General features: G+C 38.2%; 101 protein-coding genes and 1 tRNA gene (1 of these 102 only partly in view). 51 read left to right on the forward strand and 51 right to left on the reverse strand.

Annotated features, from left to right (window positions below; all coding sequences use genetic code 11):
- The 3 genes from A3Q33_RS00225 to A3Q33_RS00235 all read left to right on the forward strand — a co-directional run.
- Nucleotides 1–631: the 3' portion of a hypothetical protein gene (locus A3Q33_RS00225; RefSeq protein WP_231295745.1), read on the forward strand. Its footprint begins 539 nt before the window's first position; 631 of the gene's 1,170 nt are visible here — the last part of the coding sequence; the start codon falls outside the window, past its left edge; the stop codon is at nucleotides 629–631.
- A 247-nt stretch (nucleotides 632–878) separates the two neighbouring features.
- A complete protein-coding gene (locus A3Q33_RS00230) occupies nucleotides 879–2,714 on the forward strand; it encodes a GNAT family N-acetyltransferase (protein WP_081177875.1) in 1,836 nt (611 codons plus the stop codon).
- Nucleotides 2,715–2,796: 82 nt separating this feature from the next.
- Complete coding sequence (locus tag A3Q33_RS00235) at nucleotides 2,797–3,720, forward strand: histone deacetylase family protein (RefSeq protein ID WP_081177876.1); 924 nt, start codon at nucleotides 2,797–2,799, stop codon at nucleotides 3,718–3,720.
- 98 nt (nucleotides 3,721–3,818) lie between these two features.
- Here A3Q33_RS00235 and A3Q33_RS00240 read toward each other — a convergent pair whose 3' ends face one another.
- The 5 genes from A3Q33_RS00240 to A3Q33_RS00260 all read right to left on the reverse strand — a co-directional run bounded on the left by A3Q33_RS00240 (nucleotide 3,819) and on the right by A3Q33_RS00260 (nucleotide 7,015).
- On the reverse strand, nucleotides 3,819–4,268 hold the full coding sequence (locus tag A3Q33_RS00240; protein ID WP_081177877.1) for a serpin family protein: 450 nt from the start codon (nucleotides 4,266–4,268) through the stop codon (nucleotides 3,819–3,821).
- 183 nt (nucleotides 4,269–4,451) lie between these two features.
- Nucleotides 4,452–4,748, reverse strand: a complete 297-nt coding sequence (locus tag A3Q33_RS00245) for a DUF6172 family protein (protein WP_081177878.1) — start codon at nucleotides 4,746–4,748, stop codon at nucleotides 4,452–4,454.
- A 457-nt stretch (nucleotides 4,749–5,205) separates the two neighbouring features.
- Nucleotides 5,206–5,541: a ribosome hibernation-promoting factor, HPF/YfiA family gene (gene hpf, locus A3Q33_RS00250; RefSeq protein ID WP_081177879.1), complete on the reverse strand. Its 336-nt coding sequence runs from the start codon at nucleotides 5,539–5,541 to the stop codon at nucleotides 5,206–5,208.
- 135 nt (nucleotides 5,542–5,676) lie between these two features.
- A complete protein-coding gene (locus tag A3Q33_RS00255; protein ID WP_081177880.1) occupies nucleotides 5,677–6,627 on the reverse strand; it encodes a DUF808 domain-containing protein in 951 nt (316 codons plus the stop codon).
- A 43-nt stretch (nucleotides 6,628–6,670) separates the two neighbouring features.
- Nucleotides 6,671–7,015: a YajD family HNH nuclease gene (locus A3Q33_RS00260; RefSeq protein ID WP_081177881.1), complete on the reverse strand. Its 345-nt coding sequence runs from the start codon at nucleotides 7,013–7,015 to the stop codon at nucleotides 6,671–6,673.
- Between the two features lie 222 nt (nucleotides 7,016–7,237).
- Between A3Q33_RS00260 and A3Q33_RS00265 the strand changes: the two genes are divergently transcribed.
- The gene (locus tag A3Q33_RS00265) at nucleotides 7,238–7,768 is read left to right on the forward strand and encodes an Mpo1 family 2-hydroxy fatty acid dioxygenase (RefSeq protein ID WP_081177882.1); all 531 of its coding nucleotides are present in this window, start codon (nucleotides 7,238–7,240) and stop codon (nucleotides 7,766–7,768) included.
- Nucleotides 7,769–7,923: 155 nt separating this feature from the next.
- On the opposite strand, the gene A3Q33_RS00270 is transcribed toward A3Q33_RS00265, so the two are convergent.
- Together A3Q33_RS00270 and A3Q33_RS00275 are read right to left on the reverse strand one after the other, a co-directional pair.
- Nucleotides 7,924–8,142, reverse strand: coding sequence for a histidine kinase (locus A3Q33_RS00270; RefSeq protein WP_081177883.1), 219 nt, complete (start codon nucleotides 8,140–8,142; stop codon nucleotides 7,924–7,926).
- A gap of 18 nt (nucleotides 8,143–8,160) precedes the next feature.
- On the reverse strand, nucleotides 8,161–9,162 hold the full coding sequence (locus A3Q33_RS00275; protein ID WP_081177884.1) for a GGDEF domain-containing response regulator: 1,002 nt from the start codon (nucleotides 9,160–9,162) through the stop codon (nucleotides 8,161–8,163).
- Between the two features lie 439 nt (nucleotides 9,163–9,601).
- On the opposite strand from A3Q33_RS00275, the gene A3Q33_RS00280 reads away from it, so the two are divergent.
- Nucleotides 9,602–14,146 (forward strand): CheR family methyltransferase, encoded by a 4,545-nt coding sequence (locus A3Q33_RS00280; protein WP_196798021.1) that lies wholly within the window; start codon nucleotides 9,602–9,604, stop codon nucleotides 14,144–14,146.
- A 635-nt stretch (nucleotides 14,147–14,781) separates the two neighbouring features.
- Here the strand turns inward: A3Q33_RS00280 and A3Q33_RS00285 are convergent.
- The 8 genes from A3Q33_RS00285 to A3Q33_RS20690 all read right to left on the reverse strand — a co-directional run bounded on the left by A3Q33_RS00285 (nucleotide 14,782) and on the right by A3Q33_RS20690 (nucleotide 27,922).
- Nucleotides 14,782–16,221, reverse strand: coding sequence for an alanine/glycine:cation symporter family protein (locus A3Q33_RS00285; RefSeq protein ID WP_081177886.1), 1,440 nt, complete (start codon nucleotides 16,219–16,221; stop codon nucleotides 14,782–14,784).
- 138 nt (nucleotides 16,222–16,359) lie between these two features.
- Nucleotides 16,360–17,262 (reverse strand): cation diffusion facilitator family transporter, encoded by a 903-nt coding sequence (locus tag A3Q33_RS00290; protein WP_081177887.1) that lies wholly within the window; start codon nucleotides 17,260–17,262, stop codon nucleotides 16,360–16,362.
- A 96-nt stretch (nucleotides 17,263–17,358) separates the two neighbouring features.
- On the reverse strand, nucleotides 17,359–20,568 hold the full coding sequence (locus tag A3Q33_RS00295) for an efflux RND transporter permease subunit (protein ID WP_081177888.1): 3,210 nt from the start codon (nucleotides 20,566–20,568) through the stop codon (nucleotides 17,359–17,361).
- Between the two features lie 34 nt (nucleotides 20,569–20,602).
- Nucleotides 20,603–22,111 (reverse strand): efflux RND transporter periplasmic adaptor subunit, encoded by a 1,509-nt coding sequence (locus tag A3Q33_RS00300; protein ID WP_231295746.1) that lies wholly within the window; start codon nucleotides 22,109–22,111, stop codon nucleotides 20,603–20,605.
- A 210-nt stretch (nucleotides 22,112–22,321) separates the two neighbouring features.
- Nucleotides 22,322–22,669 (reverse strand): hypothetical protein, encoded by a 348-nt coding sequence (locus A3Q33_RS00305; RefSeq protein ID WP_081177889.1) that lies wholly within the window; start codon nucleotides 22,667–22,669, stop codon nucleotides 22,322–22,324.
- A gap of 274 nt (nucleotides 22,670–22,943) precedes the next feature.
- Complete coding sequence (locus tag A3Q33_RS00310) at nucleotides 22,944–25,541, reverse strand: glycoside hydrolase family 31 protein (RefSeq protein ID WP_081177890.1); 2,598 nt, start codon at nucleotides 25,539–25,541, stop codon at nucleotides 22,944–22,946.
- On the reverse strand, nucleotides 25,541–27,493 hold the full coding sequence (locus tag A3Q33_RS00315) for an alpha-amylase family glycosyl hydrolase (protein ID WP_081177891.1): 1,953 nt from the start codon (nucleotides 27,491–27,493) through the stop codon (nucleotides 25,541–25,543). The genes A3Q33_RS00310 and A3Q33_RS00315 overlap by 1 nt, the downstream gene beginning before the upstream one ends.
- Before the next feature lie 279 nt (nucleotides 27,494–27,772).
- On the reverse strand, nucleotides 27,773–27,922 hold the full coding sequence (locus tag A3Q33_RS20690) for a hypothetical protein (RefSeq protein ID WP_196798022.1): 150 nt from the start codon (nucleotides 27,920–27,922) through the stop codon (nucleotides 27,773–27,775).
- 294 nt (nucleotides 27,923–28,216) lie between these two features.
- Between A3Q33_RS20690 and A3Q33_RS00320 the strand changes: the two genes are divergently transcribed.
- Nucleotides 28,217–28,732: an NUDIX hydrolase gene (locus A3Q33_RS00320; RefSeq protein ID WP_081177892.1), complete on the forward strand. Its 516-nt coding sequence runs from the start codon at nucleotides 28,217–28,219 to the stop codon at nucleotides 28,730–28,732.
- 179 nt (nucleotides 28,733–28,911) lie between these two features.
- Here the strand turns inward: A3Q33_RS00320 and A3Q33_RS00325 are convergent, their stop codons facing one another.
- The 4 genes from A3Q33_RS00325 to A3Q33_RS00340 form a co-directional block, all read right to left on the reverse strand.
- The gene (locus tag A3Q33_RS00325) at nucleotides 28,912–30,870 is read right to left on the reverse strand and encodes a methyl-accepting chemotaxis protein (protein ID WP_081177893.1); all 1,959 of its coding nucleotides are present in this window, start codon (nucleotides 30,868–30,870) and stop codon (nucleotides 28,912–28,914) included.
- Nucleotides 30,871–31,245: 375 nt separating this feature from the next.
- Nucleotides 31,246–31,797: a GNAT family N-acetyltransferase gene (locus A3Q33_RS00330; protein WP_081177894.1), complete on the reverse strand. Its 552-nt coding sequence runs from the start codon at nucleotides 31,795–31,797 to the stop codon at nucleotides 31,246–31,248.
- A 151-nt stretch (nucleotides 31,798–31,948) separates the two neighbouring features.
- Nucleotides 31,949–32,521, reverse strand: coding sequence for an elongation factor P-like protein EfpL (gene efpL, locus A3Q33_RS00335; protein ID WP_081177895.1), 573 nt, complete (start codon nucleotides 32,519–32,521; stop codon nucleotides 31,949–31,951).
- An 83-nt stretch (nucleotides 32,522–32,604) separates the two neighbouring features.
- A complete protein-coding gene (locus A3Q33_RS00340; RefSeq protein WP_081177896.1) occupies nucleotides 32,605–33,522 on the reverse strand; it encodes a M14 family metallopeptidase in 918 nt (305 codons plus the stop codon).
- Nucleotides 33,523–33,875: 353 nt separating this feature from the next.
- On the opposite strand from A3Q33_RS00340, the gene A3Q33_RS00345 reads away from it, so the two are divergent.
- The 6 genes from A3Q33_RS00345 to A3Q33_RS00370 all read left to right on the forward strand — a co-directional run bounded on the left by A3Q33_RS00345 (nucleotide 33,876) and on the right by A3Q33_RS00370 (nucleotide 39,327).
- Nucleotides 33,876–34,475: a uracil-DNA glycosylase family protein gene (locus A3Q33_RS00345; RefSeq protein WP_081182120.1), complete on the forward strand. Its 600-nt coding sequence runs from the start codon at nucleotides 33,876–33,878 to the stop codon at nucleotides 34,473–34,475.
- A 147-nt stretch (nucleotides 34,476–34,622) separates the two neighbouring features.
- A complete protein-coding gene (locus A3Q33_RS00350; RefSeq protein ID WP_081177897.1) occupies nucleotides 34,623–35,813 on the forward strand; it encodes a paraquat-inducible protein A in 1,191 nt (396 codons plus the stop codon).
- Entirely contained in the window at nucleotides 35,806–37,461 is a 1,656-nt protein-coding gene (pqiB, locus tag A3Q33_RS00355) for an intermembrane transport protein PqiB (RefSeq protein WP_081182123.1), read from the forward strand. Before A3Q33_RS00350 ends, pqiB begins: the two co-directional genes overlap by 8 nt.
- Nucleotides 37,461–38,069, forward strand: a complete 609-nt coding sequence (locus A3Q33_RS00360; protein WP_081177898.1) for a PqiC family protein — start codon at nucleotides 37,461–37,463, stop codon at nucleotides 38,067–38,069. The genes pqiB and A3Q33_RS00360 overlap by 1 nt, the downstream gene beginning before the upstream one ends.
- A 2-nt stretch (nucleotides 38,070–38,071) precedes the next feature.
- Nucleotides 38,072–38,542 (forward strand): Cys-tRNA(Pro) deacylase, encoded by a 471-nt coding sequence (gene ybaK / locus A3Q33_RS00365; RefSeq protein ID WP_081177899.1) that lies wholly within the window; start codon nucleotides 38,072–38,074, stop codon nucleotides 38,540–38,542.
- Nucleotides 38,543–38,667: 125 nt separating this feature from the next.
- Nucleotides 38,668–39,327: a substrate-binding periplasmic protein gene (locus A3Q33_RS00370; RefSeq protein WP_196798023.1), complete on the forward strand. Its 660-nt coding sequence runs from the start codon at nucleotides 38,668–38,670 to the stop codon at nucleotides 39,325–39,327.
- Here the strand turns inward: A3Q33_RS00370 and A3Q33_RS00375 are convergent.
- The 3 genes from A3Q33_RS00375 to A3Q33_RS00385 form a co-directional block, all read right to left on the reverse strand.
- Nucleotides 39,324–40,367, reverse strand: coding sequence for a zinc-binding dehydrogenase (locus tag A3Q33_RS00375; RefSeq protein ID WP_155866666.1), 1,044 nt, complete (start codon nucleotides 40,365–40,367; stop codon nucleotides 39,324–39,326). The genes A3Q33_RS00370 and A3Q33_RS00375 overlap by 4 nt on opposite strands.
- A gap of 261 nt (nucleotides 40,368–40,628) precedes the next feature.
- On the reverse strand, nucleotides 40,629–41,546 hold the full coding sequence (locus tag A3Q33_RS00380; protein WP_081177902.1) for a formate dehydrogenase accessory sulfurtransferase FdhD: 918 nt from the start codon (nucleotides 41,544–41,546) through the stop codon (nucleotides 40,629–40,631).
- Between the two features lie 105 nt (nucleotides 41,547–41,651).
- Nucleotides 41,652–42,275: a 3'-5' exonuclease gene (locus tag A3Q33_RS00385; RefSeq protein WP_081177903.1), complete on the reverse strand. Its 624-nt coding sequence runs from the start codon at nucleotides 42,273–42,275 to the stop codon at nucleotides 41,652–41,654.
- Between the two features lie 350 nt (nucleotides 42,276–42,625).
- Between A3Q33_RS00385 and A3Q33_RS00390 the strand changes: the two genes are divergently transcribed.
- Nucleotides 42,626–42,805, forward strand: a complete 180-nt coding sequence (locus A3Q33_RS00390; protein WP_081177904.1) for a DUF6435 family protein — start codon at nucleotides 42,626–42,628, stop codon at nucleotides 42,803–42,805.
- 443 nt (nucleotides 42,806–43,248) lie between these two features.
- Nucleotides 43,249–44,130, forward strand: coding sequence for a mechanosensitive ion channel family protein (locus tag A3Q33_RS00395; RefSeq protein ID WP_081177905.1), 882 nt, complete (start codon nucleotides 43,249–43,251; stop codon nucleotides 44,128–44,130).
- Nucleotides 44,131–44,274: 144 nt separating this feature from the next.
- Here the strand turns inward: A3Q33_RS00395 and A3Q33_RS00400 are convergent, their stop codons facing one another.
- Nucleotides 44,275–44,454: a DUF6435 family protein gene (locus A3Q33_RS00400; RefSeq protein WP_081177906.1), complete on the reverse strand. Its 180-nt coding sequence runs from the start codon at nucleotides 44,452–44,454 to the stop codon at nucleotides 44,275–44,277.
- Nucleotides 44,455–44,725: 271 nt separating this feature from the next.
- Between A3Q33_RS00400 and A3Q33_RS00405 the strand changes: the two genes are divergently transcribed.
- The 3 genes from A3Q33_RS00405 to A3Q33_RS00415 all read left to right on the forward strand — a co-directional run bounded on the left by A3Q33_RS00405 (nucleotide 44,726) and on the right by A3Q33_RS00415 (nucleotide 46,999).
- Entirely contained in the window at nucleotides 44,726–45,808 is a 1,083-nt protein-coding gene (locus A3Q33_RS00405; protein ID WP_081177907.1) for an endonuclease/exonuclease/phosphatase family protein, read from the forward strand.
- A 193-nt stretch (nucleotides 45,809–46,001) separates the two neighbouring features.
- Entirely contained in the window at nucleotides 46,002–46,601 is a 600-nt protein-coding gene (locus A3Q33_RS00410; protein WP_081177908.1) for an RDD family protein, read from the forward strand.
- A gap of 95 nt (nucleotides 46,602–46,696) precedes the next feature.
- A complete protein-coding gene (locus A3Q33_RS00415; protein ID WP_081177909.1) occupies nucleotides 46,697–46,999 on the forward strand; it encodes a hypothetical protein in 303 nt (100 codons plus the stop codon).
- Nucleotides 47,000–47,050: 51 nt separating this feature from the next.
- Here the strand turns inward: A3Q33_RS00415 and A3Q33_RS00420 are convergent, their stop codons facing one another.
- The 7 genes from A3Q33_RS00420 to A3Q33_RS00450 all read right to left on the reverse strand — a co-directional run bounded on the left by A3Q33_RS00420 (nucleotide 47,051) and on the right by A3Q33_RS00450 (nucleotide 52,288).
- Entirely contained in the window at nucleotides 47,051–47,518 is a 468-nt protein-coding gene (locus A3Q33_RS00420) for an outer membrane lipoprotein (RefSeq protein WP_081177910.1), read from the reverse strand.
- 105 nt (nucleotides 47,519–47,623) lie between these two features.
- Nucleotides 47,624–48,226: a penicillin-binding protein activator LpoB gene (gene lpoB / locus A3Q33_RS00425; protein ID WP_081177911.1), complete on the reverse strand. Its 603-nt coding sequence runs from the start codon at nucleotides 48,224–48,226 to the stop codon at nucleotides 47,624–47,626.
- A gap of 18 nt (nucleotides 48,227–48,244) precedes the next feature.
- The gene (locus tag A3Q33_RS00430) at nucleotides 48,245–48,721 is read right to left on the reverse strand and encodes a YcfL family putative periplasmic lipoprotein (RefSeq protein WP_081177912.1); all 477 of its coding nucleotides are present in this window, start codon (nucleotides 48,719–48,721) and stop codon (nucleotides 48,245–48,247) included.
- Between the two features lie 34 nt (nucleotides 48,722–48,755).
- Nucleotides 48,756–50,177, reverse strand: a complete 1,422-nt coding sequence (locus A3Q33_RS00435) for a COG3014 family protein (protein WP_196798024.1) — start codon at nucleotides 50,175–50,177, stop codon at nucleotides 48,756–48,758.
- A gap of 352 nt (nucleotides 50,178–50,529) precedes the next feature.
- Nucleotides 50,530–51,132: an HvfX family Cu-binding RiPP maturation protein gene (locus A3Q33_RS00440; protein WP_081177913.1), complete on the reverse strand. Its 603-nt coding sequence runs from the start codon at nucleotides 51,130–51,132 to the stop codon at nucleotides 50,530–50,532.
- A 160-nt stretch (nucleotides 51,133–51,292) separates the two neighbouring features.
- The gene (locus tag A3Q33_RS00445) at nucleotides 51,293–51,649 is read right to left on the reverse strand and encodes a DUF2750 domain-containing protein (protein WP_081177914.1); all 357 of its coding nucleotides are present in this window, start codon (nucleotides 51,647–51,649) and stop codon (nucleotides 51,293–51,295) included.
- Between the two features lie 60 nt (nucleotides 51,650–51,709).
- Complete coding sequence (locus A3Q33_RS00450) at nucleotides 51,710–52,288, reverse strand: SOS response-associated peptidase (RefSeq protein ID WP_081177915.1); 579 nt, start codon at nucleotides 52,286–52,288, stop codon at nucleotides 51,710–51,712.
- Nucleotides 52,289–53,146: 858 nt separating this feature from the next.
- Between A3Q33_RS00450 and A3Q33_RS00455 the strand changes: the two genes are divergently transcribed.
- Together A3Q33_RS00455 and A3Q33_RS00460 are read left to right on the forward strand one after the other, a co-directional pair.
- A complete protein-coding gene (locus tag A3Q33_RS00455) occupies nucleotides 53,147–54,274 on the forward strand; it encodes a GNAT family N-acetyltransferase (protein ID WP_081177916.1) in 1,128 nt (375 codons plus the stop codon).
- A 66-nt stretch (nucleotides 54,275–54,340) separates the two neighbouring features.
- Nucleotides 54,341–54,934 (forward strand): DUF938 domain-containing protein, encoded by a 594-nt coding sequence (locus A3Q33_RS00460; protein ID WP_081177917.1) that lies wholly within the window; start codon nucleotides 54,341–54,343, stop codon nucleotides 54,932–54,934.
- 198 nt (nucleotides 54,935–55,132) lie between these two features.
- Here A3Q33_RS00460 and A3Q33_RS20695 read toward each other — a convergent pair whose 3' ends face one another.
- Nucleotides 55,133–55,303: a hypothetical protein gene (locus tag A3Q33_RS20695; protein WP_172820623.1), complete on the reverse strand. Its 171-nt coding sequence runs from the start codon at nucleotides 55,301–55,303 to the stop codon at nucleotides 55,133–55,135.
- A gap of 99 nt (nucleotides 55,304–55,402) precedes the next feature.
- Nucleotides 55,403–56,080: an alpha/beta hydrolase gene (locus tag A3Q33_RS00465; protein WP_081177918.1), complete on the reverse strand. Its 678-nt coding sequence runs from the start codon at nucleotides 56,078–56,080 to the stop codon at nucleotides 55,403–55,405.
- A 242-nt stretch (nucleotides 56,081–56,322) separates the two neighbouring features.
- On the opposite strand from A3Q33_RS00465, the gene A3Q33_RS00470 reads away from it, so the two are divergent.
- From A3Q33_RS00470 to A3Q33_RS00480, 3 genes are read left to right on the forward strand one after another with little or no spacing between them, the layout of a single operon-like run.
- Complete coding sequence (locus A3Q33_RS00470) at nucleotides 56,323–59,112, forward strand: intermembrane phospholipid transport YdbH family protein (protein WP_081177919.1); 2,790 nt, start codon at nucleotides 56,323–56,325, stop codon at nucleotides 59,110–59,112.
- Nucleotides 59,113–59,121: 9 nt separating this feature from the next.
- Nucleotides 59,122–59,304 (forward strand): YnbE family lipoprotein, encoded by a 183-nt coding sequence (locus tag A3Q33_RS00475; RefSeq protein ID WP_081177920.1) that lies wholly within the window; start codon nucleotides 59,122–59,124, stop codon nucleotides 59,302–59,304.
- Between the two features lie 9 nt (nucleotides 59,305–59,313).
- On the forward strand, nucleotides 59,314–59,682 hold the full coding sequence (locus A3Q33_RS00480) for a YdbL family probable chaperone protein (protein ID WP_081177921.1): 369 nt from the start codon (nucleotides 59,314–59,316) through the stop codon (nucleotides 59,680–59,682).
- A gap of 74 nt (nucleotides 59,683–59,756) precedes the next feature.
- Here A3Q33_RS00480 and sigX read toward each other — a convergent pair whose 3' ends face one another.
- The 3 genes from sigX to A3Q33_RS00495 are packed head-to-tail and all read right to left on the reverse strand — an operon-like array spanning nucleotide 59,757 to nucleotide 61,370.
- The gene (gene sigX / locus A3Q33_RS00485) at nucleotides 59,757–60,299 is read right to left on the reverse strand and encodes an RNA polymerase sigma factor SigX (RefSeq protein WP_081177922.1); all 543 of its coding nucleotides are present in this window, start codon (nucleotides 60,297–60,299) and stop codon (nucleotides 59,757–59,759) included.
- An 11-nt stretch (nucleotides 60,300–60,310) separates the two neighbouring features.
- The gene (locus tag A3Q33_RS00490; protein ID WP_081177923.1) at nucleotides 60,311–61,135 is read right to left on the reverse strand and encodes a mechanosensitive ion channel family protein; all 825 of its coding nucleotides are present in this window, start codon (nucleotides 61,133–61,135) and stop codon (nucleotides 60,311–60,313) included.
- Nucleotides 61,125–61,370: a hypothetical protein gene (locus A3Q33_RS00495; protein WP_081177924.1), complete on the reverse strand. Its 246-nt coding sequence runs from the start codon at nucleotides 61,368–61,370 to the stop codon at nucleotides 61,125–61,127. Before A3Q33_RS00495 ends, A3Q33_RS00490 begins: the two co-directional genes overlap by 11 nt.
- A gap of 342 nt (nucleotides 61,371–61,712) precedes the next feature.
- On the opposite strand from A3Q33_RS00495, the gene A3Q33_RS00500 reads away from it, so the two are divergent.
- From A3Q33_RS00500 to A3Q33_RS00550, 11 genes are all read left to right on the forward strand, one after another.
- A complete protein-coding gene (locus tag A3Q33_RS00500) occupies nucleotides 61,713–62,753 on the forward strand; it encodes an OmpA family protein (RefSeq protein WP_081177925.1) in 1,041 nt (346 codons plus the stop codon).
- Nucleotides 62,754–62,905: 152 nt separating this feature from the next.
- A complete protein-coding gene (locus A3Q33_RS00505) occupies nucleotides 62,906–63,097 on the forward strand; it encodes a hypothetical protein (RefSeq protein ID WP_081177926.1) in 192 nt (63 codons plus the stop codon).
- Between the two features lie 396 nt (nucleotides 63,098–63,493).
- The gene (locus A3Q33_RS00510) at nucleotides 63,494–65,839 is read left to right on the forward strand and encodes a TonB-dependent receptor (protein WP_081177927.1); all 2,346 of its coding nucleotides are present in this window, start codon (nucleotides 63,494–63,496) and stop codon (nucleotides 65,837–65,839) included.
- An 11-nt stretch (nucleotides 65,840–65,850) separates the two neighbouring features.
- On the forward strand, nucleotides 65,851–68,025 hold the full coding sequence (locus tag A3Q33_RS00515; RefSeq protein WP_081177928.1) for a dihydrolipoyl dehydrogenase family protein: 2,175 nt from the start codon (nucleotides 65,851–65,853) through the stop codon (nucleotides 68,023–68,025).
- A gap of 5 nt (nucleotides 68,026–68,030) precedes the next feature.
- On the forward strand, nucleotides 68,031–68,882 hold the full coding sequence (locus A3Q33_RS00520) for a DUF547 domain-containing protein (protein WP_081177929.1): 852 nt from the start codon (nucleotides 68,031–68,033) through the stop codon (nucleotides 68,880–68,882).
- Entirely contained in the window at nucleotides 68,869–70,428 is a 1,560-nt protein-coding gene (locus tag A3Q33_RS00525) for an ABC transporter substrate-binding protein (protein WP_231295747.1), read from the forward strand. Before A3Q33_RS00520 ends, A3Q33_RS00525 begins: the two co-directional genes overlap by 14 nt.
- 3 nt (nucleotides 70,429–70,431) lie before the next feature.
- Nucleotides 70,432–72,183: an ABC transporter permease gene (locus tag A3Q33_RS00530; protein ID WP_081177930.1), complete on the forward strand. Its 1,752-nt coding sequence runs from the start codon at nucleotides 70,432–70,434 to the stop codon at nucleotides 72,181–72,183.
- Nucleotides 72,180–72,836, forward strand: a complete 657-nt coding sequence (locus tag A3Q33_RS00535) for an ATP-binding cassette domain-containing protein (protein WP_081177931.1) — start codon at nucleotides 72,180–72,182, stop codon at nucleotides 72,834–72,836. Before A3Q33_RS00530 ends, A3Q33_RS00535 begins: the two co-directional genes overlap by 4 nt.
- Nucleotides 72,837–72,917: 81 nt before the next feature.
- The gene (locus tag A3Q33_RS00540; protein WP_081177932.1) at nucleotides 72,918–73,598 is read left to right on the forward strand and encodes a CDP-alcohol phosphatidyltransferase family protein; all 681 of its coding nucleotides are present in this window, start codon (nucleotides 72,918–72,920) and stop codon (nucleotides 73,596–73,598) included.
- Nucleotides 73,595–74,383: a sterol desaturase family protein gene (locus A3Q33_RS00545; RefSeq protein WP_081177933.1), complete on the forward strand. Its 789-nt coding sequence runs from the start codon at nucleotides 73,595–73,597 to the stop codon at nucleotides 74,381–74,383. The genes A3Q33_RS00540 and A3Q33_RS00545 overlap by 4 nt, the downstream gene beginning before the upstream one ends.
- Nucleotides 74,384–74,597: 214 nt before the next feature.
- A complete protein-coding gene (locus tag A3Q33_RS00550; protein WP_081177934.1) occupies nucleotides 74,598–76,163 on the forward strand; it encodes a tetratricopeptide repeat-containing sulfotransferase family protein in 1,566 nt (521 codons plus the stop codon).
- 170 nt (nucleotides 76,164–76,333) lie between these two features.
- Here the strand turns inward: A3Q33_RS00550 and A3Q33_RS00555 are convergent, their stop codons facing one another.
- Nucleotides 76,334–77,041 carry an alpha/beta fold hydrolase gene (locus tag A3Q33_RS00555; protein WP_081177935.1) on the reverse strand — a complete coding sequence of 236 codons (708 nt, stop codon included), beginning with the start codon at nucleotides 77,039–77,041 and terminating at the stop codon, nucleotides 76,334–76,336.
- A 443-nt stretch (nucleotides 77,042–77,484) separates the two neighbouring features.
- Here A3Q33_RS00555 and xdp1 point away from each other — a divergent pair, with 443 nt between their 5' ends.
- Together xdp1 and prsT are read left to right on the forward strand one after the other, a co-directional pair.
- Nucleotides 77,485–78,348 carry an exosortase-dependent surface protein XDP1 gene (gene xdp1 / locus A3Q33_RS00560; protein WP_081177936.1) on the forward strand — a complete coding sequence of 288 codons (864 nt, stop codon included), beginning with the start codon at nucleotides 77,485–77,487 and terminating at the stop codon, nucleotides 78,346–78,348.
- Between the two features lie 177 nt (nucleotides 78,349–78,525).
- Complete coding sequence (gene prsT / locus A3Q33_RS00565; protein ID WP_081177937.1) at nucleotides 78,526–81,291, forward strand: XrtA/PEP-CTERM system TPR-repeat protein PrsT; 2,766 nt, start codon at nucleotides 78,526–78,528, stop codon at nucleotides 81,289–81,291.
- 507 nt (nucleotides 81,292–81,798) lie between these two features.
- Here prsT and A3Q33_RS00570 read toward each other — a convergent pair.
- The 8 genes from A3Q33_RS00570 to rlmE form a co-directional block, all read right to left on the reverse strand.
- Entirely contained in the window at nucleotides 81,799–82,671 is an 873-nt protein-coding gene (locus A3Q33_RS00570; protein WP_081177938.1) for a carboxylate/amino acid/amine transporter, read from the reverse strand.
- Between the two features lie 602 nt (nucleotides 82,672–83,273).
- Nucleotides 83,274–83,358: transfer RNA gene (locus A3Q33_RS00575), tRNA-Leu, on the reverse strand.
- 10 nt (nucleotides 83,359–83,368) lie between these two features.
- A complete protein-coding gene (gene secG / locus A3Q33_RS00580; RefSeq protein WP_196798088.1) occupies nucleotides 83,369–83,761 on the reverse strand; it encodes a preprotein translocase subunit SecG in 393 nt (130 codons plus the stop codon).
- Between the two features lie 4 nt (nucleotides 83,762–83,765).
- A complete protein-coding gene (gene tpiA / locus A3Q33_RS00585; RefSeq protein ID WP_081177940.1) occupies nucleotides 83,766–84,536 on the reverse strand; it encodes a triose-phosphate isomerase in 771 nt (256 codons plus the stop codon).
- 125 nt (nucleotides 84,537–84,661) lie between these two features.
- Entirely contained in the window at nucleotides 84,662–85,999 is a 1,338-nt protein-coding gene (glmM, locus tag A3Q33_RS00590; protein WP_081177941.1) for a phosphoglucosamine mutase, read from the reverse strand.
- A 75-nt stretch (nucleotides 86,000–86,074) separates the two neighbouring features.
- Entirely contained in the window at nucleotides 86,075–86,854 is a 780-nt protein-coding gene (gene folP, locus A3Q33_RS00595; RefSeq protein WP_081182130.1) for a dihydropteroate synthase, read from the reverse strand.
- Nucleotides 86,855–87,056: 202 nt separating this feature from the next.
- On the reverse strand, nucleotides 87,057–89,027 hold the full coding sequence (ftsH, locus tag A3Q33_RS00600; protein WP_081177942.1) for an ATP-dependent zinc metalloprotease FtsH: 1,971 nt from the start codon (nucleotides 89,025–89,027) through the stop codon (nucleotides 87,057–87,059).
- A gap of 58 nt (nucleotides 89,028–89,085) precedes the next feature.
- On the reverse strand, nucleotides 89,086–89,715 hold the full coding sequence (gene rlmE / locus A3Q33_RS00605; protein WP_081177943.1) for a 23S rRNA (uridine(2552)-2'-O)-methyltransferase RlmE: 630 nt from the start codon (nucleotides 89,713–89,715) through the stop codon (nucleotides 89,086–89,088).
- A gap of 268 nt (nucleotides 89,716–89,983) precedes the next feature.
- Between rlmE and yhbY the strand changes: the two genes are divergently transcribed.
- Nucleotides 89,984–90,280 carry a ribosome assembly RNA-binding protein YhbY gene (yhbY, locus tag A3Q33_RS00610; protein WP_081177944.1) on the forward strand — a complete coding sequence of 99 codons (297 nt, stop codon included), beginning with the start codon at nucleotides 89,984–89,986 and terminating at the stop codon, nucleotides 90,278–90,280.
- Nucleotides 90,281–90,523: 243 nt separating this feature from the next.
- The gene (locus tag A3Q33_RS00615; RefSeq protein ID WP_081177945.1) at nucleotides 90,524–90,868 is read left to right on the forward strand and encodes a rhodanese-like domain-containing protein; all 345 of its coding nucleotides are present in this window, start codon (nucleotides 90,524–90,526) and stop codon (nucleotides 90,866–90,868) included.
- Between the two features lie 86 nt (nucleotides 90,869–90,954).
- Here A3Q33_RS00615 and greA read toward each other — a convergent pair whose 3' ends face one another.
- From greA to A3Q33_RS00650, 7 genes are all read right to left on the reverse strand, one after another.
- Nucleotides 90,955–91,431 carry a transcription elongation factor GreA gene (gene greA, locus A3Q33_RS00620; RefSeq protein ID WP_081149866.1) on the reverse strand — a complete coding sequence of 159 codons (477 nt, stop codon included), beginning with the start codon at nucleotides 91,429–91,431 and terminating at the stop codon, nucleotides 90,955–90,957.
- A gap of 163 nt (nucleotides 91,432–91,594) precedes the next feature.
- Nucleotides 91,595–94,813, reverse strand: a complete 3,219-nt coding sequence (gene carB / locus A3Q33_RS00625; protein WP_081177946.1) for a carbamoyl-phosphate synthase large subunit — start codon at nucleotides 94,811–94,813, stop codon at nucleotides 91,595–91,597.
- A 29-nt stretch (nucleotides 94,814–94,842) separates the two neighbouring features.
- Entirely contained in the window at nucleotides 94,843–95,988 is a 1,146-nt protein-coding gene (carA, locus tag A3Q33_RS00630) for a glutamine-hydrolyzing carbamoyl-phosphate synthase small subunit (RefSeq protein ID WP_081177947.1), read from the reverse strand.
- A 300-nt stretch (nucleotides 95,989–96,288) separates the two neighbouring features.
- Nucleotides 96,289–97,095 carry a 4-hydroxy-tetrahydrodipicolinate reductase gene (dapB, locus tag A3Q33_RS00635; RefSeq protein WP_081177948.1) on the reverse strand — a complete coding sequence of 269 codons (807 nt, stop codon included), beginning with the start codon at nucleotides 97,093–97,095 and terminating at the stop codon, nucleotides 96,289–96,291.
- A 12-nt stretch (nucleotides 97,096–97,107) separates the two neighbouring features.
- The gene (locus A3Q33_RS00640) at nucleotides 97,108–97,572 is read right to left on the reverse strand and encodes a DUF6841 family protein (protein WP_081177949.1); all 465 of its coding nucleotides are present in this window, start codon (nucleotides 97,570–97,572) and stop codon (nucleotides 97,108–97,110) included.
- A 144-nt stretch (nucleotides 97,573–97,716) separates the two neighbouring features.
- Nucleotides 97,717–98,340, reverse strand: a complete 624-nt coding sequence (bamJ, locus tag A3Q33_RS00645) for a BamJ family beta-barrel-assembly machinery protein (protein WP_081177951.1) — start codon at nucleotides 98,338–98,340, stop codon at nucleotides 97,717–97,719.
- Nucleotides 98,341–98,496: 156 nt separating this feature from the next.
- The gene (locus tag A3Q33_RS00650) at nucleotides 98,497–99,486 is read right to left on the reverse strand and encodes a ketopantoate reductase family protein (RefSeq protein WP_081177953.1); all 990 of its coding nucleotides are present in this window, start codon (nucleotides 99,484–99,486) and stop codon (nucleotides 98,497–98,499) included.
- Between the two features lie 344 nt (nucleotides 99,487–99,830).
- Between A3Q33_RS00650 and A3Q33_RS00655 the strand changes: the two genes are divergently transcribed.
- The 14 genes from A3Q33_RS00655 to pgi all read left to right on the forward strand — a co-directional run bounded on the left by A3Q33_RS00655 (nucleotide 99,831) and on the right by pgi (nucleotide 115,343).
- The gene (locus tag A3Q33_RS00655; protein WP_081177955.1) at nucleotides 99,831–101,204 is read left to right on the forward strand and encodes a hypothetical protein; all 1,374 of its coding nucleotides are present in this window, start codon (nucleotides 99,831–99,833) and stop codon (nucleotides 101,202–101,204) included.
- 5 nt (nucleotides 101,205–101,209) lie between these two features.
- The gene (locus tag A3Q33_RS00660; RefSeq protein WP_196798025.1) at nucleotides 101,210–101,965 is read left to right on the forward strand and encodes a cytochrome-c peroxidase; all 756 of its coding nucleotides are present in this window, start codon (nucleotides 101,210–101,212) and stop codon (nucleotides 101,963–101,965) included.
- A 110-nt stretch (nucleotides 101,966–102,075) separates the two neighbouring features.
- Nucleotides 102,076–102,333, forward strand: coding sequence for a hypothetical protein (locus tag A3Q33_RS20700; protein WP_196798026.1), 258 nt, complete (start codon nucleotides 102,076–102,078; stop codon nucleotides 102,331–102,333).
- Nucleotides 102,326–103,102 carry an MbnP family protein gene (locus tag A3Q33_RS00665; protein WP_081177957.1) on the forward strand — a complete coding sequence of 259 codons (777 nt, stop codon included), beginning with the start codon at nucleotides 102,326–102,328 and terminating at the stop codon, nucleotides 103,100–103,102. Before A3Q33_RS20700 ends, A3Q33_RS00665 begins: the two co-directional genes overlap by 8 nt.
- 669 nt (nucleotides 103,103–103,771) lie before the next feature.
- A complete protein-coding gene (locus tag A3Q33_RS00670) occupies nucleotides 103,772–105,073 on the forward strand; it encodes a hypothetical protein (RefSeq protein ID WP_155866822.1) in 1,302 nt (433 codons plus the stop codon).
- 163 nt (nucleotides 105,074–105,236) lie between these two features.
- Nucleotides 105,237–106,544, forward strand: coding sequence for an ABC transporter substrate-binding protein (locus A3Q33_RS00675; protein WP_081177961.1), 1,308 nt, complete (start codon nucleotides 105,237–105,239; stop codon nucleotides 106,542–106,544).
- 67 nt (nucleotides 106,545–106,611) lie between these two features.
- Nucleotides 106,612–107,484: a carbohydrate ABC transporter permease gene (locus A3Q33_RS00680; protein ID WP_081177963.1), complete on the forward strand. Its 873-nt coding sequence runs from the start codon at nucleotides 106,612–106,614 to the stop codon at nucleotides 107,482–107,484.
- Nucleotides 107,485–107,487: 3 nt separating this feature from the next.
- Nucleotides 107,488–108,318, forward strand: coding sequence for a carbohydrate ABC transporter permease (locus A3Q33_RS00685; protein WP_081177965.1), 831 nt, complete (start codon nucleotides 107,488–107,490; stop codon nucleotides 108,316–108,318).
- Nucleotides 108,319–108,329: 11 nt separating this feature from the next.
- Entirely contained in the window at nucleotides 108,330–109,367 is a 1,038-nt protein-coding gene (locus A3Q33_RS00690; protein WP_081177967.1) for an ABC transporter ATP-binding protein, read from the forward strand.
- Nucleotides 109,368–109,393: 26 nt separating this feature from the next.
- Nucleotides 109,394–110,860 (forward strand): mannitol dehydrogenase family protein, encoded by a 1,467-nt coding sequence (locus tag A3Q33_RS00695; RefSeq protein WP_081177969.1) that lies wholly within the window; start codon nucleotides 109,394–109,396, stop codon nucleotides 110,858–110,860.
- 22 nt (nucleotides 110,861–110,882) lie between these two features.
- Nucleotides 110,883–111,593, forward strand: a complete 711-nt coding sequence (locus A3Q33_RS00700) for an HAD family hydrolase (RefSeq protein ID WP_081177971.1) — start codon at nucleotides 110,883–110,885, stop codon at nucleotides 111,591–111,593.
- Nucleotides 111,594–111,596: 3 nt separating this feature from the next.
- Nucleotides 111,597–112,556 (forward strand): sugar-binding transcriptional regulator, encoded by a 960-nt coding sequence (locus A3Q33_RS00705; RefSeq protein WP_081177973.1) that lies wholly within the window; start codon nucleotides 111,597–111,599, stop codon nucleotides 112,554–112,556.
- 84 nt (nucleotides 112,557–112,640) lie between these two features.
- Nucleotides 112,641–113,588 carry a carbohydrate kinase family protein gene (locus A3Q33_RS00710; protein ID WP_081177975.1) on the forward strand — a complete coding sequence of 316 codons (948 nt, stop codon included), beginning with the start codon at nucleotides 112,641–112,643 and terminating at the stop codon, nucleotides 113,586–113,588.
- A gap of 114 nt (nucleotides 113,589–113,702) precedes the next feature.
- A complete protein-coding gene (gene pgi, locus A3Q33_RS00715) occupies nucleotides 113,703–115,343 on the forward strand; it encodes a glucose-6-phosphate isomerase (protein WP_081177977.1) in 1,641 nt (546 codons plus the stop codon).

Consider the following 115,343-nt stretch of genomic DNA (forward strand, 5'->3'; position numbering starts at 1 on the left):
TCCACAAGCCTTTGATCAAGCCCTTGCAAACATTCCCTTGGACGGTGATGTTACATTGGCAAACTATGAAAGCTTTGTTAATGCTTATCAGGCCATATTTACTGATCATTCCAATGAAGAAAAAGCACCATTGAGTGCAGCCACACGATTATTGGCTATGCGCCGACCAGACCAATTTATTGCATTAACTAGCGGAAAAATAGATACCCTTTCACAAGGCCTAGGCTTGGTAAAACTAAACAACCAAAGTTTTGATGATTATTGGCATGAAATGATTGCTGGTATTAGAAATACACAGTGGTGGCGCAGCGAAGCGCCAAGCGATGAAATTGAACTTCAGCTTTGGCAAAATCGAGCAGTATTAATTGATCTATTTTTATTTGCTGATAATTCGTTAGCGGCAAATTCAAACTATATACGTATGCGTGATAAACCTAAAAAAATTAAAATTGGTGTGGCTAAAGCCGTAAAACGAAGTAAAGCTTCAGCAGAAGCTATTGTTGATAAAGCTTTTGAAGCAGATGATATTCCTGACTTTATACTTAACATGCGTAGCACGATAGTGAATAGTGTTAAAGACGGTAAAACTGTTGACCAAGCCATTACTTTAATGCGTAATATTTTTGGCTAACTTTAGCTTTAATTTTTTGACTGAAGTAACAATAAAATAGCCCAATTTCATTGGGCTTTTTTGTATTTAACATAGATGAAAGACATTCTATAAAGTCAGATCTAACTGCGAGACTCACGTACAAAAATTATTTAGTGCAATAAAGCATTAGGTTTGATTCACATCAAGTAATAAATTAATCATTAGGTCATACTCAAATAAGTTCTGTGATAAATTAACTATCGCAGTTTCGCTAACAGAGAGAATTATGCCAATAGAGAAACAATTCAACACTACAATCGACTGGTCTAAATATCTCAAATCTGGCAATCGAATTTTTATTGGCTCAAATGCTGCAGTACCTAATGCATTAATTGAGGATATTATTGCCAATAGCCAAGGTTTGCATGACATTGAAGTCGTGCATATTTTGACGCTTTCAGATGATGTTTGGGTAGAACCAAAACACAAAGATTTATTCAAGGTTAACGCTTTTTTTATTGGTGGAGAAAAAATTCGTAAAGCAATTAATGAAGGCCGTGCAGATTACACCCCTTCATTCTTATCTGAAATTCCAAAGTTATTTAATGAAAATATTTTACCACTAGACGTTGCTTTAATTATGGTTAGTCCGCCGGATGAATATGGCTATTGCTCATTAGGTGTCAGTGTTGACATTATTCAGGCTGCGATAAATAAAGCGAAATATGTCATTGCACAAATTAACCCTAAAATGCCTCGCACTAATGGTCATAGCTTTGTTCATGTCAATCAAATTCATGCTGCTATGACCGTGCAACAATACTTACCAGAAACGCCGATACCTGTCATAGACCGTGTAACCGAACAAGTAGGCCAGTATGTAGCAATGTTAGTCGACAACGGCTCTACTATCCAAATTGGCATTGGTAATATTCCTTCGGCAGTTTTGCGCTATTTAGCTAAACATAAAGACTTAGGCGTGCATAGTGAACTGATTTCTGATGGCATTATCGACTTAATGCTTTCTGGTGTAATTAATAACCGTAAAAAAACCTTCCACAAGGGTAAAACCGTGGTCAGTTTTTGCGTTGGAACGCGTCGCTTATACAAGTTTGTTGATGGTAATCCCCATGTTGAATTTTATCCCAGCGAGCATGTCAATTCACCCGTAAATATCGCACGTAATGACAAGATGGTGTCTATTAATAGCGCTATTGAAGTCGATTTAACCGGTCAAGTAGTATCAGACTCCATTGGTTATCATTTTTATAGTGGCATTGGTGGGCAAGTCGACTTTATTCGCGGCGCCTCTTTAAGTAAAGGTGGTAAGCCTATCATCGCCCTCCCTTCAACAACCAAAGACGGTAAAATATCGCGTATCGTTGCACATATTACCGAAGGTGGTGGTGTAGTAACTTCTCGAGGACATGTTTCATATGTTGTCACTGAGTACGGTATTGCTTCGCTGCAAGGAAAAAGCATTCGAGAACGGGCTTTAGAGTTGATCCGAATTGCACATCCTAAATTTCGTGACCAATTACTTAAAGATGTTCGTAAGCACTATTGGGTACCTGAATACCAAGAAAACACCCCAACATCAGTACCTGAACTTGGCGAAGTAGAAATAAAGCGTTTTACATTTGCTGATTCAGAATACTTTCTTCGTGCGTTGTCACCAGCTGACGAACGTAAGCTACAGGAGTTTTTTTACTCCCATAATCAAGAAACATTAATGATGCGATACAACCACCATACAACACAAATGACCCGTGAAAAATCGTGTGACTTGGTCAGTGTAAATCAGCATATCGATTTAGCCTTATGTTTAACAGAACGCGATCATCTCGGTGAATCTATTCAAGGTGTTGGCCGTTATTATTATCTTGAAGCGAATAATAGTGCTGAAGTTGCATTCGTTATTAAAGAAAGTAAACGGGGTAAAGGTATGGCTAAAGCATTGCTGACGGAAATAATAACTATTGCTAAAATTCGTGGAGTTGAGCAATTAATAGCAAGTGTCAGGCGAGACAATGCGCCTATGTTGAAAGTATTTGAAAAAGCAGGTTTTTTAAGAAAACCATCCGACGGTTATGACGAAGTAAGCTTGGCTTACACCCTATAATTAAAACAAACATTAACAACATTTGAATCGCTAGGTTATGTGTAAATAACGCTTAGCATTGAAGGTATAAAGGAGTATCAATATGACCGTTGGCGTTATTAGTCATCACCAGTGCTTAACACATGACATGGGCGAGCATCATCCTGAAGCGCCAGCACGTATGGCTGCTATTCAGGATCAGCTTATACGTAGCGGTCTTGAGTATGTTATTAAACAGTTTGATGCAAAACCTATTGATAAAGAACTACTTTATTTAGCGCATGACAAAAACTATATAGCATCAATTTTTGCCAATGCACCAACTGAAGGTACGTATAACGTTGATGACGATACGGTTATGAATCCAAATACACTTAATGCTGCTTTACTTTCCGCTGGTGCCGCCAAAGATGCGGTAGACCTAGTGATGTCAAAAGAAATTTCGTCAGCGTTCTGCGCAACCAGACCCCCTGGTCATCATGCTGAATACGATAAAGGTATGGGATTTTGTTTTTTTAATAATGTCGCTATTGCTGCCGCCTATGCTAAAGAAAAATATAAATTAAAGCGCGTCGCTATTGTTGACTTTGACGTTCATCACGGCAACGGTACAGAAAACATTATAAAAGATAAAAAAGGCTATTTATTTTGTTCTACTTATCAATATCCGCTTTACCCATTTGAAGTGCAAGAAAGTACCAAACCACCAATCATTAATACACCTTTAGCGGCAACAACAAAAAGTAATGACTTTAGAGAAGCGATTCTGGAGCATTGGTTACCAGCGTTAAAGCAGTTCAAACCGCAAATAATATTTATTTCAGCAGGCTTCGACGCGCATATAGAAGACGAAATGTCACAAGTATGTTTAGTGGATGAAGATTACCGTTGGGTAACTGACCAACTTAAAGATATTGCCGATAAATATGCTCAAGGTCGTATTGTGTCTGTGCTTGAAGGTGGCTATGCGCTTAACGCTTTAGGAAGAAGTGCTGTCGCGCATATTAATGGATTAATTGGCTATTAATACCAAATTGATAAATTCACCTGGCTAATCAAATTAAGTGTGATTAAAACTATACCTAAAGCACAGGCTTTAGGTATATAACAAGCTTAATGCCTAAGCTACTTAATCATGATTTCTCTTAAACGATATTCACCCGTTAAGGTTCTTACATTTGGATAGGTTTTCGTTATTTCTCGAGAATTTTCTTTATTGGCATTACCCCAACTTTTCATAAAGGTATTGTATTTTTCTTGATTTGGTTCTAAATCACTACTTTTCTCAAAAATAACCATTAACACCATATTAAAGTCACCACTTTGTGGCAGTTCGCTGCTATAAATTTTCCAGTCTTTAATGTAGCCTAATTTTTTTTGCATGCGAACGGCTTTCACCCAACTTTCTCGAAGTCCTGCTAAATAGATATCCTCCATATTGGGGTCAATACGCACGGTGGTCATTGAAATAATTTCACTACCAAGGTCATAATCTTTATAGATCTCAAGTTCTGCTTGAGAAGAAAAGGCAAAGAGTATGCAACATAATCCAAAAAACTTGACGATATGTTTCATTTTATACTCTCCTTTGTTTGTCGAAAAATCGACAGCAGAAGTATAGTTAATACACGCTGAATTGCGAATGTTCTGAAAAGATAAAAGATAATGTTGTGGAAGGAAGCTTGAACGGTAATGTTGTGCGTTTATAAACTTTATTTTAAACGCACAATTAACTTACGACTATTGAATTAATAAACTTTAAAGCTCTTTTTCTTCAAATGTACGAGTGGCAGGTTTAACTAAGATTTCAAGATAAAATGAAGTCGTATCTTCTGCTAAAATCGTATCAATTTCCTGACTAATCGTCGTGACATGAATAACATCAGCCGTTTGCTCAGTTTTACCAATTTTACAATCAAAATCCCAATAATCAGCACCTTCAGGTAGCGTTTTATTACGTTCACGTTTTAAATATTTTTTAACTTCGTGTTTCGCTGACTCAATCATTCTAGCGACTTTGATTTTTGGGTGAGTTAACTCGAATGTTTTTTTCATGAAATTCCTTGGAGCAAATAAAAGTACGCTTTATAGTAAAATATTATCATATAAAGCCAATGTCGCTATTTTACGTAAACATTTCAGTAATAGCCATACTTCATCTAATTGTTAGTTAAATAACCTTAACGTTTATGTTGAACTTATACTTTAGTTTATTACCTCACCCTTTTTCAAAGCCTGCGTAAGTGGATGAAAATTTAATCGATATAGTTCATCAACTTTTTTATTTGTGTCGAATTAACGGCGAGTATGGTATTAAAAATGTCGTGACTAGAGTTATGCGTGAGGGAGTTATAGAGGTGGTCTAAAGCGTAGCTAGGCAGAATGACTTAGGGGAGCGCTGCTATCGCTATTCTTTCACATCTGTGTGATCGCCTCATATCATTAACACTGAATATAAAAAGGCCGTTTAATAACGGCCTTTGTGTTTTTTATTAATATTTACCAGCTAGGTTTAAGGACTCTCAAATGCGTTTGATTGCTCTACTTCATACTTCTTTTTTTGCTTAGCTGACAATACACCTTTGCGATGCGCTAAAGCAGCTTCAAGCTTGCTCGCAGCACTTGCTATCGCGGCATATAATTCTTTGTCGGCAGCGTTAACTGAAACGGTTGCTCCCTCATAAATGGTAGATACTTCTAATTTCTGTTGATGTGGCTCTACGGTAATAATGACTTCTAAGGTCATTAGGCTTGGGAAATGCTTAGCAACTTTGGCAAATTTATTCTCAACTGCTAAGTTTATACCTTCGGTAATTTCAACGTGATGTCCGGAAATGATTATTTTCATATTGCTACCTTATTTGTTGTCTTCAATTATATACTCAGGGCGATGATGACAAAAAACAATAGCAAAAATGAAATATTTTGTAATCTACACACTATGCAATTGAAATTGTTAATAAAAATTAGCTGAAACATATATCTATATAACGTCGGTTTGACGATTTTTTAATCTAGATATTAGGCTAACAATAGCCAATACTAGACCACCAGCAATAATTCCGGTAATGCCATCTAGTAAAATAGATAAAATACTTTCCGAAAATGTTCCAAGATATTGTCCTATCCATTGTTCAATATGATGAAATTGACGGTTAAGCCACGAAAAACTATGAACAATAATGCCACCACCAACAAGAAACATAGCAATAGTGCCGACTATGGTTAATAGCTTCATTAAAAACGGTGCAAAAATTAATAAGCCCCTGCCAACAGATCTTTGTAAGGTATTAAAACGTCCTGATACTGATTTACGCAGTAAATATAGTCCAAGGTCATCTAATTTAACAATGCAAGCAACAAGCCCATAAACGCCAACAGTAATCGCTATAGCCAATGCAGAAACAACCAACACTTGTGTTAGAAACGGTGCGTCTTGAACTGAGCCTAATACAATGACCACTATTTCTGCAGAAAGGATGAAATCGGTACGAATAGCACCTTTAATTTTTTCTTTTTCTAAGGCTGCAATGTCGATATTTGCATCGCTAACCGATTTAACCAAGGCTTGATGCTCAGCAGTTAATTCTTTCTTACTATGAAAGAATTTATGAGAAACTTTTTCAAACCCTTCAAAGCAGAGGAACAGGCCACCGAGCACTAATAAAACAGTGATTAGTGGCGGTAAAAATGCACTGATTAATAAAGCGGAAGGAACTAAAATTAACTTGTTGAGAAATGAGCCTTTGGCAACAGCCCAAACAACCGGCAGCTCTCTATTAGCTTTTACGCCGGAGACTTGTTCAGCATTAAGGGCCAAATCATCACCGAGAACACCCGCTGTTTTTTTCACAGCCACTTTCGATAGAATTGCAACGTCATCTAGCACCGTTGCAATATCGTCAAGTAAGGTTAATAAACTTGCACCTGCCACTTTAAGTTCCTTTCATCAATATCATTGTAGGTTAGTTAAGGTATTATTTTTTTAGTAGCGATTTTAGATCTGCAAACGGGTTATATGTTGCGGTGTCTTGATTACTATCACCCGCCTTAATTTCCGTGTGATAATTTGCATGATCAGTGTATTTCGCATGTTCATTGTCGTGGCAGTAAATACAAAGTAGCTCCCAATTACTGCCATCATTCGGGTTGTTGGTATGATCATGATCCATATGATGAACCGTTAACTCTCTTATATTTGAATATTCAAACGCTCGAGCACAACGCCCACAAACCCAAGGATATAGCTTCAATGCACGATCGCGATAACCTTGCTCTTGGCGTTTATAATTAAGGCTTGAGCCTAATGTATCTGAGGACATAATATTAACTTTTTCAGTAACTAATGCTGTTATTGTATGAGTAAGACAGCACAACTGCAATACGGTAGTTATAATCATTCATAAAGAGCTATAGAACCTAGAGAAGTTTTTTAATCGGCAAGTTAAAAATGGTAAAATTTGTCACGATACTCTGGTCTGCTCTCTTTACTTCTAAACAATTACTTGCCATGATATTTGACTATAGATGAATAAGGAACTGGCATGAAAACAGTTGAAGAACAATTATCTAATTACAAGAGTGTGCACTTTAATAAGCACAATATAATAACCCACTTTGTAGGCGTTCCTCTCATTGTTTGGGCTATTACAGTATTGTTAAGCTTACACATTTTCACCATAGAAATAACCGGAAAAACATTAAGTTACACACCTGCGGTAATATTTTTCACCATTGCAATGCTCTACTATTTAAAGTTACATTTCAAGTTAGCCATCGGTATGTTGCTCTACATTGCAATCAACATTTATCTTGCTAGCTTAGTATCAAATATGGAAAGTGCATTATGGATAGCCATAATAGCGTTTGTAGTCGGTTGGATTATTCAATTTATTGGCCATATTTATGAAAAAGCTAAACCAGCCTTCTTAGACGATATTATGGGCTTAGCAATTGGTCCTTTATTTTTAATGGCGGAAACGTATTTTGCGCTAGGGTTAGAGAAAAACCTTGCTAGCAATATAACGCCGTTGGCTATAGAAAAACGTCGTTTAATAGAGCGCAAAAATTACTAATTACTCATATAAGTAGTTTCTCTCCGCTTTATAACGCAGACAATTAGCGTATAAAACAATCTTGCCCTACACACTTCAAGCTTCTGATTTAGTGGCCATTTATCTTAAATGGTATCCTCGGGCACTTGTGCGTTACAATCAGTTATCAAGATCATCTAAGTGTCGTTGGCATTATTTTTTCTCATATCCATCAATAATTGCTCACAACCTTTGCACTGTTGTAAAATGACCGTAAAGGCATTTTTAATTTGCTCAACATCCGCATCATTATCAATTAGCATTTTCCCTAATTCTGCATGTAAAACAATACTATTTAACGGGTTTCTAACGTTGTGAATAAATTTTTCAAACACGGGTAGTTCGATATTTTTCATGATTCTATCTACCTAAGATTATTGAGTCACTGCAGCTTTTACTGTAGCGTGGCATACACAGTTTTTGCCATTATCTTTGGCCTTGTATAATTGTGAATCTGCATGATTGACGAAATCTTCCAAGTTTATTTCCTGATGGTTCTTTTGCTCTGCTACAAAAGTTACCAAACCTATACTAACTGTCACTATTTTGTGAAACGAACTACCAGCATGTTCAATATTCAAGTCACGTATGCGGTTTAACACCTCATTTGCAACAACCAAGCCGCCATCAGCATCAGTTTCCGGTAAAACAACTGCAAATTCCTCTCCACCATACCTGCCTATTACATCGGTTTCTCTGCGCTGAACAGACATAATACTTTGAGCGATATCCTTTAAACATTGGTCCCCTTGTGTGTGACCATATGTATCATTGTATAACTTGAAATCATCGATATCTATCATTAGCAACGACAGACAGTGTCCTGACCTTGTCGTTGACGCACAGTTTTGCTGTAGCATAATGTCGAGTTGTCTGCGATTAGACGCACCGGTTAATCCATCGATACAAGATAAAATTTCCAGTTTCTTGCGGTAATAAACTAATTCCATGTGATTGAGCACTCGCGCGCGTAGAATGTTCAGATTTACGGGCTTAACAACGTAGTCGACCGCGCCAAGCAGCAATCCTTTTTCTTCTTCATCCGCACTCTCTGCAGCGGTAACAAAAATAATCGGAATATCGGCAGTTATCGAGTTAGACTTTAAGACGTCGCAGGCTTCATAGCCATTCATTACCGGCATATCCACGTCCAACAAAATAAGATCTACATTTTGCTCAGTGGCATACTTGATTGCGTCTTTGGCGTTGTCTTGTAAAACCACTGTATACTGAGAACTAAATAAGGCATCCAACGCTTCTAGGTTACTGCGGTAATCATCCACTATCATTAGGGTTTGCTTTTCTAGGTCACTATTGGCGAAGGATGACTTTAACTTCCCTTCTATATGACCGCTCACAAAATGGGAGTTAACCATTTATATACTCCTGAATAGCTATTGAATTACATTTATCGGGCTTATAACTACTAATTAAGCAGATAAAGTGCCAACTTGAGATGTTAACATAAGAACTTGATATCTAGGTGATTATAAAAAAAAACTTTCAGATGAGTTATATTTAATCATCTTAACAAGTAAGATGGTCACACTCTGTGTAGCATTTACAATCTTTAAAGCAATGCACTTTTACCATATCTCGTTTCTTGTAATATTATATCAAAGCTTAACGACTCCCTTTACTTAACCTCGACTTGAATTGTATCCATACAATAATATTAGTGAATACATTAGAATTAGAGATAAAATAGATACTTTTTGAAATATTATCAGTATGCTACCGTTTATAACATCATCTTTATATCTAGTTACTTTCTACTTAAATCCATGTAGATGGAATTTGAAGGATTATATTGAAATGAATAGCAAGTTTTCTCCCTTATTAATTGTTGGTGTTGGCGCCTCTGCAGGTGGTTTAGACGCTCTTAAGCGTTTTTTCACAACAGTACCTGAAAATGCGCCTATCGCCTTTATAGTGGTTCAGCACCTAGATCCTAACCACAAAAGCATGATGGCGGATATTTTGGCTCGCCAGACACTTTTTTCTTTTTGTCAGGCAGAACATAATCAAACGATTGAAGCCGGTATGGGTTATTTAATCCCCCCGAATGCTTATATTGAAGTTGTTGATCAAACGATAATAATTACTAAGCCACAACACCAAAGAGGTTCTAGACTAGCCATTGACCACCTGTTTAGATCTATGTCTGATGCCTATAAAACCAAAGCAGTTGGCCTAGTGCTTTCAGGCTCTGGCTGTGACGGCACGGCAGGACTAAGAGCGCTCAAAGCTGCAGGGGGGTTATCGGTAGTACAGTCACCAAAACAAGCTGAATATCCCAGTATGCCTCGTAATGCAATAGATGCTGGCGTGGTAGATCAAGTTATGGATGTAGAGAACATTTATGCGCTCTTGTTAGAATATGCAGCCCATCCTTACCATAGTTTAAGTGACGGTAAAAACAACGATGAGAATGAAGATACGCTTAGAAGTATCAGCTCACTGTTAAAAACCCAAGAAAATTTCCTATTAGACCAATACAAGCAAAGTACGGTACAGCGCAGGCTGTTTCGACGTATGAGCCTGACATCAAATTCGCACCAAAAAGATTATATTAAGCTATTACGTGAGAGCAAAGACGAACGTCAGTTTTTAATGCGGGATTTGCTTATTAATGTAACTGATTTTTTTAGAGATAAACCGGCTTTTGAGCTTATTAATGAAAAAGTGATACAAAATATTGTTGCAGAAGCACAAGACGGTAGCGACATAAGAGTTTGGGTTGCAGGCTGTGCCACTGGTGAAGAAGCCTACACAATGGCGATATTGTTTATCGAGCAAATACAATTATCAGAAAAACACCTTCGCCTTAAAATTTTTGCGACTGATGTTGATGAAGAAGCAATACGTATTGCGCGTAAAGGGGTTTATTCTGACAGCATTATTTCTGAATTGCCGAGTGAATACCTTAGCAGCTATTTTACATTGCAAGATGACGGCTATTATGGCGTTCGCTCAGTTTTAAGGGACTGTATTTCGTTTGCTCATCAAAATGTTTATACCGATCCACCATTTTCAAAAATGCATTTGGTCAGTTGCCGCAATCTACTGATTTACTTTCGCACATCGGTTCAGCAAAAAGTATTACAATCCTTTTATTTTTCACTTCTGCCAGACGGGTTTTTATTTTTAGGCAGTTCAGAAAGCCTAGGAGAGCAAAAGAAACTATTTAAGCCTATCTCGCAAAAATGGCGAATTTTCAGTCGTAAAGAGCGTGACAGTAGTAGCAATCAAGTAGCGGCTTTACCTAGCTTTTTTAATAAGAGTATAAAATCATCAAATAGTCGACGCCAACAAGGATACACTTTGAATTCAACGGATAAAGCCAAATTTTCACTGCTTGCAGCATTAAACCCTTCTGTTTTGGTGGATGAAAGTAATAGGGTTGTTTATTTTCATGGCAATCTTGACCCTTTTTTAAAATTCCCTATGGGAAGCCCTGAACTTAATTTTTTCAATATGTTAGATCCTGAGCTACGGACCCGTATAAGAAGTAGTATTTATAAGGCGAGAAAAACAGGAGAGTCCGTGGTTGTAAATCCACCGAGACTTTACAAACCCAAAGATATTAGCAAAAAAACATTTAAGTCTAAAATTAGCCCAATTGTAGAGTCGGATGGCGCTATTTCTGCACTTGTTATAACTTTTGAAGAAATTAAAATTGACAAGCTATCATGTATATCAACACAAGAATTGATTCAATCTCATGATCAAGAAACCATGGTTGACGCCATGGAGAAAGAGCTACTAGAAACCAGAGAAGAGTTACAAAATACCACAGAGGAATTAGAAACGAGTACTGAAGAACTCAAGGCTGCCCATGAAGAAGCACTATCAACCAATGAAGAATTACAGTCATCTAATGAAGAACTTGAAGCAAGCACTGAAGAATTACGCTCGCTCAACGAAGAGTTGACCACTGTAAATGCTCAGCTTAAAGATAAAATATATGAATTATCAACTACTCACGACGACATTAAAAACTTTTTATCAAGCACCAATTTAGCCACGGTATTTCTTTCTAATGAATTGAAAATAAAGCGTTTTACTCCTGCTGCAGAGCGATTATTACGTATAGGCTCGCAAGATATAAACAGATCTTTGAATGAAATATCTCGTCCATTTATCGATACGCAAACATTTGTTCAAGCTAAATTAGTCTTAGAAAGTCTCGAATCTAGTGAAAAAGAAATAGCGGTGGATGGCCGATGGTTTTTACAAAAAATACTGCCATATATGACCGAGGATCGCCGTATAGATGGTGTGGTATTAACATTTCACGAAATTACGCATTTGAAGAATGCAGTAAATAGTTTAGAGGCTAGCGGTAAACAACATGCTGTGATTGCCACCTTAGGTTTAAAGGCCTTAAGTGCTGATAACATGGAAAACTTGATGGATCAGCTTGTGCGCGAAGTTGCGTACACCTTGAACGCAGACTTAAGTAAGGTGCTAGAATATTTTCCAAATGACAACCTTTTACTCTTGAAAGCTGGGGTTGGTTGGGACAAAGGTTTAATAGGTAAAGCAACAGTAGAAGCAAATATTACTTCACAAGCAGGATTTACGCTAAATAGCAGAGCGCCTGTCATAGTTGATGAGTTAGCGTTAGAGCAACGTTTTTCTGGCTCGGCGCTACTAACCGACCATAAAGTAGTGAGCGGCATGAGTTGTTTGATAGAGAACGGCGACCAGCCCTGGGGAGTTTTAACTGTACACACGCTCAATCGCCGTTCATTTACTCAAGACGATTCTAACTTCTTAGTATCAGCAGCAAACATCCTATCGGTGGCACTACATAGAACGGCAATAGAGAATAAACTTAAAGAAAGCGAGAAACGCTTAAGAATTGCTAAAGACTCTAACAGAATGGGCTCGTTTGAATTCATCCTGGAAACCGGTGAATTATCCTGGGATCAGCTATTACTCGATATATGGGGATTTGACAGTCCTCTAGTTACCTTTGAAGACTTTAAACAAGGGATACATCCCGATGATTTTGACCAGATCAACAAAGCAATAGAAGCAGCTAGCGAACCGAACAGCGATGGCCATTATATGGCAACGTATCGGGTCATCAATAAAAAATCTAAACACATTACGTGGTTAGAGGCCACGGGACAAGTGATTTTCGACCAAGGCCAAGCCTACAAGATGATTGGTATGGTAATAGATATTACCGAAAAAATGGAACTTGAAAGAACTTTAACAGCAGCAGTAAGTCAGCTACAAGGCACCAATGAAAAGCAAAACGAATTTTTAGCGACACTTGGCCATGAAATACGCAATCCGCTTGCGGCAATTGCCAGTGGCGTCCAAATAATAGAGCGCGATAAGCAGCAACTTGACCGCGCAGTCAGTATGATCCAAAACAATGTCAATATTGTTTCATTGTTACTTGATGATTTGCTTGATTTAACCCGTGTCTCTCGAGGCAAAATCCAGTTGAAAAAGCAAACAATCAACTTTAATGATCTAGTGTCAGATATCTACCAAAGCTTTTTACTCCAATGTGAGCAAAAAGAACAGAATATCTCGCTTAAGCTCCCCACCCCGGACATTATTACGTCAGCTGATAAAACACGATTACAGCAAGCCATTAGTAATATTATTAGCAATGCACACAAATTTACGCCAAAAGGCGGTAGTATCATGATTGAGTTGATGCAGGTTTCTGACCACTTAGAAGTCACAGTAAAAGACTCAGGGATAGGCATCGACATGCAATATAAGAATCAGATATTTGAACCTTTTCAGCAGTTAAAACAAAGTAATTCAATCTCTAATCCAGGTATGGGGATAGGCTTATCTCTGGTTAAGCAATTTGTGGCCCTGCACGACGGTACCGTAACAATAAAGAGCGAAGGGCCTAATGCAGGGACCACATTTACGCTAAGAATGCCAATCATAAAAATTCATTCAACTTTTTATGATAATAAAGTATTGGCGAAAAATAAAGATGTGGTTATTTCTGAAGTAAGTAAACACAATATTCTGCTAGTCGACGATAATGAAGATGCTGCTTATGGATTATCGCTCATATTGAGCATGAAAGGTTTCCAAGTGCACACCTGCCACACAGGCAATGCAGCCATAGCAGATTTCAAAACCTTTACCCCAGACGTATTAATTTTAGATATAGGCCTTCCCGACATGACTGGTTACGATTTGCTCAAAGCCATTAAGCTTGAATCGCCAACACCTATGCTAAGTATTGCCTTAACAGGGTTTGGCCATAAAGAGGCTAAGGAAAGTTCTAAACAAGCAGGTTTTGATTTTCACTTAACAAAACCTGCAAATATCGATTATCTTCTGCAAATATTGAATGAGCATTCAGTTTAGAATAACCCATTAAATATATTTTATTAGCTTACACTGAGTTGGCTTTGAAGGAGTTTTCTTAATGGCTCAGCATTGCTAGCTTTATTACGCGAAAAAATGGATAAAAACTTATTAAATCTGATCGACAGAACGTTACTAAAGATCTGATAGACAAACCTAACGATGATTTATTAATAGCACTCAGGAACTGATTACTCGCATTAATTATGACAGTGGCATTACGCTGAGATTGCAATTTTTATCAGCGTTTTTCTAAATTTGTGATAAGCCCAAGAGTTAACCCTTTCTGGTCTAAGCATCTACTGATTAGTGATCAAGCTTTCCTATCCAGATTTTTCGCCAATCACTATCGCAGTTGTGCTCTAGTTTTCCCTATCAAATTAAGTGCCGTCAGCCACTACTATCACGATTAGTATTAGTATTAGTATTAGTATAGTAAGAGTTAAAGTATTTTAAGTCACTCCTTGTTCTTTATAGCCCCAAAAACTGATAATAATGTATAGTTTATCAAAATATTTTATCAGCATTATTCTTTATGAAAACATGATAAAGACAAGTTTTATGAGTAACTTCCCGACACTGCAGCATAAGCTTATTCTCTTAAATGACAGTATTATCTCTTAATTATTAACAAGCTATTTATGCCAAATACCGGGCTCCACTTTACCTTGAAATTCAATATCAGCTTCTTTAAATTCCATATCAGCATCACTAACATTTTTAATTTTTCGTTTGGCATTATAATCTTTAGTTAATGCCACTATCGTCGGCGTAAGTTGCACAATGGCGATAACGTTCACTAAAGTCATCAACCCTAAAGCTACATCGGCCATACTCCAAACTTGTTTTAAACTAGCACTTGAGCCCCAAAACACCATCGCCAAATACATCGACGTGTAGATAGTTCGACCGACTTTATTGTCGAGTTTGAAAAAATGTAAATTACTTTCCGCATAAGCATAATTTGCTACCACAGATGTAAAGGCAAATAAACTAATCGCCGCAGAAACAAAGTAAACCCCATTTTCACCTAAATGATGGGTAATCGCGCTTTGTGTTAAACGAATGCCTTCCATTTCACCACTAATATTTATATCAGCCAGTAAAATAATAAACGCGGTACAAGTACATAGCACCATAGTGTCAAGAAAAACGCCTAACATCTGCACATAGCCTTGAGTAACCGGATGATTAGGCACAGGTCTAGCACTCGCTGCGGCATGTGGCACACTACCCGCACCCGCCTCATTAGAGTATAAGCCACGCTGAATACCATTTTTAATTGCAGCGCCTAACATACCAGCGCCAGCCTCTTGTAAGCCGAAAGCTGAGGTAATAATGTCGTATAACATTGCAGGCACAGCGCTAAAGTTCATTAAGGTGATACTTACCGCCACCAAAATAAAAGCAATGCCCATAAAAGGCACAATAAGCTCGGCAAATCGGGCAATACGCTTTAAGCCACCGAGCACAATAGCGCCAGCAAGAATAGTGATAACCATTCCAGAATACAGACTAGGAATATTAAACGCATGATTTAAAGAATCTGCAATGGTATTAGCTTGCATGGCACTAAAACTAAAGCCATAACCTAAAAATAAGCACAACGAAAATAATATGGCTAACCAACGTTGGTTTAAGCCTTTTTGAATATAGTACGCTGGCCCACCACGATATTCTTTATGGTCATCGCTAACTTTATAGAGTTGCCCTAAAACACTTTCTGCAAAACCGGTTGCCATGCCGAGCAACGCAATAACCCACATCCAAAATATCGCCCCGCTGCCACCGAGTGATATGGCAACAGCAACACCGGCTAAATTACCAGTACCTACCCGAGCAGACAAACCGATAAAAAGTGCTTGTAGCGAACTAATACCTGAACTGTCAGTAGAGTTTTCATCGTTCTTGCTACTATATTTTATAACAGAAAACATGTGACGAAAGTTGAGGATTTGAACAAATTTAAGCTTATAAGAAAACCAAAAACCTGCGAATAACAACACATAAATGAGCACTTGTCCTTCGCCCCATAAAACATTGTTAATACTCGATACAATTTGTTCGAAATTCATTATTACAGATCCTCATTACCCATGCTGTTACATGCGATTATAGTAAAGCAATCAATTGATTTATTGACAAAATTTAAGAAAGAAATCTTACCTTAGCAAAATTTAAGAGAAATTATTAGCGGTATCAAAAAATACACTTTAATAACAAGTAGAATCTACCATTTTACCTGATTGGTTAACTTCAATTGTCGAATGTTTAATACCATACTCACTTGCTAACATACTTTTAATCTCAACTAAATCTATCTTGGTATTGTTTTTTAAAGGCTCTAGCTTACATTCTAAAAATAATTTATGTTCATCGAGTTGCCAAACATGAATATCTATTGCGGCACTAACACCAGCTCTTGATTCAATATCCGCCTTAAGTTCAGTTATCTCACATTTTTCAGGTACCGCTTGCATCAGTATTTTAATACTTTCAAGTGCTAATAATCCACCGTGATAAAGCACATAGATTGAAATGACTACCGTCGCAATTACATCTACAACATACCACTGATAAAATATAATCAAAACGCCGGCGATAATCACCGCGACAGACGCCATAGCATCAGAGACATTATGAATAAACGCAGCACGCAAGTTCATGCTACTTTTTGCGCCTGACATATAAGTTAATACCGCCGTAGCAATATCAATAACCAAAGCAATACCAGCGATATAAATCACTATCCAACCATTAATTTCAGTTGGATTAAAGTATTTACTTATCGCTTCATAAATTAGATAAAGGCCAACAATAATAAGCGTAATACTATTGATCAGCGTACCTATAATTTCGGCTCTTTGATAACCAAATGTCATCTTTTCATCGGCTTTCTTCGCAGAAATTTTGCGAGCGAAAATAGCAATTAAAATAGCGCCTGCATCACTTAAGTTATGTAAGGCGTCGGCGATCAAAGATAAACTACCCGACAGCACACCACCAATAATTTGCACAATGGTGAGTAAAATATTAATCAATACGGCAATAGTCAATTTCCCGTTGCCCGTATGGCTATGTGAGTGGCTATGAGATGTAGAGTTATTACCAGACATAGTTACCTCTTGGTATTATTAATAATAAAAAAAGCATGAATAAACCGTGCTCGAGCTTATTCATACATCACGATACGCTAGCTTTCATTCGCTAATTTAACGTTGTAACTCCGCTACTTTAGCCTTCGAAAACCAACTAAAAAGTACCGGTAATACAAATAATGTTAGCAACGTTGCCGTTACTAGCCCACCAACAATAACGCTAGCTAAAGGCCGTTGTATTTCTGCACCTACGCCATTAGACATTAACATAGGAATTAACCCTAACGCAGAGGTTATCGCCGTCATCAGTACTGGCCGTAATCGAGAAGTCGCCCCTTCAAATACGGCTTTTGAGACTACTGAGCCGTCTTGAATTCGTTGGTTGATACTTTCCACCATTACCACACCATTTAATACCGCCACACCAAACAAGGTAATAAAACCCACTGAACTTGGTACTGATAAATATTGTCCTGAAAGATATAATGAGAACACACCACCTATAATAGCTAATGGCACATTCACCAAAATGAGCATGGCTTGCCCTATTGAGCCAAAAGCAAAATATAGCAGTAAGGCAATTAAGCCTAACGACACAGGTAACACTATAGCGAGTCTAGCCTGCGCGCGCTGCTGATTTTCAAATTGACCACCAATAGCGACAGAATAGCCGGCGGGTAAATCAACATTGGCGGCAATAACCGCACGAATATCAGCTACAACACTACCCATATCTCGGTCTTGCACATTGGCTTGAATAACCACACGGCGTTGCACATCATCTCGACGTACTTGTGGTGGACCAGATTCAAGCGAAATATCAGCAATGTCGCCCAAACGCACCCAAGCACCAGTAGGCGATTGTAGACGCAGCTCCGCAATAGCATCGCGGCTATTCCGACTTTTCTCTTGTAAACGCACATAAATATCATAACGTTCGTTGCCATTAATAACTTGGCCAGCAGTGATGCCGCCAATACCATTTTGCACCAATGACATAACATCGCCAACAGAGAAGCCAAAGCGAGACAGCTGTTGCCTATTTGGCTTTATCACTAACTGCGCTTCACCAACAATTTGCTCCATAGCAACATCGCGAGCCCCCTCTACCGATTTAATAGCTGTTTCAATCTCCTGGCCTTTCAACGCAAGAATGGTTAAGTCAGGCCCAAATAGTTTAATCGCTAATTGCGCTTTTACACCCGACAATAATTCATCGACACGGGTAGCAATAGGTTGTGAGAAATTAAGCAATAATCCTGGAAACTGTTCTAACTCTATTGCCATTAGGCGTTGTAGTTCGTAACGGTCACTCGCACTCGTCCACTGACTAACCGGTTTCAAACCTATATAGATTTCGATGTTGTTTACGGGTTCTGGATCACCGCCGATTTCTGCTCGTCCCATGCGGCTCAGCGCGTACTCGACCTCAGGAAAATCCATTAACTTTTCCTCTAATATAGGTGCTACTTGTAACGCGGTGGCTAAACTTGAAGACGGGGCTAATGTAGCGCGCAGATTAATTGTCCCCTCTTCTAATTCTGGTACAAACTCGGTGCCTATTTTAGGCACTAAAGCCATAGCACTAAACAGCAATATCAATGAGATACCAATCACCACTTTGGTCTGCTGCATCGCGATAGCTAAACTTTTGCGATACCAGCGTTCAAGTGGACGTAAAATAATACTTTCACGCTCTTTAACACCGTTTTTAAACATATAAGTAGCCAGAGCAGGCACAACAATTAAAGCGACAAAAATAGCCGAAATAACCGCTAAAATTATACTTATCGCCATCGGTTGAAATAATTTAGCTTCCACGCCCTCAAAGCTAAATAACGGCATAAATACCACTAAAATAATTGACGCTGCAAAAAATATTGGCCGAGCAACCTCTTTACCTGCTTGTTTTAATCTTAAAGGTATTCCGCTACTGTCATCATGCACCACATCATGTGGGTCATTGTCAGTAAACTTACTCTCATTACGGGAAATCGCGCTACTAAAATGTGCTTCATCAGGGCGATTTAGATGCCTAAACATGTTTTCAACCATCACTACTGAACCATCAACCAACATACCTATTGCGACTGCAATGCCGCCTAGAGACATTAAATTTGCCGATAAGCCCAAGTACGACATAATCATTAGCGTGATCGCGATGGAAATAGGAATAGAGATTAAGACTAGAAAGGTGGCACGTAAGTTCATTAAAAACAAAGCAAGTACAATGGCGATAAAAATAAACGCAAGAATAAGCGATTCAACCACGGTATTAACCGCTTTCACTATTAAGTCAGACTGATCGTAAAATGCTTCAAAACGCACACCTTTTGGCAATGCTTGCTCAATTAAGGGTAAGCGCGCATTAATTCCATCAATGGTTGATTTTGTATTTGCGCCCATACGCTTAAGTACAATGCCCGAAACCACTTCACCTAGGCTTTCAATATCACCATTTTTGCTACGTCTAGTCATGGTAGCCGCACCTTGGCGAATTTCACTGCCAAGCTCAACAGTGGCAACATCCGCAACTGTAATTACCGTGCCATCAACTATTTTAACTGGTACTTGCTGAATATCAGTTAAACCCGCTTCACCACCACTAAACCAACCAGTTCCGCGCACCACTAATTGCTCTTGTCCCCGGTTCATGTACCAACCACCGACATTGCTATTGTTATTTTCTAGTGCGCTAACAATATCGCTTTGGCTAAGCTCATAAGAGAGTAATTTACTCGGCTCAATATTCACTTGGTATTGACGAACATTTCCGCCAAACGATAATACGTCAGTCACACCATCTACCGGCATCAGCAATAACTTAACAATCCAATCGTTAAGGCTTCGCAGCGCCATCGCGTCATAACCGGCATCTTTATCAGCAATAAGTAAATACTGAAATACTTGCCCTAATCCTGAGGTATTTGGTCCCATTTCTGGTGTACCTACACCTTGTGGTATCAATTCTTTTGCCGCTTGTAAGCGCTCAAAAACTAATTGGCGGGCAAAGTAAATATCTGTGCCTTCCTTAAAAACCACGGTAACACCCGACAAACCGGTTTTTGAAATTGAGCGTACTTGCTCAACATCCGGCATGGCATACATTACCGCTTCAATAGGGTAAGTAATAAGTTGCTCTACTTCCTCTGCCGCTAAGCCGGGTGCTTCAGTATTTACCGCCACTTGTACATTGGTAACATCAGGGAAAGCATCCAAGTTTAATTTTGGAATAATAAACACTGAACCAATCAAAGTTGCCACTAACATCAAGATCACCAATAGGCGATTATTGACAGAAAAATCTATCATTTTATTAAACATAATATTCTGCTCCTACTTCTTCGCTATTAATGAGTTAATGGTTATGCGGGTCGAAGCCGCCTTTAGCCATTTCAGAGGCGACAAAAAATGCACCTTTTGTCACAATACGAGTTTGCGGCGCTAGGCCAAAAATTTCTCTAAAACGCCCTAATGAACGACCTAATGAGACTTCAACTGCGGCAAACTCTCCAGGATGATCTTCAACAAATACTGTCCAGTCGCCGTCACTTGAACGCATAAGTGCTGATTCAGGCACAGCCATGACTTTCGCTTTAGTTTCAAAACTAAAATTTACATTGACGAACATGCCAGGATGCAGTCGATCATGATCATTTTTAACGGCTAAACGTACGATACGCGTGCGCGTTTTTGGGTCGATGGTATGCGCCTCTTGAATAACAGTGGCGACAAAATATTGATCGGAAATTTCAATAACTGCTTGCGTGCCTTTGGGTAAATTCAATTGCTTATTTGGCGATACGCGGGCTTCAACCCAAAGTTCACTTTCATCTGCTAACACCATAATGGCGTCACCTGCTGAAACCCTCTGACCTTGTGAGAAATCATCGCTGAGTACCGCGCCTGCTCGCTGTGCAATTAAGGTGTATTCGCCAAGCTCCTCTACATAAGCATTTAATAAGTTACCTTTAACCACTTGTGCAATAGCGGTTTCAGTTAAACCAAAGGCTTTCAAACGGCTGTAGGCAGAAATATAATCAGTTTCTGCGCTTAATAATTGGCTTTCACTAACGGTTTCTTTGCCGAGTTTTTTATTTCGTTGCCAATCATTGTAAGCAACACGATATTTCGCTTGTGCCTCAGCAACCGATTCACTAAAAAGAGTAACTAAAGCATCCCCCTTTTCAACATGTTGCCCTAGTGTGGCATGGCGAGAAACTACAACAGATTCAGTGCGCGGAGAAACAATATAGCTTTTATAGCCATTGGCTTTAATCTCACCCGGTGCGTAAACATTACTGGCAAATATTTTTGCTGATATTGCGGCAACTTCAATACCGGCAAGGGCCATTTTTTCAGCACTGAAATTTACACCTGCTTGATGATTATCTTCAACTGGTGCTTTATCGCTTGATAAACTTTGTAAAGCGCGTTGAGAAAAGCCTTGGCTAGCATCATGTTCATCACCTTCGTTTTCATGGTCTTCTTCAGCACCCTCTTCACCATGTTGGTGTGAATTAGCTTTAGTTTTATTCGTTTTTTGCTCCGTTGCTTTACTTTCGTTATGATCATGACTGGCATGGCTGTCTAATAATATTGCCGCTTTTTCAGGTGATTTTTCAGTTGTTTCCTCGGCTATTCGTGCCATTACTGAGGTACTCAACACCATAGTTAAGGTTAAAGGTACTAATAAACCCGCAGTACTCCTGAAAGTAAACTTACGTGGCAAAACAGCGGGTTTTGCTAAAGAATTTATATTTAAATAACATATAAAAGACTGTGAAAAATGACGTAAAAAGTCGCTTGAAAAGTCGCGTAAAAATAGTGCAGCCATATTAAGGCTACTAGTGTGTAACTTACTCATAGTGATACTCTTAATTTTTTTTAAGATTACTTTTTAAGATTGAAAATCGAGATTCATTGGCTTGTTTGATTAAAACAGATCACGCAATACTGAGTAGCATGAAGCAAGTAATTCAGCGCAATATCGTTAAAATAAACAAACACAATCGATTAACAAAGCATAAATATCCAAAGCAGCGCATTGCATGTTCAGATAAGTTTGAGGTAAGTTTTAAACTATGGGTGGGCGATGTTCGGGTGTTATCCAAAGTGACACTAAGGCCACTTTTCTGGTCGATATATTATCATTACTTTTGTGCATAAAGCTTGTAGCGATATTACAGGTTATATAAACAACCGATGGTGCATGACAATGACAGCAATGATGACAATCAAAAGGGTCTTGCTCGCCAACTTCAGCATCATCAAGCACACTTGCTAACGCGCCCTCTTGATGAGATTGGTGTGATTTATCTAGGTTGCGATGAGAAAAATTTTGTGTTGAGTCGGTATCTTGGTGGCTACTGTGTGAATCAAAGGCAGACGCAATTGTTTGACCAGCAAACAAAAGAGCAAACATTATAATTAACAGTCGATTAAACACAGCTTTAGTTCTCTTAACAACGAATCAGCAGTGTAAGTTAATTATTAGTGTGCTTCAACCTGTGAATGTTTAACCGCTGATTAGATTTACGTTAAAGTGTAAATAAGTTGTTTAAACGTTAACGACAGGCCTGTAATACGCTAAAAACAGTAACACTTTATAACAAATTAACTTTATAGATTCGTATTAAAAAGCACGTAACATATCCAAAACCATGAGTATTAAACAAGACTAACACTCATGGTTTTGCTTAATTTATAGCAATATTTACAGTCTTATTCCAATCAGCCTTAATCTTCAGTTGCTTAGTATTACTATCATACCAAGCAGCAAACGTGTGATCAGTTAACTGCTGTTGATTTGCCACTAACTTTATCGCCTTATTATTAACTTTTATCTTTACTGGTGTATTTGCGTAATGATGGATCACTACACTTACTTGGCGCGATGCTGGTATTCCTGAGAAATCGCCCGCTTGTCGTAAGTTAATCGACAAGTTTTTATCCTGTTGAGTAGCATTAAAGGTCAGTGTTTCATAGTCACCGTTAGCAAGTGAATTCGGATCTTTTCCATCATCGTTATACATTACAGCAGAAGATGATTTTACCGAAGCGTCAGCGTAATAATGTAAGGTTAAATTTTTAGTGTTGTAGTCTTTGGTTGATTGCACCGCTTCAACCATAGGAATAAAAGCCCCACCTCGTACTAAAACAGGCGTCTGATTTAGCGGTGCCGCTATTGTAGTTTTTTGATTTCCTAGATAACGTTGATCGTTCCAAAAGTTAAACCAAACACCTGTCGGCAAGTTCATCTCAACACGACGCGCACCTTGTTCAGTAACCGGTGCTACCAGTAAAGCATCACCATAAAAGTAGCTGTCTTTTTCATCAATCATACTTAGCTTAGTTTCATCTTCAAAAAACATCGGGCGCATAATTGGCATGCCAGTTAAACTATTTTCAATGCTTAACGAGTAAATATATGGCATTAACTGATAACGTAACTTTACGTATTCACGTAAAATATCTTTGGTTTTGGTGTCATGAAATATCGGCTCAGGTTTGGCATTTTCCTGAGCGTGTGGACGATATACAGGTTGAAAAACACCATATTGTAACCAACGGATATAGAGTTCTTTATCTATTGGACCATCACCGGCAAAGCCGCCTAAATCTGAATGAATATAACTTAACCCCAGCACGCTCATTTGTAGTGCTAATTCGACTTGTGGTTTAAAGCCGCCCCAACTGCGACTTACATCGCCTGTCCACGGCACCATGCCATAACGTTGTGAACCAATAAAACCTGAACGCATTAAGATAAACGGTCGTGTTTCTGGTTGAAATTTTTGTAACCTTTTAAACACCATTTCTGCCCATTTATGACCATAGGCGTTATGCACTTCATCGCCGGTAACATTTGCACCATCAAGACTATGCAAGCCATTCGCAGGATGCACTTCAGGTTCACCTAAGTCGCCCCACCAGCCGGCAACACCTTGCTCGGCGAGTTGTTGATAATATTGCCAAAACCAGTCTTGACTCTTTTCGTCAAAAACATCGACTAAGCCGGTATTGCCAAAATAGAAGTCAAACTTTTCGGGTTGACCTAGTGCATTTTTCATTAAGGCGCTATTTTCAACCGCACTTTGCCATTGGCTTGAAGACGTTAAAATAAAGGGTTCGGTGATCATAATGGTATTAACCCCCTCAGCTTTAAAATCTTTGATCATATCAACCGGGGTTGGAAACGCTTTTGTGTCCCAGTTTAAATTGCCCATATGCCCTTTTATATCAGGACCGAACCAATATAAATCAAATACGATAGCGTCAAGCGGAAAGTCTTCATCATGATATTTTTGTACCACAGCACGCGCTTCTTGCTCGCTATGATAGCCAAAACGACTGGCAATATTACCTAAACTCCAACGCGGGGGTAATGGTTGCTTGCCAGTAACATCAACTAAATTTTCAATTAATTTTGGATAGCTATCGCCGGCAATAATAAGATAAGACGTACGACCTCCGATGGCACTAAACTGCAAAATATCGGCTTCATCGTGAGCAATATCAAGCTCACCGTTCGCCGAATTATCAAAAACAATAATATATTTGTTACTCGACATAACGGCAGACAAACCATAATACATTTGGCTTGACTCTGTTTCATAGCCGTAATGGGCACGATTATATAGTGGCATTTTTTGACCACGACGATCCATGCCTAACACCCGTTGGCCACCACCTAAAATTTTCTCTTGGGGCTGTAATTTAAAACGAAACCCTAAGGTAAATTCGATCGGTTGAGTTTCATTTACATCAGCCACTTCAACTACTTCGTTGTCAACGGCAAGTGTACTTGTGTCAATTATTGCTTTATCTATTTCTTCTACTTTTGGCTCTACAATCTGAGGTTGCTGAGTAAAAAACCCAAGCTCTTCAGCGGCAATATAATCACCATTAGGCTTAGTATAACGAATACTAAACGGTGATTTATTGATGATCGCCACCAAGGTTTTACTGCTCAACATTAACTGTTTTTTTGAATCTACAACCGTTAATGTCTCGTCATATTTATTTTGTTTTGTAGAGTTTTTGTCGATAGCAAATGACGGTAACTGCTTAAAACCAATCGGTTGATAATGTACTTCGAACGCAGATGGATTCAACGCATTTATTTCAACCATGCCATCATCCGTGTTGATGACTAGCGTATTACCTGACAATTGATGAGCGACATAATCACGGGCTTCCCCTTGCCAACTTATGGTCAGTAACATCAAAGCAATAAGTGATAAAACCGGCATTAACATCACGGTTTTTGCTTTAAAAAGATATTTTTGCATCATTATTTAACTGCCTGTAATTGATAAACAAATGAGCTTAATGGCAACATATCAACCTTAATAGTTGCACTGTTATCACGGTGAACCGTTAGTGTATTTGAGCTACCATAAAGTAAGTCGATTAAAGGATATTCACCCGTAGGTAACTGCCAGTCATTAACTAAATCGCTCGGTAGTTGCAAATTATATTGATAGCTATTTTCACTATCGAAGTTACTGATAACGACCAATTTCTCTTGTGCTTGCCAACGAGCAAATGCAAATTGCTGATAATTATAAGTGCTTAACGCTTTGCGATTATTGTCATGTAAGCTGCGGTAACTGCCTAACATAGCGTTATTTTCGGCTGAAATGGTCATTAGGCGCTGATAAAAATCACGTAAGGTTTGCTCACTTTCAGTCAATTGACCACCGTCAAACTTACCACCATTCATCCAGCGTTGATGTGCAGGTACGCCAGCATAATCAAAAATAGTGGTACGCGTTGGATCGCCAAAGCCGGTTTCTTCACTACCATCTTCACCCACTTCCTGGCCAAAATAAATCATGGTTGGCGAGCGGCTTATTAACGCTGAAACCACCATGGCGGGCTTTGCTTTCTCAGCGCTGCCGGCAAAATCAGGACTGGCAATACGTTGCTCATCATGATTTTCTAAAAAATGTAATAAATGTTGTTCAATATCACTGTAACGCTGCTGAATATTAGCTAAATCACCAGTATTACCATGGCCTTGCATAATATCTTTCAGGCGGTCATAAAAATCGACTTTATCGTATAAGTAATCCATTTTTCCTAATTGAATGTAGTTTCTATATTGTTTTGGGTTGTAAACTTCAGCCAATATAAACGCATCTTTATTGGTCATTTTAATCGCCGAGTTTAAATAACTCCAAAACTCAACCGGCACCATTTCAGCCATATCATAGCGAAAACCATCAACGCCTTTTGCTAACCAAAACTGGGTTATATCGCGAAATTTCAGCCAAGAATTAGGCACTTTTTTATTACGCCAAAACTCACTATGCGCTTGATAATTTTTAAAACGGTATGCTTCAGGTAACGTTGCGAAGGTATAACTGCCGTCGGGTTTAACGCCGTAGTTCACTTTAACGGTTTCATACCAGTCGTTAATGCTAGGTTGCGCCGCTCTTGAACCATTACCGGTCCACTTCGCAGGTGACTCGTTAAATAAGCCATCAGCTAACGGATGCTTTTCACCACCAAGCGGTGAATAACCATCATCCGACTTAGGTACTTTAAAATCTTGCCCAACAACATAATAAAAATCATTATCTGCGGAAAACTCAACCGTTTTGTCATCATCGGCGCCAAAGTCACGCACACCTTCGGGCTTTCCTAAAGATTGATAGTCTCGTGCAATATGATTTGGCACAATATCGATAATCACTTTCATGCCCTGCTGATGCGTTCTGGCAATTAAGGCTTCAAACTCTTCTACGCGTTTAGCGGGATTGTCGGCTAAATCTGGATTAACACTGTAGTAATCTTTAACAGAATAAGGTGAGCCTGCACGGCCTTTTACTACATCAGGGTCGTCATTATTTATACCGAATTCGGTATAGTCGCCAATCAAGGCATGATGTGGAACGCCGGTGTACCAAATATGACTGACACCTAATGCTTTAATGCCCAACAATGCCGAATCAGTAAAGTCGCTAAATTTTCCAACGCCATTTTCTGCTATCGTCCCCCAAGGTTTATTTGTGGTATTTTTATTTCCAAATAAACGGGTGAACACTTGATAAACGACCGGTTTCCCTTGAACAAGGTGCTGAGTACTGGCCGCATTTTGCGGTGTATTACTCAAATCAATTGAGTTCATCGACTCTCCATTTTCTACTGAACAAGCCGCTAAAAAACCACCTAGTATTAAACTTGAAGTAGTAATTTTTAACAGACTGGAATGGGCAAAATTTGATATACAACGACGCATTTTATAACCTACACGTTAAATGTTGCCCAAAAAATTTAAATCTCAGACGAAGGCAACAACAAAGACAATATTTCGAGAGTACACATTAAATTGTAGTCTTGCCAATTGCATACGAATTCATAACGCATTTATTTTTTGATCCGTCATGTAATTCTAAAAAGTTATATCAAAGCTGTATCAAAGATAGCGCTTTTACAAAATTGCATTGATGTGATCAAATTTTTGATAAAAAAAAGGCCAGTGTGAAATTCACACTGGCCTTTTCAAAAAATATTTACTTTATTCGTAAGAGCGTTCTAACCAAGCAATTTGCATTCTAAGATCGTCAATTTCTGCATTAGCGTCAGACAATTGCTGATCAATAGTTTTTAACATGCCATTAGCGTTTTCGCTAGGTTCTATTACATTCACTGTTTCTTCGTGAGCCATAATGCTCTCCTGATTAACGTTACCACCCCTGTATTATTACATAGAGACTTTCACTTTACACGTTAAAATTCAATTTAAATTACAAAACGAAACATAAACACACTAAAACACAACTTAAACGAAACAAAAATCCGAACAGTTGAAAGAAAAACAAGTGATAAATCAAATAAAAAACACTAATTAAAAGCTTTCATAGCTACTTTCACTTGTGCTTTATAAACAGTAATAGACTTCCTATTGAATTAACTGATAACTATCCCCATAAATGAAAAACATTCATAAATAAAATTATCTATGCGTCTATTAAAATCAACACAAGTATCCGATTTACATCCCAATATTAATCACCAATTTACACGTAAAGCAACTCGCGCCATTGTATTAAAAGGTGAAAATATTCTCCTGCTTTATACCAAGCGATATCACGATTACAGCTTACCTGGAGGCGGCATTGACGATGGCGAAGATAATATTGCCGGCTTAATACGTGAATTACGCGAAGAAACCGGTGCGCAAAACGTCACCAACGTGCAAGCATTTGGCTGTTATGAGGAGTATCGTAATTGGTATAAAGAAGATTATGACGTGATGCATATGCTTTCCTATTGTTATACCTGTGAAATTGATCAGGAGCTACTAGCACCAGAATTTGAAGCCCATGAATTACGCAATGGTATGCAAGCACTTTGGATGAATATTCACGATGCCATCAATCATAATGAATTGGTGATAAAAAACAGTGACAAAAAAGGCTTGTCAATTGAACGTGAAACATTCTTGTTAAAACGTATCGTTGCTGAATTAATCTAAAGTAATATCTTTATTATTTAATGACTTATTTAATAAATTATTGACAGTGTTATAGACAGTATTATTGACACCTTCTTGCCAATAATTAGCTGAAATCTCAATACGCTATCACTTAAAATAAAAAGCCAGTATAAAGGATTAAAATATACTGGCTCATCATTTATTGCATATATTAGGTATTAATTACTGACCTTAAAGCGACCCACTAAGTTTGTTAAATCTTTTGATACAACAAGTAAGTCATTCGACCCATTGGCCAATGTATCAGCCGTATCAACAATACCTTTTGCCGATTGATTAATGCCACTAATATTATCATTGATCAAGTCTGATGAACTACGTTGTTGATCAGCGGCGTGAGTAATACGTGAAATATTTTCCTTCACTTGTCCAACCAAAGAGCTTATTTCGTTAAACGATTGATTCGCTTGTTCAATTTTTTCGATAGTCTGTGTCGATTGTTCGACATTCACGCCCATTTGTTGAGAAACAACACGTGTTTTATCCAGTAAGTTCATCAATACCGTATCAATTTCTTCGGTAGCGCTTCTTGAGCGTTGTGCTAATGTTCTTACTTCATCTGCAACTACTGCAAAGCCTCGCCCTTGCTCACCAGCTCTTGCTGCTTCAATCGCCGCATTAAGTGCTAACAGGTTAGTTTGCTCAGCTATACTCCTAATTACATCTAATATTTTTGTAATATTCTCGCTTTCCATTTCGAGTGACTTCATCGATTGAGATGATTCACTTAACGATTGATTCAATGAACTCACTTCACTTACCGTCACCGAAATTAATGCAGTTCCCTTTTTTGAATACTCTTCAGTTTTCATAATAGTCATTGAACTTTCTTGGCAATCGCTTGAAGTTTGATGCGCTATATCTGTCATGGTCGCAATCAGGCTATTCACATTATCTATAGATTGTTCTTGTTGATAGCTGACAGCTTTTACATCAGCAATTTGTATACCCGATTCATTAGCCGCCACATTTAATGTCGATGCACAGGCTTTAATATCAACAACAAGCTGATGAATTGAGTCTAAGAATTGATTAAACCATTGAGCTAACTCACTGACTTCGTCTTGACCAATAATATCTAGTCGCTTAGTTAAATTACCCTCGCCTTGCGCAATATCACGCAAACCTTGTGCAACACGGTTTATCGGCTGAACAATACGGTTGGCTAACCAAAATCCTATGGCAATAAATAATGTCACCATAATTAAGGCAATCATGGCAATGGTCATACTCATACGGTATGCGGGCGCTAAAATTTCATCGCTATGAATAACACCAACAAAACGCCACTTTAATGCTTTGGAGTAATAACTCGCAACATCAACATTTTGACCTAAATGCTCTGTAGAAAAATGATCTTGATTTGGCGTATTTTGTAATATAGAAAATAATGGTGATGAAAGGTCTTTAATATTTTTGAAGTTATTCTCTGGTGTTTTTGCATCTGCCAATACGGTTCCTGAATCATCAATAAGCATGAGATAACCGCTTTCACCTAGTTTTGTATTACTCAATATATCGGTTAAGGTTGAAAGGGTAACATCTAGCCCTTGCACACCTACGATGTCGCCTTGCTTATTCTTAACCACTAACGCAGAAGTTACTACCGGTTTTCCGATGACATCCTGATATGCTTCAGTAAGAATTGCAGTGTCAGGAGAGGCTAGTGCTTGTTTATACCAAGGACGTTCTCTTGGATCATAACCTCCAAGTTCTTCTAACGGATATTGAACAAAACCACCTTCTTTAGTGCCTGTGTACACATACAGTAAATCAGGGTGCGATGTACCAAAGTCTTCATAAAGATTATATAAATCTAATTCTTCGACAGAGTCATTTTCCGGCACCATCATGTGATCAGCGCCAATATAGCTATGAGTATTATTAGGAAGTTGAGCTGTTAGCTTATTTTCAGCTAAAAATTTTACGTTAGCTTTTATTTGTTGAAAGAACAGTTGAAAGCCGTTGTCTACTTGTCTTAACTCATCTTGAGTGCGCTCAACAAAACTTGTCGAAGATTTAGAGATCGTCATTGATATGCTGACAATCGCAATAGCAATAATAGGTACAATAACTGTAGCTGCAAAACTGAACGTTAGTTTAGAGCGAATATTCATAGTAAATCGTTAAATAGTTGTAAATGTAGCCATAATATAACTGAGAGTGACGCTGAGACCAAGGCCTTTTCGGGCGTTTATTATTTTCATATATTACGACATATTCGTTAATGTCGTTAATGTTGGTAATGTGGTATTAGTTTTCTTTACAACCACTTACGCTAATCATTGGACTTTTCAAAGTGATGCTATTAGCACTTTATCAGTTTAAGACTCCAAACCACGAGAGATCTTTTTTAAGCATATAAACCTTTATTCAAAGGGTCTTAGCGCCAAACGTTACATTGATAAATGTTCGAATTACAGGTCGACATGCTAACAATAAATAAGGTTTCTCTGTAAGTTTATTTGTTTTACAGACTTAGCCATTATCTATCAGATTTTTATTACTTTAGGACGATAAAGGAAACCAAGAACGCCACCGAAAAGACTTTTATACATTGCCTCTATCTCTTCTTTGCTGATATTGCCACCTAGTATCAGCATTTCAAGTCGCTCTTCTGGCTCTTTGACCATATATCCTGAAGAACTGAAGCCATTTTTTTCATAAAACGCTTTTCGCTTTAACCGCTGCTGATAGTTTTTTGACTCTTCTATAAGCTCTTCAATATTAAGTACAATTCTGTGTTTAGAATATATCTCTTTCATGGCGTCTACTACTTTGCTGCCATAACCCGTTGAACGCTGAGATGGAGATATTGCAAAAAAATGAACAAAAATAATATCTTTATACTTAGTGATATAGAGTAAACCAATCCAAGTATCATTTTCATAAAGCACACTAAAACCTGTCTTGCCTTTTCTCATCATGCACTTAAGTATCCATGATGGTACACGTCGAACTGTCGTGAATGCTTCTTTATAGAGCGCTATTACATTTGAATAGTTAACGTCATATTTGGTAAGCGGACTAAATTTTATGCTCATATCTATTACTCATAACCGTTATTTCGTGAATATTTAACGGGTCATCTAAAAATTAAAAAACCAGTTAACGAATTAACTGGTTTTTTATTTCATACGTAGCCAACATCACCAGCAGCATTCTTGGGTGATGCCGAAATTTAATCACAAAGCGTTATTTATCAGCTCGGCCCATAAATTTACGCTCTTCTGTATTGATTTTAATTTTATCGCCGATTGAAATATGCTCTGGCACTTGCACCGTTAAGCCTGTTGACAAAATAGCGGGCTTAGTTCGAGCGGTAGCTGAACCACCTTTAATTGACGGGTCAGTTTCAGTGATCACTAATTCAACACTTGACGGTAAATCAATAGCAACAGGTACACCGTCAACAATTATCACTTGTAAACCTTGCGTCTCTTCATTAATGAATAATTTTTCATCCGCAACTGAAGACTCATTCAAATTGTATGGCGTGTAGTCTTCGTTATCCATGAAGACATATTCTTCGCCGTCAATATAAGAAAACATTGCTGGGCGTCGTGTTAAGTCTGCAAAATTGAGCATATCGTCAGCTTTAAACGTTTCATCAACTTTACCACCAGTCACTACATCGTACATACGCATTCTGTATAAACTGCCACCAGCACGACCTTGCGGTACTGAACGTTCAATATCTCTAATAATCATTACTTTACCGTTATATTCTATCGCGGCATTCTTTTTTATATCACTAGCTTTTGGCATGAAAAACCATCCTAAATTAATTTATGAAAGAAAAATAACATGTATTACTTAATATGCAAGATAATATCGCTTAAATCCTTTGGTTAAAGCGTTATTAAATAGTTTAATGCGCCAGTAATAACAGCTACTTGAGCAAGAATACAAGTTTCATCATCAGCGCTTGGGCTATCTGGATACACTTCAGTCGTTGTAACATATGGTGCTTCAGTCAAGCCCATGCATAAGCCTAATTCACGAGCTGCATAGTTAATCACGCCAACTTGCGCTAAAGGCACGCCGATTAATTTATCGTCATTATCAGCAGGAGCAATATGAGTGATTTTTTCAACTGCAGCTATAATCGCTTTTTGAAACGAGGCTTGGGGTTTAGCGCTATCACCTACCAAATAAAAACCGTCAGGTATATTCCAGCTTTTCTGTTCAATAGCATCTCTGGCGGCAAGTGCTGGCCTAAACTCACTATTATCGGAATCGGTGGTTTCGTGTAGATCAATATGTGCCATAAACTCAAGTCCAAGTGTTTTCATAAACTGCATAACAGCTAAAGACTCTTGTGCTGGACTATTCTCATAAAATGAGCGGTTAGGGTCGATACATAGTGGATTCCAACGATTAATGGTTTCATAACCCCACGGACTAATACAGGGTAAAACAATAAAGTTAAACGCTTCTTGAAAGGGCTGAGCAGCTGTTTGCAGAAAACGAATAGCGCCCTGAACGCCACTAGTTTCATAACCGTGTACACCACCCGTAATTAAAATAGTGGGCTTATCTTCTAGCCAGTTTAGGGATTTTAAAGCGTACAGTGGATAATTTTCGGCGTCGTAGAGTAAGCTACCGTACTGCTCAATAATAAAATGCTCATTTAAACTATCTAATTTAGTGACAACTTCGTCAAAGTAACTACGTTTTTTTTGTTGTTGTTGAAACCATATTTCCTTATCACCATCAGTCCATTTCTTTCCCAATTCGCCAATAGGGTATGCTGCTTCTGTATTCATATAGTTACCTAATAAGTTTTATTACTACGTTTTAAACGGTTATAAATTATATTATACCAAATTCATTAATTAGTTGGTCTACTTTATACGCAGAAAAATAGCCAAATATAAGGTATTTATGTTAATAGCTCGTTTTCAAAACAAGTGACTTCTGCATGACCAAGTAAGCTGTATTGTGCCTTAAAACAATTATGTTGAAATAGTGAGAGAAATTGGCAAAGACGACATTGGCCACAAATAAAAGCGATATTATTGACTATAGTCGTTTTCACTGAAGCCTGTAATGCTCTATATTTAAACTCATTATGTAGATATAAAAATGCAAACAACTCAAGGTTAAGCCTTTGTCTGATATCTTTATCCAATTAATTGATGATATTCATCAATGTACCCTTTGTCAGGATTTTTTACCACAAGGGGTAAATCCAGTATTGCAAATATCGCCATCAGCTAAGGTACTTATTGCGGGCCAAGCACCGGGACTCAAAGCACATCAATCAAGCATACCTTTTGATGATAAAAGCGGCGAACGACTTAGGCAGTGGTTAGGCGTTGACGCTACGCTTTTTTACAATGCTGATATTTTTGCCATTTTACCCATGGCATTTTGTTATCCTGGAAAAGCAACGTCTGGAGACTTAGCCCCGCGGTCTGAATGCGCGTTAAAATGGCGTGATAAATTACTCCAACAATTACCCCACCTAAAGTTAATTGTTGCCATTGGCCGTTATGCTCAACATTGGCACTTGCCCGATAATAATGAGAAAACCTTAACAGCAACAGTTAAAAATTGGCAAAAATATTATCGTAGTACTCGCCCCGCTATTATACCAATACCGCACCCAAGCCCACGAAATAATATTTGGCTAAAGCGAAACCCTTGGTTTGAAGATAAGGTTGTGCCTGAATTACAAACTTATATTAAAGCGCTTATCATCAATACTGAATACTGATAAATAAAGCATCGAGGGAAAAAGCATTGAATACTGGTCGATATTAACCGTAAAACTATCTTTTTGTTAAAATAATTTAGTTTGAAGTGGCTGTTTTATGCTAATTTAAAGTATCACAAGATAGCTGAAATGAGGACGGCATTTATAATGCCAGAAAACTTGCAAACCACCGAGATATATACCGTTGAGGTTCAGTGCTACGAATGTGCATTGACTGTAAAATTACCCCTATTAAAAGAGAATCAAAAAGCACAATGCCCCCGTTGCGGCTATACCTTGAGTGCAATTCATCGCAATGCTAATGAAAGAATTGTCGCTTTCGCCATTACTGCATTAATATTTTTAATAGCGTCATTACCGTTTAAATTTTTATCATTCAGTGCTAATGGTTTAGAAAATCATTTTGACGCCATTACGAGTTTTTTTGTTTTAATAGACAATAATTATCAACTTTTAGCACTGATAGAATTTCTTACTATTTTTGCCATTCCCACTGTTGTTTTATTGTCAGTTATTTATTTACTTATCCCGATGAATAAAGGTCTATATCCCAAGCACGGCCGAAAAGTATTAGCGATGGTTTTTAAATTATTGCCTTGGAGCATGGTAGAAATATTTCTTATCGGCGCGTTGGTTAGTTTAATTAAAATTATTTCAATGGCGGAAATTGAGCTAGGGTTATCTTTTTATGCTTTCATTTTATTTGCGCTTTCAATGACAATAGTGATATTGCATATTGATAAACGTGAACTTTACCAATTATTAGCTAAAGTTGAAAAGGCACATAAAATAGAAATACAACAAAGCCAGTCTAAAGTCGCTCAAGAAAACCCAACAACACACGCACTGAGTGTGCAAAAGACCTGGGCACTGCTTCTTACCGCGGTGATATTATACATACCAGCGAATACATTCCCGATCATGACAACACACTTTTTGGGTCAAAACGATCCTAGCACCATTATTGGGGGAGTTATTTTGCTCTGGAAAGGTGGCTCTTATCCAATTGCTGCGATAGTGTTTTTTGCCAGTGTTGTTATACCCGTAGCTAAAATATTAGTGCTGGCTTGGTTAAATTATAGTGTTCAAAAACAAAGCCATAGATTAAGCTTACAGAGAGTTAAATTGTATCGTATAGCTGAATTCGTTGGTCGTTGGTCAATGATCGATGTTTTTGTCGTTATTATTCTTGCGAGTTTAATTCAGCTTGGACCGACTATGAGCATTACACCAGGTGCTGCTACGTTAGCATTTTCAGGCTTAGTTATTGTCACTATGTTAGCGGCCATGAGTTTTGAACCTCAATTGATTTGGAATGATAGAAAAAAATATGAATGATACACAAACACCAGACGCGAAAATAAAGCCAATTAAAACCGTATCTACCATCTGGTTTATTCCTGTTATCGCGGTCTTAATTGGCTGCTGGATGATTTATTATCAATGGAGTAATGAAGGCTCCACGATTACCATCAACTTTCCTACCGCAGAAGGTATGGAAGCAGGAAAAACCAAAATTAAGTCACGTAATGTAGATATCGGTGAAGTGAGTAAAATTGAACTCAATAAAACCGGTAATGGTGTAGTCGTAAAAGCAAAAATAAAAAAGTCAGCAGAAGAGTTCTTAGTCACTGACAGTATGTTTTGGGTAGTTTCACCACAAATATCACATGCTGGTATTTCGGGACTAAGTACATTAATTTCAGGCGTTTATATTGAAATATCACCAGGAAAAAGTAACATAGAGCGTCATTTATTTGATGCTTTAGACTCCCCTCCACTAACACCAGCTGGCACCCCTGGCCTACACATTACCTTGAATAGCAATGACCAATTTGCTTACAAGAAAGGAGATCCAATCATTTATAAAGGCTTAACTGTCGGGCAATTTGAAGATATCTATTTCAATTTTGAAGAGCGTGTTGTTTATTATAATGCCTTTATTAAATCGCCTTATCATCAACTTATAACCAGTAATACCAAATTTTGGGATGTTAGTGGTCTACAGTTCGATTTAAACGCTGATGGTATTTCGGTTAAAACAGGTAATTTTGAGACCATGTTAACCAACGGGGTAACGTTCGGTATACCCAAAGGCATGCCTATTGGTGAGAAAATAGGCGAACGCTCGTATTATGATATTTACGCAAGTTATGAGGAAGCTGACGATGAAAGATATCGCCGATCAATCGAGTTTGTAATACTGGTTAATGACTCTATTAGAGGCCTGTCAGTTGGCGCTCCGGTCGAATATAAAGGAATACAAATAGGCAAAGTACAATCAACTAATTTAATACGCTCACGTGAGCAAACACAGTTAACCGAGGAAGATTTTAAAATCCCTGTACTCATCAGCTTACAGCCTGGTCGAATTGGCCTACCTGACAATGAAAAAGGCGAAAACCTGATGATGGAGCAAAACATTTATTGGATTGAAAAGGGCTTAAAAGCGGTATTACGAACAGGAAATATCTTAACTGGCAGCCTATACGTTGATCTACAGCATAATAAAGGACAACCGGTCACTGAAATCGCAAAATATGGTGATTACCCTATCGTACCCACCAATGGTGATGAGTTTTCACAAATCACAGCAAAAGCTGAGCAATTTATAGATAACTTAAATAACATCCCGCTCAAGAGTATGAGTAATAATGCCAATCAATTAATGCTCGAAATAACTCAAACCGCACAAGAACTCCAAGGAGTCGGTCAAAGTATTGAGAAACTACTAGGACAAGTTGATCAACAAAAAATCAGCAGTGAACTGAGTAAAACCTTGCAAGGTATTACCACATTAACTAAAGACTTATCATCAGGCTCCCAAGGTTATGAAGAACTGCGCAGCACATTACATACGCTAACCGCGACCATGAACGAATTAAAACCTCTGCTTAATCAGCTAAAACACCAACCTAATAGCTTAATATTTAATAGTGGTGAAGGTTCAGAGCCAATACCAACAAAAACAAATGGAGCACAATAATGAAAACGATTTTAATAGCATCTATTGTGTCAATTATACTGCTCACTGCTTGTAGCGCTAATACCCCGAAAAAAACACAATATTATTTACTAAATAGTCCAACGAGCACTAACAGTGCAGCTGTTCATAATAAAAATAGTCAAAACATTGCCATTACCCTGATAGAACTACCTGATTACTTAAAGCAGCCAAGTTTGGTTTTACAACTTTCTAGTCATCAACTGCACTACTCGCACTTTCATATGTGGGCCGAGCCTCTTCAGAGCAGTTTTCTAGAAGCTTTAAGGCAAGATTTAAATCATATAAATAGTCGCTTACATTACTTTGTCACTGCGGCGTCAAGCCCAGAGGCATCATCTGATGTCGTATTCGTTAAAATAAATGCATTTCATGCCACTCATCAGTCTCAAGCTATACTTACCGGAACTTATTGGCTGCAAGGTAAAGACTTTACAGGCGAAATAGCTGAGCATAACTTTAATTTAACAGTAGCGCTAAACCAAGATGGCTATGAGCACGCAGTAGAGCAAATGCGAAAAAGCATTAGTCAATTGGCTCAAAAAATAGTAAATACCCTCGCAATTGACGAAAAATCAAACGGAAGTTAATTATGACACCTGGTGTTAAGCAATTACAAAAATTAGCTATAGCGTATAAGCTACATCAATATCAGCATGATGTTAATTGTAAATCATACGGACTTGAAGCAGCTGAGAAATTAAACGTCAGCGCTGAAACTGTTTTTAAAACCTTAGTTGTTGAAGTTGATAATAGTTTTTTAGCGGTTGCTATAGTCCCAGTGATAAAGCAACTCAGTTTGAAAAAGTTAGCGAAAGCGCTTCACGCTAAAAAAATTAAAATGGCTGATGCCAATAAAGTACAAAACTCTACTGGCTATGTACTAGGTGGGGTTAGTCCACTAGGGCAAAAAAAAGCTTTAGTCACCGTACTAGATAAAAGTGCTGTAGCGTTAAATACCATTTTTGTTAGTGGAGGAAAGCGCGGTTTAGAAATAGAGTTAACGCCAGAAAATCTTGTGCTATCGCTACAAGCCACTTATGCAAATATTACCAGCGAATAAGCTAAGTTTAATCACGTAACCTTAAGAGTTAAGAGTTGATGCCAATAAATTTTATTTTTTTCATCTTTGTTTACTTATTTTCGACAACTAGTATGGCAAATCAAGCATTTAAGGTCGTGTTGGGCTTGTCTAAACCCCCGTATGTTATTGAAAAAGGCCAAACAGGATTTGAATTAGAGTTAATTCAGCAACTATTAGCCGCGATGGGCAAAGCGCCTGAATTTATTTTCATCCCTTATGGTCGTTCAGAGAAAATGCTCGCATTACCAGATATTGATGCTGTAATGACTGTGAATGAGAAAATATTTCCAAATAGTCACCACCTCAGCAAAAGTTACATTAGCTATGAAAATGTGGCTATTTCCATGAAAAAAAATGCAATATCACTCAATAGTGTTGCTGAATTAGCCAATTATTCCATTGCTGCATTCCAATTAGCCCACAAAGCATTAGGACAAGAATTTTCCACAGCAGTTACTAATAGCTCGACTTATATTCAAGTGGCCGATCAAGAAAAACAGGTCGAGTTGTTGCTACTAGGTCGTGTCGATATCGTCATAATGGACACTAAAATATTTTTACACTTTTTCAATAAACTTAATAAACAGAATCAACAGAATAAAACGCTAAAACAAAGTGATATTCAAATTCACCATATTTTTCCGTTAAGCCCGTATCAAGTCGCATTTAAAAGTAGTAAAGACGTCGAGTTATTTAACAACGCTTTAATTGCCTTTAAAAAAAGCAATAAATATCAAAATCTCGTTGAAAAATATAACTTTTAGTTATTGGGCACTAATATCACTTTGCCATCACTTTTATGTTGCGCGTAGTGATCTAATGCATCGGGAAAATCATCAAAGCCCACACTGGCATAAATATCGGTCTTAAAAACGCCTTGAGCAAACAGTTTTTGTACTTTAGAGCTAAGTGCTAATACTTGAAATACAGAGGCATCACCAATGTGTTTTGCCAACCAAAAACCTTCTATTCTAATATCACGAAATATAACATCAGCCACACTAAACAAACCGCCGAGCGCATCATGCGTTTCAGTCAAACGACCATAAACTATGGCTGTAGAGCTATTAGGCATCGCTTTTAAAGTTCTAGGGGTATCCTTGGCTGCAACAGCATCTAATAAAACTTTAGCATTAAGTTTTTTCGCCCAATGTTTTAATGATTCATCAAAATTTTCATGTGACGTTAATAATACACAATCGGCACCTAAAGCTTTCAAAACTTCAACATTCGCTTCACTGCGCACAGTCGCTATAGTTTTAATACCTTTAAGCTTAGCGTAACGGATAGCCCCCTTACCTACTTGGCTTGCACCAGCATTAATGACTATGGCTTTACTGCCAAGAGCTATAGCCCGCTCTACTAAGCAAACCGATGTACAAGGGTTAACGATAATCGTGGCCGCTTGGTCATCACTTAATTCTTTTCGAACCGGTAAACAAAAATTTATTTTTGTAATAGCATATTCAGCCCATACGCCATCAATACCGGGTTGTGCTGATAGCGCAACACGCTTGCCCTTTAACCATCTACCGTAAAGTCCGGCATTGGCTTCGACTACAATGCCACAACCTTCAAACCCAGCAAAGGCACCATCTTGTGCTGCTAGACCATATTTCCCTAACAAATACATTAAGTCGGAGGGATTAACAGGTGTAGCCAACATTTTAACTAATACTTGCCCAGGCTTAAGCTCAGGTAATGTTTTTTCAATGGGCTTTATTCTTTGCGAAGGTTTTAGCTCATGTTCATCACTTAGTACTAAAGCGAAACCTTTAACAGTTTTCATCATCTTGTCAGTCAACGTTAATTCCTCTTATTTTCATGATACAAACAGCATACCTGAGAAAAGCTAACGGACAAAAGACTTATGCATACAATTGAAACAGCTTGAAAACTGCACAACGATTAAATGGCGGGTGGTGGTATATAGCTAAATATCTGGCCGTTTCTCTGGGGAATACTCCCTATTTAAAGTAATCGTTACTTACATAAAAGTGTTAACTGATAACTTATTAGTGTTACATCTTATTCGTGTTAGATATTAATTGTGTTACTGAAGTTATTAAGATCTATCCTGCAAGGGTAACAACCGCCAATCACCGTTATATAAATTAAATCCACTTTGTTTAGTAAAGCCAATTAATGTTAAATCGAAACGTTTAGCGGCTAAAATGGCTAACTCTGACGGGGCACCAACCGCTATCAAAACAGCGACACCGGCCATGACTGTTTTTTGCACAATTTCAAAGCTAATACGGCCACTGACCAATACACAGCATTGTGAATGACTAATATTTCGCACAGCTAAACTAGCACCAAATAACTTATCTAGCGCATTATGACGGCCTATATCTTCTTTTATATCAATTAATTGGCCTAATTCATCGAATAATGCTGCTGCGTGCGATCCACCCGTTTGTACAAATTGTGATTGTGCCCTGCGCATTAGATCTGGCATCGCGCAGACTTTATTGAATGACAACCAATGTTTACTTTGATTCAAACTGGGTGGGTTTTTCATTTCCAAAGACTTTAATGAAGTAGTACCGCATAAACCACAACTGCTATAAGTCACTTGATAACGTTCAAGTGACTTAATATCAGGAATAACGCCTTTAGCGAGCTTAACTTCCCATTGATTATCACTGGCCTTGTCATTAGAAGGTTCAGTTTCATGGTCGTCAATTTCTGGTAAGACACTTTCAAGCTGATGGTAGTGCTCAATAACCGCTTCAGACTGCATTAATCCTATAATAAGCGCCTCATCATCGCCAGGCGTGCGCATAGTAATTGAAAACACTTGGCTTTGACGTTCAGTGCTGTCTTGTGCTTGCCACAACAATCGTATTTGTAGAGGTTGTTCAATAATAACGTGATCAAGCTCCAACACTCGGCCATTAGCGATATATCGAAATTTTCTCAGCTCTGTTGTCGCATCGTTCACGTCTTCAAACTGTTTTATAGATGTTTTAATGCTCATAGCTAAAAAGCCTTCATTGGAAATATTATATGACTACTAACTCGGGTTTACAGTTAACCATAATTTGAATTTGGAATAGCCAAAATTGCAGTATAACTTATTGAGTTAACTTACTTTAGCAGCGTAATTTGTTAGTAGTTTGCCTATTTGGGCTTTTGGGGTTCTGGTCAGACGTTTGATTAAGCTAAAAGGTATGCTCTCTAAACCATAACGCTCGCTAATATCATTTAACATAATTAACCACAATTCAGCGGTCATTTCTGCATCAAATAACGCTCGGTGAAAACTGCCATCGGCGGCAATATTTTTGTAATTAATTAACGTTCCTAACTTATGATTTGGAGCATCTTGATAAATGCGTCGCGAGACCAATAACGAACAAGTAAATTCGCCTAGAACCTGACGACCCAAACGTGAAAACTCGGCGGATAAAAAACGAGAATCAAAAGAGGCATTGTGTGCTAGTAAATTACTTTCGCCAATAAAGTCAGCAAAATCAGTCATAACGTTTGCACAAGGTGATGCAACAGCCAGCATTCTATTGCTAATACCCGTATAGTTTTCAATAAAGCTATTGATACGTTTACCAGGATTCATCAACGCTTGAAATCTGTCCGTGACAAGACCATTTTCAAGTTTAACTGCACCAATTTCAATGGCACGGTCACCTTGATCAGGCGATAAACCTGTGGTTTCAAAATCGAGAACTACTATCGAGTTAGCTAACACTAACGATTCCTTTATGGTTAATACGAATTAAGAGAAGGTAATTTAATAAATGAAATTATCTCATAATTTATTCATGTAAACATCATCAACGCGGCACAAAAGTGCAATATCAATGTTTTGATATATTATATGAACTAAATGATAGGTAAGGCAGTCAGAGTGGTTGTTGATATTTAAAAAAACAATTACATCGCCCATTGAGGTAGACAATCTACTTGAAAAATATAGCTTTTTAATTATCCTCCTTTGTTGACTAAAATTAATTTTTACCTTTAATTTTAAAATAGTAAACCAAAAACTATTTATATACGTATAAACATTCATAACTCACTGGCTGGACATTAATTTATATGTTTTCATTATTTAAGAAAAGCTCAACTAAAATATTAAATAAAAGTTATGAAGAGAAGCTTGAAAAAGCCATTTATGCACAGAGAAATGGTGATCTAAGTGCCTTTTCAATACTTACTGAAGAAGCATTGAATATTAGAAAAAAAATACAAGCGTTAGAAAACTCTTCAAAAGCATAAACATTAGCAATTTTAGTTAGACCCATAAACATCCTTTATACATAATCAACATTACAGAGTGTTGCTAGTTACTTTATCACTTCATTATTCTATTTACGATTTATGTAAATTCACGGCAACAGCCGCAAGAAATTTACTTGATTTTAAAAACAAAATTAATTAATTTTATATTACGGTAATAATAAAAAAGTAAATTTAAAGCTATGTAGTACCATTAAGTTAATTAATTAGCTGCTCATTTTTAATGGTTAAAATGTATAACGACGACGTTATAAAATTTATAAGTAGTATAACTACTGACTACATTTTATGCTTTGTCATTAGCTATTTTTCCCCATAAAAAAGTTGCTTACATAATTAATAAAATAGGTATAACCATTATTTTTACAAGTATAGGTGTTTTCAAACTAAGATAACGCTTAAGGCATTAAAAGGACGTAAAGATGGAACCCATTAATATTTTGGTTACGCAACTTCGCGATATAGCACGAGGTGCTATTGAAGTTATGCCGCAATTATTGATTGCATTCGTCATAATATTGTTAACTTACGCTTTCGCTAAATTAGCAAAAAATATAGCACAGCGTATTCTTAAAAAAACAAAATTACGTAAGAGCTTAATCAATTTACTGATTTTATTTTCTTCGATAGCCATTTGGATTATTGGTATCATGATTGCCGCTATTATAGCTTTCCCAGGACTAACGCCAACTAAAATGCTTGCCGGGTTAGGTATAGGCTCTGTTGCTATTGGCTTTGCTTTTAAAGACATTTTTGAAAACTTTTTAGCCGGAATTATCATTTTAATTCGTAAAGAAATGCGCATTAATGACTTTATTGCTTGTGAGGGTTATGAAGGTACCGTTGAATCAATACTCGTACGTGAAACGCATATTCGCCAACCCGATGGTGAATTAGTCATACTGCCTAATAGTATATTATTTAAGAACCCACTCACGATAAGAACAGATCTTGACCAGCGTAGAACTACCATTGTGTGTGGCGTAGGCTATGGGGAAAATGTAGACGAGGCGAGAGCTGTTATAAAACAAGCGGTAACCAATTGTAAAACGGTTATTAGTGATTCTCGACCTGTACAAATATTTGCTAACGAGTTCGCAGACTCATCAATAAACTTTGAAGTGACTTGGTGGACAGGCTCTAAGCCCCTAGACATTAGAGAGTCGCGAGATGAAGTAGTAGCGGCAGTAAAATCTGCACTTGATAAATCTGGTATCGAAATACCTTTCCCTTATCGTACCCTTACTTTTAATCAACCGATTAGTGTTAACACAGATAAACAGCAAGATGAAACAGCTGAATAATTAACCTTGTTAATATAAAATCAACGATATTACTTTAGTATAAACAAGTCTTATGCTGAAGTAATATCATTCATGTAAAGCTGAAATTAGCTCACCATCCAAGAATAACCCTGACTTTTATACACTGTAGACATCGTGATTAAATCAGCTACTAGCTGCTATTTCTAACGCTTTTATTTCAACCGCTATTTCTTCAGCTTCAGCAGTGATCATGGCATAGCCTTTAATATCACCATTTCTTTGAGCATGCATAGCGAGCTCAAGTTTGGCTTCATAGCGTTTATTTAATTTTTTTAATGGGTCTGACTTAAATATTGAAAACATATAATAAATGACTGTTGAGTAAGTTAATGCCGATTATACGATGTAAAAGGTATTTTGGATTTTTTATTTATTAGACTTTTTAAACAAACAAAAAATTAGCACTATGCTTAGTCGATAAAAAATCGTATCTTTATTGATGACTCATGACGAAAGGCAAAATATACAGTTAATTCACCTATTGCTTCAAAAACACATGTTAATTTATTCAAATTGAAGAAATATTTAGCCCTGTTGATATAATATAAAACTAACTATTAAAGAAAAAATCTATATGTTACAAATACTCATCCTTTGCACATTACTCATTCTCATGTTTACGCTATTACCATTATGGCGACACCCACATTGGTTTATCAGAGGTATGGACTTCCCGCGTTTGCAATTTATGATATTTGCCGCTGCGTTATTAATTGCCCAATTGCTTTTGTTAGATCGAGAATCAATAGTCGCACAAACATTAATTTTAGCCACTACTGCATGTTTAATATGGCAATTATGGTGGATACTACCTTTTACCTTTTTATGGCGTAAAGAGGTAGCAACATCAAAGGATAGCAGCGCTGAAAAGCAACTGAGCATATTAACCTCGAATGTATTCACCCCTAATCGTAACGCTAAAGCCTTAATCGATTTAGTTAAACAGCATAAGCCAGACGTATTAGTTACTCTGGAGTCAGACCAGTGGTGGCAAGACCAGCTTAACGTTATTGAAGCTGATATGCCTTACAGCATTAAATGCCCGCTCGACAACCTTTATGGCATGCATGTTTATTCAAGGCTACCGCTAGACGAGCAGGAGTTATGTTACTTAGTGGAGCAAGATGTGCCATCGATACATGTGTGCTTAACATTACGAACCGGCGATAAAGTGCGTGCTCATTTTCTTCACCCAGCGCCACCTAGCCCTACAGAAAATCCTGAATCGGCTGAGCGTGATGCAGAATTAATTATGGTGGCTAAAAGCGTTGCAACAAGTAAGCAACCGGTGATTGTAACTGGCGATCTAAATGACGTTGCTTGGTCTGCAACCACTCGATTGTTCCGCAAAATTAGTGGTTTGTTAGACCCTCGTGTCGGCCGTGGCGCGTTTAACACTTTTCACGTAGATTACCCAATAGCCCGTTGGCCATTAGATCATTTATTTCACAGCTCGCATTTTACACTACGAGATATTAAACGCTTACCGTCTATTGATTCAGATCATTTTCCTTTACTCACTAGATTGGTATTTACTTCCCCACACGGAAGTGACCAGGAAGGTATAAAAGCCGAAGCCGAAGAAAAAAAATGGTCTGAAGAGATCACACATGAAAAACAAGTCAGTAAAAAAGATGTACCAACGCCTGCGGAATAGAATGAAGTACTTAAAACCTAGCAACTTTGTATACAATAATTCTAGCTATATCAATTAAACTTGAAATATCAGTAGATTGATCTAAGTTAAAAGGTAATACCAATTTGATTAATTAATTAACTTGGTTTACATAGATAGTAATTTCTTATTCTTAAGCGAATATGATGTTATACAACAAGGAGTGTTAAAAAACATGGATGCTAAAATTAACTTTTCTTCGTATTCTTTAGATGAACTTTATGCTTGCGCTGAGTCTATTGATCGAGATTTATATCCTGAAAGAGCAAAAGAAATAGCTGAGATAATTCGTCAGAAAGAATCTGAAAGTCCTGAAGAAATTAATAAAACAAAACAATCTGGAGATAAAGCATCAAAATTTGATCGCTTGATTGCCGCATTTATTGATTTAGCAATTGCTCTTATCTCATTAATTCCTATAGTTTATTATGTCGGGTTTGATGCCTTCCAAGAACCAACCCTAACTTTCATTGCCGCTGTGTTTTTCTATGGCTTATTAACTACATTAATTTTGCATGGTTACCTTTTGTATTATTATGGACAAACCATAGGCAAACATTATATGTCTATTCGAATTGAGAACTTAGATGGTAGCAAAGCGACTTTATCGACTATTTACCTCAAACGCATGCTGCCAATGCAATTAATTGGGTTTGTACCCTCGGTAGGCCAATTTATTTCAGGCATCGTAAACCCATTATTTATTTTTGGTAAGCAAAGACGTTGCTTACATGACTATGTAGCCAAAACAAAAGTGAGCTACACCGATACCTAACAACTATGCTAAAGAATAAAAAGCCAAGTATTGACGCTTTACTTACTTTTTGAGGGTATTTTAAGCGTTACACTATTTTTAAAAGGAGTTTCTAAATGAGAAAAGAATTCGAATTCACAGTCAAAGATCATAACGTTAAAATTGTTAATACATGGGCACGTGGTATAAAGCTCTATATCGACGGTGATTGTAGAGATCAAGACACTAGTTTTTTTGCTAATGGTAGAACAGCACTTCTCTCTGCCAAGCTTGGTGAATTAGGTATTCTAGAAGTTTTCCCAAAATCAGCGTTAATATCTGTGGAAATAGAAGTGTTTCTAATCAAAGGTAATGAAAAGCAGCGTGTCTATAGTTCACAAAAACGATTAAACCTAACAGAGCAAAGATTGGCGAAATAAATCAAATTTAATAAAAAATGGCTTAGTACCACGTCTAAGCCATTTTTAAAATCACATCTGCTTATCAATACGCACAGTACCGTTGGCGAGATAAATCATGCGAATATCATCCTTTTGTTGAAATAGCATACGGTGATCTAAGTCTTGTATCACCATATATTCATCGCCATTTTCAACTTTGATCATTAGCTCAACGAGCAATAACGTTTTTTCATGATATTCAGGGTTTCTATCATGCGCTATTGACCCACCAATAATTGCGCCTAATATAGTGGCTACACCTCGGCCACTGCCGCTACCAAATTGATTGCCTATCGCGCCACCAATCAACGCACCGCCGAAGGTTTTCCAGCCAGCATTTTTATCTTGTATCAACTCCTGTTCCGTAATATTACGTACAGACATTACTTGACCAAACAACACTTTTTCAACTGGGACCGCTTTATTTCGCTCATAATCAGCTTTAGCAAAGGGGATTAGTGCCAACCAACAAATTAACGTTATATAGATTGTCTTCATTTTGCCCACCTATTTTTGATAAACAACATACTTAATAAAAAATATTTGATAAAAGTAGCTAGCTAATTTTTAATGGTATTATCAATTATCTATCAAGCTTTAAACTTACCAACCCACCGATTCTTTCGCTTTAGTTTTACGAATTTCAGTTTCGTCTGCCCATTCAACTAAACCACTTTCCAGGTCCATTAAACGCAGGGTAAATTTGTAATAAACGTCTGTCTTATCTTGATTACTTTTTACGATACTCGATAAGTTGCCATATAACATATATTGCGCGCCGATTTGGCGACCAAACTGAGTGGCTTTACTTGGGTCAACCATACCGCCGTCATGTTGAAATTTAAGTTGTTCACGTGCTGCTTCTACTCGGCCCATATCAACAAAACGGAACTTGCCAGAACGTAATAGCTTGGTAGAAATAGAGTCAGTAATTGACTCAGTATCAATATGCTCACTGGTTTTATTTTTTAGGCGTTCTACAAACATTACCGGGCGTGTGTTTTGCGTTAATGTGCCAACAACGGGTGATAATAATAACGAGTCGGTCATTTGGGCTGCGACTTTTTGTAAATCGGTTGAACCAAAGTTAATATCCGTTGTTTCTACCGCGGTGGCATCTCCATAACGAACGACGGATTTATTAGCACAACCCGCGGCTAATACTAGGGTTAAGCCGAGTGTTGTTACCAGTGCTAATTTATTCATAATGCTTTTCCTTAACGATTAATATTTGTATGCTTTTTCAGGGATTTCACGAACATAAACACTAAAAGTGCTGACATTAATGTTCGGTGCTAATCCTCGTAAAGTTGTTGTTTGTTGACCGTGCAATTCCAAAGGAACCCAAGGCGTTTTTCCGGCTTCAATAACAAAACCAGCTTCGTCAAACCAATTGAAATGATATTGTAATTTTTGCGATTTCTCGTAACGACTGGTCAAGGTTAAATTTATTTCCAGTAAGTCATTACTTTTACGTGATTTAACGTCGCTGATAAATAATCGCTTCGCTAAATTTTTGTTATGAACTTCAAGGTATTTACTAAAGTCATCACCTTGCGTCATCGCGCTAGTGCCAGTGCCTGCAGTTACAGGAGGCTTTTTATTTGCGCAGCCAGCGCTAACAATAGCACTGACTAATATCACCACTAAGCTGCCAGTAATTTTTTGACGAGTACTGATCGTGTTTTTGCTATTTAACATATTTCCTCCTGATCCTTTATTCATTTAAAATTAACTATAAATTGATCGTTTGATAACTAGTATAGCTACCGATAACTGACAAATTAATTAAGGTAATTCTATTGGGCTGTATATTCACTTCAATATTTTTTTGTTGTCCATTGACCTGTACTTGCAATATTTGCTTACCTACCGGTACACTCATACGCACTATATCAACTTGATCAGGTAACGTAGACCAACTGCGGGTATCGGCCTTTTCAGAAGCAATATTATAAATACTGGCTAAAATATTACCAACATCACCGGCTTCTCGGCTAAGTTTTTGCCGCATTTGTTCTTTAGCAACAACTCGCACGACTTGTCTGGTGAGTAGTGACGGTAGTTGATCTTTTAAATCTTTCGCCGCTAGTGATTGAATACGCACAATTTCATGCGATTGATAAGTGTCACCTGCGCTGTTAAAGGTAAGTTTATTGTGCAGTGGTAAAGTTCCGTCATAAACAGGTAAAGAAAAACTAAAGAATTTTAGGCCATAATTACTTCGACCTACCGGCAGGTTTAAGCCAACATCTTGTTTACTATTAACCATATCACGCTCAACAAGCACAACCACTTGCCCTTGTCCTTTTGAGTCTCGCGTTTGATACTTTCCAAAGCGTTGTTCAAAGCTGACTAAGTCGTCTTGCATAGCTAATTTGGTTGCTAAGCGCAAAACATCTTGCTGTAAGTAGTTATTTTCTGGGTATATTTCTATTGCACGTTTATAGTCAATATAGGCATCATTTAATTCGCCACTAGCCTCATATAAAATACCTGATAGGTAGAAAGTAAATGCATTTTGAAAACCATTTTTCACCTTGCCAATGGCACTATCCATACTCGGGTAGCCACCTTGTAAACTATCGGTGCTCATGCCCGAGTTATTAAGCTCACTTTGTGCTTTATAAATTTCATTTTTATAAACTTTAAGTGCGGTCTCTTGAACTAAGTTAGCCCGACGTATCTCAACTAGCGCACCAGATAAGTCATATTGAAATAAATAATTTAACGCTTGATAACTATGCAGCATGCTTTGTTCATAATAAGGTACTTCATAAGACGTCGCGTTATCATTACTGACCACTGCGCCTAATTTTTCGATACCTTTGCTAATTTGTATTTTTGCCTTGTTACGTTGTTCTTCAACTTGAACATAGGCTTGAGCAAAGGTTTTTTGACTGGCTGGAAAGTCAGCGGCTAAAAACTGTAAGCGCCCTCTTTCAAGTAAACTTAATACATAAGTATTATTGCTTTGGTCACGCTCACCTAATAGGTTTTGCGCCGCAACGAAATTACCTTGGCGTACTGCCGCCTTTACCGGTTTCATTTGACTATTGTAACCTTGAAAGAGGTCAGTAAGCCCAAAGGTTGCGCAACCCGATAAAACCGAGATAACAGCGATTACAACAACACGCTTAGAAAGGTACTTAAACATTAAATTAATGTATTTCCATAAAATTTTTTACTGCGCTTAGTTATATTTGTGTAATAAATGAATGCAAAATACTTAGCTTTTTTAACTATAGGTAAAAGTAAGCTTATTTAAGACGAGTAGCAATAGTTACTTTGTTGAAAGAATGTAAGAAACTATATTTGAAGATGAACAGTAAATTAATGATTTCAAATATCTTTTGATACACCAGCACGTTGTTATTTATAAGTGTTATAGCGTTTATGAGTAGGTTGCCAATAAACGCTATTGTTGCTAGTAATGTTCAACACTGACAATGAATGAATATTATCCAGTGTTCATGCTATATCTATTTTTTAGTATGCGGCTATATGCGCTAAGTCGCAGAAATAAGCTTGCGTTTAAACCAGTAATCCAAGCTGACATAACGCCCGCCACCGATAAAAAATAGTGCCAACAGCATAATAAAATAGGTCGCGGCGAATTCAATACCATTATTTAAAATAGTAATATTACCGCTACTGGTCAGCCATTCATAGTTTCCGTGCTCTTGTAAAATAGAAATAATTATTTCTTTTTTCTCAACGGACGCCTCTACTCGTTCATTAGCAAAGGGGGCATTAGCATCTGCAATCGCTTGCCAACCATATTGTCCATGAACAGAGGTCATAGCGATAAACATGGTAACCATCAAAGGAACAGCCATTAAACGCACGCCAAAACCTAACAATAATGCAATGGCACCAATAACCTCAGCACCAACGGCTAAAATAGCAAGAATATACGGAAACGGTAATCCTAAGCCCCAATCGTCATTACCAAACCATTGCACTATGTTGTCAAAGCCGTCTATTTTAGTCGTGCCTGCCATCCAAAAAATAGGCACTAAATACAAACGCAATAGTAACGGGGCAAGAAAATCCAACTTTCTCGTTGAATTTAATATGCGGTAACCTTTGTTCAATAGTGCCTTTACCATGTTTATTCCTATTTGCTTTAGTTGTTTATGGGGAACTATTTTATTTGACCCGATAAGTTACTGAGCAATTTCAAAATTTGTCGATAAAATGCACATAAAGGCCGTTTAATAAGTCATTTAGCTATAAATAAAACTGCTTTTTTATCGCTAACGTCTCTTATTATAAGGTTTCAACTGCCGCTAATGCTTGAGTAAATTCTGCTAGTTCTAACTCAAAGCATGCTTCATCTTCCTGCCAATTTAGGCCGATAATAACGCCGTCTTCGAGTAAGTCTTCAACCCAAAATTCCATCCAGTCTGCAACCGTAATAGCAGCGGGTATATAGTCAGCCCATTCTTCAACACAATGCTTTTGAGCTAATGCCTCTGTTGACCAAAGTGGCATAACTTCTGTATTTTCAAAGTTTATTGAATCTAGTACTACCCAGTCTTCGCTATTTTTATCTTGCAACGCCCAAAATGTTTGGGTGTCTTTAGCTTCATTTAAAAATGACTTCAATGTTGTTTCAGTGCTCATTTGTTCTAATACCTTAATGACGTTTTTTACATTATACCAATTGAATTAAATCTAAGGATATTAATTTGTTATTACTTGTAAATATTGCTCAGGAATAGCAGACATTAATGGCGATAAATTAGAAGCCATATTTGACGGGTGCAGCCAAGCATTGATATATTCGGGTAAAATTAACACTGGCATACGGTGATGATACTGTTCGCACAGAGAATTTGGTTTGGTGGTTAAAGTCACCACTTGTGGTTGAGTGTTAGTACTATAATAGCTGATCCCGGCCATATATAATGGCTGTTCTTGCGCATGACTAAAGTAATATTTTTGTTTTTTACTGCCTTCCTTTCGCCATTCATACCAACCACTACAAGGTATTAAACACCGATGAGCGGCGAAAGCCTGAGCAAACGTAGGCTTAGTGGCAACAGTTTCACTTTGGGCATTAATCAGCAAACGTTTCGACCAAGAAGGTTGAATGCCCCGTTGCATATTAACTTGGTTCAGTTGCTCTTTCACCTGAACAACCGCTGACACCGATTCACTCGGACACAAGTTAGTATTACTGCGACTGTTAAAGTTCATACCTAGGGTATCGCTGACCATTTGAGATAAAGGATAGTCACTGATATTAAGCCTGCCACACATATTATTTAGCCTTACCTTGAAGTTGTTAGCGGTTGTTGAACTATATCACCTCATACTAAGTTAATCGTCACTTCTGGTTAAGCAATCAGCTACTGCTAACTTACACAGTTGCACTTAGCGGGAACATAGCAGGAACATAGCAGGAATATAGCCAAGTTTTATTATTTTTACAGGGAGGAAAGAATGAGAAAAGCAGGAGGATATTTGGACGGATGATGAATACTGCGTCATGCCATAGTTTCTTCCCTCATTCAGTCCTCCTGCCCTTCTCCCTGTGAATAATTTTTAGGCTATGCTTTTTAGGCAATGCTTCCTTGAGTTGTTGTTATTATATTGACTCATTGACAATAGCCTTTTAGAAGCAATTTTTTCCTAGCTTCTAATCACTAAGTTTATAGTGCGTCCAGCCATTTATACTTATGGGCTAACTGACACAGCTGCACTTAGCGGTAACATAGCAGGAACATAGCCAAGTTTTATTATTTTTACAGGGAGGAAAGAATGAGAAAAGCAGGAGGATATTTGGACGGATGATGAATACTGCGTCATGCCATAGTGTTTTCCCTCATTCAGTCCTCCTGTTCTTCTCCCTGTGAATAATTTTTAGGCTATGCTTTTTAGGCAATGCTTCCTTGCGTTGTTGCTATTATATTGACTCATTGACAATAGCCTTTTAGAAGCAATTTTTTCCTAGCTTATAATCACTAAGTTTATAGTGCGTCCAGCCATTTATACTTATGGGCTAACTGACACAGCTGCACTTAGCGGTAACATAGCAGGAACATAGCAGGAACATAGCCATTAAATAAACCATCTGTTAAGCTGCAGATATTAAAAATAAAAGTCACAGAATAATCATTGAAAATTGAAATTGTACCTCGTATTGCAGATATTGCTGAACAAGATTGGCAACGGCTAAACCGTGAACCTTCGGTGTTTTCAAACTATCAATTTTTCCAGTGTTTAGAAAGCAGCGGCTCGGTTTCTAATCAGCAAGGTTGGCAGCCTCATCATTTACAATTGCGCAATAACGATAACAATGAAATTAACGCGATATTACCCATGTACGTTAAATCTCATTCATGGGGAGAATATGTTTTTGATTGGGCTTGGGCCGACGCGTACCAACAACACAATATTCCTTACTACCCTAAATTAGTCGCTACCACGCCATTTACACCAGTTACTAGCAATAAGCTGCTCACCAATAATGTTGCCCTTTCAGACACTTTTGAAGTGTTGACTCACCATTGCCAACATCAGCAGTTCAATAGTTGGCATTTATTATATTGCTCGCCAGCACAACAAGAAACAGACGATGTATATCAACGCAACACCGTTCAATTTCATTGGCTCAATTATAACTACCGAGACTTTGAAGATTTTATCTCACGCTTTACCGCCAGAAAAAGAAAAAACACTCGCAAAGAGCGACTGTCAATAACACAACAAAACATCGATGTTAGGCGCATAATCGGTAAAAATATTAGCGAAGAAGAATTAGCTTTTTTCTATTTAACTTATCAGTTAACGTATTTAAAGCGCGGACATACACCACACTTATCATTTGAATTTTTTCAATCAATAATACAAACGTTACCAGAACATATTTTACTTATCATCGCTAGCTGCAATGGTGAAGACATCGCTTGTGCTTGGTTCTTTTTTGACAACGAACATTTATATGGTCGCTACTGGGGTTGCACAAAGTCGTACAATAATTTGCATTTTGAGTTGTGCTATTACCAAGGAATAGAATTTTGTATTGAAAATAAATTGAGCTTATTTCATCCAGGTACGCAAGGCGAACATAAAATACAACGCGGCTTTGAACCAAAACTAACCACCTCATACCATTGGATTAAACATGCGGGTTTTAGACCTGCTATTAAAGCCTTTTGTTTACAAGAGCAACAACAAATGCGCACTTATCAAGCCCAGTGCCAACAACTATTACCTTTTAATTCAAACGATGAAAATCGTTAACGACATTAGTCATAATATGAAAAAAAATTTGAGCCTTCATTTAGGTAAACACTTGAGTAATAAATCATGAACAAACCTTTTTCCCAAGCCTGTGAAAATAATAAGTTACCTATTCTAGCCTTGTTGACCAAAGCCTTTAGCAAATGTAAAAGTGTTTTAGAGGTTGGCTCGGGCACAGGGCAACATGCGGTATATTTTGCGCCAAACTTAACATGGTTGAGTTGGCAAACCAGTGATATGCCTTTAAATCATCAAGGCATCAGCCAATGGTTGCAAGAATATCCTGCGGGGAACTTGCTATATCCGATTAGCCTGGATCTTAACCACCCATGGCCAATTGAAAAAGTTGACGCCATTTACACCGCCAATACCTTACATATTGTAAGCTGGCCATTAGTTCAAGCCTTCTTTAGTGGCGTATCAGAACATTTAAATCCACAAGGAAAACTATGTATTTATGGACCGTTTAATTATCAAGGTAAGTACAGCAGTGAAAGTAATGCAGGTTTCGATATTTGGCTTAAAGAGCGTGATAACCAAAGTGCTATTCGCGATATTGAAGCCATAATTATATTAGCTGAAAAGGCGGGGTTGACTCTGGAACACGATCACGAAATGCCTGCCAATAATCGTTTGCTGGTATTTAGTAAGCTAGGTTAAGCCCTACTCGTGGGTATTATATTGACTAAAAACCGCGCTGTAGAAAAACAAAATGCGCTAATAATAAAACTAGCGCATTGTCATATTGATAGCTAAGCCGCGTTATATCAGATAACAATTGAGTTTAAGTTAACTCAATATACGAATTTAAGTCCGCAAGCTTAAGTCCGGAAAGTTAAGTCGATTGACTAGAAACCACTAATCGGGCACTTTTACTGAAATCTCAATTGACTTAGCGTCACCCGCAAGCCACTTTTGTAAATATATGCTACCCACTGCCTCAGCTTTTCCAGGTTCAGGTACTTCTTTAAAGCGGATGCTATTTTTGTTTTCTTTCTCAAAAACGAGTTTAACATTAACTTCTGGCATTATTTTTCCTTTACTATTTTTCTATCTTTTATTTATTAAACAAGGTCTGTGCTAAACAAGGTCTGTGCTAAACAAAGCCTCTGATAAATAAAGCCTGTGTTAAGCAAGATTTAAACGTGCAACCAACCACGCCGCAATGTCTCGAATTTCAGTTGGATGAACACTGTGCGCCATAGGATACGTTTTCCATGTAACCGGATAACTTTTCTCATTAAGTAATTTATTAGCCATTTTACCGGCACTTAACGGTACTACATCGTCATTCTCACCATGAAGTTGCAGAATATGAGTGTCGCTATTCGCCGCACTAAGTTGCGCTGGAAGTGCATCAGCGTTAGGTAAGTAACACGACAACGCCATAATACCCGCAAGCTTTTCAGGGTATCGTAAACCTGTAAACATCCCCACAACACCACCTTGGCTAAAGCCCGCTAAAACAATATTGCTTGCAGGAATGCCGGCTGCAATTTGTTCAGAAATTAATGCTCGCACTTTAACTTCAGATTCGAGCACACCATCCATATCAGCACGATTATGCAAATCCATGCTTTTAATGTCATACCATGAACGCATAACATAACCTTGGTTAATCGTTACAGGTTGCTCAGGTGCATGAGGAAATACAAAACGCACGCTATGGTTTTTAGGTAAACCTAATTCTGGCACTATGGGTGAAAATCCAGCGCCAGAGTCGCCTAAGCCGTGTAACCAAATAACACAGGCTGTAGCAGATGAAGAAGGTTCGATAGTAATTCGTTCTAATGGGGCAGCAGACATGCGTCTCTCTTTATAATGGTTACTGTAAAAAATGCCAACATCATAACGCTTCTACCGATTAATTAAAATATGCACATGCAGGAGAAATTATAATCTTCTCTTCTGCTATTTTTAGCGGTGTATTTAAATCAACGATTTTGATTGATACTATGGTACAACAATATGGTACAACAATAACGTAGCTAACCTTAAACGGATTAAAAATCGGCACTGAACATGGATGAAGGATTGAAAACACGCCAATGACATTCGCAAAAAAATGCTTACTCGCTGTTGCCATACTGCTGAGTACAATACTAATCGCCATCTTTGGGGTTTATCTTGCCCGCATTGCACTTGTAAAGAATATCAGTGAAGAACAACTAGCGCTGTATCAAGCTAAAATCAGCTGTTTAGACTTTAACATCACCTCAGATTTAAAACTTGCAGTTAATCGCTTGTGTCTGCAAACCCCAAAAGCAGATATTATTATTGAAGATATGACCGTAACGTTTGATTTAACGGCAAAGCAAAAAATTAAGCGTATTGATATTGCCACTGCGACGGTAAAAGGCACCGCAGACCTATTCACAGCATTCAACACTAACTCACAAGATAGTGTCGATGTAACGCTAACACAGCAACTAAACAGCTATTTAACGCAACTCTCGCAAGTTAACTTACCTTTTAACATGAATGTTGCAGAGGTACGCTATTCGCCTTTCTCATTTGAAAGTAGCAATAAAATAGCGGCTAAGGATGTAACAAAAACAGCAAACTATTTTGGCAAACTTTCCGTTGTAAAAAATACGGTAGCATTTTCATTAAAAAACGCTCAGGATAGCAGTTTTCTGACCGCTAAATTTTCTGCTAAAAATCCTTCAGAGCATCAATTATCTGCTGAGATTTTTGGCCAGTTAAAACCAATAAAGCACTTTTTACTCGCTCATAAACTCCCTTTTTCGCCAGCAACACTAGGCACTTTAGAAATGCTTGCTGTCAGTGGTGATTTTCAAAACCTAGTAAATTATCAAGCAGACCAATTAACTTTAACTAGCCAATTGAAAGACTTATCAATAGAAACAGTTAAAGGTATTGAAGGCAGTGGTCCATTTACGTTGACCGGGGCGCTTAATCTTCACAACCAAATTAATCTCACGACAGATCAACTAGCTGCAAATAGCCAAGTAACTAACCGTAATACCGAGCTTGAACTTGAGTTTCAAAAAGATAACACCTTACAGCTAAAATTTAGTCATCAACATTTGATTAGCTATTTAAGTAAGAATGCTATTGCTGCTGATGTTATTAAGCTGCTAACAGACAACCCAGTTGACCAATTAACATTCAATCCAAAAGGCACATTTACTTACAACTTAAACAATCAGAAAATATCTTTATCAGCTCTGATCTTAAAAGCAAAAAGCGATCAGAGAGTGCATCAACTGGACTTAAATAATATTGCATTGGACCTGAACCATTATCTAAGTACCGCTCTTACTATTGACGAAAATCATTCGCGTACGCTGATTGAAAGCGCTAATACTGAAAGTGTTCACCAAAGCGAGAACAACATCAGTACCACCCTGCTAGAAGGAAATACAGCGAAAGTAAATGCACAAAACATCCCCGAGGGCCTCGCTGAGTTAGACTTTACGTTTGATAGTCCATTGATATTATCAGCAATGGATAACTTTACTCACTCCCCTATAACATTAAAACTTCAAGGCTCCATAAGCCAAAACCACGAAAAAACAACCATAAGCTTTTTTGAAAATTCGGCTTTAACTAGTAACACTATCGCAATATTATCAAAACAAAAAACAGCTGATAAAAAACTGTTATCGATTAAAAAGTTTTCAACGCAAATACAAGGTAATGTAGAAATACAAAGTCCTATACAAGTTCAAAAAAATGCTCAAGTAGAGAAGAATCAAAGCATTATCTTGAATTTAAATCTTAATAGTCAGGCCGAAAAGTTACGTGTAGGCAAGGTTATTGAAATCAAAACATTGGTTATAAATACTGGTGTTACCGGCAATTTAGATGATATTAAAATACACGCCACAGCCACTGCCGATAATCTTCTGCTAGGAAATTTAGCTATATCTGGGGCAATAAACAAACCCAATTTCGCATTAACGGCGAAGCACCTACAACTCACTGAACTGCTCTCATTAAACATTAAATTGCCCAAAAAAGTTGATTTAGTTGAAGGCAAGCTAAGTTACAGTGTAGAAGGCCAAGTAACTGATTTAAAGCACATGCAGAATACGCCCTTAGCATTATCTGTCGCTGTAACATCACTCAGTGGAGAAATAGACGATATTTGGATACAAGAATTGAATTGGCAGCAACACTTTCAATTTATAGATGGTGAGTTTAGTACGTTGGATTATGCAACAGAAAACTCATCGGAGAACCTAACGGTGGCACTGATAGATACGCCAACGCCAATCACAAAATTTTCAATTAACACCCGTTGGCGTTATCAAAAAGACTTTACGTTTTCAGCAACAAATCTGAAAGGTAATATTTTAGGTGGCAGCTTTGCCATTCCGAAAATACAATGGCCTCTAGATCAAGATCATTCAGTTGACGTTCAGCTTACTCGTATAGACTTAGAGCAAGTGTTGGCGTTAGACAAAAAGCAGGGTATTGTGATAACAGGTGATATTTCGGGGCAGTTGCCTATTCGTTATGATGGTGAAAAATATACCATGGAAAAAGGCGAATTACATAATGTCAGTAATGGCCTAATACAAGTGATAAATAATCCCGCGGTAGCAAAGCTTAAAGCCAGTAGCACACAACTACAGCTAGCGTTTGATGCACTACAGAACTTGCACTATCATCAATTATCCTCTGATGTTTCAATGGCAGACGACGGCTATATGTTATTAGAGACGGTGATTAAAGGGCGAAACCCAGACATCGATAATGATGTAAATCTTAACTTGAATTTAAGCTATGACTTATTAGGCTTGCTTGAATCAATGTCAATTACCCAGCAATTTGAAGAACGTATTATCAAAGGTTTACAAAAACATTAAGGAGTAAGTATGAATAGAATACTAACCACAGTGTTAGCTATTTTTATAATAAGTGGCTGTACACACAGGGTAGAAGTTAGCGCCAAAGAACCTATCACGATTAATTTAAATTTAAAAATTGATCATGAAATCAAAGTAAAAGTCGACAGACAACTCGATGACATATTTAGTGACGACAGCGACGTATTTTAGGGAGACATTATGAATAAACTTACAAAAAAAATGACCAATAGCATAACCAAAAACATAGCCAAAAAATTTACTTTTGCGCTATTTGCTACCACTATGGCATTTTCCGCATGGGCAATTTCACTCGACGATGCGAAACAACAAGGCCTAATTGGCGAAATGCAAAATGGTTACTTAGGTGTTGTGGTAGAGAGTAATGAAGCGCAAAGTTTAGTGGCGAGTGTTAACGAAAAGCGTAAAAGCATTTATCTTAACTTAGCGCGTGAAAATAAAATCACCTTGGCACAAGTTACCGCATTAGCCGGTGAAAAAGCCTTGAGTAAAACTCAATCTGGCCATTTTATACAAAATGCTGCTGGGCAGTGGGTAAAAAAACAATAAAAACGTAAAGGGGCAAATTAGCCCCTTTTTTATGTGACGTAAAAGCTGACCGAATCTACACTTAGCGGGCTTAGTTACTTTTGTTCGGGGGTTATCTGAGCAGTCAAAAATTCAAGTACCCTTTTGTGTCTCATTTTTACCGCTGAAAGCTTCATTTCACAAATATCTGCAATTTCCTGAAAGTCTAATCCAGTACGATAGCGCAACAGCATAATATTACGATCATCAAAAGATAAGCTCTCAAGCATTGTTGAAATCAACATAGCAATATCATCTTCTTCAGGTAATTTAGCTTCAAGGGTATCAAGGTAGTCATCATCGTATTGCATTATATCCCAACGACGCTCCCTAATTTTATTAATGCACTCATGATGCGCTATTTTAAACAGCCAAGACTTAAATGAAACTACCCACTTAAACCCTTTCAAATTTGTCAGGGCTTTAATGATAGTTTCTTGCACGGCCTCTTCAGCATCAGACTGATTACCAAGCACTTTGACACAATAGCCTTTTAGTTTAGGCAAGTATGGAGTGATCAGCTGCTGAAAGAATCGCGTGTCGTAGGGTAACCCCTCTTGCACTAAAGCAACGAGTTGGCGTTCGTTAAACGAATTCAAATGAAAAGTGCCTACTGCTTAGTAACTTTATTCGCTAACAAAAAGGTATTAGGTATAGTAATAATCGCCTCATTTTCACCTATCACTTTACTGGCCACACTGCCTATTGAAACAAGTGCACCTTTAACTTCTTGCACTTCAATGTTATCCCCCGTCTGATACATATCTCTGAGGTAGACACCCGCGACAATTTCTTGTGCCATCGATTTAGTACCTATACCCAAAGAAATCGCCGCTGCAAGTCCAACACTGGCAATAATCACTGAAATAATACTATTAAGCAGCCATACGTCAATATCGAGCTGTGTTATCGAAAGTGAAGCCGTAATAATGATAATAATGCCACGACAAACTTCTGCCACAGAACGGCCATAATCGACGCCAGTATTTTTTGACGCTATTTTCACAGCGTTATAAACAATTTGCGCAACAAAAAAACCACAAAGTAATACGGCTAAAGCAGCAAGTAACTTAGGTAAGAAAAGGACGACTGTGTCAATCAAGCCTGACAACATATCAAGGCCAACAATATCTAACGCTGCCAATAAAAATATTAAAAAGATAAAAACCGAAATAATACTAGCGACGATTTGGCTACCTTGAACTTTTAAGTCCATTTTTTTTAGCAAGGTGTCTAAACCAAGTTTATCTAAGAATGTATTAAAGCCTATTTTTATTAACGATTTATTAAGCAGACGTTTAATTAAACTTGAAATAACCCAACCAGCAAGTAAAAACAGTAACGCAACAATTAAGTCAGGCATAAAGGTAACCACTTTATGCCATATAGCGATAAGTCCGTTATAGGTTTTATCCGTGATATTTTCAGTGTTCATTATTCTTCCTACTATTATCAGCCATATTTTTAAATGTTGGCTTTAAAACATTGCCAAACAAACCCGCAAATACCACCCAAATAGAGGCCATACCTAGCGAGATTAAATCTTTACTGCCTTGTTGCACGTTGGCGGTGATTTCAGCACGTTTGAATAACTCTTCATCTGATGTAATAAAAGCAACTTCATCTTCGCGCTCAAGTTCCTCTACTAAACTTTGCTCTATAATATTCATTTTTTCCCCTAACTATAATTTCCTACTCTTAATAACAACGGTTTTTAATCTAAAAAGTCACAATAATTTTATTTATTTTAGTGACAAAAACTTAGCTGTATCAGTATTGTGGTGAATTTTACGCTAGTTATGAAAAGGTTTGTCACAAATTATTTAAAATATTTTAATTATTAGTGATCTTTATCAAAATAAGCGCCGTATAATGTGGCACTTTAAGCAAATAATCGTCAAAATATAGATGCATAATTTAATTAAAAAAATTAATTTGTGACTTTCTATATTTATCTTCGTTATACAAGATAGAAATTATTAAATTATTTAGACCTAAAAAGGAATTACCAAATGAAAGCATTTAAAATTACTCTTCTTGCAGCCCTTATCAGTTCACCACTAGCTGCTGAAAACATTGATAAAACATGGGAATTAGGCGTGTTTGGCGACTACATAAAGTCGAGCACCAATAAAGATGCAAGAACAGATTGGAACCAAATTGAAGCCGGAAAATCTATCGGTATCGATTTACAGAAAATTATTAACGATTACTGGGATGTGCGCATCGAGCTTGCAAAAACTCGTTATGACGTAATCAACGGTAATGATAAAGATTACGGCACCCGTGCTGGTATCGATGCTATTTACAAATTAGAAGATAGCGATTTATATGTATTTGCTGGTGTTAAACGTTTCAACAACGTAAAAAGCTACAATGCCGTAAATATTGGTGCTGGTTATAACTTCCAAGTTAGCGACCGTTTATCTTTTTACACTGAAGCCGCTATTTATAAAGACGTTGACTATGGTTTTATCGATCAAGGCGTAAAGCTTGGTCTTAAATATGCATTTGGCGATGTTGAGCAAGCTCCTGTAATTGCTAAACCTACTCCTGCTGTACAACCTGTAGTTGCTAAAGTTTTAGATAGCGACAACGATGGTGTTGCTGACAGCATTGACCGTTGTGCGAATACACCAGCAACAGTTAAAGTAGACTCTAAAGGTTGTACTTTATATTCTGAGCACGCAGTTGAAATAAAGCTAAACATCGCTTTTGCTAATAACAGCTCAATTGTTCAACCGGCATTAGTTGATGACATCAGACGTTTAGCTGATTTCATGAAAGAATATACTGCTACATCAGTTGAAATTGAAGGACACAGTTCTGCTACCGGTGCTGACGACTATAACTTAATGCTTTCACAAAAACGTGCAGACGCAGTGAAAAGCATTCTTATCAACAAGTTCAACATTGAAGCTAGTCGCCTAACTTCAAAAGGCTACGGCGAGTCTCAGTTATTATCAACAGAGACTACTCGTACGGCTAATCAATTAAACCGTCGTGTTGTAGCTAAAATAGCAACAAGTGCGAAAAAAATAGTAACTAAGTAATTACTATTAGTTTGTTAGCGAGGACGAAGTCATTTTAGGCTTCGTTCTTTAATTAGCAATATAATATAAAGCTGTACCTAAGCCATTCGACAAGTTAAGTATTTTATCTTGTAAAGGTTTAGGTACTTATTTAATAATTTTAAGAGAATATGATGAGAAAAATGAACAAGTTTACCTTAGACTTTATTAACAAAAACATTAAAACCAATACTCAAGCGTCGTCATTTCCTGTACGTAAACAACAAGACATAAAAATAATACCCCAAGATATAGCTACACCTAATGCAGCCTCAGCTAAGGTATTTTCCACGACTACAGGCTCACCTATTATAAAAACGGCCTAAAACAATAATTATTAACTTTGAGTAGTAATGGTTACTTGCTGATATTCATCTATATTTAAACACTTAAATATGCTCTCATTATTTAAATACGGTTAAATCTGCAATATAAAGCTCACTTTAGATAATATAAATTATTAATAACTCTCTTAGCAAAATTTCAATAATTTTAAACACCTTTCCACTTCATTTATACACGATAAAAGCGTGTTCACCTTCTTTTTCTTTAAGACGCCAGCAGCTTTTTATTAAAATTTTATGAACTAAATCTAAACTTAAACGTACTGTAAATTTAATATCCTGAAATTTATTACTTTTAATGTGGGTCTAGTCTCCCATAGCATTTTTAATAAGTAATATTCCACAATGATTAATAACAAAAAAATTAGGTATTCATAAATGAAATACAGTTTAATCGCCCTTAGCATTCATTTTATTTTTCAAACTCAAGTAGCGAATGCTCAAGAAGTAGAAAAAACTGGTGTTGAAGTTATTGAAGTATCTGGCCAACGTATTATTAATCATGGTTTCTCGCCAAAAAACACCAAAATTAGTGGCCCATTTGGTGATGATTTAGGCTTAGATGACATTGCACGTTCCATGACGCCCATTACTAGCGCGATGATGGAGCAGTTAAACATTACTGACTTGCAAGATATTTTGGCTATAACGCCAAGTAGTTATTCAGCAACAGGCTTTGGTGCGCCAAGCTTACCGACATTGCGTGGGCAACTAGGCGAGCTTTTTCAAGATGGCATGCGCCGTCAAGCAGGCAATAATGGTTTTGGTGTGCCGCTCTCTTTTAACGCTGTAGATCAGTTAGATGTAATAAAAGGTGCGCCACCGGTATTGTTCGGCAGTAGCCAGCGTAATGGTGGCTTTGTTAATTTGCAATCTAAACGTGCCTCAACACAAGAAAGCGCGGCTAAAGTAAAGTTTACCGCAGGTCGTTGGGACCAATACAGCGCTCAGTTGGATATATCGGCACCGATTGTGAAAGGTGAAAGCGGTTTTAGAATTAGCGCTGAACATATAGATAATGGCAGTTTTTATGATCACTCAAGCTTTGAAAGCGATAGCCTTTTCGCCGTATTTAGCTTCCTACCCGACGATAAAAGCACTTGGGATATAAACTTTGAATTTTACCAAGTTGAATTTACCGATAATGCGGGTATTAATCGGCCTACACAAGCACTCATCGATCATGGCTTATATATAACCGGCCAAGGTGTGCAACCTAATAGCAGCCTTATTCCTGGTGCTGGTGCAATCGTATCACCTACTGGGCAGGTGCAAATAAGCCGCAGTACGGTATTAACCGACCCTGATAATGCCAACGAAGCCGAAACTTTTTTATTACACAGCATATACACGCGTGAATTAAGTGGCCAAACACGATTAAAAAACAGCACTTACTATCAGCATTTAACTCGCGATGAAATTGCTCAAAACAGTTTTGTTGAAATAATAGCTGCCGCCGATACCGCGCAAAATAGATTAGAGCTAAGTCATGACTGGAACAGCCAACAACAAACCATTTTAGCCTTTGATGTGCGTTACAACAAAGTGCGTGGCTATAGTCAATTTACTACTGAGGCCGATGACCCAATCGACTTAACAGGTCCAATTGAAAACCGTCGTATTCCACTTACTCCTGAGCAACAAGCTAGGCTGGTAGAACTCAGCCCTGGTGTATTTGTTTCACCCGGTGGACAATATGATATAAACAATGACAACATTGGTGATTTTTCATTATCTGATACTACCGACTCTACCAGCTGGCAAACTGGCTTTGCCATTCAACAAGACAGTCAATGGAGCGAACGTTTACGCACAAACTTTGGTTACCGTATCGATTTTTATGACGTAGAAGCTAGAGATCCTATCGCACCTGCTGGGCAAATAGCAGCGCGTGATAGCATTAATGAAATATTACATTCAGGCCAAGCTAGCATTAACTATAAACTTGATACTGATTTAACCATTTATGCAGCCACTAGCTACAATGAAGCCACATCAAACAGCATGGCAGGTGGTAACTCACTTGGCGCTGACAATTTAATCAGTGAACAGAATTTTGCCACTGAAAATACATTAAATGAAGTTGGCATTAAATACCTACCAGACAACAGCGCTTGGTATGTTGATGGTTCACTATTTAATCAACGTCGTAGTTTGCGAAATCGCGATGGCAGTAATTCTGGTATCAAAACTAAAGGTGTTGAACTGCAAGTTTTTTACGACGCCGCACCATACTGGTTTAACGTGAGTTACAGTTACCTTGATGCACGATATGACAACTCAGCCAGTTTTCAAAGTTCATCACAAATAGCCGATGCCTTCGACAACACTCGCCCTGATATTATTCAAGGCACCAGTGTTGGCGCACCAAGTTTCGCTGCATTTGCGCCGTCTACTCGTCGTGTTCAAGGTATTCCAGAGCAGTCTTTAAGTGTAAATGGTGGCATTTATCTCAACGAAAATTGGCAAGCAGGTTTTGCCGCTTTATACACCTCGAGTTATCCACTAGATTTTTTGGCGACAGTAAACATACGCGATCAATACACCTTAGGTCTCAACACCAGTTATGCAATAGCCGAAAACACAAAAGTGCGTTTCGATATTAATAACGTTACTAATCAAAAAAACTGGCGCCCTGTTTTTGAAGGCGGATACTTTGGATCGACCTTGGTTTTTCCAGAGCTCCCTATCAATGCCAAACTCACGTTAACGCACAGTTTTTAAGGACACATTTCATGTTTAAGAAAATACTATTATTAGTTATAGCCGTATCGCTAGTGGCATTGTTTTTTCACTACGATTTAAACCAATTACTGACCCTAGAAGGCCTTAAAGGCTCAATGGATCAATTTGGCGAGTGGCGAGAACAATCTCCAACGTTAGTCATTGGTGGTTTCTTTGCTCTGTACGTTTTAGTCGCTGCGCTGTCATTACCTGGCGCGGCTATTTTAACTTTAGCTGCAGGTGCGTTATTTGGTTTAGTTGAAGGTTTTATTATTGTTTCATTTGCTTCAAGCATTGGCGCATTATTAGCCTTTTTAGTTTCACGCTATTTATTACGTGACAGTATTAAAAAGAAATTTCCTGAACGCTTAAAATCGATTGATGAAGGGGTTCAAAAAGAAGGCGCGTTTTATCTATTTACCTTACGTTTAGTCCCTGTGTTTCCGTTCTTTTTAGTGAATTTATTAATGGGCGTTACCGGCATAAAAGCTTGGACGTTTTACTGGGTAAGCCAACTAGGCATGCTAGCTGGCACGGTAGTTTATGTTAACGCCGGCACACAACTAGCTGATATAGAAAGCTTGTCAGGCATTTTATCACCTAAACTTATTTTCTCTTTTGTTTTATTAGGGCTTTTACCTTTAATTGGTAAGGCTATTGTTAACAAAATAAAGCAACGTAAAGTCTATAAAAAATGGCAAAAACCAAAAAAGTTTGACCGTAACTTATTGGTCATTGGTGCCGGTGCTGGTGGACTAGTAACAAGCTACATAGCTGCTGCAGTAAAAGCGAAAGTAACGTTAATAGAAGCCGGAGAAATGGGTGGTGACTGTTTAAACTATGGCTGTGTGCCAAGTAAAGCTATTATTAAAAGTGCTAAAATTGTAGACCAAATCAAACACGGAGAAAATTACGGTTTAGAGAACACAACACCACAATTTTCGTTTAAAAAAGTGATGGCACGCGTGCACCAAGTTATAGCCGATATTGCCCCGCACGACAGTGTTGAACGTTACACTGACTTAGGTGTAGAAGTAATAAAAGGTTACGGAAAGTTAATTAATCCGTGGACTGTTGAAATTAAACTTAACGATGGCACTATGCAAACCCTAACGGCACGTAGCATTGTTATTGCAACCGGTGCTCGTCCATTTGTACCGCCATTGCCGGGTATTGAAGAGAGTGGTTATGTTACTAGTGACACGTTATGGACAGAATTTGCCAAACTTGATACCGCGCCAAAAAAGTTAGTGGTATTAGGTGGCGGACCTATTGGGTGTGAACTTGCACAAAGCTTTGCACGTTTAGGCTCACAAGTTATTCAAATTGAAATGGCTGAGCGCATTATGATCAGAGAAGATCTTGAAGTCTCTGAGTTTGCTAGCCAGTCGTTACAAAAAAGTGGCGTAAATATTCTAACCTCACACCAAGCTTTACGTTGCGAACAACGTGACGGTAAAAAATTCATCATTGTGAAAAACCTTAAGCACGAACAAGGTTCAGAACAAGAAGAAATGGCTATTGAATACGACGAGCTATTGTGTGCTGTTGGCCGCTCTGCTCGTTTGAAAGGCTATGGTCTTGAAGAGTTAGGCATCGAAACTAACCGTACTATTCAAACTAATGACTACTTAGAAACGCTATACCCTAATATTTTTGCTGCCGGTGATATTGTTGGTCCTTATCAGTTTACTCACGTTGCCGCTCATCAAGGTTGGTATGCTGCGGTTAATGCTTTATTTGGTACCTTTAAGAAGTTCAAAGTAGATTATCGTGTTATTCCTTGGGCAACTTTTATTGACCCTGAAGTCGCTCGTGTTGGTATTAACGAGCAAGAAGCAATCGAGCAAGGTATTGACTACGAAATTACCCGTTTTGATTTTGAAGAGTTAGACCGAGCAATTACTGACAGTGCAGCTAACGGTTTTATTAAAGTGATAACACCAAAAGGTAAAGATAAAATACTGGGCGTTACTATTGTTTCTGAACATGCAGGTGATTTAATCGCAGAGTTTGTTTTAGCAATGAAACACGGCTTAGGCTTGAACAAAATATTAGGCACGATTCACAGCTACCCAACATGGGCTGAAGGTAATAAATACGCAGCTGGTGAATGGAAACGTAACCATGCACCTGAAACCGTTTTAAGCTGGTTAGAGAAATTCCATACTTGGAGACGAGGTTAATTACTATGGTTAAAGTGAAAAGTAGCCGATTAACTACATCGTTTAAATCTTTGCAATTAGCTGCATTACTTATGTTAACTACAGCTTATAGCGCTATAAGCGTGGCGCAAGAGACATTGCATCAAGCTTTACATCAGCCATGGCAAACATTGTTAACCCAACATGTTAAGCCGATAAATAATGGCCATTCAAGCCAAGTTGATTATACCGGCATGAAAACAGAGCGAGCCAAGTTAAAAGTTTATTTGGCTGCTCTGGGCAAAGTTGACAAACAAGCCTTTGCACAATGGCCAGCGCCTCAGCAATTGGCTTTTTTAATCAACGCTTATAATGCTTGGACCGTTGAGTTTATTTTAACTGCCTACCCTGATTTAAAATCAATTAAAGATTTGGGGAGCTTCTTTAGCTCGCCTTGGAGTAAGAAGTTTATTCCGCTATTAGGTGAAATACGCAGCTTAGACAATATTGAACATGAGCTAATTCGTGGCGATAATAAATATGGCGATCCGCGTATTCATTTTGCGGTTAATTGTGCCAGTATTGGTTGCCCGGCTTTGCATGAAGAAGCTTATAGCGCAGATAAACTAGAGCAACAATTAAACGAACAAACTGTGCGCTTTTTAACGGATACCAGTCGTAATCGTTTTAATGAAGATAGCATGGAGCTTTCCGCTATTTTTAAGTGGTACGGTGATGACTTCACATTAGGCTTTCGCGGCAGTAATTCTTTACCTGCTTTTATATTGTTATATCATGAGGCATTAAATTTAACGCCAGCACAACAGGCATTATTAAGGTCTGAAGATATGGATAAAAAGTTTTTAAATTATGATTGGGCGCTCAATGCTGTTAGGTAAATCACAGCATTTAGTCAGCAGTAAAAAGAGTCGTTTAACGACTCTTTTTACTTATTTCTGTTTGAACACATTCCTTATTTTATTATCAATGCCGCAAAAACGTGATTTAAATAAACAACATTCTAAAAGCACCAAAACAAAAACCTTTATCGAGAAATTTTGGGCGCTCAATATAGTGTTAGCAACCTTATTAACTATAACTGTAACTTCAACTGCATCAAGTTATGCTGAGCCTACTTCAGCAAACATAGCTGACCAAGCAGCTATGTTTGGACAAAAGTCAGCGACAAAAAAAACACCAAAAGTAACACCAAAAGTAACAAGCGACTCTCTTTTACCCTCTACTTTAAACTCTCGATGGAATGCCATAGAAGCATCAGGAAAAAATTACCCTGTATACTTTCATGCTTGGGGCGGCGACCCACAAATTAATAGCTATATTCAGTGGCTATCTACCCGAGTTAAAGAATTACATAACATTGACTTACGCCATGTAAAATTAACTGACACCAGTGAAGCCGTAAGCCGGGTATTAGCAGAAAAGTCGGCAGAAAATCATCAACAAGGGCAAGTTGATTTAGTGTGGATAAACGGCGAAAATTTTGCCTCAATGGCACAATATCAACTTTTAGCCAAAGGCTGGGTTGCACAATTGCCTAACTTTACCTTAACAAACCCAACCGAAAATGAAGCAATGACCCGAGACTTTGGCCTCCCCACTCAAGGTATGGAAGCACCTTGGGGGCAAGCATCTCTAACTTTTTACTACACACCTACTGATCAAATCAATAAACTTAATTTTTCACACAATACCTATCAAGAAAGTATTCAAGATGCACCTAAAAACATTCATCAACTTCTTGCTTGGGCTGAGCAAAACCCAGGTCGCTTCACTTATCCCAAACCCGCTGATTTTCTATCATTAAGTTTTCTTAAATATGCGCTTATCGCCTTGAACCAATTTCAAACGAAGCAAATAAAGTCAGGTTTATATCAAGCGGCGACACCAGAAAACCAAGCCGTTTTGTTACCCGTTTTATGGCGCTATTTAGATAAATTACACCCTCATTTATGGCGTCAAGGGCAATATTTTGTTGCTAGCGGCACAGCACTACAAAGACTAGTGGGAGATGGCGAAATAAATCTAGGCTTCACCTTTTCTGCGGCGCAAATTCCTGCTTCGGTGGCGCGTTATAACTTACCCGAGCACACCAGGAGTTTTGTTATGCAAGATGGCAGCTTAAGTAATATTCATTTTGTTGCTATTCCCTATAATGCGGCGAATAGTAACTCAGCAAAAGTAGTTGCTAATTTTATGCTCAGCGTTGAAGCACAAGCAAAAAAACAACAAGCCCAAGTTTGGGGCGATAGCACGGTTATTGATGTTTCACAGTTACCACTTCAGCAACAAGCATTATTTAGCACCAATAAGCCACACCCAAGTTCACTTCCTGTTAACAGCAAAATAAAAGCACTAAGTGAGCCCCACCCGAGTTGGTCGAAACTCATCAGCCGTGAATGGCTGAAACGCTATGGGGCGAAATAAGTTATGAGTAATTTATCGGTTACTAAAGCAGCTGATCGAATTTTTAGCACAATAGTCAACATTAGCCCTAAGGTGTTAATGGCAATATTAATTTTGCCAGTACTTGGCGGCTTACTTGGCGTAATTTTACCTGCATTTGGCTGGCTTCCTGCCTTAGATAAAACCCAATTCAACTTACAAGGGTTTGAGCAATTAATGCAAACACCTGGCATAGCGCAGATGATAGGTTTGAGCTTTTTCAGTAGCATTGTTAGTGGTTTGCTAGCTTTTATTATCACGCTATTATTATTAGCAACTTACTTTGACAGCCCTTGGTTAGCGCGCATTCAACGTTTATTAGGGCCTATTTTAGTGATTCCACATGCGGCAGCCGCTATAGCGATTGCATTTTTAATTACACCATCTGGAATGTTCGCCCGACTACTTTCGCCGTGGTTTACGGGATGGCAAAGCCCTATTGATTGGTTACTGCCTCACGACCCTTACGGTATCAGCATTATCATGGGCTTAACGCTAAAAGAGTTGCCGTTTTTATTACTGATGACACTGAGCGCAATTGCACAACCGGCACTCAACATTAAGTTACGTGCGCAATATCGACTTGCGCTCAGTTTAGGTTATTACCCTATGACCGCTTTCTTCAAAGCGGTATTGCCAAACATTTATCCATTAATGCGCTTACCCATATTAGCCATACTAGCCTATGCCAGTGCTAGTGTAGAAATGCCATTAATTTTAGGTCCAAATACACCACCAACCTTAGCCGTTGCGATAATGAATTGGTTTCATGATGTTGACTTAAGTTTACGAATAAAAGCATCTGCAGGGGCGTTATTACAACTACTTATTACCATTTCGGTACTCGTTACCTGGTGGATATTAGAAAAGTTAACGCAGGCTGTAACCTGCAAAAGCCTCAGTAACGGTAAGCGAAATTACGGCGATGCTTTTTTTGCGAAAGGTATCCATGTTTTTACCGTTTTGTTGATCAGCTCTATCGCGTTAGCCTTGCTTGGTATGGTTTTTTGGTCGTTTGCTGGCTACTGGCAGTTCCCATTAGCTCTACCTGAACAATGGGTGCTATTGCATTGGCAATCGGCTCTACTACAAGTACAAACTCCCATTATAAATTCGCTGAGTATCGGTGCAGTGTCAACAAGTGTAGCCATCATTTTAACTTTGCTTACTTTAGAGTATGAAAAACAAAACGGCGCGCAACTTTCAAATTACAGTAGTTTAATTATATATTTACCGCTGATGATCCCCAGCATTGCTTTTTTGTTTGGTTTAGTTTGGTTACAAGAGGCCTTACACAGTAAAACAACATTTTTGAATGTTGCCTTGGCACATTTATTGTTTGTTTTACCTTATGTATTTTTATCGTTAGCGGTGAGTTATCGCCGGCTTGATCCTCGTTATGCACAAGTTGCCGCAAGTTTAGGTGCATCGCCATTAAAAATATTTTTACAGGTGAGTTTACCGCAACTACTCATGCCTATTCTAATGGCCAGTGCTTTAGGGCTTGCTATTAGCTTTAGTCAATATTTACCTACTTTACTGGTTGGCGGTGGTCGATTAAATACCGTAACCACCGAGGCTGTGAGCTTAGCCAACGGTGCTAGTCGCCGTACCAGTGCTGTTTACGCACTCATACAAATGCTATTACCTGCTATTGCTTTTTCAATGATATGGCTAGTTTCAACATGGCAAAATAAACAAAGAGCGCAAAAGATGAAAACCGAGATTAACTTATGAGCCCCACAGGTGAGAACAACAGTCTACAAATAGAAGGTTTGACCATAACGCGAGATAAAACCCCGTTATTATCACTTAATGAAATAATCAAAGGTGGTGAAGTATTAACGATTATGGGCCCTTCTGGCAGTGGTAAATCAACCTTGTTAAACTGGCTTACAGGCATGTTACCTAAAGGGTTTAATGCCGATGGTAAGGTACATTTAAATGGCGTTAATATTACTCACACGCCAAGTTACCAACGTCATATCGGTTTGTTGTATCAAGATGCCTTGTTGTTTCCGCATTTGTCTGTTGCTGATAACATTGCTTTTGCGATGCCAAAAGGCGATAAAAAATCTCGAGCAACTAAAATTAGTTTCGCCCTCGCTGAGGTTGGCTTAGCAGGTTTAGATCATCGTCATCCCGACAGTTTATCAGGCGGCCAACAAGCACGTGTTGCCCTATTACGTGTGTTATTAAGTCAACCTAAAGCTATATTATTAGATGAAGCCTTTAGTAAATTAGATAGCCAACTACGACAAGAAACACGACAATTAGTGTTTGAGCAAATAAAGCAGCACAAGTTACCCGCAATAATGGTGACCCATGATGAGTCAGATGCGATTGCCGCTAACGGTAAAGTGATTAACTTGTCGATAAATAGTCGATGAGTTAGCAGATGTGTTAGTTAATAAATGAGCTAATATCAGCAAAAACTCACCATAATCATAAAATAGTTAAGAAGAAAGTGCATGTTAGATAAATATATTACACCAGTGATAAAACCCTTGTTATACCCGGTGGTTAGACTATTAGATAAAAGCAAAGTAACGGCTGATCAACTCACCGTTATAGGTTTTATCATTGGTTTATTTGCTGTGCCCTTACTAGCCTTTAACATGTGGGATTTAGCCTTAACCGCCATTATTTTAAATCGAATATTTGACGGGTTAGATGGCGCACTAGCACGGTATCAAAATAGCAGCACAAGTGCTGGCGGCTTTTTAGATATTTGCCTCGATTTTTTATTTTATGCCGCTATACCTTTAGGTTTTGCCATAGCAAACCCTGAACATAATGCTTTAGCTGCCGCGGTTTTGTTAGCGGTATTTATTGGTACCGGCTCAAGCTTTTTAGCCTTTGCTATTCCGGCAGAAAAATTCAACTTAGAGAAACCCCAATTTGCCTACAAAAGTTTTTACTATTTAAACGGCTTAACCGAAGGTACCGAAACCATCGCTGTTTTCATCGCCTTTTGTTTATGGCCGCAGTATTTTGCTGAACTTGCCTACGGTTTTGCTTTTTTAGCCGGTATCACGATTGTTACACGCGTATATGGTGGTTATCATACTTTAAAAAAGCAAACGATAAAGCAACAGACATCTGCGACGAAAAATACTGTTAAGAAACTTCAGAAACGGAAAACTAAATGACCGATGCCAGTTTACGATTAAGTCTATTTTTTATTATTCTACTCGCTATGCTCGTTCTAGAAAGCTGCTTCCCTGCACGAAAAAGCAAACTAACAAAACGTGTGCGCTGGTTAGGTAACTTTTCGCTTTTGATTATATCGTCAGTCGTCGCTAGGTTATTAGTGCCTATTGGCGTTACTGGTATTGCCTTGTATGCGACTTCACAAGACATAGGGATATTCAATAATATTAACTTACCAACCTGGCTGGTCATTACATTAAGCGTATTGATATTAGATTTAATGATTTACTGGCAGCATCGACTTTTTCATCTTGTACCTCTGCTATGGCGCTTTCATAAAGTGCACCATGCCGACAGCCATATCGATGCTAGTACCGGTTTACGCTTTCACCCTATTGAAATAGTATTGAGCATATTACTGAAAGGTTTAGCGGTTTTAATTCTTGGCGTACCAGCAATTGCGGTAATTATATTTGAAGTCGCACTCAATGGTTTTGCACTATTTAATCATGCAAACATTAGGCTACCCCGCTGGTTAGAAAATCCTTTGCGCACAATACTAATAACACAAGTATTGCATCGAATTCATCATAGCCAAGTAGTGGAAGAAACTAATAGTAATTATGGCTTTAGCGTTAGTTGGTGGGATAGATTATTTGGCAGCTATAAATCACAAGCTAAAAAGCCTGATGAAGGTTTAGATATTGGCCTTAAAAGTTATCCAGCTAATAATAAAAGTGCGACCTTGTTATCATTATTAAAAATGCCTTTCGATAAGCGTTAGCACTGTTGGTAATAGCCGATTCAATAACGCCCTGCACTTCAGCGTTACTAAGGTTACTACTTAGCAACTCCTCGTGAAATTGGCGTAAGGTTTGAGTACTTATTTGATTTGTAAATTTTTTACATTAAGCAAATTTATACGTTAAAATGTTTAAGCACTTAACTGGCCATGCCAATAAGTGCTTTTTTAATACTCACAACCAAAAGTCGTAAAAATGCTAAAAGAAATTAATCTGTTGCATCAACAAGCACAAACTCATTTAAATAAAGGCGAATATAAACAAGCTCATCATTGTTTAATTCAAATACTGCAACAAGATAAATACTTTGCAGATGGCTACTTTTTGCTCGCCATGATTGCCATTGCACATCATAACCTTGATAAAAGTATCGCCTTAATCAAACAAGCGTCAGTGCTTAGTCCTGAAAATAGTGAGTATTATGCCCATTTAGCCAAAGCACATGTTTTACAAAATGATCATGTAGAAGCAAAAAAACAAGCCGACATTGCTCAAGACCTAAAACCTACATCTGCCTTAACATGGGATACCATCGGTGGTGTATATAGCAAAGTAGGCCTACATAAGTTAGCTGCACAATGTTTTGAAAGTGCAGTAGAAAAAGATAATACAAATGCCGAATACTTTTTTAACTTAGGTGCATCACAAAAATTTATTGGCAATTTTGCCTTAGCTCGAAAAAGCTATAACCAATGTATTGCCCTAGCACCAGCGCATTGTAAAGCGCATGCCGCATTAACAAGCTTAGGCGACATATCTCAAAGCAATAACCATATCACCACGTTAAAAGCGTTAAATGCAACCACACTAAACTCTGACGACTCACTCTATATTGGTCATGCATTGGCGCGAGAATTCGAAGCATTAAAAGACTATCAGTCTGCTTTTGAATACTTACAACGGGCAAAAAATAAAAAACTCACAGAGTTGAATTATTCGATAAACAGCGACAAGGCAATGTTTAGTGCAATAAAGCAATATTTTGAAAAGCCGAACCTTAATCAATCAGGCTTTGGCTCAGACGAAGCTATATTTGTAGTTGGTATGCCAAGAACAGGCACCACATTAGTTGAACGTATATTATCGCAACACAGCGATGTAACTAGCGCGGGCGAATTGCAGCACTTTGGCTTATTGCTTAAAACACTGTCAAACAGCACAACAAATAGAGTTATTGATGCTGAAACGGTACAAACCGCAAAGGGCATAGACTTTGTTGAATTAGGTAAACGCTATATAGCAAGCACGCGCACAGTCACCGGAAACACGGCTAAATTTGTGGATAAAATGCCATTAAATGTTTTATATGCTGGCTTTATATTGCAAGCCTTACCCAAAGCAAAAATAGTTTGTTTAGACCGTAATCCTCTCGATACCATTGTCAGTAACTTCAGACAATTATTTGCGGTAAATTACTCCTATTATAATTATGCTTACGAACTGACTACTACGGCCGAGTTCTACTTGCTATTTAAAGATTTAATGCAGACATGGCTACAATTATATCCTGACAATTTTTATATCGTTAATTACGAAAAACTGGTTAACGATCCCGAAACCGAAGCCAAAAAACTCATTGAGTTTTGTGGTTTGTCATGGCAAGAGGCTTGTTTAGAAATCAACAAAAATACGGCGCCGGTTGCTACAGCAAGTGCTGTTCAGGTGCGAAGTGCTATTAACAATAAATCGATAGGTAATTGGAAAAAATACAATTTATATTTAGATGGTGTGAAAGATATTTTAGCAAATGGCAGTAATTGAGCTTGGAATAATAAAAAAATTAACGTGTGAGTACTGATAGTAAAGGTTTAGTGCTTTCTGCTATTTATAACTTTAACCATAAAAACAACTCAATCACCAGCGTCCTTACTGGTGATTTTTAGTAAATTTATTTCAAACTATTTACGCAATTTCATGTTAAAAAACATGAGTTACTTAATTAAATCATACTGTTTATTAGCCGTATAAGTTTGTAAGCCAAAATGGTTTAAATTATAGCTATAGGTCGCATTTTCATTATCAATTTGGCTTGAGTGAATACCACCAACACGACATGTACCGCTGCCACAAACTATTTGATCACTCCAACTTTTTATTGAATACACACGGCTTGCAATTGTTTTACCCTCTAACCAATCTAAAAATGGGCTCGAAACAGATAAACCACTTGCACCACAAGTTGGTGTCCATACATTCCAAGGATAAGCGCCACAGGTCCATAAACCTCGATAAGCACCAGCAACACCAACAAACGCATCTACTTTATTACTTTTACCCAACTTAATCACTTGTTGCGCAGCTAAAGTAACGCCCATTGAATGACCAATAATATCAATTTTACCTGTGCAAGAACTGGCTATTGCGCTGTTAATTGAATTTTTAACGGGTGTTTCTTCTGCACCACTATGATTATTATAACTGGCAGACGAACCGCCCCACGATGGTCGGAATATTTGGCTGTCGTTATAGTTTTTGGCTTTTAATAAATCATAGGTATTGTCCCAGTCAGAAGGTGTGCCAGTATTACCGTGCACTAATACAATATTGTCTACACAAGCGGCATAAACGCTCTGTGTTGCAAAAATCAGTATCAATGAAAGTAGTATTTTAGTTTTCGCTATGGTGGATATTATTTTCATATTTGCTCGCTTATTAATTATAGTTATTACGAATGTTCATTTAATGAACAAGGTTAACTGTAATAAACAAAGCGCCTAAAAGAAGTGCTACCTTAGTACTAGGCAAGTTAATTAACTTTTAATACTGGTGTTGATAACCATTCAAAAGCACATTATAAAATTTATATGTATTTTAAGTAATTAGATAAACTGGTATTACCACTATAATTCTTTTTAAAGTTGCGTTATAATCAACCAACTTATGTAAATAAAATGTGTCGTCTTTTTTTACAGTATTGCTTTTTACTAACAATAAAATACAAATAAAGCACTACTTTTAAAGGGCTTGCCTTAACTGGCACGATACCTGCCTACTTACATATTAAATATAATTTTTATCTCTATGTTAGATTCAGTTTTAACTAAATCTAAATAGCTGTCTTAGTAAGATAAATGGAGTTTATATGTTAAATAACATACAAAAAATAAGTTTGATCGCTGCGTTATTGGTTTCTTCTGCAGCCATGGCTAGTGTTACAACTACATACGGTCATTTTGGCGCAAATAATGGTGTTACAGACACAGGTAATAATTTCAACCAGTTTGATGTAACCTTAGGTGGTGTTGATATTAACGTATCAGCATGGTCAGATACTGGCAATATGCCAGGAGAAGATACAAGTGTAGCTGGCGATAACAAGATCGAACGTGCAGTAGATATGGATCAATACGGCAACGGTTGGTCTATACAGAATGCTGATGAGCAAAAAACTGATGGTTCTAAACTAAACTATTGCGGCTATTCACATTCAGCTGACAATTATGGTAGTAGTTGTGAGTATCAAGATTACGATTTCTTTCTTTTAGATTTTTCAGAAGCGGTTACCCTTAATGCTGCTGGGTTTAGTTGGATATCAGCTAGTACAAGTAATACTGAAGTTAGTGTTGCAGCATTAAACTCTGGTGATTTAGCTGGTAAGACTTGGGCACAGGTTGGCTCATCAAGTCAAACTATCGCGTCTGGTTATGCCCAAATGCAATACGATAACAATTATGGGTACTATACAATGTTTGGAGACTCTGACAAAAACAAGTTAGGGAGTATTGAAAATGCTTCTTCTCGTTACTGGTTAGTCGGTGCCCTAAATGCTGCCGTATTTGGTGGAGATACAACTTGGGAAGGTAATGATGGCATAAAGTTATCTGGAATCAAATTTACTACTAGCCAACAAGCCCCAGCAACAAGCGTACCAGAGCCTAGCTCAATTGCATTGTTTGGTTTAGCAATCGCGGGTTTATTTGCTTCTAGTCGTAAAAAGCTAAAGTAATAAATATTGCATTAAAAAAAAGATGGCTTAGCCATCTTTTTTTTTGCCCAAGCTTTTTAGCTTCTAGTCTTATCATATTAATTTAACTTATTTTCCTTTTAGATTAGGCGAGATTAAGCAATAATCACGGCAGTTAAATTAATTAAATTTTATTCACCATTTAAACATTGGATTGCTATGCGTTTATTCTTAATCAGTATTCTACTTTTCTGCTCGCTAAAAGCCGCCGCTAATAATTTTGAAAAAGCCCTGACTGCTTTTAATAACAATAAAATTGAAGAAGCTTATATTCACTTAAAAAACGTTATGCAAGACGAGCCTGATAACCTTTCTGCGAAAGTGTTAATGGGTAAAGTATTAATGCATAAACAATATTTTGGTGATGGCATAGCGGTACTCAATGAAGCATTAGTAGAAGGCGCTGATATCAACTTATTCTTAAATGAGTTGGGCAATGCCTTGAGGATCGCTCGTGAGTATCAACAAGTAATTGATTTAGGAAAAGGTAAATCGTTAAATACCGAAAACAAACTTACATGGTATCTATTATCGGCTAACGCTTATCGTGCGCTAGACAACATAGAGGAAACTCGTAAATATTTTAAACTTGCGCTAAGCCTAGCACCTACAAATGATCGAGCATTGGGTTCTTTCGCCGCATTCGAATTAAACCAACAAAATTACATCGCAGCAGAAAAATTGATTGAACAGGTCATCACTTTATATCCTCAACAAAGCAGAATCTGGCATCTTAAAGGCCAGCTATACATAAGAAAAAAAGATAATGAAAGTGCTTTAAATGCTTTCGAAACCGCCTATAACATTGATAATAACGACCCTATAGTGCAGCGTTCGTTAGCTAATGCTTACACTAATGCAGGTAGGTTTGACGAAGCTTTATTATTAGTTGATAAAATTTTAAGTAATACCCCTGACGATCCTATGGCTAAATTGCTACAAAGCGAACTATTAGCCAATACCGCTAAGTTTGATGAAGCAAAAGCAGTGCTAGCAGACATCAGCCAAAAGCTGACTTTATATACTGATGAACAAAAAAATACCAATGCAGCACTTACCTACGTCGCTGGTGCTGCAGCATATTTACAAAATGATTTTGAAGTTGCGCAAAAAGAATTAATCGCTTATTTAAGAGATGTACCACAAGATTTTGCAGCCATAGAAATGTTAGTCGACATTTATTTGCGTCAAAACCAACAAGACAAAGCGCTTGATTTACTCGAAGATAAAGAAGCATTGATTATTCAGAACTTACCATTAGCAACAAAGCTGATAGATTTATATTTAAACAATCAGAAGGTTTATAAGGCTGAGCGACTTATAACAAGCCTTGAAGGCGAGTTTCAAAACAGTCAGGCGTTAATACTCGCAAAAGTAAATTACTTATCAAAAATAGAACAGTTTGATAATGCGATTGCCTTACTTGAGCAACATCAGCCAAAAGAATTTAATGCTACATTTTTACTAACGAAAGGTCTTGTTTACCGTGCCAATAAAAAAATAGTAGAGGCTAATCAAATTGCCGACTCGCTCTTAAAGGTAGAACCATTAAATTCCGATTTTTTAACATTTAAAGGTGTGTTGTTATTACAACAGCAGCAATGGAGCCCCGCGGTTAAAACATTTGAACAAGTGCTATCAATTAAACCAGGAGACTTTAATAGTCTTTTTAATATAGCCAACGCTAAAGCTGCACTCGGTGAATTGGAAGCGGCTAAAGTTATTATAACAAAGCTGTTAGAAACACAGTCAGCATTTGCTCCCTTAATTATTCTAGACGCTAAAATTGATCGAGATATGGGCAATACCGCCCTTGCCATAGATAAGCTGACTAAATTAACACGCGCGAGTAAAACTAACATCAAAGCCTCTGAAGTTTTAGCCGATATTTATATGCAACAAGGTGACTATGAATCAGCACTAAACGAATTAGACAACCTCAATAAGTTAGTGTTTTTAAACCCTCAATATATAAAACAAAAAATAGAAATATATTTAGCGATTAAAGATACAAAGCAGGCTGGAAAGCAAATCGAAATACTTGAAGGAATAGTAGAAGGTCCAAGAGAATTTTATGAAATAAGCCAATTATATTCCAGAGCTAATGAGCCTTTAAAAGCGCAAGCCGTATTAAAAACCGCACTTACATTAGCCCCTGAAAACTTATTGATACAATTACAATTAATTAAGTTAGATATGCAATTGAATTTGCTAGAGCTAGCAAATACCAAACTTGTTTCTATTGAAAAAGCTTATGCAAACAACCCTTATGTTTTATTAGTTCGTGGTGATTTGTTATTACAACAAAAAATGTTAACTCAGGCCAGTGAAAAATATGCAGCTGCGCTTTCATTAGATAATAATTTTACTCAAGCATTAGTAAAATTGTACAAAATGACAACATTAGGTTTTGGTCATGAAGCATTTAAAAGTCTCACCAATGAAATTTTGACCAAAAACGAAAACTTTCATTTTATGCGTAATCTTTTAGCAGATCATTATTTAAATACTGGTGATATAGCAAACACTAAAGTGCATTATGATATTTTAAAAGAAGTAGAAGAATTACCAAATAAGCCATTGGTGTTAAATAATTTAGCAAATATCTATTTAAAAGAAGATCTGGTTTTAGCCGAAAAATATGCCCTGGAAGCATTAACACTCGATGATACATCTGCCGCTATTCTCGATACTTTCGGCTGGATTCAAGCTTTGAATGGCAAGTTTACAGAGGCTTTAACCAACCTTAGACGTGCCCACACCATGAACTCAAATGACCCCGCCATTAACTATCATTTAGGTTATACATTACTTAAGCTTGGTAGAACTGTTGAAGCAAAAATGGAATTGAAGCGTGCGCTTGCTAGTGATATTAACTTTTACGAGCGAGATGATGCCCAAGTATTAATCGATGGTATGAAATAGCGTATTTATCTCTGATAATAGTTTTAAAAAAAGCGAAGTTGTATTAACACTTCGCTTTTTTATTTAAATAAAAAAAATTTAGCTGACTTTACGTTCGCTCTCCGAGCTATGCAATATTTTTAAAGCGCTTTAAAGCTAATTTTAAACCAAATAAATACAATCGCATACCAATACACTCCTATTCAGTTTTATCAGCAAATAATAGGGATTAATTGCTCTTATAGCACCTCAAGTAACTGCCTAATAAGTCATGGGTGAATACCTGTCAAAATATCTTAAAACCAACACCCTCAATAACCAATCAATCATTGTTTCATCGTTATTGAAATATCTATAAAAGTATAAACTTATTAGCTGGTATTAACTGGGAGGTATTAACGGGGACACCCACGCTAAATAACAACCCTCAACATGCCTGAAATTTCAGTACAGATCCAAAACAATGAATTAATTTGATTAACTTTTACGGTTATGAATTTGCTACCCAGTTAAATCAATTTTTCATCATTAACTTATTTTACTTCGGTGAATTTTTTGATTAAATTTATCATTCACCACCAAGGCTAATAAGATAATGGCAGCACCTAGCGCAAGTCGAAAAATATCGGCATCGCGGTTCCAAAAAATTACATTTACTGCAATCCCCGCAGGAATTAACAAGTTATTGGCAACCGCTAGTGTGCCTACGCTTACTTGTGTTGCGCCCTTGTTCCAAGCAAAATAGCCAATGCCCGAAGCAACCAAGCCTAAGTATGCCAAAATTGACCACTGCAGCGTGGTGGTTGGGAGTTTATCTGGGTTGCCAAGTAGCAGGTAACACGGAATAACCACCGCTAAGGCGCCAATAAAAAACCAACCAAATACCGTGCGCTGTGGTAAATCTGTGCGCTGCTTTGCCATGGTGCGTTTATAGCCAACCTGCCCTGCGGCGAAACATAAATTTGCCCCTTGAACAATTAATAAGCCTTTTAAAAAACCTTCGTCTATGCCCTGATAGCGAATGGTAATTGCGCCAATGACTGCTAATAGGGCACTGAAGATAAAGCCAATATTAATACGGCGATCAAGTAAATCATTAAGCAGCGTGATGTAGATTGGCGTCATGACGGTAAAGAGTAAAACTTCAGGTACTGAAAGGTATAAAAAAGATTGGTAATAAAAGCCATACATGATACCTAACTGAAATGCCCCGCAGACCATCAGTGCTAAAGCAACTTTTATTTCGATTTGACGTAGCTTTAAAAATGGCAAAAAAATCGCTGTAGCAAGCGCTACGCGCATCAATACCGAAAACCAAGCATCGACCTGCCCAGCAAGATATACACCAATCAAGCTAAAAGAAAACGCCCACATTAAAGTGACGGCAATAAGCAGTGGCATAAGAGCAAGTTCCAGATAGATAAAGTGCCGATGAGTTTACCGACTTCTCTAATTCGGGTAAATATAAAAGAACGGCGATACTGCGCTATTTATAGCAATAATTTATCACAAGGCGTAAATTCATTTAAACGAAGCAATATTGTCAGTAAATGCATCGCGGTTAATTAATGACGTTCTAGGCCCATTATACCAATTGAAATAAATAATCGTTCATTTCAAGGCGGTTTAAATCGTCAATAACTGCGTTGTTTTCAATCACACACGCCCGCTATTACTCGACAATTGCTCCTGCATTGTTCTACTTACGGGCATCCATGCCCTAATCAATCAAACGCCTTGCCTGCAGGGATGCAGGTACTTATGTTTAGTCTGGAACAATAAACATGTATTCTTGAACAATTTATCCTCGCTTAAAATTGGTCAATAACTTATTACATTTGGTATAACACCCATTTAATAAAAACACTTCAATATTTCCAACAGTGTTACCAAAAACTTAAGACACTACAAGTGTATTTCAGAACATTACAGGCATAAAAAAACCGGAAGCTCTTTATAATTAAGAGCTTCCGGCCTTTATCGGTTCTTATCGAACCTGTATTTGGTGCAGATGGGGGGACTCGAACCCCCACGACCTAAGTCACCAGCCCCTCAAGCTGGCGCGTCTACCAATTCCGCCACATCTGCTAAAGTAGGACTAGTTTGGTACGTCAGTACCTTTTTCTGCAGCTGCATCGCTTGCAGGTACATCAGCATTTTCAGCTTTCGGTACAACGTTATCACCAGGGATAGCATCTGTTGCTGGAGCAACTTGTCCAGCAGGAGCGTCAATATTATTCCACTCGTCGGTAGCTTTAACACGATTTGCCGTTAAGTTACCTAATACTAAGCTGATGGCAAAAAATGCTATAGCTAAGTAAGTTGTCGATTTAGTTAAGAAGTTACCAGAACCACTTGAACCAAAAATAGTGGCTGATGAACCAGCGCCGAATGATGCGCCCATATCAGCACCCTTACCTTGTTGAATTAGCACTAAACCAATTAAACATAAAGCAACGATCAAATACACTACAATTAACACTTGATACAACATTTTATTTTCCCTTTGCTGCCGAACAAATTATTTTAAATTCTTCGGCTTTTAAACTAGCACCGCCGATTAATCCACCATCGATATCAGCTTGTGCAAATAATTCTTCACAGTTAGTCGCATTAACACTGCCACCATACAACAACGGTAATTTAACTGCGACGTTTTCATCAACTTTGGCGATAAATTCGCGTATAAATTGATGGGTTGCTTGTGCCATTTCTGGCGATGCTGTTTTTCCAGTACCTATCGCCCAAACAGGCTCGTACGCAATAACAACATTTTTAAAATTTTCAATACCTATTTCATCTATAACGGGCTGTAATTGCGCCGCTAAAACAACTTCGGTTTGTTCTGCTACACGTTCGTCTTCACTTTCACCTATACATAAAATAGGTTTAAGCCCGGCCGATAATGCTGCTTTAACTTTATGTGCAACTAACACACTTGATTCTTTATAAATACTTCGACGTTCAGAATGCCCTACTATGACGTAACTAACACCAACTTCTTGTAACATTGACGTTGATACTTCGCCGGTAAATGCACCGTTAGCATATTCATTTAAGTTTTGAGCACCTAAATTAAATGCTTTTGACAAATTTACATTAGCGCTTGCTAAACTAAATGCCGCTAAGTAAGGAAAACTAGGACAAACAACTACTTCAACATTTTCATTTAACGTTACGTTCTTTAACTCTGAAACCATTGAGTTGACTAAAGCCAAACTGCCATTCATTTTCCAGTTTGCTGCAACTATCGAAAGTCTATTCATTTTTCATTCCTAAATCAAAGCGGCGAGATATTAACTAACCTGTCGACAAGATACAAGTATTTCACGCAATATCATGTTTAATTGCTCATTATTCATTCGACTTTAAAATCAATCGAACTTTTTCCCTAACAAGCTTGTTTCACAGCGTCAGCAATTTCATTTGCTAAGGCGGTAACTTCATCATGTTCTGGACCTTCAACCATGACGCGGATCAAAGGCTCAGTACCTGATTTTCTTAATAAAACTCGACCACGGCCGGTGAGTTTTTCATTGACTCGGTCAACTGAAGCCACAACTTCAGCGTTAGTTAACGGATCAGTGCCACCAGAGAACCTTACGTTCACTAATACTTGCGGTAATTTAGTCATACCTTGGCGCAATTCAAATAATGTTTTACCTGAATTACAAATTGCGGTTAAAACATTTAACGCAGCAATAATGCCATCACCGGTAGATGTATGGTTTAAGTTGATTACATGCCCTGAGTTTTCTGCACCTAATTTCCAGCCTTTTTGCTTAAGCATTTCCATTACGTAGCGATCACCCACTTTACTGCGAACAAAAGGTACGTCCATATCCGCAAGCGCAAGTTCTAAGCCCATATTGCTCATTAGTGTGCCAACGACACCGCCATCAATACTGCCATTTTGTAGGTCATTACAAGCGATAACATAAACACTTTCATCGCCGTCTATAACATAACCGGTATGGTCAACCATCATTAAGCGATCGCCATCACCGTCAAGTGCAACACCTAAATCAGCTTGGTGCTCAACAACAGCAGCACTAATTGCGGCCATCGACGTTGCACCACATTCGTGGTTTATATTAGTACCATTAGGCGAGGTGCCTATTTCTATAACCTCAGCGCCTAACTCTCTAAAAACGTTTGGTGCGATGTGATATGTTGCGCCATGTGCACAATCAACCACTATCTTCATACCTTTTAAAGAGTATTGACTTGGAAAGTTACTTTTACAAAACTCAATATATCGTCCTGCAGCATCGGCAATACGCGTTGCTTTACCTAAATGAGCAGACTCAACACAACTCATCTCTTTATCTAATTCTGCTTCAATGGCTAGTTCAACATCATCGGGTAACTTTTGTCCGTCTTGAGAGAAAAATTTAATGCCATTATCGTAAAACGGATTGTGCGAGGCACTTATGACGATGCCGGCTTCAGCACGAAAAGTTTTCGTTAAATAAGCAATACCAGGCGTTGGCATTGGCCCTAACAATCCTATATCAATACCAGCCGCAGAGAAGCCTGCTTCTAATGCCGACTCTAACATGTAGCCTGAAATACGTGTGTCTTTGCCGATCAATACTTTCTTAGTGCCTTGTGCCGCTAATACTCTACCTGCGGCATAACCTAATTTCATAACAAATTCTGGGGTAATTGGGTATTGGCCTACTAAGCCTCGAATTCCATCGGTACCAAAATATCTTCTCTGTGACATTATTATCTCCCTTGTACTAACTGTTCTTTTATTAGCTATTTTTAATAATTAACGTAACTGATTTAATTTCGCTATTTAGCGATTATCCGTTACAGCTTTTAATACTTTTAATACGTCCACGGTTTCTTGAACATCGTGAACGCGAATTATGTGTGCTCCTTGCTGAGCGGCAAGCATTGCAGTACTTAAACTGCCCGCTAAGCGTTGCTCAACATCTCGACTTAATAAGTTGCCGATCATAGACTTTCGCGACAATCCAGCAAGAATGGGTAAATCTAATTGATTAAACTTTGACAAGTTTGCCAGTAAATGAAAATTTTGCTCTAGTGTTTTGCCAAAACCAAAACCAGGGTCTATTATTATTCGTTCTCGGGCTATGCCTGCGCTAACGCAAGCATCAATGCGTTGCTGAAAAAACTCGATAATATCTGTAATTACATCATCATAGCTTGGGCTTTTTTGCATGGTTCTCGGTAAGCCTTGCATGTGCATTAAACAAACGGGAATATTACTGTTTGCAACCGCGGTTAAACATCCGTCATTTTGTAAAGCTCGCACATCATTAATAATATCAGCACCAGCAGCTATGGCAGCACTCATCACTGCGGCTTTGCTAGTATCAATTGATACTACTATATTGAAACGTTTTTTAATGGCTTTTAATACCGGAATAACACGAGCTAATTCATCCGCTTCGCTAACGTCTGCTGCACCAGGTCGAGTAGACTCGCCGCCGATATCAATAATGGTGGCACCATCACTAATCATGCGTTGAACTTGTTCTAGTGCATTTTCAAAACCAGCAAACTTGCCACCATCTGAAAATGAATCAGGGGTAACATTTAGAATCCCCATCACCTGTGGTGTTGATAAATCTAATGCTGAGGTAGGACAAATAAGTTGGTTAAGCACTGCATTCTCTTTTATATAACGTGTTCTTTATTATTTTAACTTCTGAAACAATTGAGCCGTTTTAAAAAGTTAAAATAATAAAGCCTCAATAAGGATCAAATCTGCTGATTTAATCCGTTGAGGCTTTAAGTATTTACTGTATCAACTATGAAGCTGGAATATCAGAATTATCCGTTGAGCTTTTAGACTCTGTAGAATCCTTTGAATCCTTTGCTTCTTCATCTTTTTCAGCCGATGGTTTACTAGAATCTGTATTATTGTCTGACTTATTGCCAGAGTCCCTAGCGTCAAAATCTGCCGGTGGACGAACTTTAGTACGATTCATTAAATCATCAACTTGCAATGCATCAATGGTTTCATATTCCATTAAAGCGTCTTTCATTGCATGTAAGATGTCTTCGTTTTCTTTTAAAATAGTTGCTGCACGGTCATAGTTACGATTAACAAATTCTTTAATTTCTTCATCGATAGCACGAGCCGTTTCATCAGACATATTCAACGATTTAGACGATGTTCTTCCTAAGAATACTTCACCTTCTTCTTCAGCAAATAGCATAGGACCCATTTTTTGAGAAAAGCCCCACTGTGTAACCATTTTACGAGCAAGTTGTGTTGCACGTTCAATATCGTTTGAAGCACCTGTTGACACTTTTTCAAAACCGTAAATCATTTCTTCAGCAATACGACCACCGTATAAAGATGAAATGTTACTTTCTAGATGTTGCTTGCTGTGGCTAAAACGATCTTGCTCAGGTAAGTACATAGTGACACCTAACGCACGGCCACGCGGCATAATACTTACTTTATAAACAGGGTCATGATCAGGCACTAAACGGCCAACAATTGCGTGTCCTGCTTCATGATAAGCCGTCATTTCTTTTTCTGACTCAGTCATTACCATAGAACGACGTTCAGAGCCCATCATGATTTTGTCTTTAGCTTTTTCAAATTCTGCCATACCAACAACACGACGTGCTGAACGTGCAGCAAATAAAGCGGCTTCGTTCACTAAGTTAGCTAAGTCTGCACCTGAAAATCCAGGGGTACCACGAGCAATAACTGATGCTTTAACATCATCGCCTAAAGGTACTTTACGCATATGTACTTTAAGAATTTGTTCACGGCCACGAATATCAGGTAAACCAACCGTTACTTGACGGTCAAAACGACCAGGACGTAATAATGCTGGATCTAATACGTCAGGACGGTTAGTAGCAGCAATAACAATAACGCCTTCATTACCTTCAAAGCCATCCATCTCAACGAGCATTTGGTTAAGCGTTTGTTCACGTTCATCGTGACCACCACCCATACCTGCGCCACGTTGGCGACCTACTGCATCAATTTCATCGATAAAGATAATACATGGTGCCGCTTTTTTCGCTTGTTCGAACATGTCACGAACACGCGATGCACCAACACCCACAAACATCTCAACAAAATCTGAACCAGAAATTGTGAAGAAAGGCACTTTTGCTTCACCAGCAATCGCTTTTGCTAATAAAGTTTTACCGGTACCTGGCTGACCAACCATCAAAACACCTGATGGAATACGTCCACCTAGTTTTTGAAAACGTGATGGGTCTTTTAAGTAATCAACTAATTCCGACACTTCTTCTTTTGCTTCGTCACAACCAGCGACATCAGCAAAAGTGGTTTTAATTTGATCTTCGCCTAACAAACGCGCTTTTGATTTGCCGAAGCTCATCGCGCCTTTACCGCCCCCACCTTGCATTTGACGCATGAAGAATATCCATACACCAATCAGCAATATCATTGGGAACCAAGAGACAAAAATAGTCATTAAGAAACTAGGTTCTTCTGGTAACTCACCTGATGCGTTAACACCTTGCTTAACTAAATCGTTGATTAAATCACGATCATAGCCACCTGGAATAACAGTAACAAAGTTTTCGCCGCTACGTTTAATACCATTAATAACGCCGTTTCTATCAACGTCTACTTCTCGAATTTGCCCTTGACGTACGTCTTGGACAAATTGTGTGTAATCCACTTGTTGTTCTTTGCCGCTTCCAGGGGTAAAACTTTGGAAAACAGACATTAGTACAACTGCAATAACTAACCATAAAATAAGATTTTTCGCCATATCGCTCAACTTAATGACCTCTTGCTAATGTTCAAAATGGTGCGATGAAATAATTCCACCTAATTTACTACAATTTAAAGCCGGTCGCCACAAGATAAACTTCACGTGAACGAGCACGTGACGATTCAGGCTTGCGAGTCCTAACGGTTTTAAATGCGGCTCTAGCATCTTTAATAAATTGCTCAAAGCCCTCTCCTTGAAACACTTTCACTACAAAAGCGCCATCTTTCTTTAACACCTGATTACACATATCTAGCGCTAATTCCACTAAATACATGCTGCGCGCCGCGTCTGCAGCGTCATTACCGGTAAAGTTTGCTGCCATGTCAGACATAACAACATCGATATTTTTACCATTAATTCGAGTTAATAAAGCATTTAATACGGCTTCTTCGCGAAAGTCACCTTGCAGAAAATCCACACCTGCAATAGGGTCCATCGCTAAAATGTCACATGCAACAACTTGCCCGCTATCACCAACCACTTTCGTGGCGTATTCAGACCAACCGCCAGGAGCCGCACCTAAATCAACCACCTTCATACCAGGCTTGATTAATTTATCTTTATTGTTTATCTCTTCAATTTTAAAAACAGCACGTGAGCGCAGGCCCAATCGTTGTGCTTTTTTTACATATTCATCATCAAAGTGCTCTTTTAGCCAACGAGCACTACTGACACTGACTTTATTCTTACTCATTCAATCCACTTATATATTTATGCTATTAAAATATTATTGGTATCTAGGTTAATTGTTTACTTTATTTATCACTAAAAAGCGCTAAGGCTACATTATACCTATTAGGCTAGTGAATTCATCACCTAGCGAGAATTATTCTGTTGATTTTAACCGAAATAATGATTAAAAGTACGGTAAAAAGCTGACAGTTTGCAAACAATATTAGTATTACAAACTAGATGGAGGTAAAATAGCTATAATTCAAGCTAACTTGTAACGAAAATTGTTAATGAACTTAAATAATAAACAAATACAGTATTTAAAAGGCCTTGCACATAGCCTTAAACCCGTTGTAATGCTAGGTAACAACGGCCTTACAGAAGCGGTAGTAGCAGAAATCGACTACGCTTTAAATCATCATGAATTAATTAAGATTAAAATCCCTACGGATGATCGTGAAACGAAAGCACTTATTGTTGAAGCTATTTGTCGTGAAACAAATTCAACTAAAGTACAGGTGATCGGTAAAACCTTAGTTATTTTCCGTCAAACGGAAGAAAAGAAAATTCGTATTCCAAAAGTTTAATTAGTTATATTCTGATACCCACAGAATAACAAAGTTTTGCTGCGTTATTCTGTGGGGAATATTTAATTAAACACTTGGGTAATTTAAAAAAGGGCTTTAGCCCTTTTTTTGTACCCAACGTTTTATATTTTTCCTAAGCCAGAGCTATATTAATCCACTCTTACATTAGTGAAAACTAATATACATTGAATTATGCTTGGCATAGTATAGTCACCCTTACATAAATTACTAAAAGGTTTTGGAATGATTTTAACTGTCCCTGAATTAGTCGAACAAGCAAAAAAATCGGTTAACTGTGTTAGTGCAGCAGAAGCATTTAAAAGCAAAAATGCGACTTTTATTGATGTTAGAGAACTTGCAGAGTCTTCTGCCTCTCCGGTAGAAAACTCAATAACGATTCCACGGGGTGTATTAGAAATGAATATTGCTGAACACTGCACAGAAGCTGAAATGGAAATCTATGTTCATTGCGCTTCAGGTGGCCGAGCAGCATTAGCCGCAGAGCAACTGCAACGTATTGGCTATAAAAATGTTAAAGCTATAAGCAGCCCGCATGACGACGTTTGTCAGGCACAAAAAAACCAGTAACGTAAAATTAATTAACGCTACTGGCTTAATAACCTTAAGCGCTTAACACGAGATTAAGTACGCTTAGGGTTAACGTAATTTAGTGATTAAATATGTTCTACCGCGATAATCTCATATTCAACTACGCCACCTGGTGTGGTAATTTCTATCTCAGTATCAACTTCTTTACCAATTAAACCACGAGCAATCGGTGAGTTTAATGAAATACGTCCGGTTTTAAAGTCGGCTTCATCGTCTCCAACAATTTGGTAAGTTACTTCAACATCAGTATCAAGATTTAGCAATTTTACTGTTGTACCGAATATGACCTTGCCACGATTAGGTATTGCAGTTATATCAATAACTTGTGCGTTACATAGTCTGCCTTCAATGTCTTGAATGCGGCCTTCGCAGAAACCTTGCTCTTCTTTAGCTGCATGGTACTCTGCGTTTTCTTTTAAATCGCCATGCTCACGAGCCGTAGCAATATCTTTGACTATACGCGGACGTTTTTCGGTTTTTAAAATTCTGAGTTCTTCTTTTAATTGCTCAGCACCTAACAGTGTCATTGGATATTTTGTCATTTTACTCTTCTTTTTCTAACAAGAAAGGCGGCTTACCTATACGACTAGTCGTAGGCAACCACCTTTTGAAAATAATTCGCTTATATAAAACTTAACATGAATTTACGCTTTTATGAGGCTTTATTACGCACTCATACAGTGAGCAAATTCATTCCTAAGCTGTTTATACACAACGTTTATGTAACTCTTGTATTGAGGTTACGATATTACGATCATCTGCAGCATGTGATTGACAGGCGGCAAATGCAGCGTTCAGAGTTGTAGTATATGCGACTTTGTAACGTAAAGCACCACCACGTAACACTTTAGAATCTTCAATCGCCTTACGGCCTTCTGTCGTGTTAATAATGTAGGTGTACTCACCATTCTTAATTCTATCAAGAATATGTGGACGACCTTCGTGTACTTTATTGACTAAGCGACAAGGGATATTAGCTTCTCCAAGTATAACCGCAGTACCGTGTGTCGCATCAAGCTCGTAACCTAAAGCAACCATTTGTTTGCCTAGTTCAACGACACGACCTTTATCGCTATGGCGAACTGAAATTAACGCGCGACCATCTTTGGGTACAGATACGCCCGCACCTAAGTTAGCTTTTGCGTAAGCTTCTTCAAACGTATCACCTACGCCCATAACTTCACCAGTTGAACGCATTTCTGGTCCAACTAACGGGTCACTACCATGGAATTTGTTAAACGGAATAACCACTTCTTTCACAGAGAAATACGGAGGAATAACTTCTTTGGTAATCCCTTGCTCTTTCAGTGATTTGCCCGCCATTACGCGAGCACCTATTTTCGCTAAAGGTACCGCAGTGGCTTTCGATACAAACGGTATAGTACGAGCTGCACGAGGGTTTACTTCAATGATATAAACTTTGCCGTCTTTTACTGCCATTTGCGTATTCATTAGACCAACAACACCTAATTCAAACGCTAAATCAGTCACTTGCTTGCGCATGACATCTTGTACTTCTTGGCTTAAGCTATAGGCTGGTAATGAACATGCTGAGTCACCTGAGTGTACACCTGCTTGTTCAATGTGTTGCATAATGCCGCCAACAACCACATCTGTACCGTCACAAACCACATCAATATCAACTTCAATCGCATCATCAAGGAAATGATCAAGCAATACCGGTGAGTCGTTCGATACATTAACAGCATCAGTCATGTAACGACGTAAGTCATCTAAGTCATACACGATTTCCATTGCGCGACCACCTAAAACATAAGATGGGCGAACCACTAATGGGAAACCAATCGCTTCGGCTTTCGCCATGGCTTCATCAATTGAGGTAACGGTAGCATTGTCAGGTTGTAATAAACCTAAACGGTCTACGGCTTGTTGAAAGCGTTCTCTGTCTTCTGCACGGTCAATGGCATCTGGAGACGTACCAATAATGGGTACACCTGCAGCTTCTAAAGCACGGGCTAATTTAAGCGGCGTTTGACCACCATATTGCACAATAACGCCTTTTGGCTTTTCAATGCGCACAATTTCAAGTACATCTTCAAAGGTAATTGACTCAAAATATAAACGGTCTGAGGTATCATAATCTGTTGAAACTGTTTCAGGGTTACAGTTAACCATAATGGTTTCATAACCGTCTTCGCGTAAGGCTAACGCTGCATGTACACAACAATAATCAAATTCGATACCTTGGCCGATACGGTTTGGACCGCCACCTAAGATCATAATTGATTCTTTGTCTGTCGGGTTTGCTTCACATTCTTCATCATACGTAGAGTACATGTACGCTGTGTCAGAACTAAATTCTGCCGCACAAGTATCAACACGTTTGTAAACGGGGAAAATACCTGCATTATGACGTTTTTTACGTACTTCAGCTTCAGCAACACCAATTAAATCGGCTAAACGTGAATCAGCAAAACCTTTACGCTTTAATTTACGTAAATAAACAGGGCTCAATACTTTCAAACCGCCATCAGCAACTTTTGCTTCTTCTAATACAATATCTTCAATTTGTACTAAGAACCAACGGTCAATTTTAGTCAAACGGTAAATATCATCAACCGACAAGCCTAAACGGAAAGCATCAGCGATATACCAAATTCGGTCAGAACCCGCTTCTTGCAATTCATGCATAATTTTAGTTTTAGCACCAGGTTGCGTTACATCAACCATAGGGTCAAAACCATTAACGCCAACTTCTAGGCCGCGCAATGCTTTTTGTAATGATTCTTGCTGGTTACGACCAATCGCCATAACTTCACCCACTGATTTCATTTGGGTCGTTAATCTGTCTTCACAGCCAGCAAACTTTTCAAAGTTGAAACGAGGGATTTTTGTTACCACGTAATCGATAGTCGGTTCAAAAGAAGCCGGTGTTGCGCCGCCCGTAATATCATTAGTTAATTCATCTAAGGTGTAACCTACAGCCAATTTTGCTGCAATTTTAGCGATTGGGAAACCCGTTGCTTTAGATGCAAGTGCAGATGAGCGAGAAACACGAGGGTTCATCTCAATAATCACCATACGACCGGTATCAGGACAAATACCAAACTGAACGTTTGAACCACCCGTTTCAACACCAATTTCACGTAAAACGGCAATCGATGCATTACGCATGATTTGGTATTCTTTATCGGTTAATGTTTGGGCTGGTGCTACGGTAATTGAGTCACCGGTATGAATGCCCATAGGGTCGAAGTTTTCAATCGAACAGATAATGATACAGTTATCATTTTTGTCGCGAACCACTTCCATTTCATATTCTTTCCAGCCGATCAAAGATTCATCAATCAATAATTCAGAAGTAGGAGAAAGATCTAAACCACGTGTACAAATTTCATCAAATTCTTCGCGGTTATAAGCAATACCGCCACCCGAGCCACCCATAGTGAACGATGGACGAATAATACAAGGGAAACCTAATTTTTTGCTCGCTGCGTGTGCTTCTGCAATAGTGTGAACAATTTCAGCGCGCGGCGTTTCTAGGCCAATGGCTTTCATTGCTTTGTCGAAACGACTACGATCTTCGGCTTTATCTATTGCATCAGCCGTAGCACCAATCATTTCAACATTAAATTCTTTTAATACACCTTTAGCTTCAAGCTCTAACGCACAGTTTAATGCAGTTTGGCCGCCCATCGTCGGCAGTACCGCACAAGGACGTTCTTTTTCGATGATTTTGCGTACAACTTCCCAGTGAATAGGCTCAATATAGGTTGCATCAGCCATTTCAGGGTCGGTCATTATTGTTGCTGGGTTCGAGTTAACTAATATAACTCGGTAACCTTCTTCGCGCAGCGCTTTACAAGCTTGTGCTCCGGAATAATCAAATTCACATGCTTGACCAATAACGATCGGTCCCGCGCCTAAGATCAAGATACTTTTTAAGTCAGTACGTTTTGGCATTTTCTATTCTCTCTTCTCTTGTCTAGGGGCTAAGCTTTTTTCGAAGCAACGATTAAGTCGATAAAATGATCGAACAATGGTGCTGCATCTGTTGGACCAGGGCTCGCTTCAGGATGACCTTGAAAACTAAAAGCAGGCTTGTCTGTACGATGTATACCTTGGATTGAACCATCGAATAATGAAGTGTGCGTCACTTTTAAATTTTCAGGCAAACTATCTTCATCAACAGCAAAACCGTGATTTTGTGCGGTGATCATCACAACATTGCGCTCAAAGCCTTTCACTGGATGGTTACCACCATGATGCCCAAACTTCATTTTAATGGTTTTAGCGCCACTGGCTAAGCCTAATAATTGATGGCCTAAACAGATACCAAAAACAGGGATATCTGTTGTTAAGAATTTTTTAATTGCGGTAATAGCATAGTCACATGGCTCTGGGTCACCTGGGCCATTTGATAGGAAAATACCATCTGGGTTCATCGCTAATACTTCTTCAGCAGACGTTTCTGCTGGTACCACAGTTAATTTACAACCGCGGTCGACTAACATGCGTAAAATATTACGTTTAGCACCAAAATCGTATGCAACGACATGAAACACTGATTTTTCAGGTGTAACATGGCCTTTTCCTAGCTGCCAACTGCCTTCTGTCCATTGGTATGCTTCTTTAGTAGAAACAACTTTTGCTAAGTCCATACCTTTAAGGCCAGGAAAAGCTTGTGCTTGCGCTAGCGCCTTAGCTGCTTCGACACTTACATCAGCAAAGTCACCCGCTATTATGCAGCCATTTTGTGCACCTTTTTCACGTAAAATACGTGTAAGTTTACGGGTGTCTATATCGGCAATACCTAGAATGTTTTTTGCTTTTAGGTAGTCGTCTAAACTTTGCTCATTGCGAAAATTACTTGCTAATAGCGGTAAGTCACGAATTACTAAACCTTTTGCCCAAATAGTGCTAGATTCTTCATCTTCGCTATTGGTACCTGTGTTACCTATATGTGGATATGTAAGGGTAACAATTTGCTCTGCATAAGAGGGATCTGTCAGAATTTCTTGGTAGCCAGTCATTGAAGTATTGAAAACAACTTCACCAACAGCCGCCCCTTCTGCACCGATAGCGGTGCCCTTAAATACAGTGCCGTCTTCAAGCACTAAAATGGCAGATTTAGTCAATGTAACCTCCGTTAAGAAGAAAGAAAATTAATGGTAAAACAACTAAGAATTTAACCATTAACGATAAAAGCGATACGCACAAAAAATGCCAAAAACCTATGCCAGTTCGTCATGAACAGTAAATTTTTGACAAAATCCACTTATTTTACGCTTGTAAGCTTCTTTCGTCTAGTAATAATTGTAAAAACTCTCTGTTTTTGACGTTATTGCTGTAAAGACGTCAAAAACAACACTTTTCTATAAACAGCCCCCGTAAATACTAACCATTTAGTCAGGTTTGTATTTAATAATGTGGCTGCGTTAATCTTTTAAACCCAATACATCTTGCATATCATAAAAGCCCGGTTCGGCTTCACTTAACCAGAAAGCCGCTCGCATTGCGCCTAAAGCAAAAGTCATTCTCGAACTTGCTTTATGGGTTAATTCTAACCGTTCACCAATATCTGCAAAATAAGCAGTATGTTCACCAACGATATCGCCAGCACGCACTGTGGCAAAGCCTATAGTTTCTCGGCTGCGCTCTTCTGTAATACCTTCTCTGCCATATACTGCGACTTCATTAAGGTCACGCCCTAATGTATCGGCAATTACTTGGCCCATTTTAACGGCGGTACCTGATGGTGCATCTTTTTTAAATCTGTGATGCGCCTCAAAAATTTCTATATCAGTATGGTCGCCGATCGCTTTGGCCGTAATTTCAAGCAACTTAAACAATAAATTTACGCCAACACTCGTATTAGGTGCCAAAATAACCGGTATATTCTTACCTGCAACTTTAAGGGTTTCTACTTGTTGATCTGAAAAACCCGTGGTGCCAATGACTAAGGCTTTATTGTGTTGCTGACACCATTCGATATGCTCAAGCGTGGCTTCAATTGACGTAAAATCAATTAACACATCAGCTGCTAATAGTTCTTGATAGTCAGTTGTTGTTTTTTGACCGATAGCACCGATACCAGCGATTTCGCCTAAATCGAAATTTTCAAATGATGAACCAACACGAACACTACCACCGACAAGCTCAACAGATTTGTGCTCTATTGCCGCTTGTATTAAATTGCGGCCCATGCGCCCGCTACATCCTAAAATGGCTACTTTCACTTTCATAGCAACTTCTTCCTACTGTGTAATGTTATAAGGGGTAATATCAGCATCAGCTGTATTATAAGCAATATCAAAAGCGGTATCTAAATCAACTGATTGGCTAAGCTCTTGTGACACCACATTAAAAATTCGCCATTGTCCTTCACTCAACGCTAAGTGATAAAAAGCTGAAAAATCAGTAAAAACTTCATCTTTAGGACCAATAAACTGCCAATCAATACAAGTAAGTAGCAGATTTTCGCTTAACACACTAAAACTTGCTTTTAATGCAACGAAACGCTTTATATCTGCATGACTAAGTATTGTAAATATATCTAAGAACTCTCGTTTAAAAACTTTATCGCTATCAATTAAAACAACGCTATCGGGCGTGTGCAAAGTACAAGGCAACTGATAGCAAGCTTGCGTATCTACCATATTTTGCTGATGAAACGCCTTTATATAGTGCTGAAAGAACTGTTCGATAGCTATTTTGTACATAACTTATTAATACCTAAGGCTATAATACCAATTGAAATAAATAATCCATCATTCTAACGTGGTATAGCACAGACTTTATTATATATATTTTAAATTAAGCTTATAAAAAAGCCCTCAACTGAGGGCTTTTAAAAAATAGAATAATTAGCTAACAACCGCTAATAACTCAACGTCGAATACCAACGTTGCGTACGGAGGAATTGCACCTTGCGAGCCACGCTCACCGTAAGCTAAGCTGTAAGGCACATATAAGCGCCATTTTGAACCTTCAGTCATTAATTGTAATGCTTCAGTCCAACCAGCAATAACACCGCCTACTGGGAATTCTGCAGGTTGACCACGGTCAACAGAGCTATCAAAGATATCGCCATTGATGAATGTACCATGGTAATGCACACGTACTGTGCTAGCAGCTGTTGGCGTAGCGCCTTCACCTGTTGCAATGACTTCATACTGTAAACCTGATTCAGTGGTTGTTACTTCATCACGTTTTGCATTTTCTACTAAGAAAGCTTCGCCTTCAGCTGACTTTTCTTTAGCTTCAGCTTGCTCAAGTTCTTGCATCTTTTTAGATACAATACCAAAAGCTTCATTTAAATCTTCATCAGATACTTGGCTTTCAGTATTCGCAATCGCATCAGCTAAACCAGCTTGTACAGCAGATACGTCAAAGTCTTTAAAAGGATTGTTACGAAGTTGGTCACCTAGTTGACGACCTACACCATAACTTACGCGTTGTTCGATTGTTTCAAGTTTATTTTCTGACATTATTTAATCTTCACTTAATTGATACGATAAAAATTCGCGATACAATAGCATAAATTTAACGCCCTCTGAAGTGTTAGCAGTGGTGTATTTGTTATTTATTATAAATTTTTCATCTTTAACTGGCCTTGACAGTTCATGGCTTGCAATCTTTAAGCGTTACTGTGAACTCTCAGTTATTTTCTGATAACACTGCGTTAACACAGGGGCTGATAAATTAAATTCCTTCACTAGCATCATAGGATAAGCCACTAAAACATCAAACTCAGAATTACTCCCCGCAGCCAAATCTCGTTGCATTGAGGTTTCGCTACTGTCGGGTAAGCGTGATAAAAAGCTCAATGTTTCTTTGATATGCTTATCGCCAAGGTTTACGCCAGATTTACGCGCAATATCCGCATATTCATTAACAATGCGCTCTAATAAAAATGCGATATGACTTTGTGAACGTATTTCGCCTAAATTTAGTTGTCTCGCAGAGGCTAAAGCTCCCCAGGCAGCAACAAGTATATACTTTCGCCATAACGCCAGTTCTATATCACTAGTTACCCCTACGCTAATACCGGCTAATTTCAAGCGTTTGGCTATGGCACTTAGCCGTTCAGTATCTTCAGCTTGCAACGCGGCGCCCTGCTCGCTCGCTTTTACAGTGCTACTATCTTCTGTGGATTTATAAATAAAGGCACCTAAAGTGATATGCGGTTTTGCGCCTGTATGACTGATCACTCCAGTAGCTGTTTTCTCGGCAATAATCTTTGCTAAACCGCCAATAATATTTTCTCGTGCAATGCATTGTGCTTGCATAATATCTGCAGCATTAACACCATTTAATAAAGGTATTACACGGGTATGACTTACTATTAATGGCTTTATTTGTTCAAGAGCTGCGGGTAATTGATATGACTTTACACAGAGAAATATAACATCGGCAGGTGTTGCTAAGCTATTTTTCGTTAAGCTTTCACCATTAACCACATTAACATTATTTAGCTCTACATCACCTTCTATACTATTGATAGTTAACCCCGTTGTTTGCATGGTTTTAAATTGCTCGCCTCGGGCGACAAACGTAACATTTTCGCCGTGCTGCGCTAAACGGCCACCAAAATAACCTCCAACAGCACCGCAACCAACAATAACAAAATGCATCACTCTTCCTTTTAGTCCAATAAATTAGTTAGAAGTTTATCATGAAGATACGCAAATGATCAGACGCTTCAAGGTAATACAGGGTCAAAACAACAATTACCACCATTTGTGATACTCATGATTTCAACTAAACTTGTAGGTTATACACAACCGTTTCACCTATATAGATGAAACAGCGACATCAAATTAGCAAGAACATAGCTAGTATTAGAAAAACAGACATACGTTTAATAGCAATTTAAATGACCACTTTAATAGCAGTAAAGAGTATGTAGTAATGTTTATCTGTTTTTATGAGTTTGTTCGAAAATATAATACAAACAAATAATTAAAGGGACATTATCATGAGCAAAGTAATATTAATTACCTTAGCCATACTTTTATTTAGTGCTTGTGGCGACGCCAGCAAAACATCAAGCACGGCAACAATTGATAAAACTGAAACGAGTAGTAAAGCTAATATAGAACAAGCATCTTCAAAGAATAGTGCGACTAACATTGAGGAAACTCAAGCAATGGTATTGCTTAGCGGCCTACCAACCTTAGGTACTACCGATAGCATCGCTATTATTGATATGGATCCTGACTCGGCCAATTTCGGCAATATACTTTATGACTACGCCCTCCCCAAACTTGATGCGCCTATGCACCACCTTTATTACAGCCCTAATGGACGTTTATATGCGACAGGGCTGGGTTCACAATGCAGCTTAGCTGAAATTGACTTGGTGAGAAACGCAAAAGCTGAGCCGGTGATTAGTCATTTCGAATGTCTGAATACCAATGGCCAAAATGTCGGAGAAGATATTATGTGGCATAACGTCAATGGTGAGCTAACGATGTTCGTTACCTTTATGGGCGGCTCTGATTTAACTCAAATTGACACAGGTTCGGTCGGCGTATTCAACGCCCAAACCAACGAAGTCATTAAAATTATCGAAGCAAGAAAGTCTCAAGTAGCCGCCGGTCAGCCTTATATCATGTTCCCGCATGGTATTTCAGCATATGGCGATAGAATGGTAGTAACATCTTCTACTCACCCCGCTATTGCCACAGAAATTGGCAATAGCATCACCATTATCGACTTAAATACTTTAGAACCAATAGAAACCATTGTCATTGAAGATGCCAAGCCTGTTGGACTGCCATCGTCGCCTGTCGAAGTGCTATTTGTGCGACCCAGTATTGTCGAAGGCGTCGAGCCGGCTATTTTGGTTAACACCTTACTCGGTTTTGAAACCTGGAGAGTACCTTTCAATGAGCAAACCAAAACATTCAGTACACCTGAAAAGTTATACGACGGAGCAACAGCAGGCACCGCCGTACCGTTAGAGTTTTATGGTAATGAGGATGAGTTATTTATCAGCCATGGTGTGCCCGGTATCGTCAAACGCTACGATTTAAAACAGCTGCCCAATTTGGTATCAACCGGTGCAGATATAAAAGCAGAAAGCGGCGCGCACCATATGATATTTTATAAAACGGCTGCTGGTCGCAAGCTTATTGCCGTGCAAAACAATTTATTAAATTTAGGCGATGCTAAAGACAATGACCCGACCGACGTAGATTTTCTCGTGAAACTAAACCACCACTCGGTCACCGTACATGACCTTATTACAGGAGAAAGACTTGGCGAAATAAACTTCAAAGAAAAGTACAAAAAAGGTATCGATAATATCGAAGCATTATTTGGCTCAGGCTTTACGCACCATCATTAATCGTCATGAAAATCGCCATAATAGTTGTCGCTACCGCTGTTTTATTGATAGCGTCAACTGTTTACACTCTACAAGATAAAAAGCCGGCCACTCACCTCGTCGAATTCACCGCACCTTTTGTTTTTGGCCGTTTTTCCGTACCAGAAAATAATCCTTTAACCCAAGAATCAGTACGACTTGGCAGAAGACTTTTTTACGATCCAATTTTGTCTAGCAATAATAAAGTGTCTTGCGCGACCTGTCATAAGCAAGCACTGGCTTTTACTGACGGTTTAAAAACATCAGTAGGTGTGTCTGGAATCCCCCTTGATTTCAACGCCATGAGCTTAGTGAATTTAATGTGGGGACCCAGACATTTTTTCTGGGATGGTCGTGTTTCATCGTTAGAAGAGCAAGCAATTCATCCGATCACCCATGTTGATGAAATGGCGCATAATATAGAATCACTAATCGTGGATTTAAATAATGATGAGACTTACAACAAGCTATTTAAACAGGCTTTTGGGAATGTAAGCCAACAAAACATAGCGAAAGCGTTAGCTAATTTTCAGCGCACATTGATTTCAGCTAATTCACGATACGACCAATATTTACGTGGTGAAATATCCCTTACCGCCAATGAAGAACAAGGCCGTAAGCTTTTCATGGCTCATCCTGATACCAAAGTGGTATTACGCGGGGGAATTGCATCGATTGTCATAGCCAATTTCTCACTAGCGGCTTTGGCACTGCGTTTGATGGCTTTAGCAATAATGGCTTAGATGATGATCAAACATTACAACCTGGCTTATTTACGTTAACACAAAATGAAGCGCATCGAGGCTTATTCAAAGCTCCAACATTACGCAATATAGCCGTTACATCTCCGTATATGCATGATGGACGTTTTGCGACTTTGCAGGAGGTTTTAGCACACTACAATGGTGGTATTAGGCGCAGTAAAACGCTCAGCCCATTAATTATTGAAGCAAATAATATTGCCAAAACACAAAACGATCACATTAGCTTAAACCTCAATGATAATGAAATAACCGCCATCATCGCATTTTTGCATACGTTAACCGATGAAAAATTCTTAGCTAACCGTGCTTTTTCAAACCCTTTTATAGCAGAAAATAACGATGACTAAATCAAATAAACTTACCTTGGTTTTTTGTACGCTAATATTGGCAGCTACGCTAGTTGTCGCTATAGCTTGGCACCGCACTCTACCGCAAGACTTAACGTTACGGTTTCATCCCTACGTAGGCGATAAACCTTTAGTTTTAAATAACCAAAGCTATAAAAATCCTGGCGGTGACGGTGAATTTACCATAAGAGATTTCCAATTATTTATCAGCAATATTACCTTAGCGTTTCCCAATAATACTATTAACGAAGAAGAGAGCTATCATCTTGTGAGGTTTGATGGCGACAGCACGTTCGACCAAATTGTTATCCCTAGCATCAAAATACAAAACCTCAGGAAGCTATCACTTGGCATTGGTATTGACCCCAAAGCAAATGGCGCTATTTTGTTTTCAGGCGATTTAGATCCCAATAGTAGAATGGCTTGGAATTGGCAAGTGGGTTATAAGTTTTTACTAGTAGAAGGCACACTTGCATTAAGGGAAAGCCAACTGCCACTGGTTTATCATATTGGCTTTGACGACAGTTATACTGAACTCAATTTTGACATTACGCCTGAAATAAATGTAAAAAATGGCGTCATTAATTTCAACATTGATCTTCGCCGTTTGTTTCAAAAATCAAGTAAAAAGGCCAAATCGTTGAAAAAACAAGAATCAAAGCAAGACATTGAATATATTGATATGTCTGAAATGTCTCATGTGAAATTCTCTCCTAGAGATGTAAAAGCCATCGCAATAGGCTTTCAAGACTTTATCAGTATGTTGTAATTCTCATCTTTTAAAATAAATATCCCTAAAGAGAAGATTGTTTTTAACTCAAATAACAACAGACTCGACTTAAAAACATCCACTCGTAAGTAGACTGAAGATAACTATTATTCGAATAAAGCTAACTTAAACTGGCATTAAATATAACAGTCCAAAATACAGTCCCTGACGATTAACCATGATCAAAGCCTGCTAAAAAATATCATTTAGAATTATTTTCACTAATTCACTCTCATTCACTCTCATCATTAGATTAAAAAACGACCTCCCCATTTAGTCATTTAAAGGTAAAAACAATGAACTTCACACTAAAAAAGCTATCAACGCAGCTTAACCGAAATAAAACAAAGACAATAAATAACTGAATTTAAAGACTAAATAAAATTTTATTGTAAATTACGCACGTTTTTCGAACAAACTGGTTGACGAGAAAATCTTACCGTGGGATTATGACCACTAGTTGAGCAATTGCCCGAATAGTATTATTTGCCAACTACCAATAAGAATGTAAAACATTTATTTAAGAAAATATTATATAAAATATTAAGGGTCACTATGTTTAAAAGAACAAATATAAAATCAACTACAACAGGAAGAAAGGGAATTAACATGTCTAACTCAACAATCCAAAAATCTCAAAAAAATACATCTAAATTTGGCAAACTAGGTATGCTTGCAGCAGCAGTTATGGCGGCATCGTCACCTGCATACGTGCAATCTGCTGAATTTCTAGACGGTCTTGCAGAAGTTAACTTTTTAGCCTTGCAAAATTACCAATCAATTCAAGCCAAAGACGGTGCTTTCCGTCCTGCTGATGAAGAACAGTCATCAGGGTTTGGTCGTTTAAGAGTAAATTTACAACTTAAGTTTCACATTAACGAGCATATCGTAGCCGATGTCGACATTGCTGAAGAGCCAAATGACTTTGGTAACAACGGTGACCGAGATTTCGCCTTTCATCAAGATTTTGCAGGTATAGAATTTGAATTACTTGGCCTTAGTGGTCAAGCACGTGAGAACGCGAATTTAACACTCCGTTTAGGTAACATTGGCGCAGCCCCTTTCCAATTTAAAGGTTTCCAAGATGGCGCTGACAACCAAGGTAATGCACTTATTGGTAACGGCATAACTGACTATGCGACCGCAGAAAATGGTATGCAGTTAAGCTACAGCGAAACTTATGATAGCGGCACTATTCGCGGCTACAATGTTGCAGGTCATATTACTACGTCAAGTTTTGGCGAAGCTTTCCAAGAAGATCGTGGCTTCAACTACCGTATTCAAGGTACGCTTGAGTTTGCCGGTGGTTTTAAAGCCGGTTTAAATTATTTCCAAGCTAATCAAGGCGATCAATTACGCTTTGAAAACGGCGTAGCAAGCATGGCTGGTGTAACAACAACTAATTACCGTTTTGGTGATGGTGAAAACTACAACTTCTCTGCAGGTGCTTCAAGCGAACGTGATACCCATGTTGGCGCGATGCCTGGTCTTGAGCAATCTATTATACAGTTAAACCTTGCATACCAACCTACCCCAGAAACTAGTGTTATTTTGATGGTTGGTAAGTCAACTGATGATTACACTTTCGCAGATGCTGCGGGTAACGCTGTAGCAGGTATTACCTATTTCGGCGAGAATGGTGTTGCTGATGCTAACGGAACAACCTTTGATTCTAATAGCGTAATTAAAGGTGATACTTCTGTTGAGTACTATACCATTGAAGCACAACACTACATTATACCTAACAAGTTTTATGTAGCGGCTCGTTACTCTGATGCTGAAAACACTTCAGATTTAATCGCTCAAACTGACAATAATGTAGAGCGTATTCAAGTAGCTGCTGGTTACTGGTTTAATGACAAAACATTGTTAAAGTTTGAATATGTAGATCAAGAAGAAGGTGTTAACTCAGGCGGCCAAATCGGTACAGGTTTTGACGGTTTTACATCAGAAATCTCAGTTAAGTTCTAAATGAATAACGACTGATTTAGTTCAGAGATGTATAGACTAACTTTGTATAAAGTTGCACTAAATTAGTTTTACATTATTTAGACTAAGATGAATCAAAATTACAATAACAGTCTCATTTAATACCCTTAGGTGAGACATTAATATTGAATATGGGGAATACCAGATGATGAACAGATTAATTATGCTAGCTTGCGGCGTTATGACTATGAGCGCTGCTGTTGCTAACGAAACAATTACCATCGCCACGGTTAACAATGGTGACATGATCACCATGAAAGAGCTGAGTAGTGATTTTACGGACAAAAACCCGAGCATTGAACTGAAGTGGGTAACACTAGAAGAAAATATTCTTCGCCAACGTGTGACAACTGATGTTGCTACGCGCGGTGGTCAATATGATGTAATGACCATAGGTACATATGAAGTGCCAATTTGGGGCAAACAAGGTTGGTTAACAGAGCTTGATAAGTTAGGCGCTAACTACGACAAAGCAGATTTACTACCGGCTATTAGCAGTGGTTTAACGTTTGATAATAAACTATTTGCTGCACCATTTTATGGTGAAAGCTCTATGGTAATGTACCGCACTGACCTGATGGAAAAAGCAGGTCTTAAAATGCCGAAAAGCCCTACTTGGGATTTTATTCGCAAAGCTGCATCAGCAATGACAGATAAAGAAGAAGGCATTTACGGTATCTGCTTACGTGGTAAAGCAGGCTGGGGTGAAAACATCGCACTTATTACTGCAATGTCGAACTCATTTGGTGCTCGCTGGTACGATGAAAACTGGAAACCACAGTTTGACACACAAGAATGGCATGACACTTTACAATACTATGTCGATATTATGGAAGAGTCGGGTCCTCCAGGTTCATCAGCTAACGGTTTCAATGAAAACTTAGCACTATTCCAAACAGGTAAATGTGGTATTTGGATTGATGCAACGGTTGCTGGTGCATTTGTTACTAACAAAAAAGATTCACTTGTCGCCGACAAAGTAGGTTTTGCTTTAGCACCTCATAATAACCTAGGTAAACGTGGTAACTGGTTATGGGCTTGGACTTTAGCTGTACCTGCAAGTAGTAAAAAATCTGATGCTGCAATGAAGTTCATCAGCTGGGCAACTTCTAAAGAGTACACGGCATTAGTAGCAGACAAAAAAGGTTGGGTAAATGTTCCTCCAGGAACAAGAGCTTCACTTTACAAAAACCCTAAATATATGGCTGCAGCTCCTTTTGCACAAATTACTTTAGATTCAATTCAATCAGCAGACCCTAAGAACCCAACTGTAAAACCAGTACCTTATGTAGGCGTGCAGTTTGTTGCTATTCCAGAGTTTCAAGGTATAGGAACAGCCGTTGGTCAACAGTTCTCTGCAGCGTTAACAGGAACAATGACAGTGAAAGAAGCGTTAGAAACTTCTCAACGCTTAGTTGAACGTGCAATGAGAAAAGCACGTTACCCGAAATAGTTCATTGGTTATTGGTGGGTAAGCCGCAAGTGCTTACCCAATTATTTACTTTTAAAAGGTCTCTGTGATGGCGACAACAAACTCACGCACACTCGCTCGGTTAATGTTATTTCCTTCAGTTGTTTTACTGTTGGCTTGGATGTTGGTGCCGTTATGCATGACATTGTACTTTTCGTTTTTAGATTACAATTTGCTTACGCCCGGAAATAATGAATTTATTGGTTTTTTAAACTATGAATTTTTCCTAACTGACCCGGCATTTCTTACTTCTTTTTTCAATACTATATTACTGGTTGGTGGTGTTTTATTGATAACCCTTGGCGGAGGTATTGGTTTAGCTATATTGCTCGACCAAGCTATATGGGGACGAAACTATGTCCGCATTATGGTACTTGCGCCGTTTTTCGTTATGCCGACTGTTTCGGCTCTCGTGTGGAAAAATATGTTGATGAACCCTGTTAATGGTTTATTCGCGCATTTTGCCGATTGGATTGGCGTTACCCCAATAGATTTTTTTGCTCAAATACCATTATTGTCAATTATTATCATTGTTTCATGGCAATGGTTACCTTTTGCAGCACTAATATTACTGACTTCAATTCAATCATTAGACCGTGAGCAACTTGAAGCAGCAGACTTAGATGGCGCGGGACCTTTCAGTAAGTTCTATTACATCGTCATGCCTCATTTAGGCCGAGCAATTACCGCGGTAATTTTAATAGAAACCATATTCTTATTGTCTATTTTCGCTGAAATTCTAGTAACAACCAGCGGTGGACCCGGTTATGAGTCAACCAATATTACCTATCTAATTTACACACAATCATTACTACAATTCGATGTAGGTGGTGGTTCAGCAGGTGGCATTGTTGCCGTTATTATCGCCAATATAGTTGCAATATTCTTAATGCGATTAATTGGTAAGAACTTGGAGGATTAACTGATGTCGATAAATAAGAGTCATAAATCAAAATTAATTTATACCTTTTTAGCTTGGACAATCAGTAGCTTAATATTTTTCCCAATATTATGGACCTTGATCACCAGCTTTAAAACAGAGGCTGAAGCTATATCTTCTAGCCCAAGTTTATTCATGTTTGACTGGACGTTAGAGAATTACGAAGAGGTTTTGGCACGCTCGCCGTACTTTAACCATTTTTGGAATTCTATAGTAATTTCAATAGGTTCAAGTATTTTAGGACTATTAATTGCTATCCCTGCAGCTTGGTCAATGGCATTTGTCCAAACTGAACGTACTAAAAGTTTATTAATGTGGATGCTTTCAACCAAAATGTTGCCACCCGTAGGTGTGCTTATTCCAATTTACTTGCTGTTCCGTAATTTTGGTTTACTCGATACTAAAATAGGTTTGGTTATTGTGATGACCTTGATCAACTTACCTATCATGGTCTGGATGCTTTATACCTACTTTAGAGAGATCCCAAGTGAAGTGCTGGAAGCGTCAAGAATGGATGGGGCAAGTATCGGTGAGGAAATATTATATGTTCTTTTACCTATAGCCTTACCAGGTATCGCTTCAACATTATTATTAAATGTGATTTTAGCGTGGAATGAAGCCTTTTGGACTCTCATTCTAACCGCCGCAGATGCTGCACCGTTAACCGCATTTATAGCCAGCTATTCAAGCCCAGAAGGCTTATTTTATGCCAAGTTGTCTGCAGCGTCAGCAATGGCCATTGTGCCAATTTTAATACTTGGTTGGTTTAGTCAAAAACAATTAGTGCGTGGATTAAGTTTCGGCGCAGTTAAATAGGAGATTTGAAAATGGGTAGTATTAATTTAAAGCAAGTAACTAAAGATTTCGGCGATGTAAGTGTTATTAAACCGATTGATCTAGAAATTAAAGACGGCGAGTTTATCGTATTTGTTGGTCCATCAGGTTGTGGTAAATCAACTTTATTACGAATGATTGCCGGCTTAGAAGACACCACAAGCGGCAACATTGAAATTGATGGCGAAGATGCCACGGCTACACCTCCAGCGAAAAGGGGTTTAGCGATGGTGTTTCAATCTTATGCTTTGTACCCGCATATGTCTGTGCGTAACAATATCGCCTTTCCATTAAAGCGTGCGAAAGTTAGCAAAGAAGAAATTGATAGCAAAATAGCCAATGTCGCAAAAATATTAAACTTGTCTGATTACCTAGAGCGCAAGCCTGGGCAATTATCAGGTGGTCAACGCCAACGTGTTGCGATTGGTCGCGCCATTGTACGTCAGCCTTCTGCATTTTTATTTGATGAACCTTTATCTAATTTAGATGCGTCTTTGCGCGTTAATATGCGCTTAGAAATTTCTGAGTTACATAAAACCTTAGCCACTACAATGGTTTATGTAACGCATGATCAGGTAGAAGCAATGACAATGGCTGATCGTATTGCGGTATTTAATGCCGGTATAATTGAGCAAGTTGGCAGCCCTTTAGAGCTATACAACACTCCGGTTAATAAATTTGTCGCGGGTTTTATTGGTTCACCAAAAATGAACTTTATGGATATTGATCCAATATCGGGTGATCCAACTTGTTGCTTAGGTATTAGACCAGAGCATATTGAGATATCAACAGAAGCAGGCATGTGGGCTGGAAAAGTAGGTGTAATTGAACACCTTGGTTCTGAAACCTTTTTACATGTGCATGTTGAAGGCAATGGTACCTTTACTGTCAAAGCGGGTGGTGATTGTCCTTATGTTTATGGCGACAAAGTTTTTCTAAGTGCCGTGGACAACAAGATGCTTCATTTTGATGCTGAAGGTGTCACTTTGCCACAACAACAAAAAAAACACGCTAGCGTTGTTTCAATTTAGCCTTTGGACACTAAGAGCAAATACCTATGTCTATTAAACTAAACAATAAAACCCTTGATACGCTGCCAAGTCAGGTCAAAAAACCTAACTACAGCAGAGAATCTTTAACGCCTGGTATCATTCATATCGGTGTGGGTAATTTTCATCGTGCGCATCAAGCTATGTATATGCACAAATTATTCAACGCCGGAATTGCTCACGATTGGGCCATTCGTGGTGCTGGCATCAAGTCATACGATGCCGCTATGCGCGATAAACTTAAACAACAAGACTGGTTAACAACCGTTGTTGAATTAGATGATAAAAACCTTACCGCGCAAGTAACTGCAGCGATGACTGATTTTATTGAAAATGACGCAGCCACGTTAATTACTGCACTCTGTGCAAGCGAAATTCGCATTGTATCTTTAACCATTACTGAAGGTGGTTACTTTATGGATGACAAAACAGGTGCTTTTAACCTGGCTCATCCAGAAATTCAAGCCGACATTGCTAATGTCGACTCACCTTCTACGGTATTTGGTTTAATTATTGCGGCACTTAAATTTCGCCGCGAGCAAAACATTAAACCGTTCACGGTCATGTCTTGTGACAATATTCCGCATAATGGTAATGTTACGCAACGTGTTGTCAATGAAATGGCCAATGCAATTGACCCTGAGTTAGCAAATTGGATCAGCGAAAATGTTACGTTTCCCAATTCAATGGTTGACTGCATTACGCCAGCAACATCAGCACAAGAGCGTGAACGATTAACAACGTTGTTTGGTGTAGAAGATCAAGCCCCGGTTTTCTGTGAACCTTTCAGACAATGGGTATTAGAAGACAACTTTGTCAATGGCCGCCCTCCTTTAGAGGACGTTGGTGTAGAGTTTGTTGAAGATGTTGCACCATTTGAATTAATGAAATTACGTATTCTTAATGGCGGTCACGCTGCTATAGCCTACCCTGCATCGCTGTTAAATATTGCTTTTGTACATGACGTAATGGCTGATCCAATGATCAGTCAATACCTTAAAAAGCTAGTGAGCGAAGAAGTTATTCCGACCCTTGCTCCGGTACCAGGCGTTAGTTTTGACGAGTATTTTTCGATAATCGAATCAAGATTCGCCAATCCTGAAGTACGCGACACTGTGCCTAGGCTTTGCCAAGATGCGTCAAACCGTTTACCTAAATTTATTTTGCCAATTATAGCCGCAAACATCGCAAGTAATAGAGACTGTAAAGGTCTCGCACTTGTAGTTGCATTGTGGTGCCGACTTTGTTTTGAAGGTGGTAATGATGAGAGTGATTTTACGCTTGATGATCCACAGTCAGCAAGATTAATATCTCAAGCAACTTTAGCTAAAGAAGACCCGTCAGTATTTTTACAAATGAATGATATATTTGGAAATCTAAGCAATGACGAAAACTTTACTAAAAACTTTACCTTTTGGTTGGAAATGCTTTGGGATATCGGTACTCTTGCTACCCTAGAGCGATATTTAAAATAATAATACAATAGGAAAATAAAAGATGACTGAATCTAAGGCTTTATCCAGACATAACTCCATAAATTTGGTCATCTTTGATTGCGATGGTGTATTAGTAGATAGCGAAATATTAAGCCAACGCGTACTCCTTAGTATGCTTGCAGAAGTCGGTGTGGTGGTTTCAGAAGATTATTTTCTGATCAACTTCTTAGGCTATAATTTTGAGCATGTTACCGCTAAAGTTTTCGCCGACTTTGCTGTTACGTTAACGAGCGAATTCCGCCAGCGCTATCGAGCAGCATTAATAGAAGTATTTGCCTCGGAGTTACAAAAAACTGAGCACCTTGACCGGATATTATCCCAACTTAAGGTCAATAGCTGTGTTGCTACTAGTGGCAGTCCCGAAAAAGTAAAACATTCGTTGCACTATACCAAGCTTGAACAGTATTTTGACGACCGAGTATTTACCTCATCTGAGGTAAAAAATGGCAAACCAGCACCAGATTTGTTTTTACACTCAGCTAAAAAAATGGGCGTTGAACCTCATAACTGCTTAGTGATAGAAGATTCTAATGCGGGTATCCGTGCTGCTCAGGCGGCCAATATGCATGTAATCAGGTATATTGGGGCTAGTCATTTGAAAAATAAAGATATTGCTACTCAAATACTCGATGATGTTAGTACAATAGTACATTGGGACCAGTTATTTGAACTAGTTCCTTCGCTAATTTCATCAGTTAATAACGAGAGGTAAACCGTGTTAAAGCGATCTAATGCAGAAATAAGAAAGTTAGACGATGCAGCTAAAGCAGGTTGGCTCTATTATGTTGCCGGCAATACGCAAGAAGAAATAGCTAAAAAACTTAATGTCTCTCGTCAATCTGCACAACGCATGGTCGCCTTGTCGGTGAGCGAAGGCTTAATTAAAGTCCGGTTAGAACATCCAATAGCTAAGTGTATGGACTTACAATTAAAAGTTAAAAATCGCTTTGGACTGCAATCTTGTATTGTTGTGCCAAGTGATGAAAATGAGCCAATGTCTACCTTAGGTCTTGCTCAAGCGGGAGCTAAAGAAATAGAGCTGCATTTAAAATCAACAGAGCCAAAAGTAATAGCGATGGGAACAGGTCGAGTTTTAAGGGCTTGTGTCGAAGAATTGGCTTTATTGAACTGTGAGCAACATCAGATAGTTGCCTTACTAGGTAACATGGCTTCTGATGGCTCGGCCTCGTCATACGATGTTGTTATGCGTATGGCTGAACACATTAACGCTAAACATTACCCTATGCCATTACCTGTACTACCTAGTAGTAAGGAAGAAAAAGAACAGTTGCATGCGCAACGTTATATCGCCAATAACTTAAAGTTAGCAGCACAAGCCGATGTAACTTTTGTCGGTGTTGGTAATTTAGCGATTAATTCACCGCTTCATATCGATGGTTTTGTTACCCCTAAAGAGCTCAAAGAATTACAGACCAAAGGCGCTGTAGGTGAGTTGATTAGTTGGGTTTTAGATATCAATGGAAACTTAATTGACTGCGCCGTTAACCAACGAGTCGCCAGTACCCCGTTAAAAGTAAACTCTGATAAAGCGGTATATGCTATTGCTGCCGGTGAAGAAAAAGTCTTTGCCATTCTTGGCGCCCTCAGATCGAAATTAATTAATGGTTTAATCACCAATGAATACACCGCTGAGCGTATATTGAGCATTGATTAAACTCAACTGCATTTATTAACGCTAAGCGAGTTAATAATTAAAGTGCTTTTAACGCACTAGAAACTGGTAAAGTAAGGAATTAAAATGACATTTAAAGTAGCTGTTTTCGGTGAAGCTGTTTTTGACATGATCAAGCAGGAAAATGGCGATTATCGTCCTTTTATTGGTGGTTCTCCATATAATGTAGCAAGAAGTTTTTCTAGACAAGGGCTCGACTGTAGTTACTTGTCACCTATTTCGAATGATATATTCGGAGATGAAATATACAAATCTGCAGTTGATGAAGGGATAAGTATCCCGGCTAACAACCGATCATTTCAAGCAACCTCATTAGCTTTAGTGTATAAAAATGAGCAAGGCAATCCTGATTACAGATTGTATCGTAAGTCAGTGGCTGATCTAGATATTAACGCGCAAAAGCTTCTAGACATTTTACCGAAAGATTTAGACCTTTTTCATACCGGCTCTTTAGCCCTTGTACCAGAAATGATCGATGTATTAATCCCGGTAATGACCACGCTAAAAGCTAGAGGCGTAAAAATTAGTATTGATGTTAATGTCCGTAAAGGCGTTGAAGTTAATCACGCAAAATATGTTCAGGCCATCGCACAATTAATTACCTACGCCGACATTGTCAAAGTCAGTGATGAAGATTTACTATTGCAAGACTTAATCGGTGATCCTGAGCATTTAGCTAGCGCTATACTTGAGGATATGACAGATGGTATGGTAGTACTGACCTTGGGTGAAAACGGCGCTCATTTTATTACTGAACACGTTAATATTAAACAAGCTGTATTTCAAGCCGTGCCCATGGGAGATACTGTAGGCGCTGGAGATACCTTCTTTTCAGCAATGCTGGCTCAATTACTTCGTGATAATGCGCTAACACCTTCAGCTCAGAAAGCAGACTTAGCTTATGCCTTAAAGTTCGGCTCTTTAGCTGCTTCTATCAACGTATCAAAAATTGGTTGTCAACCACCGACTCAAGCAGAAGTGTTAAGTCAATTAGATGGGGCTGCTAGCGTTTAAATTACTAGCACTAATTTGAATAAACAGCATTAAGCTGTTTATTCAAATAGTCATTTTGGCAGCTGATCTATTTTTTGAAACAAACATAAATTTTATTATAAAGGCTTATTAAACATGTTAACTAATTCACTGGCATGGCAAAACTTACAAATTCATTATTTAGACAGTAAAACAATACACTTACAATCTTTGTTTCGAATTGACCCTGAGCGGTTTGAAAAATTCACCATATCAGCATCAGGGCTAACTTTAGATTACTCAAAAAATCATTTAGTCCCTGAAACGAAAAAATTGCTGGTTGATTTAGCACAGCAATGTGGTGTTAAAGACAAAATAGAAGAAATGTTTTCAGGGGCGCCAATTAACACCACTGAAAACCGCCCCGTTCTACATACCGCCCTGCGTAATTTTTCTGATGAGCCCGTCTATGTTGATGGTGAAAACATTATGCCATTGGTCAAAAGCACTTTAGAGAAAATAAAAGTGTTTGTGAATGACGTTTCTTCAGGTGTTACAAAAGGTTATAGCGGCAAGGCTTTTACAGATATTGTCGCTATTGGCATTGGTGGCTCATTTTTAGGGCCTAAAATAATGTCTGAAGCTTTAAAGCCTTACCGTCAAAAGCACTTGAATGTACATTACGTTGCCAATGTTGATGGTTGTCATATTCATGACGTGTTGTCAGGTTTAGACCCTGAAACGACTTTAGTGATCACCTCATCAAAAACATTAACCACGCAAGAAACCCTTAGAAACACTGAGTCGGCTAAAGAATGGTTCTTGAAACAAGCCGATGTCGCTGACATTCAGCACAACTTTGCCTGTGTTTCTAGTAATATTGAAGCGGCGAAAAGCTTTGGTATTAGTGAGAAAAACATCTTCCCTATGTGGGATTGGGTCGGTGGTCGTTACTCTATTTGGTCTGCTATTGGTTTACCGCTTGCTATGGGTATTGGCTATGAAAATTACTTAGCGTTTTTAAATGGCGCTTATGAAATGGACGAGCATTTTAGACAAACACCATTTGAAGAAAATATGCCGGTAATTATGGCATTGCTTGGCGTTTGGTATAGAAACTTCCACGGTGCTCAGTCACAAGTATTGCTGCCCTATTATCATTATTTACGTGGTTTGCCGGCTTACATACAGCAACTTGATATGGAAAGTAACGGTAAATCGGTGAATTTAGATAACCAAGAAACTAACTATGATACCGGCCCTATTATTTGGGGTAGTGAAGGTACTAATGGACAACATTCATTTCATCAGTTAATCCATCAAAGTAAGACCCCAATACCAGTCGACTTTATTCTACCGCTTAACCCGCATGTAGATATTTCAGATCATCATGACATGCTAATTGCTAACTGTTTAGGCCAAAGCCAAGCGTTAATGGAAGGTCAATCTAAAGAACAAGTTATTGCCGCCATGACTAAAGCAAAATGTAGTACCGATGAAATAAGTTATTTGTCATCTCATAAAGTCATGAAAGGTAATAAACCCAGTAACACCTTATTAATGCCAAAATTAACACCTAAAGCTTTAGGCAGTCTTATTGCATTGTATGAGCATAAAGTATTTGTGCAAGGCGTAATCTGGCAAATAAACTCATTTGACCAATGGGGTGTAGAATTAGGTAAAGCACTCGGCAATGAAATATTCAGTAAGCTTACTAATATAGATATGCCTTTAGATATGGACGGTTCAACCAAAGGCTTGATCGATATTTGTCGTAAAAGACGCACCATAAGTTAA

Origin of the sequence: Colwellia sp. PAMC 21821 (assembly GCF_002077175.1) — a bacterium.
Taxonomy (GTDB): Bacteria; Pseudomonadota; Gammaproteobacteria; order Enterobacterales; family Alteromonadaceae; genus Cognaticolwellia.

Coding starts and splice junctions, on each gene's coding strand:
- A3Q33_RS00230 (WP_081177875.1), top strand. CDS start 879: ATGCCAATAGAGAAACAATTCAACACTACAATCGACTGGTCTAAATAT.
- A3Q33_RS00235 (WP_081177876.1), top strand. CDS start 2,797: ATGACCGTTGGCGTTATTAGTCATCACCAGTGCTTAACACATGACATG.
- A3Q33_RS00240 (WP_081177877.1), bottom strand. CDS start 4,268: ATGAAACATATCGTCAAGTTTTTTGGATTATGTTGCATACTCTTTGCC.
- A3Q33_RS00245 (WP_081177878.1), bottom strand. CDS start 4,748: ATGAAAAAAACATTCGAGTTAACTCACCCAAAAATCAAAGTCGCTAGA.
- hpf (WP_081177879.1), bottom strand. CDS start 5,541: ATGAAAATAATCATTTCCGGACATCACGTTGAAATTACCGAAGGTATA.
- A3Q33_RS00260 (WP_081177881.1), bottom strand. CDS start 7,015: ATGTCCTCAGATACATTAGGCTCAAGCCTTAATTATAAACGCCAAGAG.
- A3Q33_RS00265 (WP_081177882.1), top strand. CDS start 7,238: ATGAAAACAGTTGAAGAACAATTATCTAATTACAAGAGTGTGCACTTT.
- A3Q33_RS00270 (WP_081177883.1), bottom strand. CDS start 8,142: ATGAAAAATATCGAACTACCCGTGTTTGAAAAATTTATTCACAACGTT.
- A3Q33_RS00275 (WP_081177884.1), bottom strand. CDS start 9,162: ATGGTTAACTCCCATTTTGTGAGCGGTCATATAGAAGGGAAGTTAAAG.
- A3Q33_RS00280 (WP_196798021.1), top strand. CDS start 9,602: ATGAATAGCAAGTTTTCTCCCTTATTAATTGTTGGTGTTGGCGCCTCT.
- A3Q33_RS00285 (WP_081177886.1), bottom strand. CDS start 16,221: ATGAATTTCGAACAAATTGTATCGAGTATTAACAATGTTTTATGGGGC.
- A3Q33_RS00290 (WP_081177887.1), bottom strand. CDS start 17,262: ATGTCTGGTAATAACTCTACATCTCATAGCCACTCACATAGCCATACG.
- A3Q33_RS00295 (WP_081177888.1), bottom strand. CDS start 20,568: ATGTTTAATAAAATGATAGATTTTTCTGTCAATAATCGCCTATTGGTG.
- A3Q33_RS00300 (WP_231295746.1), bottom strand. CDS start 22,111: ATGAGTAAGTTACACACTAGTAGCCTTAATATGGCTGCACTATTTTTA.
- A3Q33_RS00305 (WP_081177889.1), bottom strand. CDS start 22,669: ATGTTTGCTCTTTTGTTTGCTGGTCAAACAATTGCGTCTGCCTTTGAT.
- A3Q33_RS00310 (WP_081177890.1), bottom strand. CDS start 25,541: ATGATGCAAAAATATCTTTTTAAAGCAAAAACCGTGATGTTAATGCCG.
- A3Q33_RS00315 (WP_081177891.1), bottom strand. CDS start 27,493: ATGCGTCGTTGTATATCAAATTTTGCCCATTCCAGTCTGTTAAAAATT.
- A3Q33_RS20690 (WP_196798022.1), bottom strand. CDS start 27,922: ATGGCTCACGAAGAAACAGTGAATGTAATAGAACCTAGCGAAAACGCT.
- A3Q33_RS00320 (WP_081177892.1), top strand. CDS start 28,217: ATGCGTCTATTAAAATCAACACAAGTATCCGATTTACATCCCAATATT.
- A3Q33_RS00325 (WP_081177893.1), bottom strand. CDS start 30,870: ATGAATATTCGCTCTAAACTAACGTTCAGTTTTGCAGCTACAGTTATT.
- A3Q33_RS00330 (WP_081177894.1), bottom strand. CDS start 31,797: ATGAGCATAAAATTTAGTCCGCTTACCAAATATGACGTTAACTATTCA.
- efpL (WP_081177895.1), bottom strand. CDS start 32,521: ATGCCAAAAGCTAGTGATATAAAAAAGAATGCCGCGATAGAATATAAC.
- A3Q33_RS00340 (WP_081177896.1), bottom strand. CDS start 33,522: ATGAATACAGAAGCAGCATACCCTATTGGCGAATTGGGAAAGAAATGG.
- A3Q33_RS00350 (WP_081177897.1), top strand. CDS start 34,623: ATGCCAGAAAACTTGCAAACCACCGAGATATATACCGTTGAGGTTCAG.
- pqiB (WP_081182123.1), top strand. CDS start 35,806: ATGAATGATACACAAACACCAGACGCGAAAATAAAGCCAATTAAAACC.
- A3Q33_RS00360 (WP_081177898.1), top strand. CDS start 37,461: ATGAAAACGATTTTAATAGCATCTATTGTGTCAATTATACTGCTCACT.
- ybaK (WP_081177899.1), top strand. CDS start 38,072: ATGACACCTGGTGTTAAGCAATTACAAAAATTAGCTATAGCGTATAAG.
- A3Q33_RS00380 (WP_081177902.1), bottom strand. CDS start 41,546: ATGAGCATTAAAACATCTATAAAACAGTTTGAAGACGTGAACGATGCG.
- A3Q33_RS00390 (WP_081177904.1), top strand. CDS start 42,626: ATGTTTTCATTATTTAAGAAAAGCTCAACTAAAATATTAAATAAAAGT.
- A3Q33_RS00395 (WP_081177905.1), top strand. CDS start 43,249: ATGGAACCCATTAATATTTTGGTTACGCAACTTCGCGATATAGCACGA.
- A3Q33_RS00400 (WP_081177906.1), bottom strand. CDS start 44,454: ATGTTTTCAATATTTAAGTCAGACCCATTAAAAAAATTAAATAAACGC.
- A3Q33_RS00405 (WP_081177907.1), top strand. CDS start 44,726: ATGTTACAAATACTCATCCTTTGCACATTACTCATTCTCATGTTTACG.
- A3Q33_RS00410 (WP_081177908.1), top strand. CDS start 46,002: ATGGATGCTAAAATTAACTTTTCTTCGTATTCTTTAGATGAACTTTAT.
- A3Q33_RS00415 (WP_081177909.1), top strand. CDS start 46,697: ATGAGAAAAGAATTCGAATTCACAGTCAAAGATCATAACGTTAAAATT.
- A3Q33_RS00420 (WP_081177910.1), bottom strand. CDS start 47,518: ATGAAGACAATCTATATAACGTTAATTTGTTGGTTGGCACTAATCCCC.
- lpoB (WP_081177911.1), bottom strand. CDS start 48,226: ATGAATAAATTAGCACTGGTAACAACACTCGGCTTAACCCTAGTATTA.
- A3Q33_RS00430 (WP_081177912.1), bottom strand. CDS start 48,721: ATGTTAAATAGCAAAAACACGATCAGTACTCGTCAAAAAATTACTGGC.
- A3Q33_RS00435 (WP_196798024.1), bottom strand. CDS start 50,177: ATGTTTAAGTACCTTTCTAAGCGTGTTGTTGTAATCGCTGTTATCTCG.
- A3Q33_RS00440 (WP_081177913.1), bottom strand. CDS start 51,132: ATGGTAAAGGCACTATTGAACAAAGGTTACCGCATATTAAATTCAACG.
- A3Q33_RS00445 (WP_081177914.1), bottom strand. CDS start 51,649: ATGAGCACTGAAACAACATTGAAGTCATTTTTAAATGAAGCTAAAGAC.
- A3Q33_RS00450 (WP_081177915.1), bottom strand. CDS start 52,288: ATGTGTGGCAGGCTTAATATCAGTGACTATCCTTTATCTCAAATGGTC.
- A3Q33_RS00460 (WP_081177917.1), top strand. CDS start 54,341: ATGAACAAACCTTTTTCCCAAGCCTGTGAAAATAATAAGTTACCTATT.
- A3Q33_RS20695 (WP_172820623.1), bottom strand. CDS start 55,303: ATGCCAGAAGTTAATGTTAAACTCGTTTTTGAGAAAGAAAACAAAAAT.
- A3Q33_RS00465 (WP_081177918.1), bottom strand. CDS start 56,080: ATGTCTGCTGCCCCATTAGAACGAATTACTATCGAACCTTCTTCATCT.
- A3Q33_RS00470 (WP_081177919.1), top strand. CDS start 56,323: ATGACATTCGCAAAAAAATGCTTACTCGCTGTTGCCATACTGCTGAGT.
- A3Q33_RS00475 (WP_081177920.1), top strand. CDS start 59,122: ATGAATAGAATACTAACCACAGTGTTAGCTATTTTTATAATAAGTGGC.
- A3Q33_RS00480 (WP_081177921.1), top strand. CDS start 59,314: ATGAATAAACTTACAAAAAAAATGACCAATAGCATAACCAAAAACATA.
- A3Q33_RS00490 (WP_081177923.1), bottom strand. CDS start 61,135: ATGAACACTGAAAATATCACGGATAAAACCTATAACGGACTTATCGCT.
- A3Q33_RS00495 (WP_081177924.1), bottom strand. CDS start 61,370: ATGAATATTATAGAGCAAAGTTTAGTAGAGGAACTTGAGCGCGAAGAT.
- A3Q33_RS00500 (WP_081177925.1), top strand. CDS start 61,713: ATGAAAGCATTTAAAATTACTCTTCTTGCAGCCCTTATCAGTTCACCA.
- A3Q33_RS00505 (WP_081177926.1), top strand. CDS start 62,906: ATGAGAAAAATGAACAAGTTTACCTTAGACTTTATTAACAAAAACATT.
- A3Q33_RS00510 (WP_081177927.1), top strand. CDS start 63,494: ATGAAATACAGTTTAATCGCCCTTAGCATTCATTTTATTTTTCAAACT.
- A3Q33_RS00515 (WP_081177928.1), top strand. CDS start 65,851: ATGTTTAAGAAAATACTATTATTAGTTATAGCCGTATCGCTAGTGGCA.
- A3Q33_RS00520 (WP_081177929.1), top strand. CDS start 68,031: ATGGTTAAAGTGAAAAGTAGCCGATTAACTACATCGTTTAAATCTTTG.
- A3Q33_RS00525 (WP_231295747.1), top strand. CDS start 68,869: ATGCTGTTAGGTAAATCACAGCATTTAGTCAGCAGTAAAAAGAGTCGT.
- A3Q33_RS00530 (WP_081177930.1), top strand. CDS start 70,432: ATGAGTAATTTATCGGTTACTAAAGCAGCTGATCGAATTTTTAGCACA.
- A3Q33_RS00535 (WP_081177931.1), top strand. CDS start 72,180: ATGAGCCCCACAGGTGAGAACAACAGTCTACAAATAGAAGGTTTGACC.
- A3Q33_RS00540 (WP_081177932.1), top strand. CDS start 72,918: ATGTTAGATAAATATATTACACCAGTGATAAAACCCTTGTTATACCCG.
- A3Q33_RS00545 (WP_081177933.1), top strand. CDS start 73,595: ATGACCGATGCCAGTTTACGATTAAGTCTATTTTTTATTATTCTACTC.
- A3Q33_RS00550 (WP_081177934.1), top strand. CDS start 74,598: ATGCTAAAAGAAATTAATCTGTTGCATCAACAAGCACAAACTCATTTA.
- A3Q33_RS00555 (WP_081177935.1), bottom strand. CDS start 77,041: ATGAAAATAATATCCACCATAGCGAAAACTAAAATACTACTTTCATTG.
- xdp1 (WP_081177936.1), top strand. CDS start 77,485: ATGTTAAATAACATACAAAAAATAAGTTTGATCGCTGCGTTATTGGTT.
- prsT (WP_081177937.1), top strand. CDS start 78,526: ATGCGTTTATTCTTAATCAGTATTCTACTTTTCTGCTCGCTAAAAGCC.
- A3Q33_RS00570 (WP_081177938.1), bottom strand. CDS start 82,671: ATGCCACTGCTTATTGCCGTCACTTTAATGTGGGCGTTTTCTTTTAGC.
- tpiA (WP_081177940.1), bottom strand. CDS start 84,536: ATGAATAGACTTTCGATAGTTGCAGCAAACTGGAAAATGAATGGCAGT.
- glmM (WP_081177941.1), bottom strand. CDS start 85,999: ATGTCACAGAGAAGATATTTTGGTACCGATGGAATTCGAGGCTTAGTA.
- folP (WP_081182130.1), bottom strand. CDS start 86,854: ATGGGGATTCTAAATGTTACCCCTGATTCATTTTCAGATGGTGGCAAG.
- rlmE (WP_081177943.1), bottom strand. CDS start 89,715: ATGAGTAAGAATAAAGTCAGTGTCAGTAGTGCTCGTTGGCTAAAAGAG.
- yhbY (WP_081177944.1), top strand. CDS start 89,984: ATGAACTTAAATAATAAACAAATACAGTATTTAAAAGGCCTTGCACAT.
- A3Q33_RS00615 (WP_081177945.1), top strand. CDS start 90,524: ATGATTTTAACTGTCCCTGAATTAGTCGAACAAGCAAAAAAATCGGTT.
- greA (WP_081149866.1), bottom strand. CDS start 91,431: ATGACAAAATATCCAATGACACTGTTAGGTGCTGAGCAATTAAAAGAA.
- carB (WP_081177946.1), bottom strand. CDS start 94,813: ATGCCAAAACGTACTGACTTAAAAAGTATCTTGATCTTAGGCGCGGGA.
- dapB (WP_081177948.1), bottom strand. CDS start 97,095: ATGAAAGTGAAAGTAGCCATTTTAGGATGTAGCGGGCGCATGGGCCGC.
- A3Q33_RS00640 (WP_081177949.1), bottom strand. CDS start 97,572: ATGTACAAAATAGCTATCGAACAGTTCTTTCAGCACTATATAAAGGCG.
- bamJ (WP_081177951.1), bottom strand. CDS start 98,340: ATGTCAGAAAATAAACTTGAAACAATCGAACAACGCGTAAGTTATGGT.
- A3Q33_RS00650 (WP_081177953.1), bottom strand. CDS start 99,486: ATGCATTTTGTTATTGTTGGTTGCGGTGCTGTTGGAGGTTATTTTGGT.
- A3Q33_RS00655 (WP_081177955.1), top strand. CDS start 99,831: ATGAGCAAAGTAATATTAATTACCTTAGCCATACTTTTATTTAGTGCT.
- A3Q33_RS00660 (WP_196798025.1), top strand. CDS start 101,210: ATGAAAATCGCCATAATAGTTGTCGCTACCGCTGTTTTATTGATAGCG.
- A3Q33_RS20700 (WP_196798026.1), top strand. CDS start 102,076: ATGCATGATGGACGTTTTGCGACTTTGCAGGAGGTTTTAGCACACTAC.
- A3Q33_RS00665 (WP_081177957.1), top strand. CDS start 102,326: ATGACTAAATCAAATAAACTTACCTTGGTTTTTTGTACGCTAATATTG.
- A3Q33_RS00670 (WP_155866822.1), top strand. CDS start 103,772: ATGCTTGCAGCAGCAGTTATGGCGGCATCGTCACCTGCATACGTGCAA.
- A3Q33_RS00675 (WP_081177961.1), top strand. CDS start 105,237: ATGATGAACAGATTAATTATGCTAGCTTGCGGCGTTATGACTATGAGC.
- A3Q33_RS00680 (WP_081177963.1), top strand. CDS start 106,612: ATGGCGACAACAAACTCACGCACACTCGCTCGGTTAATGTTATTTCCT.
- A3Q33_RS00685 (WP_081177965.1), top strand. CDS start 107,488: ATGTCGATAAATAAGAGTCATAAATCAAAATTAATTTATACCTTTTTA.
- A3Q33_RS00690 (WP_081177967.1), top strand. CDS start 108,330: ATGGGTAGTATTAATTTAAAGCAAGTAACTAAAGATTTCGGCGATGTA.
- A3Q33_RS00695 (WP_081177969.1), top strand. CDS start 109,394: ATGTCTATTAAACTAAACAATAAAACCCTTGATACGCTGCCAAGTCAG.
- A3Q33_RS00700 (WP_081177971.1), top strand. CDS start 110,883: ATGACTGAATCTAAGGCTTTATCCAGACATAACTCCATAAATTTGGTC.
- A3Q33_RS00710 (WP_081177975.1), top strand. CDS start 112,641: ATGACATTTAAAGTAGCTGTTTTCGGTGAAGCTGTTTTTGACATGATC.
- pgi (WP_081177977.1), top strand. CDS start 113,703: ATGTTAACTAATTCACTGGCATGGCAAAACTTACAAATTCATTATTTA.